At 45.4% G+C, this 114928-nt stretch carries 116 protein-coding genes and 1 pseudogene (2 of these 117 cut by a window edge); 71 read left to right on the forward strand and 46 right to left on the reverse strand.

Annotated elements, in window-relative coordinates; genetic code table 11:
• Positions 1 to 200 carry the end of an aldose 1-epimerase gene (locus MKZ04_RS00655; protein WP_043054255.1) on the forward strand. It extends 781 nt beyond the left edge of the window, so only the last 200 of its 981 coding nucleotides appear in the window; the start codon falls outside the window, past its left edge; it ends in the stop codon at positions 198 to 200.
• A 15-nt stretch (positions 201 to 215) separates the two neighbouring features.
• Here the strand turns inward: MKZ04_RS00655 and MKZ04_RS00660 are convergent, their stop codons facing one another.
• A complete protein-coding gene (locus tag MKZ04_RS00660) occupies positions 216 to 281 on the reverse strand; it encodes a hypothetical protein (RefSeq protein ID WP_075213189.1) in 66 nt (21 codons plus the stop codon).
• A gap of 206 nt (positions 282 to 487) precedes the next feature.
• Between MKZ04_RS00660 and MKZ04_RS00665 the strand changes: the two genes are divergently transcribed.
• On the forward strand, positions 488 to 1198 hold the full coding sequence (locus MKZ04_RS00665) for a hypothetical protein (RefSeq protein WP_025811786.1): 711 nt from the start codon (positions 488 to 490) through the stop codon (positions 1196 to 1198).
• Positions 1199 to 1737: 539 nt separating this feature from the next.
• On the opposite strand, the gene MKZ04_RS00670 is transcribed toward MKZ04_RS00665, so the two are convergent.
• The 5 genes from MKZ04_RS00670 to MKZ04_RS00685 form a co-directional block, all read right to left on the reverse strand.
• Positions 1738 to 2214 carry a DUF4944 domain-containing protein gene (locus tag MKZ04_RS00670; protein ID WP_341045050.1) on the reverse strand — a complete coding sequence of 159 codons (477 nt, stop codon included), beginning with the start codon at positions 2212 to 2214 and terminating at the stop codon, positions 1738 to 1740.
• Positions 2215 to 2291: 77 nt separating this feature from the next.
• Positions 2292 to 4226, reverse strand: coding sequence for a TOMM precursor leader peptide-binding protein (locus tag MKZ04_RS00675; RefSeq protein WP_039072574.1), 1935 nt, complete (start codon positions 4224 to 4226; stop codon positions 2292 to 2294).
• Positions 4226 to 6082, reverse strand: coding sequence for a putative thiazole-containing bacteriocin maturation protein (locus tag MKZ04_RS00680; protein ID WP_328031183.1), 1857 nt, complete (start codon positions 6080 to 6082; stop codon positions 4226 to 4228). Before MKZ04_RS00680 ends, MKZ04_RS00675 begins: the two co-directional genes overlap by 1 nt.
• A 124-nt stretch (positions 6083 to 6206) precedes the next feature.
• Complete coding sequence (locus tag MKZ04_RS21760) at positions 6207 to 6521, reverse strand: heterocycloanthracin/sonorensin family bacteriocin (protein WP_154059105.1); 315 nt, start codon at positions 6519 to 6521, stop codon at positions 6207 to 6209.
• 666 nt (positions 6522 to 7187) lie between these two features.
• The gene (locus tag MKZ04_RS00685; RefSeq protein ID WP_341045052.1) at positions 7188 to 7688 is read right to left on the reverse strand and encodes a universal stress protein; all 501 of its coding nucleotides are present in this window, start codon (positions 7686 to 7688) and stop codon (positions 7188 to 7190) included.
• A 522-nt stretch (positions 7689 to 8210) separates the two neighbouring features.
• On the opposite strand from MKZ04_RS00685, the gene MKZ04_RS00690 reads away from it, so the two are divergent.
• Positions 8211 to 9965, forward strand: a complete 1755-nt coding sequence (locus MKZ04_RS00690) for an ABC transporter ATP-binding protein (RefSeq protein ID WP_096747979.1) — start codon at positions 8211 to 8213, stop codon at positions 9963 to 9965.
• The gene (locus tag MKZ04_RS00695; RefSeq protein WP_341045055.1) at positions 9962 to 11980 is read left to right on the forward strand and encodes an ABC transporter ATP-binding protein; all 2019 of its coding nucleotides are present in this window, start codon (positions 9962 to 9964) and stop codon (positions 11978 to 11980) included. The genes MKZ04_RS00690 and MKZ04_RS00695 overlap by 4 nt, the downstream gene beginning before the upstream one ends.
• 19 nt (positions 11981 to 11999) lie before the next feature.
• Here the strand turns inward: MKZ04_RS00695 and MKZ04_RS00700 are convergent, their stop codons facing one another.
• The 3 genes from MKZ04_RS00700 to MKZ04_RS00710 form a co-directional block, all read right to left on the reverse strand.
• Entirely contained in the window at positions 12000 to 12623 is a 624-nt protein-coding gene (locus MKZ04_RS00700) for an NAD(P)-dependent oxidoreductase (RefSeq protein ID WP_025811778.1), read from the reverse strand.
• 23 nt (positions 12624 to 12646) lie between these two features.
• Entirely contained in the window at positions 12647 to 12790 is a 144-nt protein-coding gene (locus MKZ04_RS00705; RefSeq protein WP_020450769.1) for a hypothetical protein, read from the reverse strand.
• Positions 12791 to 12960: 170 nt separating this feature from the next.
• Positions 12961 to 13164: an alpha/beta-type small acid-soluble spore protein gene (locus MKZ04_RS00710; RefSeq protein ID WP_020450770.1), complete on the reverse strand. Its 204-nt coding sequence runs from the start codon at positions 13162 to 13164 to the stop codon at positions 12961 to 12963.
• A 231-nt stretch (positions 13165 to 13395) separates the two neighbouring features.
• On the opposite strand from MKZ04_RS00710, the gene MKZ04_RS00715 reads away from it, so the two are divergent.
• Positions 13396 to 13620 (forward strand): hypothetical protein, encoded by a 225-nt coding sequence (locus MKZ04_RS00715; protein ID WP_020450771.1) that lies wholly within the window; start codon positions 13396 to 13398, stop codon positions 13618 to 13620.
• A 50-nt stretch (positions 13621 to 13670) separates the two neighbouring features.
• Here the strand turns inward: MKZ04_RS00715 and MKZ04_RS00720 are convergent, their stop codons facing one another.
• The 5 genes from MKZ04_RS00720 to MKZ04_RS00740 all read right to left on the reverse strand — a co-directional run bounded on the left by MKZ04_RS00720 (position 13671) and on the right by MKZ04_RS00740 (position 18596).
• The gene (locus MKZ04_RS00720; protein WP_023856547.1) at positions 13671 to 14777 is read right to left on the reverse strand and encodes an ABC transporter ATP-binding protein; all 1107 of its coding nucleotides are present in this window, start codon (positions 14775 to 14777) and stop codon (positions 13671 to 13673) included.
• A 115-nt stretch (positions 14778 to 14892) separates the two neighbouring features.
• The gene (locus MKZ04_RS00725; protein ID WP_020450773.1) at positions 14893 to 15774 is read right to left on the reverse strand and encodes a helix-turn-helix domain-containing protein; all 882 of its coding nucleotides are present in this window, start codon (positions 15772 to 15774) and stop codon (positions 14893 to 14895) included.
• Between the two features lie 18 nt (positions 15775 to 15792).
• Entirely contained in the window at positions 15793 to 16011 is a 219-nt protein-coding gene (locus MKZ04_RS00730) for a YheE family protein (protein WP_171866274.1), read from the reverse strand.
• A 144-nt stretch (positions 16012 to 16155) separates the two neighbouring features.
• Positions 16156 to 17514 carry a YheC/YheD family endospore coat-associated protein gene (locus MKZ04_RS00735; RefSeq protein WP_328031182.1) on the reverse strand — a complete coding sequence of 453 codons (1359 nt, stop codon included), beginning with the start codon at positions 17512 to 17514 and terminating at the stop codon, positions 16156 to 16158.
• Positions 17511 to 18596, reverse strand: coding sequence for a YheC/YheD family endospore coat-associated protein (locus tag MKZ04_RS00740; protein ID WP_020450775.1), 1086 nt, complete (start codon positions 18594 to 18596; stop codon positions 17511 to 17513). Before MKZ04_RS00740 ends, MKZ04_RS00735 begins: the two co-directional genes overlap by 4 nt.
• A gap of 329 nt (positions 18597 to 18925) precedes the next feature.
• On the opposite strand from MKZ04_RS00740, the gene MKZ04_RS00745 reads away from it, so the two are divergent.
• The 4 genes from MKZ04_RS00745 (at position 18926) to MKZ04_RS00760 (ending at position 23493) form a co-directional block, all read left to right on the forward strand.
• On the forward strand, positions 18926 to 20056 hold the full coding sequence (locus tag MKZ04_RS00745) for a DUF445 domain-containing protein (RefSeq protein WP_144497733.1): 1131 nt from the start codon (positions 18926 to 18928) through the stop codon (positions 20054 to 20056).
• A gap of 122 nt (positions 20057 to 20178) precedes the next feature.
• Positions 20179 to 20532: a YlbF family regulator gene (locus MKZ04_RS00750; RefSeq protein WP_016886435.1), complete on the forward strand. Its 354-nt coding sequence runs from the start codon at positions 20179 to 20181 to the stop codon at positions 20530 to 20532.
• Between the two features lie 448 nt (positions 20533 to 20980).
• On the forward strand, positions 20981 to 21844 hold the full coding sequence (locus tag MKZ04_RS00755) for a Cof-type HAD-IIB family hydrolase (protein ID WP_016886434.1): 864 nt from the start codon (positions 20981 to 20983) through the stop codon (positions 21842 to 21844).
• A gap of 143 nt (positions 21845 to 21987) precedes the next feature.
• A complete protein-coding gene (locus MKZ04_RS00760; RefSeq protein WP_020450779.1) occupies positions 21988 to 23493 on the forward strand; it encodes a coproporphyrinogen III oxidase in 1506 nt (501 codons plus the stop codon).
• 79 nt (positions 23494 to 23572) lie between these two features.
• On the opposite strand, the gene MKZ04_RS00765 is transcribed toward MKZ04_RS00760, so the two are convergent.
• The 3 genes from MKZ04_RS00765 to MKZ04_RS00775 form a co-directional block, all read right to left on the reverse strand.
• On the reverse strand, positions 23573 to 24784 hold the full coding sequence (locus tag MKZ04_RS00765; RefSeq protein WP_020450780.1) for a cation:proton antiporter: 1212 nt from the start codon (positions 24782 to 24784) through the stop codon (positions 23573 to 23575).
• 6 nt (positions 24785 to 24790) lie between these two features.
• Entirely contained in the window at positions 24791 to 25288 is a 498-nt protein-coding gene (locus MKZ04_RS00770; RefSeq protein ID WP_023856548.1) for a cation:proton antiporter regulatory subunit, read from the reverse strand.
• A 63-nt stretch (positions 25289 to 25351) separates the two neighbouring features.
• A complete protein-coding gene (locus tag MKZ04_RS00775) occupies positions 25352 to 25681 on the reverse strand; it encodes a hypothetical protein (RefSeq protein ID WP_020450782.1) in 330 nt (109 codons plus the stop codon).
• A gap of 200 nt (positions 25682 to 25881) precedes the next feature.
• On the opposite strand from MKZ04_RS00775, the gene MKZ04_RS00780 reads away from it, so the two are divergent.
• The 4 genes from MKZ04_RS00780 to MKZ04_RS00795 all read left to right on the forward strand — a co-directional run bounded on the left by MKZ04_RS00780 (position 25882) and on the right by MKZ04_RS00795 (position 28313).
• The gene (locus tag MKZ04_RS00780; protein ID WP_020450783.1) at positions 25882 to 26658 is read left to right on the forward strand and encodes an enoyl-CoA hydratase; all 777 of its coding nucleotides are present in this window, start codon (positions 25882 to 25884) and stop codon (positions 26656 to 26658) included.
• Positions 26659 to 26784: 126 nt separating this feature from the next.
• The gene (locus tag MKZ04_RS00785) at positions 26785 to 27903 is read left to right on the forward strand and encodes a Rap family tetratricopeptide repeat protein (protein ID WP_026579963.1); all 1119 of its coding nucleotides are present in this window, start codon (positions 26785 to 26787) and stop codon (positions 27901 to 27903) included.
• Positions 27893 to 28030: a hypothetical protein gene (locus MKZ04_RS00790; RefSeq protein WP_167564567.1), complete on the forward strand. Its 138-nt coding sequence runs from the start codon at positions 27893 to 27895 to the stop codon at positions 28028 to 28030. The genes MKZ04_RS00785 and MKZ04_RS00790 overlap by 11 nt, the downstream gene beginning before the upstream one ends.
• 4 nt (positions 28031 to 28034) lie before the next feature.
• A complete protein-coding gene (locus tag MKZ04_RS00795) occupies positions 28035 to 28313 on the forward strand; it encodes a hypothetical protein (RefSeq protein WP_020450785.1) in 279 nt (92 codons plus the stop codon).
• 72 nt (positions 28314 to 28385) lie between these two features.
• On the opposite strand, the gene MKZ04_RS00800 is transcribed toward MKZ04_RS00795, so the two are convergent.
• Positions 28386 to 28571, reverse strand: coding sequence for a YhzD family protein (locus MKZ04_RS00800; RefSeq protein WP_161513202.1), 186 nt, complete (start codon positions 28569 to 28571; stop codon positions 28386 to 28388).
• Positions 28572 to 28688: 117 nt separating this feature from the next.
• Between MKZ04_RS00800 and MKZ04_RS00805 the strand changes: the two genes are divergently transcribed.
• The 6 genes from MKZ04_RS00805 to MKZ04_RS00830 all read left to right on the forward strand — a co-directional run bounded on the left by MKZ04_RS00805 (position 28689) and on the right by MKZ04_RS00830 (position 36462).
• Positions 28689 to 29585 (forward strand): ABC transporter ATP-binding protein, encoded by an 897-nt coding sequence (locus MKZ04_RS00805; protein ID WP_020450787.1) that lies wholly within the window; start codon positions 28689 to 28691, stop codon positions 29583 to 29585.
• A complete protein-coding gene (locus MKZ04_RS00810) occupies positions 29578 to 30846 on the forward strand; it encodes an ABC transporter permease (protein WP_095289933.1) in 1269 nt (422 codons plus the stop codon). Before MKZ04_RS00805 ends, MKZ04_RS00810 begins: the two co-directional genes overlap by 8 nt.
• A gap of 119 nt (positions 30847 to 30965) precedes the next feature.
• A complete protein-coding gene (locus MKZ04_RS00815; RefSeq protein ID WP_186440884.1) occupies positions 30966 to 32192 on the forward strand; it encodes a metallophosphoesterase family protein in 1227 nt (408 codons plus the stop codon).
• 13 nt (positions 32193 to 32205) lie between these two features.
• Entirely contained in the window at positions 32206 to 35166 is a 2961-nt protein-coding gene (locus MKZ04_RS00820; protein ID WP_341045063.1) for an AAA family ATPase, read from the forward strand.
• A gap of 49 nt (positions 35167 to 35215) precedes the next feature.
• Positions 35216 to 36160, forward strand: coding sequence for a 3'-5' exoribonuclease YhaM (yhaM, locus tag MKZ04_RS00825; RefSeq protein WP_035339075.1), 945 nt, complete (start codon positions 35216 to 35218; stop codon positions 36158 to 36160).
• A gap of 68 nt (positions 36161 to 36228) precedes the next feature.
• Positions 36229 to 36462 (forward strand): sporulation YhaL family protein, encoded by a 234-nt coding sequence (locus tag MKZ04_RS00830; RefSeq protein WP_020450792.1) that lies wholly within the window; start codon positions 36229 to 36231, stop codon positions 36460 to 36462.
• A gap of 44 nt (positions 36463 to 36506) precedes the next feature.
• On the opposite strand, the gene MKZ04_RS00835 is transcribed toward MKZ04_RS00830, so the two are convergent.
• The gene (locus MKZ04_RS00835) at positions 36507 to 37367 is read right to left on the reverse strand and encodes a peptidylprolyl isomerase (RefSeq protein WP_020450793.1); all 861 of its coding nucleotides are present in this window, start codon (positions 37365 to 37367) and stop codon (positions 36507 to 36509) included.
• 163 nt (positions 37368 to 37530) lie between these two features.
• On the opposite strand from MKZ04_RS00835, the gene MKZ04_RS00840 reads away from it, so the two are divergent.
• Entirely contained in the window at positions 37531 to 37617 is an 87-nt protein-coding gene (locus tag MKZ04_RS00840; RefSeq protein WP_003180245.1) for a YjcZ family sporulation protein, read from the forward strand.
• Between the two features lie 127 nt (positions 37618 to 37744).
• Positions 37745 to 37843: a YjcZ family sporulation protein gene (locus MKZ04_RS00845; RefSeq protein WP_020450794.1), complete on the forward strand. Its 99-nt coding sequence runs from the start codon at positions 37745 to 37747 to the stop codon at positions 37841 to 37843.
• A 54-nt stretch (positions 37844 to 37897) separates the two neighbouring features.
• Here MKZ04_RS00845 and MKZ04_RS00850 read toward each other — a convergent pair whose 3' ends face one another.
• Complete coding sequence (locus MKZ04_RS00850) at positions 37898 to 38113, reverse strand: hypothetical protein (protein ID WP_003180249.1); 216 nt, start codon at positions 38111 to 38113, stop codon at positions 37898 to 37900.
• 78 nt (positions 38114 to 38191) lie between these two features.
• A complete protein-coding gene (locus MKZ04_RS00855) occupies positions 38192 to 38707 on the reverse strand; it encodes a DUF3267 domain-containing protein (RefSeq protein ID WP_020450795.1) in 516 nt (171 codons plus the stop codon).
• A 213-nt stretch (positions 38708 to 38920) separates the two neighbouring features.
• On the opposite strand from MKZ04_RS00855, the gene MKZ04_RS00860 reads away from it, so the two are divergent.
• Entirely contained in the window at positions 38921 to 39268 is a 348-nt protein-coding gene (locus tag MKZ04_RS00860; RefSeq protein ID WP_020450796.1) for a YhaI family protein, read from the forward strand.
• Here MKZ04_RS00860 and MKZ04_RS00865 read toward each other — a convergent pair.
• Both MKZ04_RS00865 and MKZ04_RS00870 read right to left on the reverse strand, forming a co-directional pair.
• The gene (locus tag MKZ04_RS00865; protein WP_020450797.1) at positions 39265 to 39885 is read right to left on the reverse strand and encodes an HTH-type transcriptional regulator Hpr; all 621 of its coding nucleotides are present in this window, start codon (positions 39883 to 39885) and stop codon (positions 39265 to 39267) included. The two genes, MKZ04_RS00860 and MKZ04_RS00865, sit on opposite strands and share 4 nt — an antisense overlap.
• 193 nt (positions 39886 to 40078) lie before the next feature.
• Complete coding sequence (locus MKZ04_RS00870; protein ID WP_003180256.1) at positions 40079 to 40435, reverse strand: YtxH domain-containing protein; 357 nt, start codon at positions 40433 to 40435, stop codon at positions 40079 to 40081.
• Between the two features lie 161 nt (positions 40436 to 40596).
• Between MKZ04_RS00870 and MKZ04_RS00875 the strand changes: the two genes are divergently transcribed.
• Positions 40597 to 40788, forward strand: coding sequence for a hypothetical protein (locus tag MKZ04_RS00875; protein WP_020450798.1), 192 nt, complete (start codon positions 40597 to 40599; stop codon positions 40786 to 40788).
• A 91-nt stretch (positions 40789 to 40879) separates the two neighbouring features.
• On the opposite strand, the gene MKZ04_RS00880 is transcribed toward MKZ04_RS00875, so the two are convergent.
• The 3 genes from MKZ04_RS00880 to MKZ04_RS00890 all read right to left on the reverse strand — a co-directional run bounded on the left by MKZ04_RS00880 (position 40880) and on the right by MKZ04_RS00890 (position 43242).
• Positions 40880 to 41407 (reverse strand): tryptophan transporter, encoded by a 528-nt coding sequence (locus tag MKZ04_RS00880; protein ID WP_020450799.1) that lies wholly within the window; start codon positions 41405 to 41407, stop codon positions 40880 to 40882.
• A gap of 143 nt (positions 41408 to 41550) precedes the next feature.
• Complete coding sequence (serC, locus tag MKZ04_RS00885) at positions 41551 to 42624, reverse strand: 3-phosphoserine/phosphohydroxythreonine transaminase (RefSeq protein WP_020450800.1); 1074 nt, start codon at positions 42622 to 42624, stop codon at positions 41551 to 41553.
• A 198-nt stretch (positions 42625 to 42822) separates the two neighbouring features.
• Positions 42823 to 43242: an HIT family protein gene (locus MKZ04_RS00890; protein WP_020450801.1), complete on the reverse strand. Its 420-nt coding sequence runs from the start codon at positions 43240 to 43242 to the stop codon at positions 42823 to 42825.
• 524 nt (positions 43243 to 43766) lie between these two features.
• Between MKZ04_RS00890 and MKZ04_RS00895 the strand changes: the two genes are divergently transcribed.
• Genes MKZ04_RS00895 through MKZ04_RS00905 form a run of 3 tightly spaced genes read left to right on the forward strand, consistent with a single transcriptional unit; the run spans position 43767 to position 46485 of the window.
• On the forward strand, positions 43767 to 44507 hold the full coding sequence (locus tag MKZ04_RS00895) for an ABC transporter ATP-binding protein (RefSeq protein WP_020450802.1): 741 nt from the start codon (positions 43767 to 43769) through the stop codon (positions 44505 to 44507).
• Positions 44500 to 45726, forward strand: coding sequence for an ABC transporter permease (locus tag MKZ04_RS00900; RefSeq protein ID WP_020450803.1), 1227 nt, complete (start codon positions 44500 to 44502; stop codon positions 45724 to 45726). Before MKZ04_RS00895 ends, MKZ04_RS00900 begins: the two co-directional genes overlap by 8 nt.
• Before the next feature lie 48 nt (positions 45727 to 45774).
• On the forward strand, positions 45775 to 46485 hold the full coding sequence (locus MKZ04_RS00905) for an EcsC family protein (protein WP_003180270.1): 711 nt from the start codon (positions 45775 to 45777) through the stop codon (positions 46483 to 46485).
• 30 nt (positions 46486 to 46515) lie between these two features.
• On the opposite strand, the gene MKZ04_RS00910 is transcribed toward MKZ04_RS00905, so the two are convergent.
• The 3 genes from MKZ04_RS00910 to MKZ04_RS00920 all read right to left on the reverse strand — a co-directional run bounded on the left by MKZ04_RS00910 (position 46516) and on the right by MKZ04_RS00920 (position 49804).
• The gene (locus tag MKZ04_RS00910) at positions 46516 to 47676 is read right to left on the reverse strand and encodes a M20 family metallopeptidase (protein ID WP_179289478.1); all 1161 of its coding nucleotides are present in this window, start codon (positions 47674 to 47676) and stop codon (positions 46516 to 46518) included.
• Between the two features lie 140 nt (positions 47677 to 47816).
• Positions 47817 to 49193 carry an SLC13 family permease gene (locus tag MKZ04_RS00915; RefSeq protein WP_341045069.1) on the reverse strand — a complete coding sequence of 459 codons (1377 nt, stop codon included), beginning with the start codon at positions 49191 to 49193 and terminating at the stop codon, positions 47817 to 47819.
• Positions 49194 to 49300: 107 nt separating this feature from the next.
• On the reverse strand, positions 49301 to 49804 hold the full coding sequence (locus tag MKZ04_RS00920) for an antibiotic biosynthesis monooxygenase family protein (protein ID WP_023856562.1): 504 nt from the start codon (positions 49802 to 49804) through the stop codon (positions 49301 to 49303).
• Positions 49805 to 49935: 131 nt separating this feature from the next.
• Between MKZ04_RS00920 and MKZ04_RS00925 the strand changes: the two genes are divergently transcribed.
• The 6 genes from MKZ04_RS00925 (at position 49936) to MKZ04_RS00950 (ending at position 58704) form a co-directional block, all read left to right on the forward strand.
• Positions 49936 to 52074, forward strand: a complete 2139-nt coding sequence (locus tag MKZ04_RS00925; RefSeq protein ID WP_023856563.1) for a transglycosylase domain-containing protein — start codon at positions 49936 to 49938, stop codon at positions 52072 to 52074.
• Between the two features lie 125 nt (positions 52075 to 52199).
• On the forward strand, positions 52200 to 53261 hold the full coding sequence (gene hemE, locus MKZ04_RS00930; RefSeq protein WP_059231189.1) for a uroporphyrinogen decarboxylase: 1062 nt from the start codon (positions 52200 to 52202) through the stop codon (positions 53259 to 53261).
• 73 nt (positions 53262 to 53334) lie between these two features.
• Complete coding sequence (gene hemH, locus MKZ04_RS00935; RefSeq protein WP_003180282.1) at positions 53335 to 54273, forward strand: ferrochelatase; 939 nt, start codon at positions 53335 to 53337, stop codon at positions 54271 to 54273.
• 15 nt (positions 54274 to 54288) lie between these two features.
• Positions 54289 to 55701, forward strand: coding sequence for a protoporphyrinogen oxidase (hemY, locus tag MKZ04_RS00940; protein ID WP_023856566.1), 1413 nt, complete (start codon positions 54289 to 54291; stop codon positions 55699 to 55701).
• A gap of 196 nt (positions 55702 to 55897) precedes the next feature.
• A complete protein-coding gene (locus MKZ04_RS00945; protein WP_003180287.1) occupies positions 55898 to 56470 on the forward strand; it encodes a TetR/AcrR family transcriptional regulator in 573 nt (190 codons plus the stop codon).
• 71 nt (positions 56471 to 56541) lie between these two features.
• Positions 56542 to 58704: a YhgE/Pip domain-containing protein gene (locus MKZ04_RS00950; protein WP_039072634.1), complete on the forward strand. Its 2163-nt coding sequence runs from the start codon at positions 56542 to 56544 to the stop codon at positions 58702 to 58704.
• Positions 58705 to 58760: 56 nt separating this feature from the next.
• Here the strand turns inward: MKZ04_RS00950 and MKZ04_RS00955 are convergent, their stop codons facing one another.
• Positions 58761 to 59756: a ketoacyl-ACP synthase III gene (locus MKZ04_RS00955; protein ID WP_023856568.1), complete on the reverse strand. Its 996-nt coding sequence runs from the start codon at positions 59754 to 59756 to the stop codon at positions 58761 to 58763.
• A gap of 106 nt (positions 59757 to 59862) precedes the next feature.
• Between MKZ04_RS00955 and MKZ04_RS00960 the strand changes: the two genes are divergently transcribed.
• Positions 59863 to 60900 (forward strand): M42 family metallopeptidase, encoded by a 1038-nt coding sequence (locus MKZ04_RS00960; protein ID WP_016886430.1) that lies wholly within the window; start codon positions 59863 to 59865, stop codon positions 60898 to 60900.
• 78 nt (positions 60901 to 60978) lie between these two features.
• Here MKZ04_RS00960 and MKZ04_RS00965 read toward each other — a convergent pair whose 3' ends face one another.
• The 3 genes from MKZ04_RS00965 to yhfH all read right to left on the reverse strand — a co-directional run bounded on the left by MKZ04_RS00965 (position 60979) and on the right by yhfH (position 63060).
• The gene (locus MKZ04_RS00965) at positions 60979 to 61176 is read right to left on the reverse strand and encodes a hypothetical protein (RefSeq protein WP_003180298.1); all 198 of its coding nucleotides are present in this window, start codon (positions 61174 to 61176) and stop codon (positions 60979 to 60981) included.
• Positions 61177 to 61331: 155 nt separating this feature from the next.
• Positions 61332 to 62618 (reverse strand): cation:dicarboxylate symporter family transporter, encoded by a 1287-nt coding sequence (locus MKZ04_RS00970; protein ID WP_003180300.1) that lies wholly within the window; start codon positions 62616 to 62618, stop codon positions 61332 to 61334.
• 307 nt (positions 62619 to 62925) lie between these two features.
• Entirely contained in the window at positions 62926 to 63060 is a 135-nt protein-coding gene (gene yhfH / locus MKZ04_RS00975; RefSeq protein ID WP_075213443.1) for a protein YhfH, read from the reverse strand.
• A gap of 156 nt (positions 63061 to 63216) precedes the next feature.
• On the opposite strand from yhfH, the gene MKZ04_RS00980 reads away from it, so the two are divergent.
• The 3 genes from MKZ04_RS00980 to MKZ04_RS00990 all read left to right on the forward strand — a co-directional run bounded on the left by MKZ04_RS00980 (position 63217) and on the right by MKZ04_RS00990 (position 66660).
• Complete coding sequence (locus tag MKZ04_RS00980) at positions 63217 to 63951, forward strand: MBL fold metallo-hydrolase (protein ID WP_020450814.1); 735 nt, start codon at positions 63217 to 63219, stop codon at positions 63949 to 63951.
• An 18-nt stretch (positions 63952 to 63969) separates the two neighbouring features.
• Positions 63970 to 64959: a lipoate--protein ligase LplJ gene (lplJ, locus tag MKZ04_RS00985; RefSeq protein ID WP_039072635.1), complete on the forward strand. Its 990-nt coding sequence runs from the start codon at positions 63970 to 63972 to the stop codon at positions 64957 to 64959.
• Between the two features lie 159 nt (positions 64960 to 65118).
• Positions 65119 to 66660, forward strand: coding sequence for a fatty acid--CoA ligase family protein (locus tag MKZ04_RS00990; protein WP_039072636.1), 1542 nt, complete (start codon positions 65119 to 65121; stop codon positions 66658 to 66660).
• Here MKZ04_RS00990 and MKZ04_RS00995 read toward each other — a convergent pair.
• The gene (locus MKZ04_RS00995) at positions 66631 to 67077 is read right to left on the reverse strand and encodes a hypothetical protein (protein ID WP_020450817.1); all 447 of its coding nucleotides are present in this window, start codon (positions 67075 to 67077) and stop codon (positions 66631 to 66633) included. The genes MKZ04_RS00990 and MKZ04_RS00995 overlap by 30 nt on opposite strands.
• A 127-nt stretch (positions 67078 to 67204) precedes the next feature.
• Between MKZ04_RS00995 and MKZ04_RS01000 the strand changes: the two genes are divergently transcribed.
• The 4 genes from MKZ04_RS01000 to MKZ04_RS01015 all read left to right on the forward strand — a co-directional run bounded on the left by MKZ04_RS01000 (position 67205) and on the right by MKZ04_RS01015 (position 70116).
• Positions 67205 to 67756, forward strand: a complete 552-nt coding sequence (locus MKZ04_RS01000) for a helix-turn-helix domain-containing protein (RefSeq protein ID WP_003180313.1) — start codon at positions 67205 to 67207, stop codon at positions 67754 to 67756.
• 12 nt (positions 67757 to 67768) lie between these two features.
• A complete protein-coding gene (locus MKZ04_RS01005; protein ID WP_003180314.1) occupies positions 67769 to 68485 on the forward strand; it encodes an AzlC family ABC transporter permease in 717 nt (238 codons plus the stop codon).
• Positions 68478 to 68789 (forward strand): AzlD domain-containing protein, encoded by a 312-nt coding sequence (locus tag MKZ04_RS01010; RefSeq protein WP_009328928.1) that lies wholly within the window; start codon positions 68478 to 68480, stop codon positions 68787 to 68789. The genes MKZ04_RS01005 and MKZ04_RS01010 overlap by 8 nt, the downstream gene beginning before the upstream one ends.
• A gap of 70 nt (positions 68790 to 68859) precedes the next feature.
• The gene (locus MKZ04_RS01015) at positions 68860 to 70116 is read left to right on the forward strand and encodes a M48 family metallopeptidase (RefSeq protein WP_023856570.1); all 1257 of its coding nucleotides are present in this window, start codon (positions 68860 to 68862) and stop codon (positions 70114 to 70116) included.
• 57 nt (positions 70117 to 70173) lie between these two features.
• Here the strand turns inward: MKZ04_RS01015 and MKZ04_RS01020 are convergent, their stop codons facing one another.
• Positions 70174 to 71310, reverse strand: coding sequence for a S8 family peptidase (locus MKZ04_RS01020; protein ID WP_023856571.1), 1137 nt, complete (start codon positions 71308 to 71310; stop codon positions 70174 to 70176).
• A 384-nt stretch (positions 71311 to 71694) separates the two neighbouring features.
• Between MKZ04_RS01020 and MKZ04_RS01025 the strand changes: the two genes are divergently transcribed.
• From MKZ04_RS01025 to MKZ04_RS01040, 4 genes are all read left to right on the forward strand, one after another.
• Positions 71695 to 72624: a DMT family transporter gene (locus MKZ04_RS01025; protein ID WP_020450820.1), complete on the forward strand. Its 930-nt coding sequence runs from the start codon at positions 71695 to 71697 to the stop codon at positions 72622 to 72624.
• A gap of 110 nt (positions 72625 to 72734) precedes the next feature.
• Complete coding sequence (locus tag MKZ04_RS01030) at positions 72735 to 73712, forward strand: ABC transporter substrate-binding protein (protein ID WP_023856572.1); 978 nt, start codon at positions 72735 to 72737, stop codon at positions 73710 to 73712.
• A gap of 82 nt (positions 73713 to 73794) precedes the next feature.
• Positions 73795 to 74793 carry a FecCD family ABC transporter permease gene (locus MKZ04_RS01035; protein ID WP_023856573.1) on the forward strand — a complete coding sequence of 333 codons (999 nt, stop codon included), beginning with the start codon at positions 73795 to 73797 and terminating at the stop codon, positions 74791 to 74793.
• On the forward strand, positions 74793 to 75815 hold the full coding sequence (locus MKZ04_RS01040) for a FecCD family ABC transporter permease (RefSeq protein WP_023856574.1): 1023 nt from the start codon (positions 74793 to 74795) through the stop codon (positions 75813 to 75815). Before MKZ04_RS01035 ends, MKZ04_RS01040 begins: the two co-directional genes overlap by 1 nt.
• Positions 75816 to 75845: 30 nt before the next feature.
• Here the strand turns inward: MKZ04_RS01040 and MKZ04_RS01045 are convergent, their stop codons facing one another.
• From MKZ04_RS01045 to MKZ04_RS01055, 4 genes and pseudogenes are all read right to left on the reverse strand, one after another.
• On the reverse strand, positions 75846 to 76418 hold the full coding sequence (locus MKZ04_RS01045) for a histidine phosphatase family protein (protein ID WP_023856575.1): 573 nt from the start codon (positions 76416 to 76418) through the stop codon (positions 75846 to 75848).
• 291 nt (positions 76419 to 76709) lie between these two features.
• Positions 76710 to 77216 carry a methyl-accepting chemotaxis protein gene (locus MKZ04_RS21765; RefSeq protein ID WP_370510583.1) on the reverse strand — a complete coding sequence of 169 codons (507 nt, stop codon included), beginning with the start codon at positions 77214 to 77216 and terminating at the stop codon, positions 76710 to 76712.
• A 252-nt stretch (positions 77217 to 77468) separates the two neighbouring features.
• Positions 77469 to 78002, reverse strand: a pseudogene (locus MKZ04_RS21770) (protoglobin family protein); the annotation flags it as partial.
• Positions 78003 to 78108: 106 nt separating this feature from the next.
• A complete protein-coding gene (locus MKZ04_RS01055; protein WP_050821016.1) occupies positions 78109 to 79659 on the reverse strand; it encodes an FAD-dependent oxidoreductase in 1551 nt (516 codons plus the stop codon).
• 120 nt (positions 79660 to 79779) lie between these two features.
• Here MKZ04_RS01055 and MKZ04_RS01060 point away from each other — a divergent pair, with 120 nt between their 5' ends.
• Entirely contained in the window at positions 79780 to 80637 is an 858-nt protein-coding gene (locus MKZ04_RS01060; RefSeq protein WP_020450827.1) for an SDR family oxidoreductase, read from the forward strand.
• A 68-nt stretch (positions 80638 to 80705) separates the two neighbouring features.
• On the opposite strand, the gene MKZ04_RS01065 is transcribed toward MKZ04_RS01060, so the two are convergent.
• Positions 80706 to 80939, reverse strand: coding sequence for an IDEAL domain-containing protein (locus MKZ04_RS01065; protein ID WP_020450828.1), 234 nt, complete (start codon positions 80937 to 80939; stop codon positions 80706 to 80708).
• Between the two features lie 272 nt (positions 80940 to 81211).
• Between MKZ04_RS01065 and MKZ04_RS01070 the strand changes: the two genes are divergently transcribed.
• Positions 81212 to 81790 (forward strand): competence protein ComK, encoded by a 579-nt coding sequence (locus tag MKZ04_RS01070; RefSeq protein WP_026579946.1) that lies wholly within the window; start codon positions 81212 to 81214, stop codon positions 81788 to 81790.
• On the opposite strand, the gene MKZ04_RS01075 is transcribed toward MKZ04_RS01070, so the two are convergent.
• On the reverse strand, positions 81784 to 82149 hold the full coding sequence (locus MKZ04_RS01075) for a hypothetical protein (RefSeq protein WP_105980857.1): 366 nt from the start codon (positions 82147 to 82149) through the stop codon (positions 81784 to 81786). The two genes, MKZ04_RS01070 and MKZ04_RS01075, sit on opposite strands and share 7 nt — an antisense overlap.
• Positions 82150 to 82356: 207 nt before the next feature.
• Here MKZ04_RS01075 and MKZ04_RS01080 point away from each other — a divergent pair, with 207 nt between their 5' ends.
• Both MKZ04_RS01080 and lepB read left to right on the forward strand, forming a co-directional pair.
• Positions 82357 to 82968 carry a TVP38/TMEM64 family protein gene (locus MKZ04_RS01080; RefSeq protein WP_020450831.1) on the forward strand — a complete coding sequence of 204 codons (612 nt, stop codon included), beginning with the start codon at positions 82357 to 82359 and terminating at the stop codon, positions 82966 to 82968.
• A gap of 12 nt (positions 82969 to 82980) precedes the next feature.
• Positions 82981 to 83499, forward strand: coding sequence for a signal peptidase I (gene lepB / locus MKZ04_RS01085; protein ID WP_020450832.1), 519 nt, complete (start codon positions 82981 to 82983; stop codon positions 83497 to 83499).
• A 131-nt stretch (positions 83500 to 83630) separates the two neighbouring features.
• Here lepB and MKZ04_RS01090 read toward each other — a convergent pair whose 3' ends face one another.
• Entirely contained in the window at positions 83631 to 85406 is a 1776-nt protein-coding gene (locus MKZ04_RS01090) for a S8 family peptidase (RefSeq protein WP_341045075.1), read from the reverse strand.
• A gap of 424 nt (positions 85407 to 85830) precedes the next feature.
• Between MKZ04_RS01090 and MKZ04_RS01095 the strand changes: the two genes are divergently transcribed.
• Positions 85831 to 87072: an MFS transporter gene (locus MKZ04_RS01095; RefSeq protein ID WP_035339045.1), complete on the forward strand. Its 1242-nt coding sequence runs from the start codon at positions 85831 to 85833 to the stop codon at positions 87070 to 87072.
• A 40-nt stretch (positions 87073 to 87112) separates the two neighbouring features.
• Here MKZ04_RS01095 and MKZ04_RS01100 read toward each other — a convergent pair whose 3' ends face one another.
• On the reverse strand, positions 87113 to 88726 hold the full coding sequence (locus MKZ04_RS01100) for a PucR family transcriptional regulator (protein WP_212110400.1): 1614 nt from the start codon (positions 88724 to 88726) through the stop codon (positions 87113 to 87115).
• Positions 88727 to 89328: 602 nt separating this feature from the next.
• On the opposite strand from MKZ04_RS01100, the gene allB reads away from it, so the two are divergent.
• The 18 genes from allB (at position 89329) to MKZ04_RS01190 (ending at position 109139) form a co-directional block, all read left to right on the forward strand.
• A complete protein-coding gene (allB, locus tag MKZ04_RS01105; RefSeq protein WP_341045078.1) occupies positions 89329 to 90693 on the forward strand; it encodes an allantoinase AllB in 1365 nt (454 codons plus the stop codon).
• 590 nt (positions 90694 to 91283) lie between these two features.
• The gene (gene allC, locus MKZ04_RS01110) at positions 91284 to 92513 is read left to right on the forward strand and encodes an allantoate deiminase (RefSeq protein ID WP_020450840.1); all 1230 of its coding nucleotides are present in this window, start codon (positions 91284 to 91286) and stop codon (positions 92511 to 92513) included.
• 23 nt (positions 92514 to 92536) lie between these two features.
• On the forward strand, positions 92537 to 93325 hold the full coding sequence (gene allE, locus MKZ04_RS01115; RefSeq protein WP_020450841.1) for a (S)-ureidoglycine aminohydrolase: 789 nt from the start codon (positions 92537 to 92539) through the stop codon (positions 93323 to 93325).
• 15 nt (positions 93326 to 93340) lie between these two features.
• Positions 93341 to 94369, forward strand: a complete 1029-nt coding sequence (gene allD / locus MKZ04_RS01120; protein WP_020450842.1) for an ureidoglycolate dehydrogenase — start codon at positions 93341 to 93343, stop codon at positions 94367 to 94369.
• A gap of 27 nt (positions 94370 to 94396) precedes the next feature.
• The gene (allD, locus tag MKZ04_RS01125; protein WP_341045080.1) at positions 94397 to 95446 is read left to right on the forward strand and encodes an ureidoglycolate dehydrogenase; all 1050 of its coding nucleotides are present in this window, start codon (positions 94397 to 94399) and stop codon (positions 95444 to 95446) included.
• A gap of 17 nt (positions 95447 to 95463) precedes the next feature.
• Entirely contained in the window at positions 95464 to 97221 is a 1758-nt protein-coding gene (locus tag MKZ04_RS01130; protein ID WP_020450844.1) for an acyl-CoA synthetase FdrA, read from the forward strand.
• Positions 97221 to 98486, forward strand: a complete 1266-nt coding sequence (locus MKZ04_RS01135) for a YlbE family protein (protein ID WP_023856588.1) — start codon at positions 97221 to 97223, stop codon at positions 98484 to 98486. Before MKZ04_RS01130 ends, MKZ04_RS01135 begins: the two co-directional genes overlap by 1 nt.
• Positions 98483 to 99253, forward strand: coding sequence for a DUF2877 domain-containing protein (locus MKZ04_RS01140; RefSeq protein ID WP_341045084.1), 771 nt, complete (start codon positions 98483 to 98485; stop codon positions 99251 to 99253). The genes MKZ04_RS01135 and MKZ04_RS01140 overlap by 4 nt, the downstream gene beginning before the upstream one ends.
• A 5-nt stretch (positions 99254 to 99258) precedes the next feature.
• Positions 99259 to 100191, forward strand: a complete 933-nt coding sequence (gene arcC / locus MKZ04_RS01145) for a carbamate kinase (RefSeq protein WP_020450847.1) — start codon at positions 99259 to 99261, stop codon at positions 100189 to 100191.
• Positions 100192 to 100355: 164 nt separating this feature from the next.
• A complete protein-coding gene (locus MKZ04_RS01150; RefSeq protein ID WP_020450848.1) occupies positions 100356 to 101609 on the forward strand; it encodes an MFS transporter in 1254 nt (417 codons plus the stop codon).
• 71 nt (positions 101610 to 101680) lie between these two features.
• The gene (locus MKZ04_RS01155; RefSeq protein WP_229129168.1) at positions 101681 to 101977 is read left to right on the forward strand and encodes a DUF2690 domain-containing protein; all 297 of its coding nucleotides are present in this window, start codon (positions 101681 to 101683) and stop codon (positions 101975 to 101977) included.
• 250 nt (positions 101978 to 102227) lie between these two features.
• Positions 102228 to 103325: a Rap family tetratricopeptide repeat protein gene (locus tag MKZ04_RS01160; protein ID WP_025811723.1), complete on the forward strand. Its 1098-nt coding sequence runs from the start codon at positions 102228 to 102230 to the stop codon at positions 103323 to 103325.
• A complete protein-coding gene (locus MKZ04_RS01165; RefSeq protein ID WP_020450851.1) occupies positions 103325 to 103441 on the forward strand; it encodes a hypothetical protein in 117 nt (38 codons plus the stop codon). Before MKZ04_RS01160 ends, MKZ04_RS01165 begins: the two co-directional genes overlap by 1 nt.
• Before the next feature lie 166 nt (positions 103442 to 103607).
• Positions 103608 to 104645, forward strand: a complete 1038-nt coding sequence (locus MKZ04_RS01170) for a LacI family DNA-binding transcriptional regulator (protein ID WP_020450852.1) — start codon at positions 103608 to 103610, stop codon at positions 104643 to 104645.
• A gap of 114 nt (positions 104646 to 104759) precedes the next feature.
• Entirely contained in the window at positions 104760 to 106013 is a 1254-nt protein-coding gene (locus MKZ04_RS01175) for an ABC transporter substrate-binding protein (RefSeq protein ID WP_020450853.1), read from the forward strand.
• Positions 106014 to 106055: 42 nt separating this feature from the next.
• Complete coding sequence (locus MKZ04_RS01180) at positions 106056 to 106979, forward strand: carbohydrate ABC transporter permease (protein WP_025811719.1); 924 nt, start codon at positions 106056 to 106058, stop codon at positions 106977 to 106979.
• Positions 106980 to 107810, forward strand: a complete 831-nt coding sequence (locus MKZ04_RS01185; protein WP_020450855.1) for a carbohydrate ABC transporter permease — start codon at positions 106980 to 106982, stop codon at positions 107808 to 107810. It begins immediately after the preceding gene.
• Positions 107811 to 107840: 30 nt separating this feature from the next.
• On the forward strand, positions 107841 to 109139 hold the full coding sequence (locus tag MKZ04_RS01190; RefSeq protein WP_326251023.1) for an alpha-glucosidase/alpha-galactosidase: 1299 nt from the start codon (positions 107841 to 107843) through the stop codon (positions 109137 to 109139).
• 24 nt (positions 109140 to 109163) lie between these two features.
• Here MKZ04_RS01190 and MKZ04_RS01195 read toward each other — a convergent pair whose 3' ends face one another.
• Positions 109164 to 110318: an AbrB family transcriptional regulator gene (locus MKZ04_RS01195; RefSeq protein ID WP_041817178.1), complete on the reverse strand. Its 1155-nt coding sequence runs from the start codon at positions 110316 to 110318 to the stop codon at positions 109164 to 109166.
• A 209-nt stretch (positions 110319 to 110527) separates the two neighbouring features.
• On the opposite strand from MKZ04_RS01195, the gene MKZ04_RS01200 reads away from it, so the two are divergent.
• From MKZ04_RS01200 to MKZ04_RS01210, 3 genes are read left to right on the forward strand one after another with little or no spacing between them, the layout of a single operon-like run.
• Positions 110528 to 110761, forward strand: coding sequence for a spore coat associated protein CotJA (locus MKZ04_RS01200; RefSeq protein WP_020450858.1), 234 nt, complete (start codon positions 110528 to 110530; stop codon positions 110759 to 110761).
• A 5-nt stretch (positions 110762 to 110766) separates the two neighbouring features.
• Complete coding sequence (locus tag MKZ04_RS01205; protein ID WP_020450859.1) at positions 110767 to 111030, forward strand: spore coat protein CotJB; 264 nt, start codon at positions 110767 to 110769, stop codon at positions 111028 to 111030.
• 21 nt (positions 111031 to 111051) lie between these two features.
• The gene (locus tag MKZ04_RS01210; protein WP_023856600.1) at positions 111052 to 111621 is read left to right on the forward strand and encodes a manganese catalase family protein; all 570 of its coding nucleotides are present in this window, start codon (positions 111052 to 111054) and stop codon (positions 111619 to 111621) included.
• A gap of 44 nt (positions 111622 to 111665) precedes the next feature.
• Here the strand turns inward: MKZ04_RS01210 and MKZ04_RS01215 are convergent, their stop codons facing one another.
• Together MKZ04_RS01215 and MKZ04_RS01220 are read right to left on the reverse strand one after the other, a co-directional pair.
• Entirely contained in the window at positions 111666 to 113285 is a 1620-nt protein-coding gene (locus tag MKZ04_RS01215; protein ID WP_020450861.1) for an AMP-binding protein, read from the reverse strand.
• Between the two features lie 74 nt (positions 113286 to 113359).
• A complete protein-coding gene (locus MKZ04_RS01220; RefSeq protein WP_105979084.1) occupies positions 113360 to 114562 on the reverse strand; it encodes an MDR family MFS transporter in 1203 nt (400 codons plus the stop codon).
• A gap of 115 nt (positions 114563 to 114677) precedes the next feature.
• Between MKZ04_RS01220 and MKZ04_RS01225 the strand changes: the two genes are divergently transcribed.
• Positions 114678 to 114928: the start of an ABC transporter substrate-binding protein gene (locus MKZ04_RS01225; RefSeq protein WP_025811707.1), read on the forward strand. 1513 nt of this gene lie beyond the right edge of the window; only the first 251 of its 1764 coding nucleotides appear in the window; it begins with the start codon at positions 114678 to 114680; the stop codon falls past the right edge of the window.

The raw sequence follows: 114928 nt of genomic DNA on the forward strand, positions 1-114928 counted from the left end.
ACCAATGCGACGGTCATTTTAAGCACTGGGTTGTGTTTAACGGTACATCTGATCAGGATGACCTGCTTTGTATAGAGCCATATACTTGGATGACGAATGCACCGAACCTCAACCTTCCGAAGGATGTGACCGGATTTCGGGATTTGGGACCGCAGGAAGAGCTGACGATGCGAAGCAAAATTGAGGTGGGCGGAATATAATCGATATTCCGCCTTTTACCATGAGCTTTTATCAAGGGTAAATGCTGTATGGGACGCTTGTTTGCCCTCTCTCCAATCCAATTGAACCGTACGATTTCATCAGCAAACTTTGTTACCATTGTTTATAGTCAAGTAATCATATATACTCTCACTATTAGACAAGTATCCGGAAGATTATTAAGAAATCTGTTGATTAAAATGAGATGGAAAGATTGTAAAAACTTAACATTGATGATATCTTTTGTGTTACAATACATATGAAAATAAGGGGGAAAGAAGGTTTTTTAATGAAGAACATTTTTGTAAGTCTATTGGTCCTTTGTCTAGTCTCTATTAGTGCTTTCATCGGTATTGAAGATGCTTTTGCTGCAGAGGAATTACCAGAAGAGGCTTATTCTGAACCTATTAAAAGCGCAGACGATCTACAATATGATGTCAATAAAAATTTGACTCAGGAAGAAATAACATCTAGATTTTACAAGATAAATACAAAATACGATGTTGGTCAGGCTTTTTCTGAGCAGGATGCTGAGTTTATAAAGTTTTATGCGGATTCTCAACTGGAAACTCCTTCCGAGTTAAATGATGGGATATCAATTAGTGCAATTCAATGGTATCCAGGTCAAACAGCCAGTAAATCTTTCAATACTTCAAAAAGTTCTAATGGAGTGAAAGTTAAATTCTCTGGGAAAGTCTATGGTACAATTGGTATTGTAAATCATAGTTATAGAGGGAAATTGAGTGCAAAAATAACTTCTGGAACATCTAAAGTAAAGAAAGCATTGAAAGTACGGGTAACTCACTCGGCTTATGGGTTGGTAGGGAAAAAATCAATTGGCATTGTATATAACAGTGGAAAATCTTCTACGGGAACAAAATCCAAAGTTTCTATGGATAATACTGTTAAATATAGTGCTCTTGCAGTTGTTTATACCTATACGAATGCTTATGTATCAGTTACTACAAAAACAGGTTCTTTCAACAAGTATGCTTTCTAATGATATGATAGAGAAGGAGAGATTGCTTTGATCAATTTTTCAATAATAAATGTGATCATTGTATTAGGAGTCTTACTATTAATTGTTTGGGGAATTGTCTCCTTTATTAACAGGTTAAGGAAATCAAGAAGATCATAACATGATGAGAGGCCGGACATTTGACCGGCCTCTTTTAAAATCGTTATTTTACAATCAGCAGCGGAATCTCCGATTTTGTCGATATCTTGTCGCTGACGTTGCCTGGTTATTACATTGTTTCAACGAGCTGACTTCACCCGTAACGGGCATTTTTCAGCTGTGGGGAGAAAAACATTTGCCGCAGCTTCCTTTAGCACAATGCTTTGTTCAGATAACAGCTTCGCTCTCTGCCGGACCCACGGAGCTTTTCCCTGAGCTGGTGTTGATATACTTGGATGACGAATGCACCGAACCTCAACCTTCCGAAGGATGTGACCGGATTTCGGGATTTGGGGTCGCAGGAAGAGCTGACGATGCGAAGCAAAATTGAGGTGGGCGGAATATAATCGATATTCCGCCTTTTACCATGAGCTTTTATCAAGCGTAAATGCTGTATGGGACGCTTGTTTGCCCTCTCTCCAATCCAATTGAACCGTGATCTTGCGGCCGGCGAATTCGGCTTCTTCAAGCTCTTCCAAAAAAGAAACGGATTGTTCTTTTGACCCTCCGCCGGGGAATTCGCCTCCCGCGTAATCTTTCATCGGCGTCTCGACTTGGGAGTTCAAAACGATTTCATCACCAAACTTTACGACCAACTTTTCCAAATATATATCGTCCAGCTCCCCGCGGTCGCCTGTCCAATAGAGGTCTCCGCCAAATAGCGTGCGGCCTTCTATCTTTTTGATCACGGCCTCCCAATTTCCATCGGCGCTTTGTCCGTTCCATTTCGGGTATTCCGTCATATAGAAACCGATCAGTCTGACGCCGAAATAAACGGTGCAAAAGGCCGTGAAAAGGGAAGCAATGAAAAGAAGCGGCCGCTTGTATTCCTGTTTCATATTATCCACCGCCTAAAAAGTTCTGCTTTATGATCATAAAGCAGAACAATCGGGAAAAAAAGTCATTCTCTTAAATTTTAAGGGAACGGGTGCGGGTGCAGGTTCAGCTGTTCTGGTGTTAACGGCTCTTCTGCAAAGCCGAGCTCCTTCGGCACCGTGAAAATTCTCTCAAGTCCTTCCAGGCGGATGAAGCGCTGTCCGAATGTCATCGGAATCAGGCCCGGGATAAGCACTTTCACACAGTAAAGTCCGTTCCGTTTGATAACAGGGGAAGTCTGGTCAACGACAATCACTTCAAGATTGAGACTCCGGAAAGCTTCAAGCAGGTCGCAGAGATCTTCGGTTAAATCAAGGTGTTTCTTTCTTTTTTTAAAGGCATCGTCGAATGTTTGCAGAGGCCGGCTTTGATTCAGCAAAAACCGGAGTCGCTCTTCAGCTTCAGGCAGTCCGTACATGAAGCTGTGATCCTCCATTTCCTGCACTAAAGCAGGATTGCGGAGCATCTGGTGATATTTGCTCCTTTCAGATTCAAATTTGCGGTCGTGCTTCAACATCATGCCTGCCAGCTCATGAAGGGCGCTTTTCACCGCTTTTACGGGATCGGGGTGGGCCCCTGCGGAACAAATCAGATTCAATCCTTCCCGTTTTCTGTTTTTGGCGATCGCCCAAACGCTTGGAATGCCGTATTCCATCGTTGAATTAAAGACATGCAGATCATATCCCGCCACACTTCGCACCCTCTCTGTCATGAGGCGTAATTCCGGATCTTCTGAAGAGCCGAGATCCAGCTGCCGAAGTGGGAGCCTGGCGTACCAGGCAAGCAAAAATGAATCGCGCTCAGCGGCTTCTAGTATGGCATGGAAAATCGCTTCCTCCAAACTCCCTCCAAGTGCACAGCCGTTCGATGTTTCATAGACGAAGCTGTCTTCGCGCCCCAGGCTGTAATAGGCGAGCGATTCAGGAATGAGAATCGGCCGTTTCTGCAAAAATGAATAGCCCCATACCCAGTGAAGAGGACGGGCCGGGTGAAATGGCTGAAAAGGAAAATCGGGATGCATGTATTGTTCCGCTTGATGGAGCCCGACTTTTGCCGGGTTGAGCGCACGATCCTTTACATTTTCGTAGGTGTCATGTACGATCGTCCGTTTGCCGCGCGGTTCAATTCCGGAATAACGTTCCAAACCCTCTAAAATGGCGGTCAATTCGCTGTCTTCATACGAATGGCTCCGCCCTCCGACACCTTCATTTCCCGTCCATAAAGGCATATTGACGATCATATCGGCGAACGGCAGAATCGCGTCATAAATTTTGGCGTTGAATATCCCCGTTCTATGATCCAGATAGTCTTTGGCGAGCGTTTGTTTTAAATCGTCCGTGTTTCGCACGCGAAAGCTGTCCGGGTTCGTTTTCAGACTGGGCCGAAGCGATATCCGTGCGGATTCCGCTCCGTCTTCAGGCAGACTGCCGCATATAGGGCATGTCGGTTCCGGGATGAAAGCGTGGAGCGAACTTTCTAACGTTTTCAAATTGACGATGTAAAGGTTTTTTTTCAACCGGCCGCACCCGCCGTTCATGATGTTGTCGACTTCTGTGCAGATCAGGCTGACCATTTGGCGGCAGCCGGTCTTTGAAATCCACGGATCGCGGCTTATGCCATTGCTTTTTTGTTCCAGTTCAAGGGTCTCTCTGCTGTCGGGGCCGGAGATATACCGCCTCATATCGGCGCATTGGGAACATCCTGACGCTGACGGAATAACGAGCGGTCCGATGACCCCTTCGCCAAAAGATGCAAACCCGCGAAGCCACGGAATCTCTGCTGCCCTTAGCACCTTTTCCGCCTCGCGGTATAATAAAGGCCGCCAAGCATCGTGCAGCACAAGAGCGAACGCAGTCTCCTCCGGTATGCTGTTCTCAAAATCAGACCTTCGGATAATGTTATATTCAGCAGATAATTGTTGTGATGCGTCTTCTGCCATCAATCCTTCGCCAATGACCAAAATGCAGCGGTTCATCAAGATTCCTCCTTTCGCAACTGCACGCAGTAAATGCCTGCCAGTTTTTCTTTGAAAAATGGTTCAGCAGGCAGCTCATAGACATAAAGCTGCAAGCCGCAGTTGTTTTTCAAGGCGGAAAGCAGTGTTTGCTGCAAATCAGCGGAAACGGGGGTAGCAAGCTTCAGGTCACTAGACTCCAGCAAAACATCCGCGCCTTTCACAGGGTCTTTGTCTGTCAGCGCCCGTTCGAGCGCTTTTCTGAGAGCGAATGTGATGTTGAGTCCAGAACTTCCGTACCAGCGGCCGCGAATTCCCGCCCATGCGACAGGGAAGCCTTGTATGTTTTTTCCTAAACCGATTTCCGGTTTGCCGTACAAGACTGTCAGCGCTTTTAAATAAAATGCGGTATGCCGGTCTTCCATTCCGCCTAGCTTAACGAGGGAAATCGTTTCTTTTCCGCTTTTGATCCGTTCTCGCAACCGGTGTTCCAAGCATTTCTCCAATCCCCTTAATACGCCTTCAGCCAGCGTTTCCCCGGCGGCGATCGCGAACAACTCCCCGTTACTCGGATAAGAACGGTTCAACCTTGATGCATACATTTCAATACCCGTCAGCCCGGCTTCCCGCCGCGCCTCTTGATGGGTCAAACCGACCGACACCGTCTTGGGCAAAAGCTCCGCAGGTCCGGAAGAGAGCGGGTCTGCTGTCTGAACAAAGCATTGTGCTAAAGGAAGCTGCCGCAAATGTTTCTCTTCCCACAGATGAAAAATGCCCGTTACAGGTGAGGTCAGTTCACTGAAACATTGAAATAACCTGCTTTCTGCTTCTCTTTCGGGGCGCTCCGAAAGTTTCGCTTCAAGGTCGCAGATGAGTTCAGGCGAATCCTTGCCGCAAGCGAAGTCCGGATGCGGAAGAAACATATGCCAGCCGCCTTCGAGCGTTGCCAAATCAATCAGATACACTTGATTCTTCTTAGATAATGGTGCAATCTCAGCAGTTGCTTTCATCAATTCGAACACAATAACGTTTGCCAGCATGTCTTTCCCTGCCGAAGGAAAAGTTCGAAGAGCCCGTTCTTCATGGAGCGCAGGCCGATGGAGGCGCCTCCAGGCATCCTTCAGGCAGCCGTCTCCTTGTTGATGAAAGACAGGGCCTGCCAGTCCGACTTGTTTCAGGCAGATCCCGGGTATGAAGCCTTTGTTCTCTTCGAGGCAAAACGTTTGAAGATCGCGGAGCTCATCTGTGAAGCCGCGGTCAGAGACATACAGAACCCAATCGGCAGATCGCACCGCTTCCCGCCAGTGTTGCGTTTCGGCGCAGCCAATCTCCAGTCCGCTTTCGGTTTGCCCTGATATTTCTGCCAGTTCGTCTAAAGCGCGCCCGGATGCATCCGTCACGATCGCACGGATTCTTGAAAAACCGGAATCGATCAGCGACCGGACCAATTTTGTGAGAAAGGAGCCGGCCCCTATAGCCAATATTTTGGTTTGACGCGACAGCTGAAAGCGGTAAGCGCCGGAATCGGCAAAGCTCTCAATAAATTCGATTTGGGCTTCAAACGTTTGAAGCACTGAGCTTTCCAGTTTGTGCGGGTGATCCCGGCTTACGTCGCGAACGAACCCGTTTTTATAAAGCATTTCTCCGATTTCATATACTCTCTTTCGGTACTGAGCCTGCAGCCCTTTTGTCAAGTCTTCAAGCGAATGTTCCCCGTTGAACATCGGCAGAAGTTTTTCGATCCATTGAGCAATCGAAGATCCTTTTATGCGAAACGACCCGGAATTATTTCTAAAATATGCGCCGCCGTTCGGATCAGGGAGAAACCATGTATCCTGGTTTACTTTCAGGCGAGCGGAAGCAGTCAGGTGTGTCATGCTCTTCCTCCTTCTATGTTTTAAAAACAAGACATACCATTATATGTAATTTTGTTTGTCCTTTATGCAATAGAAGACCCCTGCGGCAAAAGAGGCAGGGGAAGTCTTCTTTTTTATAAAAAAACTACATGCCTCCGCGCCAACAGCTCCAACAGCAATGGCCCGCGCAGCTCCAACAACTGTGGCCCATGCAGCTCCAACAGCTGTGGCCCATGCAGCTCCAGCAGCTGTGGCCCGCACAGCTCCAACAGCTGTGACCCGCGCAGCTCCAACAGCTGTGACCCATGCAGCTCCAACAGCTGGCACAGCTTCCGCAGCTCCAGCAGCTTGCGCAGTGTTTAACATTGGCGTGATGACGGTCCGGATCCCAATGCGTCATATCTTCTGCCTGGAATTGATCCATCTCCAACGACTGCAGTTCATCATGGAATGGTTGCATTTTAATATCCCCCTCATCGATAAAATTTTTTGACCAAAACAATAAAAGAAGAATGAAACATAAGCAAAGTCAGATTAAGTCAAATACCCCGGGTACTCACAAGATCAAATTATGAGGTCTGTTAGGTGGTTGTTACTAATTTGAACGCCTATTTTTCCTGTTATTGGATTTCGCTGGAGAGGGGCTTTTATTTTGCGGCAGTTTATTGATATAAAGATCGTTGGGACTGTAGAGAGGGGGGACACTAAGTAAAACCAAGAATGCGGGGCAAGGCGGAGAAAGAAATCAATTGTAAGTCATGTGGAGTGAAAATCAAATTTCAAGGGAAACGTCTAAAGTGAAGAAAGCCTAGAGGATAAAGGTAACCATTCGGCTTAGCAGGAAAAAATCAATTGGCGTTGTATATAGCAGTAGAGGATCATTCGCGGGAACAGTGCCCTTGCAGTTTTATACTGATGCAAATGCTTATGTATGACTGCAAAAACAGGTTCTTTCTACAAGTATGTTTTCATAGAGAAGGAGAGATTGCATTGATTCAATAATAAATGCGGTCATAGTATTAGGAGTCTTCCCTATCCATTGTGTGGGGCATGATCTATATTATGAACAGGAGAAGATCGTAACATGATGAGAGGCCGGACATTTGACCGGCCTCTTTTAAAATCGTTATTTTACAATTAGCACAGGGATCTCCGATTTTGTCGATATCTTGTCACTGACACTGCCAAACAGGAGCTTTTTCAGGCGGTTCTGGTCGCGCGTACCCGTGATGACAAGGTCAGCGCCGATATTTTCCGCATGTTGTAGAACTGCGTTGGCCGGGTCGCCTTCCAACACCTCTATTTCCGCGTCGTACTGGTTTTCGCTCAATATGATTTTCGCTGCCGCAATCGCTTCTTCCGCGCTGTCCTCATAGATCATGGGTTCACCGGCCAAGTCTGAATCGTGGGGGACCCGGGGCGCGGCCGGGAAGCCGCTGTAAAGGGATGGCGCGCCGGCAGCGGGTCTTTCAGTCGCAGCCTCTGTTCTCACTTGCCTCGGTTCATGGACATGGGAGACGGTCAATTGCGAGCCGAGCCTTTTCGAGAGGTCGATCGCTTTTTTCAGCGCTTTTTTGCTTTCCTCTTTTCCGTCAAACGCGACAATGATCCGGTCAGCTTTAAACAAATTGATCATTCCTTTCAGAATGGATTTACTTTTATATTACCCGTTTTCCCAACAAATCTAACGAAATATGAGAATATGAATCAAAAGCCCGCCATTCGCCAAAAAAACAAATTGACAAATAAAGGGCCGTACTATAAGATGGAAAATATTAATAAGATTGGAGGGTATCGTCATGTTTAGAAATATCAAAGCATCAGTTCAACAACAAAAGCACCTTAACGTGACATTTTTATACCTTCCTTACGATCAGGGCTCTGTTTAACTTTAACAATTTTCAAAAGGAAGGCGCATGTCGCGTGAACAAGCGTACATGCGCCTTTTTATATGAAAAAAGGCATGCTGGTACACAGTGTGCCTTTTTTTTTCTGAGAAAAAACATTCTGTTCCCGATGCGGAGCAGCATGTTTTTCTAATAAATAAACCGCACATAAGGAGGAATTTTTTATGCCGAGTATCAGAAAAAACGAAATCAAAGATTGTAAGGAAAAACTTGAAGGCGGCTAAAAAAGGAGAGGATATTAGATGTTTTCTGTTTTATGGAAGCTGGGCTGGTTTTTTAAAGCCTCTTGGCGGCGCTACACGATAGCAGTCGTCCTATTGATTATTGTAAACGTATTGGAAATGTTTCCGCCGAAGCTGCTTGGCAACGCGATTGACGACATGCAGGCGGGCACTTTTTCAAAGGCCGGCATGCTCGGCTATATCGGTTTATTTCTCGCGCTTGGCGCAGTTGTTTATATCTTGTCCTATTATTGGATGTATCAGCTGTTTGGGGGAGCGAACCTTGTCGAAAAAATCCTCAGATCCAAGCTGATGGGCCATTTGCTGAAAATGACCCCGTCTTTTTACGAGAAAAACCGCACAGGGGATTTGATGGCGAGGGCGACAAATGATTTAAAAGCGATTTCCATGACGGCGGGCTTCGGCATTTTGACCTTGGTCGATTCGACGATGTATATGCTGACGATTCTTTTGACGATGGGTTTTTTGATCAGCTGGAAGCTGACGCTTGCTTCGATCATTCCCCTTCCGCTGATGGCGGCTGCCATCAGCATCTACGGGAAAAAAATTCATGAGCGTTTCACGGAAGCGCAGGATGCGTTTGGCGCTTTAAATGATCGAGTGCTTGAGTCCGTGTCAGGGGTAAGGGTGATCCGGGCCTATGTACAGGAGAAAAATGATGTCAGCCGGTTCAACAGCATGACGGCTGATGTGTACAAGAAAAATATGAAAGTCGCTTTGATCGATTCGCTGTTCGAACCGACGGTGAAGTTTTTGGTCGGGATCAGCTATTTAATCGGTCTTGGCTACGGCGCCTATCTTGTTTTCCGCAGCCAGCTGACATTGGGTGAACTCGTCTCTTTCAACGTGTACCTCGGCATGCTGATCTGGCCGATGTTTGCGATCGGAGAACTGATCAATGTCATGCAGAGGGGAAATGCTTCGCTTGACAGAGTAAATGAAACATTGGCATATGAGCCTGATGTGAGAGAGCCCGCCGAACCTGAAGCAGCGGAACCGGGCGATATTGTGTTTGACGGGGTCGCTTTTACGTACCCGAGCTCCGCGTCGGAAAACCTGGCCGATATTTCATTTACCGTATTAGAAGGACAGACGGTCGGAGTCGTCGGAAAGACGGGAAGCGGCAAAACGACGTTAGTCAAGCAGCTGCTGAGGCAGTACCCGAAAGGAAAAGGAACGATCACCATTTCGGGCGTGCCGATTGACCGCCTGCCGCTTGATCAGCTTCGCAGCTGGATCGGGTATGTGCCTCAGGACCACGTGTTGTTTTCAAAATCGGTGAAAGAAAATATTTTGTTCGGCGGACGACTCGCCGAGGAACGCGATTTATACGATGTCATCTCTGCAGCACATCTGAAAAAGGATATTGAGATGCTTTCAGACGGTTTGGAGACAATGGTCGGAGAGAAGGGCGTCGCTTTATCCGGGGGGCAGAAACAAAGGATTTCAATTGCGAGAGCGATGATTGCGGAGCCCCATATTTTGATCTTGGATGATTCGCTGTCCGCCGTCGATGCGAAAACGGAAGCGGCGATTATTGAAAACATCCGCAGCAGGCGGAAAGGCAAAACGACCTTTATTACATCACATCGGATGTCGGCCGTCGAACACGCCGATTTCATTCTCGTCATGGAAAATGGAAGGATCGTTGAAAGAGGGACGCATCAGGAACTGATCAGCCGGAAAGGCTGGTATTTTGAACAATACGAAGCACAGCAGCTTCCTTCGGGAGAAGAAGGGGGGACTGTAGCATGACAACAGGAAAAAGGCTTTTCCAATATGCGCTTCTTTACAAAAAAATTCTCATCTGGGCGCTCGTCATGCTGACGATTGCCGTCACCGCCGAGCTGACGGGACCGATGATCGCCAAAAAGATGATCGACGATCATATTCTCGGAATTGAAAAAACGTGGTATGAAACAACAGAGGAGACGAAATATACCGTTTCCTATAAAGGAAAGGAATATATCAGGGAGGACAGGACAGACTCTTCAGCTGAAAAGCTGCAGGAAGTTCACATCTTTCAAGTCGGCATGAACTACTACTTTGTGGAGGAACCGGTTTCCTTTGACGGAGAGCGGACGGTATCCGGAGAAGAGCTGAGAATGACAAGCGGAGACCGGACGGAAACCTACAAGGCCGATCGCCTGTCTTTGTCAGAAGTGTATGCTTTTTACGAGCCTGAAATAGGAGGGCTGATTTCACTCGTTTCTATTTATTTCGGCCTTCTCGTCTTCTCGATCTTTTTCCATTACGGCCAATTCTACCTCTTGCAGATGAGCGCAAACCGCATCATTCAAAAGATGAGGCAGGATGTATTCGCCAACATTCAAAGGCTACCTATCCGCTATTTTGATAATTTGCCGGCAGGAAAAATCGTTGCAAGGGTGACGAATGATACCGAAGCGATCCGCGACCTGTATGTGACCGTTCTTTCGACGTTTGTCACAAATATCATTTATATGGCCGGAATATTCGCCGCGCTGTTTTTCCTTGATGTCAGGCTGGCCGGCGTCTGTCTGTTGATTTTGCCCCTGATTGTCATTTGGGCGGCCGTTTATCGAAAATTCGCTTCTGGCTACAATCATAAACTCAGGTCAATCAACAGCGAGATCAACGCCAAAATGAATGAATCGATTCAAGGCATGCCGATTATTCAGGCATTCCGGCGCGGACAGGACACAAAAGAAGAATTTGAACAGCTGAACGAGAGCCACTTTCATTACCAAAATAAAATGCTGAAATTGAATTCGTTTATGTCCCACAACTTGGTCAACATTCTCAGAAATGTGATGTTCACCGCTTTAATCTGGTATTTCGGGGGAGCTGCCCTGAACGCGGAAGGAATGATTTCAATCGGCGTCCTTTATGCATTCGTTGATTACTTGAATCGTTTATTTCAGCCGATTACGGGCATTGTCAACCAGTTTGCCAAGCTTGAATTGGCTCGCGTATCATCGGAGCGGGTTTTCCGCCTGCTGGATGAGCCAGGCGTCGACGTCAAAGAGCCGGGCAGCGAAAGAGCGCGGGGGCTAGTCGTATTTGAAGATGTATCTTTTCGCTATCATGACGGTGAAGATGTGCTGAAAAACATCTCATTTGAAGCGAAGCAAGGGGAGACCGTTGCATTGGTCGGCCATACAGGCTCAGGAAAAAGCTCCATTTTAAATGTACTTTTCCGCTTTTACGATATTGAAAAGGGCGATGTCAAAATCGACGGCAGAAGCATATACGATATGTCAAGGCAGGAAATCAGAAAGCAGATGGGCATCGTTCTTCAGGATCCTTACTTATTTTCCGGCACGATTGCTTCAAATGTCAGCCTTGACAATGCTGGTTTGACCAGAGATCAAATAGAAGCCGCCTTGAAACAGGTTGGGGCACTTGAAATGCTCGCCCGCCTGCCGAAAGGTCTTGACGAGCCGGTCATCGAAAAAGGAAGCACCCTTTCGTCAGGGGAAAGACAGCTGATCTCGTTTGCGCGTGCGTTGGCATATGATCCGGCTATTCTTATTTTAGACGAGGCAACGGCCCATATCGATACGGAAACAGAAGCGGTCATTCAAAAAGCGCTTAATGTTGTTAAACAAGGGCGCACGACCTTTATCATCGCCCACAGGCTGTCAACGATCAAAAACGCCGACCAGATTCTCGTTCTTGAAAAAGGCCGGATTATCGAAAGGGGAAATCATGAAGAGCTGATGAAGCAAAAAGGACAATACTATCAAATGTATGAACTGCAAAAGGGAAAAGGAACCCTGACAGGGTAAGCCGGATCTTCACCCGGCTTTAATAAGCAAGCCCCACCCTTGCCTTGACAAACTGGTCTGATTCAAGCTGTTTGAAAAGAAAATGGGCGGTGTCGCCGGTCGATATTTCTTTTCCGCCGTCCGGCAGAACATCCTGTTCAAAACGGTATGTCTTCAATGCCGGCCCGTCGGGGAGATATGTCGGGCAGACGATCGTCCAATCCAATTCAGACTCGCGGAGACGTTCGTACACACGGGCATGTTCTTGCGCTGCGCGCGCCGAGCGCCGTTTTGATTCGTTTGTTTCAAAGCGGTAAAGGTCCGGGTTCTGCCTCGCGTTTAAAATACCGGCCGTTCCGATGGTAATCAGCCGTTTAATCCGATGTGCGTTCATGGCATTTATCATATGTTCGATGGAGACGGTCAATGTATCGTCTCCATCTGTGTTTAAACAGCTGACAACGATATCCGAATCTTTTATTAAAGACTCGACGTCATGCTGGTTCCTGGCGTTCCCTGTAAGCGCTTGGCAGCATTTATCCGGAATGCGGGCGCCTTCCGTCCTCCTAACAAGTGCGTAAACGGAATAACGCCCATCCTCTTCAACAAAATTGAGAAAGGCCTGTCCGACACGGCCTGTACCTCCAAAAAGCGCAATTTTCAACATAATCACTCCCATCGGATCTATCATACGTCAGATCGTCCGGAAGAAAAAGCCCCGCGAAAGCAAAAAGTTCCATGATAAGGGCGGACATTTGAGACATACTCATTCAATAGAGAAATCCCGACAAATTGAATCAATTCCCAATTGATGCTCAACATCAGCTGCATGCCGACTCCTCCTTTATATCAGCATATGAAAAAAGGAGAAGCGGGTGCGGGCTTTCATAAGATATGCCAGAGGTGCGGGCCGCCGCCCCGGCAATGAATGTGAAGGTTTGTCGACACGCTAAAGAAGGTGCAGGATATGCACCTTCTGTTATCCATGAATATGAAGTTGTTTAAAATTGTTGACCGCCCATAGATGCTTGAGCTTGGGAAACTAAACGTTTTGTAATTTCTCCGCCGACAGAACCGTTTGCACGGGAAGTCGTGTCAGCGCCGAGGTTTACGCCGAATTCAGAAGCAATTTCGAATTTCATTTGTTCGATCGCTTGAGCTGCTCCTGGGACAACCAGTTGATTTGAAGAATTTTGATTAGCCATTTGTATCAAACTCCTTTATAAAAATGGTATGGTTGGGCTGACTGGAGTTGCACCAGCTGCCGGCTTTCACCAAAAGAAAACCGCTGCCTTCGGCTAAAGCCCAATGTTGGTTTGTACTACGTATTATGGTGGATTCGATAAAATAAATGCGTGCTTCAATCTGGTAAATGTTGAAAGGCGAAAAGGCCGGGAATGGGGCAAGCTAAGGAAAAAAGCAGGGGGATGAAGCAGATGATGTGTCCAGTGTGCAATGGGATTCTCGTCCAGACAAGGCATTGTCCGAAGTGCGGCGGGGAAATGGCGGACGCGGGGAGAGCAACCGATTTTTTCGGTCCGTACAGTCCGTATATGGAGTTTGATTCATTTAAACAAACGCAAACCGTATGCGTTCATTTATATACTTGCCAGGACTGTACTTATGAAGAAACCGTTGAAATTGAAACGACCGAAGCATAGCAGCACGGAGGGCCGCAGCATGCTTCGGTCATGGAGAGTGTTTAAATCCACTATTCTTCAGAACGGATGCGAAGCTCCGTTTCTTTATCAAAGAAGTGGGCTTTATTCATGTCCAGCGCAAGAGGAAGCGTATCGCCGGCCTGGACGTCGGTTCTTGAATCGACTCTGGCGATGAACGGCTGCGTGCCGGCTTGCGAATAAAGCATCGTTTCGGCGCCCATCAGCTCAGCTACCTCAATTTTCGCATCGATTTTTGAGTCTTTTGACGCTTCAATGAAAACAGGCTCGTCATGGATATCCTCAGGTCTGATTCCCATGATGATTTCCTTGCCGGCATAGCCCTGGCTGCGCAGAACTTTCATTTTTCCTTCCGGCACGCGAACCGAAACGCCGTCAAATGTAAACAAGTCTTCTTTTAGAGTGCCGGTGAAAAAGTTCATTGCGGGAGAACCGATAAAGCCGCCGACAAACACGTTTTCCGGATTTTCATAGACTTCCTTCGGCGCGCCGACCTGCTGGATGATTCCGTCTTTCATGACGACGAGCCGCGTAGCCATCGTCATCGCTTCAGTCTGGTCGTGGGTGACATAGATGGTCGTCGTCTGCAGGCGCTGATGAAGCTTTGTGATTTCGGCGCGCATTTGTACGCGCAATTTGGCATCAAGGTTTGATAACGGTTCATCCATCAGAAACACCTTTGCGTCCCGAACGATTGCCCGGCCTAAGGCAACGCGCTGGCGCTGTCCGCCGGAAAGCGCTTTTGGCTTTCTGTCCAAATATTGTTCAAGGCCCAGAATTTTGGCCGCTTCATGGACGCGCCGTTTGATTTCATCCTTCGGAAACTTCCTCAGCTTTAAGCCGAAAGCCATATTGTCATAGACGTTCATGTGCGGATAAAGGGCATAGTTTTGGAATACCATCGCAATGTCGCGGTCCTTGGGAGCGACATCATTCATCCGTTTCCCGTCGATTGTGAATTCGCCATCCGTAATTTCCTCAAGTCCTGCGATCATTCTGAGCGTTGTCGACTTGCCGCAGCCTGACGGTCCGACAAAGACGATAAATTCCTTATCATCGATATGAAGATTAAAATTATCCACAGCCGTGACTTTGTTGTCATACACTTTGTATATCCGATCGAGCACGAGTTCCGCCATTTTTTCTCCCCCTCTTTTATGTAAGCGCTTTATCTGGTCTTAGTTTATAAAAAACGGCAGGTCGGTGTAAATGGACATGGTGCACAATTTCTTTTCGTGCAAGTTGCTAAAGCCGCTAAAGGAGATACATCATCAAATAAACAGCGGCTGCTTCTTCAAACTGTCTGATGTCAATCCCGGTCCGTTCGATGAATTTATCAATTCTGTACTGCAGGCTGTTTCGGTGGATAAACAAACGTTTTGCTGTAAGAGAGGCATTCAGGTTGCATCTCATATACGTTTTGATGGTCAGGGATGTCTCGGGATCAGACAGCGCCTCTCTTACGGCGTCCGAAAACGAAGAAGCATGAACCCGCTCGGGTTTTGCCGTCAAAAAAGACGGGAGACACTGGCAAAACGTGGCGACGTTTCCGATGTCACCCGCTTCCAGCATATAATGAAACATTTGTTTTTCAAAGCGGATTTTGCCTTGAAGCGATCCGTTGACTGGATGAAGCTGGCCGCTGAAAAACACAGGGTTTGCCATGAAATCGCTTGTCAGTGCATGCGCAAGCTCGGACAGCTCTTTTTTGGCGAGAAATGGCGAAGGATTTTCGTGGACGATGACAGCTTCGTGCCGGTCGTACCATACCACAAGCGGGTCTTTAAAAAAGCCGCTGACCGCTTCTTTGATCGCCTGTCTTTCTTCAGGTACATGCTCCATTTTAAAAAAATGTCCTTGCATCAGCTGAATGTTCCCCGGGTTTGGAAGGGGGGCATTGCGAAAAAAATATTGATGCCATTCTTTCTCCCGCTTTGTCAGCTGCTGTTCGGGACGCGGTTCTGAGAAAGGCCGGAACAGGCAATGGAGCAGCTCTTTTTCCCGGTCGGTGACCGCGTTTTTCAGCACGCCGAAGGTCTCGCCTTCGTCCGTTTGAAACCATAATGCATCGTGTTTTGAAACAGCCTCAGATACAATCATCCGTTCACCGTAAAGCGTCTTTAATTTCTCCAGCATACGACAACGTCCTTTTCTTTATTCGTAAATATGGAAGAGCATTAATTCATGAATTTCGCTTTTCAGGGAAGGCTCGTCATCGTGCGGGGGATAGGTGCTGCCCCACTCGATTTCCCCTGATTTATGATAGATTCCTTCATAGTGAATCCCTTTATGATAAAACGATATTTTCCAGCCGGGAAGCCTTTCTTTTTTAAACAGCGGCTTCCATTGAAAATGAGAAATCATAAACGCCACGCTCCTTCATTGATTTCAGGTGGGTCAAATCCAGCGAGCTGTCTACACGTTGATTTGTTATCATTGTATCTCATTCACAGAAAAGATCATAGATTCTTTTCAAGTGGAGCTTTTTCAAAAAAATACCGTGAAGAAGCAGGTTCTTCACGGCTTGAGGTCATGCCACATGTCCTCCGGATTAAGGATGGACTGTTCAGTTAAATAAGAAGCATATTCGAAGCTTCTTTTCTTCGTTAAGCTGCTGACAGATGCCAGACGGGGATGGGAGAAGATCCCCCTGCCGGGCCGGGAATTGGCTTCAAACAGCCACACCTTTCCCGAACGGTCCAATCCGAGGTCAAAGCCGATTTCCCCGATGAAACCGTCAAGCTTTTCGTCAAGGACCCGGCTGAGGAGGAGCGCCGCTTTTGTCAGTTTTTGCAGAGTGCGAAGCCTTTCCTGAGGATCATCATATAGCTCTGCAAGCGTTTTGACGGCACCGCCGCTCGACATGTGGGTTGTAATTCCGTCTTTTCCAGCGATTTTGACCGCGATGGCTGTGACGGTCCATTGGCCTTTTCCGTTTTTGTTTGTATGAACCCTGAAGTCTGCCGGATGATGATCCACTTCGATCCGTTCGATGCCCTGCTGGGCGAGATAAGAAGTATGTTTGTGCAGTCTCTGCCATTCATCTAAACATTCAGCAGCGGACGAATAAGATGTGACGCCTTCGGCATGTCTGGCGAGAATTCCGTTTTCTTCCCGTTTTGAAAGCTGGAGTATGCCTTTGCCCAAACTGCCGCCGGCGGGCTTTACATAAATGAAGCCGTATTGACCGATCATGTCTTCGATTTTACCGGCATCGGGCTCGAATGCCGAAAATGGAAGCAATTCCGCTGTCCTCTCGTCTTGCTGCAGACATTTATAGATCTCCCATTTGTTAAAGAAGCCCGGGTTGAACCACGGAATCCGGTATTCATCCATAAGGCGGGTTTTTGTTTCCCGCAGAGCGGCGGATTCTTCCGCTTTGCGGTTCGGCAGTCTGTCGTAAACGACGTTGGGAAGGGGGACTGTGGCCTCCTCCCAGCCGTTTTCCCTGAAAATGAGAGCCTGCACTGTACCTTCTTCCCAATCTATCTGGTGCGCTCCGAACAGATAGCTGTAGCCTCCTGCCGGGAGATCCATCGTCAAAAGCTTCGAAAAAAATAAAGACCTCCCTCTGACAGGGTCCAGCTGCGATTTTGTAAAACCGGCCGTGAAAATCCCGATTAAAGGTCCGATATAGACGGTATTGTCGCGGAAAATCAGGGAGGCTTTGCCGCGGTACGGAATCCGCAGGTTTTTGTACAGATTTTCAGATAATAAAACGGTGCGCTTCAAATGGCTGTCAAATGAGACGTGGCAACGTTCAACACTTGTACCGAAAGCCGCGAATAGCAAACCGTCCTGTTTAAAAGAAGCGGGCAGGAGCATCGTGTTTTCGCTCGTCTGGTGGATGCCGACGGTCAGCGGTTGACCGGTCATCTTTTCTCAGCCCCTTTCGCGCCGGCTGAAGCCGTTAAGAATGAGCAGTACTCCAAAGGACCTTTATACAAAAGCTCCCTTTTTTCAGGAGAGTGCTTAATAAAAGCGTGCTTTCCGGGCTTTGAATTGACATCCAGAAGCCAGACTTTTCCGTCTTTCGTCAGGCAGATATCAAGGCCGAGCTCGAATAATGGTCCGTGATTTGATTCAAGCACCAGGGGTACGGCCTGCGCCATTGTCTCTAAATCATCGAGAAGGACGGCCTGGCGCTTTTTCGGCACTGATAAAAGCCAGCTGTCAAAGCTCACCGCCTCTGAGCCCCCGGCCAGGTTTGCAAGCAGTCCGTGCTGATAGCTCCGCCTTACCGTTTTGCCGGCTGTTTCCCATTCTCCACTGCCGTTTTTCTGAAGCAGCAGCCTGATATCGCACGGAAAACCGTCTTTGTCTTGAATATCGAGGAACGATTGCAGCAAATAGCGGTGCTGAAGAACTTTCTGACACCACGTTTCAAATGAAGCCTGTTTCGAAAATGACTTCAGCTGTTTGTGTTTTCCGGTTTGGTAGGCGGCCTTGACCGTTTTTCCCGTAAGCTCGAGGTGAATGATGCCGCGGCCTCCTGATCCGGATGCAGGCTTCAAGATGCACGCTTTTTCTTTTGCAAGCTTGCGCAGGATATCCTGGGCGTTTTCTGCAATCGATGTGGCAGGAAGGTAGGACTTGATGACGGGATCGGCATTCAATGCTTTGAAAACCGTCCATTTGTCAGGAAGTCCGAGTCCTAAAAATGTTGTTTTAGGATACTTTTTGAGCCATTCGACAATCGGTTTTGCTTTTTTCGATTGCTGATCTCTGCCGTAAAAGCAGCGGTCATAGATCAATTCCGGGATTTCTCTTTCAATTTCATTCCACTGTCCTGACTTCGGGTGAAAGGAGAGCCCTTTCACAAGCAGGGAACCGGGGGAAATATCCAGGGGCGTGAAACGGATAAACCGGATTCCATAGTCCGAAGCCATTTTGGCCAGTTCTTCGGCATAGGCTTTTTCATGTTCGTGCGACAGCGACATAAATCCAAGCGTCATCATGATTATACCTCCTTCATGAAAAACAAGGCTTAACAGGCTGAGACTGTCAAACTTCGGGCAAACTTTAATATATAGACTTCTGTTTCATGATACGCTTGAGATTGCAGAAATAGGCTTTTGTAAATTGGAAATGATTAAAAATTTTAGAGCGCCCTTCATACAATTGCCATCTGACCCATTGTATTTTGAAGCGGCTTGCTCCATTCCGTTATTTGCCCGTCTTTTATTCAGCTACTATAATAACGTTAGGCAAGACGGTGAGGATCGACCATAAGGCCCACGCTGTGCAGCTAAGATGTCAGGTAAAAAGGAAGGCAGTTGAAAAGAACATGTATGTATTTGGGGTTTTTGCCGTTATGATTGCAGTCGGTGCACTTATCGGCGCTGTAACGAACCATTTTGCGATTAAAATGCTTTTTCGCCCATATAAAGCGGTCTACATATTTGGAAAGAGGGTTCCTTTTACACCCGGATTAATTCCGAAAAGGCGCGATGAATTGGCGAGACAGATGGGACAGATGGTCACAGGCCATCTGCTGACAACAGAAGGGATCAAAAAAAGGCTTGCATCCGATGCAGTTAAAAGCCAGGCGGTGCAGGTTGGGGAGCGGATCTTGGCGCACCTCTCGCAATCAACGGCCACCGTTGAAGAAGCATTGGAAAGCATCGGAATTTCAAATCCCGCCCAAAAAGCGGATCGGGCGGTATCCAGATGGACGGATGAGAAGCTGTCCGCATTGTTAGAGGCACATGAAAATGAACCGCTCAAAGAGCTTATCCCTCTTGAGGCCCAGAAAAAGCTGAAAGAGAAAATTCCGATGGTGTCCGGCTATATTTTAAGCCGGGCTGTCACCTACTTTGAAAGCGGCGAAGGAAAGGAACGCCTCGGACATATGATTGACGATTTTTTGAAAGAACGGGGCATGCTCGGCAGCATGGTGCAGATGTTTTTAGGCAACAGCAGTCTGGTTGACCGCGTTCAGCCGGAGATTGTGAAGTTTTTAAAGAACGGCGAGACCGCGCGTCTTTTAACGGATCTGCTTGAAAACGAATGGGACAAGCTGAAAGAATATACGTTCAAGGAAGCGGATGACAAATGGAATCTCAAATCTCTCATTTTCGATTTGAAGGAAAAGCTTTTGAAACGATTCTCGCTTCAGCCGTTTTTCGAAAAAACGATCGGCTCCTCTATTTCCAGTGTTGAGCGGGAGATCGCTTTGCGCCTGCCGCAGATTGCCGACCGGCTTCTCGAAGAGGCGGGCCGCCGCCTGGATCAAGTGCTCAAGCAGCTGGAGCTCGAGCAAATCGTCAAGGAACAGGTGGACAACTTCCCTGTTGAACGTCTTGAAGAAATGGTGCTGTCCATTTCCAGGCGGGAGTTCAAAATGATCACGTATTTAGGCGGTCTGCTTGGCGGAATTATCGGAGCCGTGCAAGCCATCTTTGTAATTTTGATCTGAGGCTGAAGACGGCCTGTTCAAACGGAATTATCGTATAACTGTGAAAAACGCTCCATAGTTTGTTATAGTGGAGTGGTGCCGATTCCATAAGAAGAATACAGGCAGGAAAGGAGCGGATCAGGATGACGGTCAATTTACATGACTCGGCTTATGACTTGGGGCAAGCCTTGCGACAAAGCGATGAATATTCCCGATTGAAAAATCTTTATGATGAGGTGAATGGCGACCCATCTGCTAAAAAGATGTTTGATAACTTTCGCGATATTCAAATGAACCTTCAGCAAAAACAGATGAACGGCGAAGACATCACACAGGAAGAAGTCGAACAAGCGCAAAAATCCGTGGCGCTCGTCCAGCAGCATGATAAAATCTCGCAGCTGATGGAAGCGGAACAGCGGATGAGCATGCTGATTGCTGAATTAAACAAAATCATCATGAAGCCTTTGGAAGAGCTTTACGGAAACCCAGAGAGCTGATAAAAAATCCCCCCTTGTCAAGGCAAGAGGGGATTTTTTCACTAAGTGAACAAATAACGTTCATAAAGATTTAAAAAAAGACTTGTCAATTCATGAAATAGTTGCGATAATACTAAATGTAAGTGCTTTCATTTTTTTGCCGGGATACGATCATGAAAAACGGACTGGCGGCAAAATGATAAGGGGTATAGAGGAAATTAACAGACTGAAAGCACGTCTGCTGGTCAAATAAAGGGGTTATCAATATACGGTGAATTGAACGAAAGGGGCGTTAAATTCACTGTTTTGAATATGAGGGAGAATCATGATCGTATCCACAAGATGCGAAGTAAAAAGTCTGTGAAAACAGGCTTTTTTTAGTATGTGCATCAAGAGGGCTGTTCTAAAAAAAGGGATCGGGACATATCCTCTATAACAGATTCAGTCATCAAAGAAGGGGGACCTCCTGGTGTCAAAACAAATGCTTGCGCTGAATATAGACGGAACGCTGCTTCGGACAAACGGACGGCTTCATCCCGCAACGAAGGAAGCGATCGAATATGCAAAGAAGAAAGGTGTATATGTTACGCTTGTGACGAACAGACATTTTCGCTCCGCTCAAAAAATCGCCAAATCTTTAAAGCTGGATACGAAGCTGATTACGCACAGCGGAGCCATCATAGCGGACAAAATCGACGATCCTTTATTAGAAAAAAGGATTTCCGAAGAACAGACATTTAACCTTGTTCAAATACTGGAAAGCTATGATTGCAATATCAGAATCCTCCATGAAAAATATTCGATTGGAAACCGGAAAAAAACGAATTCAAACCTGCTGGGGAAAACGATGATTCACCCGTCTGACCCGATTTTTTATCCCGTCCAGTTTGTCGATTCGCTGAGCGATATGCTGATGGATGAACCGGTCAGCGCACCGGTGATCGAGGTTTATTGCTCAACAGGACAGTCCGAAGAAATCAGGCAGACGATCACAAATGCATTTCCTCTCGTCGACATCATTGGAGCGGGGGAAAAAATGCTGATTGTCCATAAAGGGGTTTCCAAAGAAGCAGGCTTGACGATGCTCGCCGCCGACCTCGGTCTAAAAATGGAAGATGTCGTTGCGATCGGCCATGAAATCGACGACCTCCCGATGATCGAGCTTGCCGGACTCGGAGTCGCAATGGGCAATGCTCCTCAGAAAGTCAAACAAAAAGCGGATTGGGTGACGCGCTCCAATGATGAACAGGGCGTCGCTTATATGATTAAAGAATACTTCAGAATGCAGCAAAGCAAAGGGTTTCTTAAAAAATTCCATATTAAAAAAGTCTGATTCTGATAGAATCCCCGCTTTCAACTCGAATGCGGGGATTATTCATTCATCGCTGCCACGTAGGAATGTTTGTTTCCCGGATTGATTTTGGCCATTTATTTTTGTACACTAAAGAAAGTTTTGAAACGAAAAAGGTGATGACATTGCGCATTTATATAGAAGGGCTCCAAGATGAAAGGTTCCAGAGACCGCTTGAGCATATAGCCAACTTATTCTTTGAAGAAAGCGAAGTCGCTTTTGGCGAAGAAGCGCCGGCAGACCTTGCGATCGTTCTCGGCTACGACCGGGAAGAGAACGGCGTCAAGGCTTCGGGTATGATAAAAGATACGGACATTAGAGCGGAATATGCCAAAAACATTGACCCCAAACTGACGGAAAAGGAAGCGTTTAAGCAGGTGAAAAATACCGTTTCCTACGTTTTTTTGAGCATGCTTCAGGAGCATACCGGAATCATTCAGAAATGGGGGATTCTCACCGGTGTTCGTCCGACAAAGCTGCTTCATAAAAAGCTGGAGAGCGGCATGCCAAAGGAAGAGGCACATGCCGAGCTGAAACGGGATTATTTAATTCACGACGAAAAAATCGAACTGATGCAAAACATCATTGACCGTCAGCTGAAAGCGGTACCCGATTTGTATGAGCTGAGTCAAGAAGTCAGCATTTACATCGGCATCCCGTTTTGTCCGACGAAGTGCGCCTACTGTACGTTTCCGGCGTATGCGATCAGAGGACAAGCCGGACGGGTCGGCTCATTTTTGTGGGGGCTTCACTATGAGATGCAAAAAATCGGCGAATGGCTCAAGGAGAACGATGTCAGAATAACGACCGTGTATTTCGGCGGCGGAACGCCGACAAGCATTACCGCTGAAGAAATGGATCTATTGTATGAAGAAATGTACCGTTCATTTCCCGATGTAAAAAACATCCGCGAGGTCACAGTTGAGGCTGGACGGCCCGATACGATCACAGAGGAAAAGCTCGCAGTCTTAAAAAAATGGAATATCGACCGAATTAGCATTAATCCGCAGTCTTACGAGAATGAAACGCTGAAAGCGATCGGACGCCACCATACGGTCGAAGAAACGATCGAAAAGTATCATCTGTCGCGAAATGCCGGCATGTCGAACATCAATATGGATTTGATCATCGGCCTTCCGGGCGAAGGGGTAAAAGAATTCAGAAACTCTCTTTCCGAAACCGAAAAATTAATGCCCGAATCATTGACCGTCCATACGCTGTCATTTAAGCGCGCGTCTGAAATGACGAAAAACAAGCATAAGTATAAGGTGGCTGACCGCGAGGAGATTGTCGCGATGATGGATGACGCTGTCTCGTGGACGAAACAGCACGGCTACCATCCCTACTATTTGTACAGGCAGAAAAACATTCTCGGCAACCTGGAGAATATAGGCTATTCCCTTCCCGGCCAGGAAAGCATCTATAACATCATGATCATGGAGGAAAAACAGACGATTATCGGGATCGGCTGCGGAGCTGCGAGCAAATTCGTCGATCCGGAAACGGGAAAGATCACACACTTCTCCAACCCGAAAGACCCGAAAACGTACAATGACAGATTTGAACACTATACAGAAGAAAAGCTTCGCTACCTGTCCGGGCTTTTTGACAAGAATGCCAAAGGCAGTTAAAAGGTTCGGTTTAAAACGGGACAGTCCCTGGGCAAAACGAAAGGAGACTTCGCCAATCCTGGCGAAGTCTCCTTTTCTGTCATCCACTTTGTTTTGTTTTGAATTTTTTCCACTTAAATATTTTGTTCAGCATTTGAAAAATCCGTTTTGATTCTTTTGTCAAAAGCGGCCCCAAAATTGCCAGGATCAGTACGTACAAAGCGGCAAACGGCTTTAATGTAACCGAAAGTCCGCCGGCGATTCCGAGGTTGGCGACAATGATCGAAAACTCGCCTCGTGAGACAATCGTTAAGCCTATATTGGATGAAGCTTTATGAGAAAGTCCGGCCCTTCTGCCTGCGATCATGCCGGCGATAAAGTTCCCGGCCAAGGTAAGGATGACAGCGCCGATTGAAAGCCATACCGCATCTCCCAGTGTAAACGGGTCGATGCTCAATCCGAAGCTGAAGAAAAACATTGCACCGAAGAAATCGCGAAACGGCACAACCAAATGCTCGATCCGGCTTGCATGTTCTGTCTCGGAAAACACGAGTCCGAGAAGCAGGGCGCCGATTGCTTCGGCAACGTGAATCGTTTCCGAAAAGCCGGCGACAAAGAACAGCAGCGCAAAGATCACGATAATAAAGACTTCGTTTGAACGGATATCAAACAGCCGATTTAACAATTTTGGCAGCTTCCTGGCAACGATAAAGAACAATATCATGTAGCCAAAAGCGATCAAAATCGAAAGCAGCGCCGATCCGACTGAAGTTGAGTCACCTAGGACGAGCCCCGAGACGACGGATAAATAAACGGCGAGAAAAATATCTTCGAACATAATGATTCCGAGAATCAGTTCGGTTTCCGGATTCGCTGTTCTCTTTAGGTCGACAAGTACTTTGGCGACAATCGCACTCGAAGAAATCGTAATAACCCCGGCGATGATCAGTACTTCGAGAAACTCGAAGCCCGCGATGAACCCGAACATGAGGCCTAAACTGAAGTTGATCAGAATATAAATGCTTCCTCCGACGGCGATGGACCGTCCTGATTTAATAAGCTTTCCGATCGAAAATTCTAGTCCGAGATAAAACAGTAAAAACAAGACGCCCATTCTGCCGAAAAAGGCGATGATCTCCGAGCTCTCGATAAACTTCAAGTTGATGATACCGATCGTCGGAGCGTGCGGGCCTACGATCATCCCCAGAACAATTAAAAAGGGAATGATCGAGAATTTAATCCGATTCGCAATTAAGGCAGCAATCGCGACAAGCAAGAGTGCGGTGCCGACTTCAAATACTAGATGATCCAAAGAGCATCACCCTTCCTTTCGGGAAAGAAAAGCCTGCTTCATTTCCTTGAGGTTTTTTCTTTCACCGGACAGGACGAGTGTATCATTTTCATCAAGAACGGAATCCGCACCGGGATTCAAGAATTTTTCCTGATTCTTTTTAATGATCGCGATGACAGTGACGCCGTAGTTTTGCCTGACGTCGATTTCACCGAGAGTTTTGCCGACGGCATTTGCTCCTTTTTCGACTTTGAACCACTCGATGATCAGGTCGTTAAACGCCATTTCAATCGATTCAAGCGCCTGCGGCTTATAGACCATTCCGCCGAGGATGGCGGCGATCTGCCTTGCTTCGCCGTCATCAAGCGAGATGTTGGTCACGATTTCATCGGGATCTTCGTCGTCAAAACGATAGATTTCTCTTCTTCCGTCATCATGAACGACAATCGTCATTTTTTCATGGTTTCTCGTTTCTATTTCAAATTTTTTGCCGATACCCGGCAGATCATTTTCTTTAATATTCAATCATATCCCTCCAAAATAAATTTCCCCATTCGGCTGAAAAGTTATGCAGGTAAAAAAGGAAAATCAGGAGAGGTAATTAGATTGGTATTTCACAGGAATAGCGCAAGTTTTTTTAAGAATTAATTCATTTGATTGAACCTCGAATCGAGGAATGAAATGAGTGTAGAAACGTGCGTCAAAGACAGAAATATTTGCGGCTTTTCCTGGATGGTTAAGAAAGCTTTTTGTAAAAGGGGAGGGGTTCACTGCATGTGTCTCAAACTTTGAGGTGTTTAGAGACATATGATATTCCGCTTCGGGATCACAAACAGGGTTTTGCTCCTGATCGGCGAATGGTACTGTTAACATGCATAAACTAAGCATCAACGTCAAAAATGATTTAATTACGCTCATCCCCCTTTCCTCACATGCTTTCTATAAATAACTATATATAAACAAAGAAAATCATTCAACTAAAAAGGCTTATTTCAGTATCAATTGATCTTGAAATTGAAAATCATTCAGCTGATTTTCACATGAAAAAAGGTATTGAAAATAAAAGGTGGAATTAATTAAGCTAATATCTTAAAAAATCGTATTCACGGAGGTGCAAGATGGAGTATATCAAATGGAAAGACGAAGACGGGATTTTTGAAATTGTGCTGAATCGCTCTGAGGCGTACAATGCCTTGAATGAAAAAATGCTTGAAGAACTGAATGAAGCTTTGCGTATTGCAGAGGAAAGCGAATCGCTGCTTCTCCTTGTGAGAGGCAGCGGCAAAGGATTTTCGGCAGGCGGAGACATTAAGATGATGCTGTCTTCCGGAGATCAAGACAGCTCTGCCCGCGTCATTGACACAATTTCTGAAATTGCGGTGAAGCTTTACAGCATGCCGAAGATGACGACAGCGGCTGTCCACGGGGCGGCCGCAGGTCTGGGATTGAGCCTCGCGCTCAGCTGCGACCATGTGCTGGTCGAAAAAGAGGCGAAGTTGGCGATGAATTTTATCGGCATCGGGCTTGTTCCCGACGGAGGCGGACACTTCTTTTTAGAGCGGAGAATCGGTGAAGCTGCGGCCAAAGAATTGATTTGGAGCGGGAAACAATTGACGGGGGCCGAAGCGCACGAACTTCGGATCGCAGACGCTGTATTCAGCGGGGACTCCGGCCGTTTTGCGCGCATCTATCTTGAAAAGCTTCTGCACGCTCCGCTGGCAGCGATGATTGAGACAAAAAAGATCTATCAGGCGCTGAATGGCGGTAGGCTGCAGAAAACGCTTGAACTCGAGAAAGCGGCCCAAATGAAAATGAGGCTGACAAGCGACCATCAGGAAGGAATCCGCGCATTTTTAGAAAAGCGCCAGCCGCAATTTAACCGTCAGCAAGTATAACAAGAGGGCCCGACAGGAAATTGACCTTGGGAAATGATGTGCAGAAGCAATTGTAAAAAAATTTAAGTTTCTATAAAATGATTCATAAGGACACAGGTCTGTACGAAGTCTTGGGAGGCGGGGAAATTGAAACAGAAGATTCCATCTGAATACGTTGCTAGTAAGCTGAATGATTGGTACAACGCCATTCGGAAAAATCAGATCGCCGCCAGTGAATCATTGAAAGCGGAAATTTTAAATGATTTTCAAGACATGGAAGAAAATCAGGACGTCCTGCTCTACTATTCGCTGCTCGAATTCAGGCATAAGCTGATGCTCAGCTATTTGAAACCGCAAAAGACTGAAAATATTGAAAAAAACCTCCGCGACTTAGAAGAGAAAAAGGACCAAATGACAGGTTTACTAAACTATTATTACTGGTTTTTTAAAGGGATGTATGAGTTCAAACAAAAGCGGTTTGTCAAAGCAATCGGCTGCTATAAAACGGCTGAACAAAAAGTCAGCGCCTTGGAAGACGAGGTTGAAAAAGCGGAATTTTATTATAAGCTGGCGGAAATCTACTATTATATCAGCCAGAGATATTTATCGATCAACTATGCGACGCTCGCTTCCGACATTTTTAACCGGTATGAGACGCTAAAAGAAAAAAAGATTTTCTGCGATTTTATCATTGCCGGCAATTGGGTTGAATCGATGACATACGGACCAGCGCTGAAAAGCCTGGCCAACGCGCTTGAAGACGCCGCGAAAATCAAAAACAGCCATTTGACGGCAGCCGCTCATTTTAATTTGGGAAATTGCTATTTCCATCAAGAATCGTACCGGGAAGCCTCAGATCATATGGAGAGCGCCCTTTCCATTTTTGAACAGGAAAGTTCATCATATATTCCAAAAGTGCTGTACAACTTAATGTACGTCCGTCTAAAACAGGGAAATCATGTCGGAGCGGCCGACTGTTATGAAAAAGGCATCCGAAGTGCGGCATCGCTCGGAGATGAAGAACACGCGGCCAAGCTTAACATTCTATCCGGGCTGTATTTGGACGGCGGGGATCGGAAAGCCGTGGAAATCGGATTTGATTATTTGGAGTCAAACCATTTATATGCCGCTGTTGAAGAGCTGGCTTTAGACGCAGCCCAGTACTATAATCAAATGGAGCGGCTTGAAGATGCCATTTTTTACTATGAGAAGTGCGCTCAGGCAAGACGAAAAATCAAAAGGGGAGATGCGTTGTATGAAAGCTAAACTGTTGTTCGTCGCGGTGTCGCTGGCTGTTGTGTTAACGTCTTCAGGCTTTTTGGCAGATGCGGGAAAAGCTCCTTCCTTGTACGCGGACAAAATGATCACGACTGACAAGGAGGCCAGAGTTTAAGAACATGATTTCATCTGAGAATGAGCGGGCTGACGCAGCGAAAGAATGGACGATGTATATTACAGTTTCTTGCCTTTTCATCCTGATCGTCTCTGTGATTTGTTTTTTCGCTCCGGCCTACAGCTTGCAGGATCTGCTGTTTCGACTGTTTGATGCCGTCATCATCTGTGTGCTGGCGGTCAATGGCCTTTATTTTCTGCGAAAAAATAAAGGCGTCGCTTGCTTATCGTTTTTACTCTGTTTCATCAACATGGGACTGCTCATTGTTATGATGATCCACTAGTGTTTGGCGGATTAAAGGGCAGGCGGCAGCGGGAGACCTTCCCCAAAAGAGCCGCCTTGCCCCGTATTTTAGTCAGCTCCGGAAAACAATGATTTTACCGGACGAATGTACTACCCGGTGTGTATGCTCCAAAAATTGCTTTTCCTTCAGCATTCCTCTTCCTTTCTCTTTCGCTTCTTCATCACCGGCCGCTTCAAATCGCTCATTCAAAAGCGTTTCTCCACCAGTATCGAAAACGGTTACATAATAACTTTCCATTTCTCTTCCCCTTTCTCAAAATATGATCTATTTGTTTAAAATTATATAAAAATCAAAAAAATCCTTTTTAAAATGGTATGACTAACGTATGATTGTAAATTGGAAGGAGGAGTTATTATGCTCAAAATCGATCACGTCACGAAAAAGTTCGGTTCATTTACAGCTGTAAACGATCTGACGCTGGAGATTCCAGACAAGCAAATGTTCGGTCTGCTCGGCGCCAACGGAGCAGGGAAAACGACGACATTCCGAATGATATTAGGCCTTTTGAATGCGACAGAGGGTACTGTCACATGGAAAGGACAGCCGATTAACTACGGTATCACAAACAGCATCGGCTACTTGCCCGAAGAGCGCGGACTGTATCCGAAGCTGAAGGTGAAAGATCAGCTCGTATACCTTGGCCGCCTGAAAGGCATGACAAAGCAAAATGCGCTCAAGGAAATGGAGAAGTGGCTCGAACGGTTCCATATTACGGAATACGCCGACAAAAAGGTTGAGGAGCTCTCCAAAGGGAACCAGCAAAAAATTCAATTCATCACGGCCGTGCTGCACAAGCCGGAGCTTTTGATTCTCGACGAGCCGTTCAGCGGTCTCGATCCGGTGAATGTCGAGCTATTAAAAGACGCGGTCATTTCTTTGAAAGACGACGGCACTTCGATTGTATTTTCAAGCCACAGAATGGAGCATGTCGAAGAGCTGTGCGAACATGTCTGCATTTTGCAGCGCGGGACGCCTGTCGTTCAAGGGAAATTAAAAGAAATCAAACGTTCTTTTGGCAGAAAGAATGTCACGATTCACGCAGACGGCGACTTGAGCTTCTTGAAAGAGGCGGACGGCATCGTCAAATGGCGGGATCATTCCGAAGGAGTCCGCCTGCAGGTCGAAAATGAAGAAGTCTCTCAAGAGCTGTTTACAATGCTTCAAGGACGCGGGTTTATCAGAAAATTTGAACTTGAAGAGCCTTCTTTGCATGATATTTTCGTCGAAAAGGTAGGTGCCCGTTATGAATAAGTTTTGGATTGTTCTTTTTCATACATATCTCAGCAAGCTGAAAACAAAGTCGTTCATCATTTCAACGGTGATCACGCTTGCGCTTGTCGTGCTCGTCACAAATCTGGGATCGATTATTTCCATGTTTGATGACGGCGGAGAGGGTGATAAAATCGCCGTCATTGACCGTTCAAATCAGCTGTACGACACGTTTGCCCAGCAAGTGAAAGCACTCGACACTGATGAAGCGCTGGAAGTCGAAAAAGCGGATAAACCGGAAAAAGAGCTTGAAAAAGACGTCAGAGACGAAAAGCTCGAAGGCATTTTAATCCTGGACAGAGATAAAAAAGGCGTGCTGAAAGGAACGTATAAAGCGCTCGAAATCGCTGATTCCACAGCTGTCTCCACGATTGAACAGGCGCTCTCACAAGCAAAGATTGCCGTTGGAACGGCTGAATTGAACGTACCACAGGAAAAGCTGAGTGAACTGTTTACACCGGTAAAAGTCAACAGTGTCGCCTTGAAAGAAGGCGCGAAAACCGAGGAAGAGCTTCAAAAGGCGACAGGGCTTGTATATGTTGTGCTGTTTGTCATCTATTTTTCGGTTTTGACGTACGCGTCAATGATCGCGACAGAAGTTGCGACGGAAAAGTCTTCCCGCGTGATGGAAATTTTAATTTCCAGCGTGCCGCCTGTCCAGCAAATGTTCGCCAAACTGTTCGGCGTCGCTCTGTTGGGATTGACACAGATTGCCGCGCTGTTTCTTGTCGGCTATCTTTCGCTCCAGTCCAGCCAGGAAAAGGGAGGGGATGCAGCCGATATGATTAAAGGATTTCTTGACATTTCCGGCGTACCTACTGCAACGCTTGTGTACGCGGCCATTTTCTTGATGCTCGGCTACTTCCTCTACGCAACTCTTGCGGCATTTCTCGGAAGCGTCGTCAGCCGGATTGAAGATGTTCAGCAGATGATTTCGCCGATGATTCTGCTGGTCGTCGCAGGATTCGTAATTGCCATGGTCGGGCTAAGCACACCGGATTCAACGTTCATTACCGTTACTTCATTCATTCCGTTCTTTGCACCAATGATCATGTTCCTCAGAGTCGGCGTGCTTGATATTCCGTTTTGGGAAGCGGCACTCGGCATCGGCATTACCGCACTCACCATTGTGATTCTCGCCGTCATCGGGGCGAGGGTGTATAAAGGCGGCGTGCTCATGTACACGAGCGGCGGCGGATTGAAAAATATCAAACAGGCGCTTCGTCTGTCAAAAGATCGATAATAAAAGAGAAAAGCAGCTTGAAAGAAAAGCTGCTTTTTTCGTGCAAAGAGTAGAACGTGCATTCGCTTTCAACCCGTGATAGAATGGGAGCAGAATATTTTATGAAAAGGAGCAGAAGATTGACAAACATCACTTTCATTCATGCGGCCGATCTGCACCTGGACAGTCCGTTTCACGGCATCAGCCGGCTACCCGAAGAGGTTTACCGGCGGATCAAAAACAGCACATTTAAAAGCGCTGAAAATGTGTTTAAGCTTGCGATTGATGAAGAGGCCGACTTCATTTTGCTTGCCGGCGATCTTTTCGACGAAGCAAACCGCAGTTTAAAAGCACAGATGTTTTTGAGAAAGCAATTTTTAAAGTTGAAAGAGAACAACATCCAAGTCTATGTGATTTTTGGCAATCACGATCATCTGGGCGCCGATTGGACGCCGATTGATTGGCCGGACAACGTCCACATTTTCTCGTCGGAAGACATTGAAGAAAAATCGTTTTACAAAGACGGCCGGCTCGCCGCAAGCATCTACGGCTACAGCTATCCCGAGCGCTCTGTTTTTGCCAATAAGGCTGCTGAAATCAAAAAAACGACCGACGCGCCCTTGCATATCGGCATGATTCATGGGACGCTTTCCGGGGAGAGCGGCCATGATCCGTACTGTCCTTTTTCCCTTCAAGATTTAAAAAACGGCCGGATGGATTACTGGGCGCTTGGCCATATACATAAAAGACAGGTCATTTCAGCCTCCGAACCGGCGGTGATTTATCCGGGAAACACGCAATCGCGGCACATGAAGGAAACGGGAGAGAAAGGCTGCTATCTCGTCAATGTTTGCGGCGGAGAACTGTCCTTCGAATTTAAAGCCTTATCGGATGTTCTGTGGGAAACGGCCAGCATCGATATCTCAGAGACAAAGCAGATGACAGAGCTGATCAGCCTGATGCAGGATGCCCTTCAATCTTTCAGAAACAGAGGCAAGCCGGCATGCGTCAAGGTGGTATTGACAGGAGAAACACCCTCTTATTTGGCGGAAGGACAGGCCGGCATCGTGGACGAGATCCTTGACATCTTCCATGAAGAAGAGCGGGAGGAAGACGCGTTCATCTGGCTTACCGCGATCGAAGATCAAACAGATGCCGCCTTGTCTGGAATTGAACGGGACGCTTTTTTTCAGGAGCTATTGCAAGAAATGCAGGAATTTCAGGATTTCAGCCTGATTTTTGACGATTTGGAGCGTCATCCGGTCTTTAGAAGGCACGGAGAGCGGTTTCATGAAGAAGACTTCCGGGACATTCGCGCGCAGGCGGAAAAACTGCTGCTTCATGAACTGAAGACATTGAAAAGATAAGGGAGGGTGCAGGGTGAATATACATGCGATACATATATACGGATACGGTAAATTTGCCAATCAGACATTTCGCCTGTCTCCTTCAAATCTGCATTTGGTCTACGGGCTCAATGAAGCCGGGAAAACGACGCTCATGTCGTTTATTGAAAGCGTGCTGTTCGGTTTTCCGAAGACGAAACGGTATGAGCCGAAAACGGGCGTCATTTACGGGGGGATGCTTGAGGTCGGGCACCCTGATTTGGGGCAGATCCGGATCGAACGAACGGCCGGAAAGCCTGAGCGGGTCACCGTTTATCTGGAAGACGGCAGCACGAAGCCGGAAGGTTTTTTAAATGAGCTGCTGTCAGGCGTCGACAGACAGCTGTATAAAGCGATCTATTCATTTGACGTGTTCGGCCTTCAGGAAATTCATAAATTCAACCGCGACAAAATCGGCCGTTTTCTGCTGTTTTCGAGTCTGTTCGGCTCTGATGCGATTTCAAAGATGGATGCCGGCCTCGTGAAAAAGCAGGAAGAGCTGTTTAAACCGAACGGCCGGAAACCTGAACTGAATCAGGAGCTCGACCGGTTAAAAAAGCTTTCCGAAGATTTGAAAAAAGCGAAAGCGCGGGAAGGCGACTACCACCGCCTGTTAAACGAAAAAAAAGGCGCTGAGGCCTCAATAAAGGACAGCGGACAACTGCTGAAAGATCTTGAGCATCTCGTCTCACAAATCGAGCAGGCGATTGAGATTCTGCCGGCGGCCGCGGAAAAACGCCAGCTGGAAGAGCAGCTCGCATCTTTCGGCGGCTCAGGAGAAAGCCGTTTCCCCGAAGGCGGACTTTTTGAGCTCGAAAAGCTCGAATCCCACCTGCATCCAAAAGCGGCTCAGCTGAAGGCGCTGGAAGAGAAAAAGCGCCGTTTGGAACAGCGGGCCGCCGCTTTTGCACCGGCTGAAGACTTTCTCGAGCACGAAGCGGAAGAGCTTTTAAAAGCATATCCGTTTTACCAGTCGTATTCCGAAAAAATCGCGTCTTTGACTGATCAGCTTCACCAGATTAACGGACGGGTTCAAGCGGGGCTTGGGCGCCTGAAAATCGAGGAATGCGATATCCTCAATGCGGACACCGCGTATGAATATGAGTGGAAGCTGCAGGAAACCGCTCAGGCATACATCGAGCTGCGTGAACTGAAACGGTCGCTTGACGAACGCTTTGAGCAGGCGAGAGCTGATCTGGAGGAAGCTGAACAGGCCCACGCCGCTCTCAGCAATGAAGTGATGCCGGAAGATGTCCGCAAGCAAAAGGAGGAAACCCTCAGCCGGCTTGCGTCCGCCGGCGGCCATGCCGGAAGGCGGGAAGAGCTGCTCCTTCAGCTGTCCTATCTGAAGCAAGAACAAAAGGTTCGGATGAAAAGAAGAAAGACCGCTTTTGCAGTAGCGCTTTGTGCTGCTTTTGCGGCAGCTTGTGCGGCGCTCTTTTTCAAGGAGTGGTTCCCGGGCGCTTTACTCGTGCCGATCTTGCTCATATTTGCCGCTGTTGTTCTAAAAAAGCCCGAGCCTTCCGCGGCAGCGGCTTTTATTCAAAAACAGCTGGACGACATTGATCGCAGCGGTACAAAAAGCGGAGTGAGTGACAACGCTTTGAGGGAAGAGCTGTGGAAGGACGACCAAACCCGGCAGCTCCTTATCGCAAAACAAGCAGAGCTCAGACAGAGAGAAGCGGAATATGAAAGAGCGATTCAGAAGTTCGAAGCGTGGGAAAAGGATATCCGTCCGTATCAGGAGAAGACCGAACGCTATTTGAGAGAGCTGAACCTGTCAATCGACCCGTCATTTTTAGCCGATGCGTACGCTTTGATCAAGGAACTCCGAGAGGAAATGTTGAAAAAGCGGGATATCGAGCAAGAGCTGAGCCGCCTTCAGGCTAAAAAAGCATCCTTTGAATCGGAATTGAGAAAGCTTGTCTCATCTCTCGGCCGCGCTGGCGAAAGCGTCCAAGAGCAGGTGTTTCTACTGAAAAGCGCGCTTGGTTCCCAAAAAGAAAAACTTCGGCAAAAACAGGAAGCGGACGTGTCTTTAAAGCATACCGCCGAACAAATCAAAGAGCTGACAAAAGAGACGGAATACTTCCAATCCCAAATTGGCGAACTCTTTCAAAAAGCAGGGGCGGACGGCCGTGAGATGTTCATCGGTCTGGCGAAGCGCGACCAAGCCAAAAAAGAATTAACGGCAAGGCTCGGGCAGCTCAAAAGAGAGCTCGGCAGGCAGGACGAGAAGGCCGTCATGCTTGCATCAGAACACTCTCTTGCAGAACTGAAAGGAAAGCTGGCCGAGGCGCAGGAAAAAAGAGCCCGTATAGAAAATAAGCTTGCAGAAGAAAGACAAAAGGCGGCGAATGTCCATGCGGAACTGGTCAGACTTGAGGAATCGGGAGCGGTATCCGAGCTCGCCTATCAGACCGGAATGCAAAAAGAGCGGGTCGCCGAACTGGCCAAAAAGTGGGCTGCCGTCAAGCTGATCCGGCAGGCGGTCAAAAACAAGATCGATGAACATAAGAAGGTTCGGCTTCCGAAGCTGTTACAGACGGCTGAAACATTACTAAACCCATTGACTGCCGGGCAATACGAAAAAATTTATTTTTCTGAAACAGATGAATCCATGATGGTCATGCGGAAAGACGGGGCTGTTTTTTACGCCCACGAACTGTCCCAGGCAACTTGTGAACAGCTCTATTTAGCGATCCGATTCGCTCTGGCCCTCTCCCATCAAAAGGAAGTCAAATTGCCGTTCCAGCTGGATGACAGCTTTGTCCACTTTGACCGGGAGAGGTTTAAACAAGTGCTGAACATCTTAAAAAAGCTTTCAGGCGAAGATCAGCAAATTTTGTATTTTACGTGTCATGAACATGTAAGAGAAGCTTTTCACGACGAAGATGTGATCCTGCTGCCTTCCGTCATGAAAAAGGTGGAAGTGGAGGGTATAACTAACAAATAAAAGTGTGTGCTATAATGATTTTATGTAGGAAAACGGAGGGAGCTTTATCATGGCAAAAGGTATCATGCTGCACGAAGTTGGCGAGCAGGTTGATTTGTATTTGCTCATTAAATCGTCAACGAAAGGAATCGCGAGCAATGGGAAACCGTTTTTAACGCTGATGCTCCAGGATCAGTCCGGAGATATAGAAGCGAAGCTTTGGGACGCCAAACAGCAGGACGAAGTGACCTACGGCCCGCAGACGATCGTGAAAGTGGTCGGCGACATTCATCATTACCGCGGGCGGAATCAGCTGAAGCTGAGAAACATCAGACCTGCGGGCGACAATGACAATGTCAAAATCGATGACTTTCTTGAGACTGCACCGATTCCCAAAAACGAAATGATGGATGCGGTCACTCAATATATTTTTGAAATGAAAAACCCGAGTATTCAGCGAATCACGAGGCACCTCGTCAAAAAATACGGCAAGGAATTCATTGATTTTCCAGCTGCGACGAAGAATCACCACGAGTTCGTATCAGGTCTCGCATACCATGTTGTCTCCATGCTGAACCTGGCCAAATCGGTCGCAGACCTGTATCCGTCGCTCGATCGCGACCTATTGTACGCAGGTGTTATTTTGCATGACCTTGGAAAAGTAAAAGAACTATCCGGACCGGTGTCCACGACCTATACTGTCGAAGGGAATCTGCTGGGGCACATTTCGATTATGGTGACAGAAATTGCAAAAGCAGCCGAAGAGCTTCAAATTGATTCAGAAGAAGTGCTGATTCTCCAGCATTTGATTTTAAGCCATCACGGCAAACCCGAATGGGGCAGTCCAAAGCCGCCGATGGTCAAGGAAGCGGAAATTCTTCACTATATCGACAACCTTGACGCGAAGATCAATATGATGGACAGAGCGCTCGAACGGGTCAAGCCGGGAGAGTATACCGAACGCGTCTTTGCATTGGATAATCGTTCCTTTTACAAGCCTGTTTTTCACAAATAAGCGTCATAACTTGTCTCCCTTTTGCATAATGTCTGATATACAGTTTATTCAAAAAAGGGGGAAAAGCCGTGCTGCTGTTTCCGTGGTGGGTGTACCTTTGCATCGTCGGCATTATTTTCAGCGCCTATAAGCTGATGACGACGGCAAAGGAAGAGGAAAAGATCGATCAGGCTTTTATCGAAAAAGAAGGCCGCATTTATATCGAACGGATGGAAAAAGAAAAAGCACAGCGCATGAAGCGTTCATTGGATGAAGATCAAGAACAGCATGAAAAATCGGCTGACAGTCATTCCATCGCATAAAAAAAGCTGTCCGGCCCCGCGAGGGGAGGACAGCTTTTTTGGCGTCAGCTGCTGCTGCTTGTCTGAGCTTGGCGCTGGTCGACTTGTTTTTTCAACTCTTTGTCTTTTACTTTTAGATCAGCATCTTTGACAAGTTTGTCGATAACAGATTGCAGTTCAGTTTGATCGTTTTGTTTTTGTTCTTGGACCTCTTTTTTGAGATCTTTTTTCATGTCTTCATATTTGCCGCGCTCTTCGTCTTTCTTAATGATGTGATAGCCGAATTGCGATTTCACAGGGCCGCTGATTTCGCCGGTTTTCAAAGCAAACGCAGCTTTGACGAAATCCTTGTCCATGTTATCTTCCTTGCCGACCCATCCGAGGTCGCCGCCTTTTTCGGCTGTTCCGTCAGTTGAATACTCTTTTGCAAGGTCTTCGAATTTTTCGCCTTTTTTCAGCTTTTTCTCAACTTCTTCAGCCGTTTTCTTTTCCTTCACAAGAATGTGGCTCAAGTGGATTTTGCCTTTCAGGCCGTCATAATATTCTTTTACGTCATCATCGGTTACTTTTATGTTATCCTTTGCGGCTTTTTTCATGAGAAGTTCGTATTTGATCTGTTCTTTGACGAAGTCTTCGCCTTTCTGCTCAATGAGCTGGTTGAGCTGGTCACCCATCGACTTTTTGTACTCGTTCAGCTTTTTGTCGATTTCTTTGTCGGAGACATTGTATTTATCATCGAGTACTTTTTGCTGAACGAGCATGTTCAGTGCGTCCGCTCCGGCATTGTCTTTTAATGTTTGATAAAGGTCTTCTTTTGTAATATTTCCAGCTTTTGTTTCTGCAACAACCTCAGAGTCTCCTCCGCTGCATGCGCTGAGAGCCAGCACACTTGTCGCTGTAATCGCCGCAATTGCAATCTTCTTCATAAATGCAAACACTCCTAATCATAACAGTTTAAACTTTCCTTTGAATTGTATCATATCATATTCTGACATGCTGTAAAAAGATTTTCAACAGAGGGGCATCCGTCTAGTCAAATTTTCTTTCCGCTCATACAAATATATTGATCAAGAAAAGGAGGTCAATAACATGAGCGGAGGATACTCAAGCGGTTTTGCTTTATTGGTCGTGTTGTTCATTTTATTAATCATCGTTGGTGCAGCTTATCTGTACTAAAACCTTAGAAAATGAGAAAAGAACCGTCATTTTTTCAGGCGGTTCTTTTCTTTTGGACGATAGCCTAATCGTTTCATGACATTCGTGCATACACTAATGTAACGACTGGGGCAGAGGAGGTGTCAATATGGGCGACGGTTATACAGGAGGTTTCGCTGGCGGCTTTGCGCTGCTTGTGGTACTGTTCATCTTATTAATTATTATTGGTGCTTCTTGGATATGCTAATCAACAAAAGGATAGCTGCCGGATCAATACGATCGGCAGCTATCCTTTTTTTCTTTACACCGTAAAGGAAATCTCAATGAATGATGAGATCAATAAAATTAAGATCAGCACATTAATCATTCTAAACACCTTATCCTGCCGTTCTTCAGGAATCTCTCTGACAAGGCATAAAGAGTTTGTAAGCTTGTTTATGTTGAAGACAGTAAAAACCGCAAACAAGATGAAATAAAAAAGGATGATAGGAGATCCCCCTCTCTGTTTCTGCTCCATACTACATTACCAAATATTTATTAAAAAAGATAGAAAATAGACTGAAAAAAAGGATTTTCCAAGTGCCGAGCGGCTGGATTATTTTTGTATTAAAATATCAAAATCGTCGGCTTCCTGATCGACATAGCAGTTTTTAGGCGCTTTGATCAGTTTCCAGGCAAACAGAAAATCAGGCAGACAATAGCCGAAATGAATACTTGAAATGATGCAGAAATAATGAGCAAAGCTCGGCATCACAGCCCCCGCGTAAAATAAAGCAGGCGTGATGACGAAAAAAGGGCAGAGAAGAGAGACAAGCATCGTGTTTTTTGGAACTTCTCTCCATGTTCTCATTTTCAACCAATAAATCTTTTTTTCTATTTTTTTCTTGCTGATCAACGGCAAGATATGAAGAATTTTATGGGCAATTATAGCCGCAACCAATAGTCCTGCAAACAAAAGGGCATGATCGCCTCTCTGAACAGTTTGCGGATGAATCAGCTGCATCGCTAAATATTCGGGAATAAAAAATAAAATCATTAAACTGACGGCAGTGAGCACGATGCGCATGCCTCCATAATCTTTAACGAGATTGATGGTTTTCCAGCAACTCATAAATGACATCCTTCCGTTTCAACAAACTGTTATATGAAATCCTCAGAATAATTTACTCCTCTGGATGAGAAAAATCAATCCCTTTTTCGAAAAAAATTTCGTCATTTTCCAAAGAATTTAGAAGGGTGTAAAAGGAACAGAAATCTCCCGTGTTGAACTTTCATCAGAAGGGAATATCGGCTAAAATAAGAGAAAGGGAGAGAAGGGACAAATATGAACTCTATGGAGCAACGCCTTGAGCGGCTGGAATATTACATCAAACTGTTATTGAACAATGCGGATATGAAAGAGTATCCGTATTATAAAATGTTGATCGAAAAGGGCTTATCAGAGGAAGAAGCAAAGGAAACGGAAAAGCTGTGCGAAGAGCTCTCAAAGGAGCTTGAAGCACAAAAAGCGCAAGGATATGTGATGTTCGATCATCTCCTCACGCTTTTTGCGGGACAGTTAAATGAAAAACTTGAAGTGCACGAAACGATTTTCGCCCTTCACAGACAAGGTCTGTACAAACCGCTGATGAGCGAATTCATCAGCATTATCAGGCAATACGATCTGGCTTAGTTTTTAAGAGGCTCAAGCGGTTTGTCCATCTCTATCGATTCCCCGGCTTCTTTTGCTTCTTGTTTTTTCTTCATTTTGCCCTCTTCGCTCGTAAATTCACTTTCGATGTTTGAAAACGATTTTTCGAAAATTTCCATGAAGTCATCGCCGTAAATATGGCGGATGATCGACATCATCTCGACGATTTCTGGAAACTTCCCGTACAGCTGATGAAGGGGCTGAGCGCCTTTTAAGACGGCATTCCGGGTCGGATCGTAAGACTCGAGGATTTTAAGGAAAACGTCTTCACCTTTCGGAGTCAGCTGAATGTAAGTGTTTCGTTTGTCATTCAACTTTTTGGAAAACTCCAGGTAACCTCTTTCCTCAAGTTTTTTTGAAAAATTAAACGCTGTGGATACGTGCATGACGCCGAACTTGGCGATTTCCGAAATGGATGCACCGTTCAGCTGGTAGGCGATCCACAAAATATGATGCTCGTTAATGTTCAGATCATAAGGTTTAATCCACTGCTGCCAATCCTTTTCTATTGACTTCCAAAGCGCCTTGCTAAGCTGTGCCATTCTTTGACTGAATAAAAGGGCTTCTTTCACCGTATAGGGCTCTTCCGCTCGATTCATTCACTTCACCTGCTTCTCTTTATCTTATAATTTCTATTATGCCAATAAAATAAAGATTAATAAAGATGTAAATTTACGAAATTTTTAAAAAATCCAGCTTTACGGTGTGAAATCAGGATTTTACCCAAAAAAAGAGCGTGAAAATTTTCCATTCACACCCCTTTTTTAAGGTTCATTTTTTTCGCTGAGTATATTAGTTTTGTAAGGTTTTCTCCAGCTGTTTTATCTTTTCTTCAATCTCAGCGATTTCCTTTTTTAAGTCCTGCTGGTGAGGTTTGATTTCCTCGCGCCATTCCTGGATGGACGTTTGCAGTTCGCTGCCGACGTCTTTGATGATTTCCGCGCCTTCTATGGCGGTTTTGACGAATTGCTCTTTTAATGCGATTCCGTCGTTTTTCAGCCTTTTGACGGTGTCTTCCCATTTACCGCAGTTGGCTTTTAGCTGTCCTCTCAAGTTTTTTCCTGAAGTCGGCGCGGTCAGCAATGCTGCAACACCGCCAATAACACCGCCTACAATCAGTCCAGCTGCTAAAGATCGGCCTTTTGACATGTACATCACCCCGGTTATATTTTTAAAGATCAGGCTTGGCAGGCACCCGTCTTCTCATGATTAGATATTGGCGTTCGAGCCGGGCCATCCGTTTCTCTTCTTAGAAACTTCTGCATAGCTTGCTTTATTTTAGCATACTTTTAAAAAAAGGAGGGAGAGGGTTGTCTGTCATTATCATTGTTTTGACAATTTTAAGCGCTGTGTTTACCGCCGGCTCCTTTTATTATTTAAGGCTTCTCGGATATTCTGCATCTTACCCGCCGAAACGCATTCTTAAACAAAAAGCGCTTTTTTGCACGGGAAGCGCAGGATTGGCGCTCCTGCTCCTTTTTTTTATTCAGCTTCTTATATAAAATATCGGGCGGATTCCCCTTTTTTTGACCATCAAAATGAAAAAAACCTCTTCAAAAAAAGGATAACCCTTTTCAAGAAGAGGTTCTGGTTTTATTTGACTTGTTCAATCAGCCTTGAGCGCTTCATGATCGACTGCACGATCGGGAAGATGACCGCCATGGCGATCGTGTTGATCAAGGCAGCAGGTAAAACGACAACAGAAAACAGGGTAATGAACCCCTGGTTTCCAGGCAGGCCGACGATGAACAGCGCAGCCGTAAGGAAAATGGTTCCGGAAAGAACCGTTCCTGCAGCAGTTAATCCGGCGGCGGCAAGCGTTTTGCTGTTCAGCTTTTTCACAAGCAGAAATACGCCGAAAAACATCAAGGCTGTTAGCGGTTTGTCGATGATGTTGGGCAGCTGTCCTCCCGGAAAAGCCGTTGTCAACGCGGAAATAACGCCTGTCACGATTCCGATGACAAGAACATTTTGCAATCTAGGGAACAAAAGGATTCCCATAAACATCATGATCAGCATCATATCCGGCTTCATTCCGTAGAAAAAAGGCGGAATCACAGCGTGAAGCGCCGCTCCAATGGCGACAAACAGGGCCATAGCCACTAATTCTTTTGTTTTCATGTCTATTCTCTCCTCATCTAGGCTCTTTTTACGCTTTCCAATAATATGCTCGTCATTTATTGCGAAAGCTTTCTAGTAGTATATCAAACTTTCGAAGGAATGGGGAAGCCTTTTTCGCCATCTTCCATCATCAGGATAAACCATCAGTTTTCTTCGCGGAATTTCTTCATAAAGGCCGCCAGCTTTTCGCAGTCTTCAACAGATACGGCATTGTAAATCGAAGCGCGGCAGCCTCCGACCGAACGGTGTCCGCCAAGCCCTGACATTTTTTCTTCCTTTGCCTTTGCGATGAATGATGCTGTCAGCTCATCATTTTTGAGCGTAAAGGTGACGTTCATGTTTGAGCGGCTGTCTTCTCTCGCATGGCCGCGGTAGAATCCGCCGCTTTCGTCGATCGCGTTGTATAAAATACCGGCCTTTTCTCGATTGCGTTTCTCAATGGCATCGAGGCCGCCTTTTTCCTTGAGCCACTCCAGCACGAGAGACAGCATATAAATCGCAAAAGTCGGAGGGGTATTGTAGAGAGAATCCGCTTTGGCATGTGTTGAGTACTTCAGGATTTTGGCAACTTGCTCGTTTTCTTTGCCGAGCCAGTCTTTTTTCATGATGACAACGGTCACCCCTGACGGTCCGAGGTTTTTCTGAGCGCCGGCATAGATGATGTCAAATTGGGAAACATCGATTTTTCTGCTTAAAATATCGCTGGACATATCAGCGACAACCGGAATCGGAGCGTCAGGGAACTTTTGCCACTGCGTTCCGAAGATCGTGTTGTTGGAAGTCAGGTGGAGGTAAGCACCGTCTAGCGGAATCTCCGGTACTTCGGGAATATAGCTGTACGTATCTTCTTTACTGGACGCGATGATCGATGTGTTTCCGAAGAGCTTCGCTTCGGCGAGCGCTTTTTCAGACCAGGCGCCTGTCATTATGAAGTGCGCCGTTTTGTCTTTGGAGAGGAAGTTCATCGGAATCATTGAGAACTGAAGGCTTGCTCCGCCTTGCAGAAACATGACTTCATAATCATCAGGTATGTCCATCAGTTCCTTTAACAGAGCTTTCGCTTTTTGATGAACGGCGTCATACTCTTTGCTGCGGTGGGACAGCTCCATCACGGACATCCCCGCACCGTTGAAATCAAGAAATTCGTCTTTCGCCTTTTGCAGTACTTCTAAAGGCAGTGCTGCCGGTCCTGCGTTAAAGTTCGTTGTACGTATCATCACAATCGCTCCCTGTTCATGTATAAAAATATAAAACCATCCTAACATAAAAGGTTCCGGTTATACATAAAAAATTTGAATTGTGTGAAATATAGAACAAAGTCTATTTAGTCGTGCCGGGCGATCTGATAAATGTGGAGTTTTTTTGAACGAAAAAAAGACGCCGGCAGCTGCCGGCGCCCTTGGACAATGTCTCGATTACAGGTGCTTGTTGATGGAAGCTGCAATGTTCTGCAAGTCTTCCGGTGAATAGTCGTCCGCATGTGTTTTCCAGACGGCTCCGAATCCGTCTCCTTTGCCGTAGCGGGGGATGATGTGCATGTGATAGTGGAAGACGGACTGCCCCGCTTTTTCGCCATTGTTATTCAGAAGGTTTAAGCCGATCGGCTCGTATTCGTCTTTGATAGCTTGGGCGATTTTCGGAACCGCTTCAAAAAATTCCCTTGAAACATCAGGTGTCATTTCGTAAATATTGGTTTTATGAACTTTTGGAATCACAAGCGTATGCCCTTTTGTGACTTGGCTGATGTCGAGAAAAGCCAGTACATGTTCATTTTCAAATACCTTTGCACAAGGGATTTCTCCGTTTATGATTTTGCAGAAAATACAGTCGCTCATACTTTTCCTCCTTTTTCCATCAGGGAAAGGTTATGTATAAGCAACATATTACCACAATTTGCGCGAAAACACGAAAAACAGGATGAACGGCTCCAACGTTCACCCTGCCTGAAGAAGGTACGCTTTAACGAAGAAACGTTAACTGCCTTTTGCAAGCACCCCATTTTCGTCAAAATGAAAGCTTGTAACGCCTATACATTTCCTGCGACAAACACCTCATTTGATCGTCACACCTTTTTTATATGACGGAGATGTCAAATAAAGCAGGTGCTTTCTCAATTCAGTGGATGAAAGAAATTTCTAAGCTTGACATGTTTCATACTCAGGAACTCTTGCCGATTTTGTCTTTGACAAACACCTCATTCGCCAGAGTTGATAAGCTTTCCCTTCTTCAAGAATTAGAATGTCCTGATGCGCATTCGATTATTCGTTTTATTTTAAGGCCGAAAAGCGGGAGGGAAAACGTTTCAAATACATTCTTGTTTTTGGTACTATTAAGAAAAATGCAGGAAAGGAACGAACGTATGTCACTACTGACTGTTAATGAGTTAACTGGAGGGTATACAAGAAACCCGGTGCTGCGCGATGTTTCATTTGCGATTGAACGGGAGCAGATCGTCGGGCTGATCGGTTTGAACGGAGCGGGGAAAAGCACGACGATCCGGCATATCATCGGCTTAATGGAACCGCACAAAGGATCGGTTGAATTGAACGGCAAAACGTTCATGGACGATCCGGAAAGCTATCGTTCCCAATTTACGTTTATTCCGGAAACGCCGATTTTATATGAAGAGCTGACATTGAAGGAGCATTTGGAGCTGACGGCGATGGCGTATGGCCTTTCGAAGGAAACGTTCGAGAAAAGGCTTCCGCCGCTTTTGAAAGAATTCAGAATGGAGAAGCGCCTGAAATGGTTCCCTGCCCATTTTTCAAAAGGTATGAAGCAGAAGGTTATGATCATGTGCGCTTTCCTTGTCGAACCCGACCTGTACATTATAGACGAACCGTTTCTCGGTCTTGATCCGCTGGCGATCAATGCCCTTCTCGAGCGGATGAACGAAGCGAAGAAAAACGGAGCGGCGGTTTTGATGTCGACGCATATTTTGGCAACGGCAGAGCGGTATTGCGACTCCTTCATTATTCTCCATAACGGCGAAGTGCGGGCGAAAGGAACGCTTGATGAGCTCAGAGAGCAGTTTTCGATGGAAGAAGCGAGCCTCGACGACCTGTATCTTGAACTGACGAAGGAAGAGAGCTATGAATAGCATTCTGGGGATTTGGAAGACAAGAATTGAGGAGTATGTCAAAGAAACAAGATCATATTTGAAATACATGCTGAATGACCACCTTGTCATCGTCATGATTTTTTTCCTTGCAGGAGCTGCGAGCTGGTACAGCAAATGGCTGAAAGAGATGCCCGAAGGTTTTCCCGCCTATTGGGTGATGGCCGTCATCTTTTCGTTCATTTTGACAGGCTCATACGTCCGCACGCTAATTAAAGAAGCGGATCTCGTCTTTTTGCTGCCGCTCGAAGCAAAGATGGAGCCGTATTTTCAGCAGGCTTTCCGATTCAGTTTGTTGACGCAGCTTTTTCCGCTGGCCGCCGCGGCCCTCGCTTTGGCACCGCTCTATTTTGAAGCGAGCGGCCAGGCATTTTCCGCGTACTTCATCTTGCTGATTCAGCTGCTCGTCTTAAAAGGATGGAACACAGCGATGCAATGGCGGATGACGTTTTTCGGCGAAAAAAACATGAGGGTCACCGACTGGATTGTCAGACTGCTTCTCAACACGATCGCGATCTATTTCGCTTTAGCGTCTTCATACGGATTTGCAGCAGCTGTCTACCTGATCATGGCCGCTCTGTATGTGTATTTTAAAATGATCGATAAGAAAAAATCGTTTAAATGGGAGCTGCATATTGAAGACGAAATCAGAAGAAAGCAGCGGTTCTACAGAATTGCGAACCTATTCACAGACGTTCCCCATCTTAGAAAGCAGGCGAAAAGAAGAGCATATCTCGATTGGATGCTCCGGTTTATTCCGTATGAACAGCGCCGGACATTTACATATATGTACGGAAGGGCCTTTATCAGATCAAACGACTATTTCGGTATCGTCGTCAGGCTGACCGCAATTTTTGGTATCATCATCGCTTATTTTTCGACATATGAGTGGGTTTCTGCGGCGCTCATCGTCTTTACCGTATTCATTACAGGAATTCAGCTGACGCCGCTGTTTGATCATTTTTCACATTTGTCCTTGCAGGAGCTTTATCCCGTCAAAGCTGCAGAAAAGCGGAAGAGCTTTTTCGGTCTGCTTCACATTGTTCTGAGCGTCCAGGCGCTTGTTTTGTCTGCCGTTGCCGGAGCCATGATGCAGTGGACCGGGATGCTTGCCGGACTGGCCGGCTCCGCATTGCTTATATTTGTAATTTTGAAGCCTTATTTCAACAGCAGATTGAAGAAAAATGCCAAGAGATCATGAATCCTTTTCTTTTTAAGCAAGTATGATGAAAGAAGAGGTGAGAGGCGCATGAATGAAAACCAGCTTTATTTGGAGGAAGCGATCCGCTGGAAAATGAAGTTTCTCAGAAAGCCGTCGATGGCTGAGCGGATGTCGAAAGGCGTGCAGTCGAAAATCAACGCCCGCATTCCCGCCAAAGTTCATAAAGCGATAACAGAAAGCATTAAAAAGATGGTCGAGGCCACTTTGCTCGGCTCGAATTTGACGACTTTTGACAAGAAAACAGGCGCGCTTTCGCTAAGGGAAAAAGATGAGCTGGCTCAGAAGACGATTGCCCAGTATCAAAAGGCGGCTGCCGTTGAAGGGATCGGAACAGGTGCAGGCGGGATTTTTCTCGGACTGGCGGACTTTCCGCTTTTGCTCGGCATCAAAATGAAATGCCTGTTCGAATTGGCGTCGATTTACGGATACGATATCAAGGAAAAAGAAGAGCGGATGTTTCTTCTGTATATTTTTCAGCTCGCCTTCTCAGGGGAAGCTCACCGAAAAGAAATTTTCCGTATGATTGAACATTGGGAAACCGAAAAGCGCGAAATCGATTGGCTGGCATTTCAGCAGGAATACCGGGACTATCTCGATCTTGTAAAGCTGTTTCAGCTTGTGCCGGGCTTCGGCGCGGTCATAGGCGGAACGGCTAACTATAAGCTGCTTGGGCATCTTGGGGAAACAGCGAGACACGTTTTCCATATGAGGTTGATACATGAGACAGCCGGATATTGATGATCCGGCTGTTTTTTGCTTTTTTGGTTGTTACATTGCAGGCGTTTCGCGGAGCGCCTGCTCTTTCTCCTGATAGGAGACAGCGGCATTTGCCAGCACCTTGGCTGCGATCAGCAGCGCTTTTTCATCAAGGTCGAATTTCGGATGGTGATGAGGAAACACCGCGTCCGGATTTTCAGGACGGGCGCCTGTAAAGAAAAATGTCCCTTTGACGCGCTCTAGGTAGTAAGCGAAATCTTCCCCGCCCATTTGCATGCCGCTTTCCTCAACGTTTTCGACGCCTTCTGTCTGTTTGGCGATTTTTGCGAGAAAAGCCGTTTCTTCCGGATGATTGCAGACAGGCGGATAGCCCCTTTCAAAGGAATAGTCACAGTCAGCACCATGCATGCCGCATATACCTTTTGCAATCTGTTCAATTTCGTTTTCAATCAAGGTGCGGATTTCATCATTGAAGGAACGCGCCGTCCCGATTAAAACGGCTTTATCAGCGATTACATTAAAGGAGTTTTCGGCAACAAATGAACCTATCGAAACGACTGCCGGCTGAGTCGGATCGAGTCTGCGGCTGACAATCTGCTGGAGTGAAGCGACGATCTGCGATCCGATCAACACGGCGTCTTTTGTTTTATGAGGCTGTGCGCCATGCCCGCCTTTGCCTTTAATCGTAATCGTAAAACGGTCCGCAGCGGCCATGATCGGTCCTGTTCGATATTGAACGGTTCCCGTCGGCTCAGTAGCCCACAAATGGGTTCCGAAAATCACGTCAACACCGTCAAGACAGCCGTCTTCAATCATCGGCCTGGCTCCGCCCGGGGAATATTCCTCGGCGTGCTGATGGATGAGGACGATCTTTCCTTTTAAACGGTCGGCATGTTCGTTCAAAATTTTCGCGAGGACGAGCAGGGTGGCCGTGTGCCCATCGTGTCCGCAGGCATGCATCACTCCCGGCACCGTCGACCGGTAAGGCACATCTTTTTCATCATGAATGGGCAGCGCGTCAAAATCGGCTCGAAGCGCAATGACGGGGCCGGACGATCCGCCTTCGATGTGCGCGAGAACACCGCCCCCGCCGACATTGGTGCGGATAGGAATACCGAGCGCTTCATAGTAAGAAGCGATAAATGCGGCTGTTTTCTTTTCTTGAAAAGAAAGCTCCGGGTGCTGATGAAAATGACGCCTCAATTTGACCATTTCATCGTAGTGTGCATCAAGCTGCTCATTAATTTGTCGGATGAATGCGGATGCGCTCAAAAAAATTCCTCCTTTTAGGAATGACAAGTTTTTATAATTTTATGACAACTGAAGCCGCTGTTCAACCTTGCTGTCACGTTTTATAGAAGAAAAATGGCGGCAATCGTTGTGACAGTTAATCCGGCTGCTACAGGAATAAAGTTTTTTCTGGCAAGATCGAACGGGTCCACTTTACAAATCGCTGCTACCGGAATGAGCGCCCATGGCACAAGCGTACCGCCGCCGACCCAAATGGCTGAGATTTGGCCGAGTGCGGTCAGAACGGCCGGGTTGCCGTCAACAGCCGCAGCAAACATCGAAGCAGCTGATCCGGCTAGAGATATTCCTGAAAAACCGGAGCCGTCAAGACCGGTCACCGCTCCCGTGACAGTGAGCGCCACTGCGGCGAGTTCTGGAGAGAGCGGGACGCTGTGGGCAAAAGCTGAACCGAGGTCCTGCACGATCCTATTAGAAAAACCGGGTATCTCGGCTGTCAGTACTTTTTCGAAACCCGCGTCGCCCAAGTAAAAAAAGGCGGCGATCGGAATGACGGGGGCAAACACTTTAAAGCCGAACTGAAATCCGCGAATGAAATAACCGGTGATTTTCTCAAGACGACGGTGTTTGTGGACGATAAAATGAATGAGAATCATGACGAAGACAGCTGTTCCTCCGACAAGCGCCGTCGCTTCGTCTCCTTGCAATTCCAGGATCAGCATCGCGGCGATATCCCCTAAAAAAATGACCGGAATCATCAGTGCGAGCCATTTTCTTGGGGCTGGGGGAAGAAGCCATTCAGGCTCGCTTTGCCGCCGCTCACTGTTTGCGGCTGCTTGATTGTCTTTCTCTTTCCTGAGCATAAAAAAGGCTGCCGCCGTTGTCGAAAAGCACATGATCAGGACGAGCGGAACGCTTGCAGACATCACTTCTGCAACGGACAGTCCGGCTGCATCTCCGGTCAATTTAGGCGCCGCCTGGATGATGTAATCGCCTGATAGAGCGAAACCGTGGCCGAACAAATTCATGGCGCACGCTACCGCTATCGGGGAGAGGCCGGCTTTCAGCGCGGCAGGCAGGAGGACGGCGCCGATCAATGCGACAGACGGGGAGGGCCAAAAAAATGAAGAAATGATAAACATTAAAGCTCCGGTGATCCAGTAGGCCAAGGCAGGACCTTTCATCCATTTGGCGATCGGAGTGACCATTGCTTCATTAACGCCGGTCTTTGCCAGCAGTTCGCTCATCGAAACGGTAAAGCAGATGATGAAAATGGTCGGGAGAAGTTCTCCGGCGGCGTAGATTAAGCTGTTGAACAGGCCCATCACAGAGGCAATGGCAGAATGGGTCGCCGCTAATGAAATGAAAAAAACCCCGGCAAGCGATATAAAGGTGGTATCAAGACGAAGAAGCATAAATGCAAGAATTGCAGCGATAAAGCCCAAATATATAAAGTGAACGGACGTTAATTCAATTTCCATTTCCCGATCCCCCCGTTAACATAGCCTCATACAGCTTATTCCTGGGCTGTCAGAGTGTGAAGGAAGGGCTCATTTCCTCGGAAATAAAAAACTGCCTTAAAAGGCAGTTATTCGACAGAATGATACGAAGAAATATAGGATGGGCGGGAAAAAATCGTTCCGCCTTGGTTGATTCCAGCTGAAGATTCCTTCTTTTGATGGGCTTCGCCGAACGATTTGGAGCTTTTCCAGTCCTGAAACGACTGTTCTGTGTCCCACAGCGTCAGTACGATATACGTATCGCTGTCTTTCGGCCTCAGCACCCTGAGGGCTTTAAAGCCAGGCTGATTTTCGATTTTTCCGGCTCTGTTTTTAAAACGGGTTTCGAAAAGCGGTCTTCCTTCCGGTGTGACAGGGATGTTGTTGAGGACGGCGAATCCGGAATGTTCCAAAGTTCCCGACTGATCGATGATTTCGTAGCGGTGAGGAGAATGAAAGACGCTTTCTCCGTCGGTTTCGTGAAAGAGAATGGCGGAATCGTGGCTTTTCATAAATAACATGTTTTCAAGACCGTGCTGTTTGGCGAGCTTTTTTAAAAACTCGACAGTTCCGTATGTAATGTAAAAATTCAATTTTATCACCCCTTTTTGATAGTATAACAAAAGGACGATTTAAAATTCTATCTATTACCCGCTATAAATGCTGCAACATAATTTGAAGAAAAAATTCCCATACTAGCTATAGAAAGGAATGAGGTGACCATATGAGAAAGAGATTTTTCATTCCAATCATCATTACAGCGGCGATATTCCTTTTATCGTTAATCGGATATATTACGATTTTGTTTCTGGGGGATTATGTGATTGATGAAAAGAAACTGATTTTCCATGCTTCTTCTAAAATCGTCGACCAAAATGGAGAAGAAGTCACAAGCCTCTATACTGAAAACAGAAGACCTATTTCAATTGCCGAGGTGCCGGACGGCGTAAAAAATGCCTTTATCGCGGTTGAAGACAAGCGCTTTTATGAGCACCACGGCATCGATTTTAAATCCGTGAGCCGTGCGGTCTATAAAGATATATTAGCGGGAGGAAAAGTGGAAGGTGGAAGTACGATCACCCAGCAGCTCGCAAAAAACACTTTTTTGACACACGACAAAACGTTTTTAAGAAAAACGAAAGAAGTCATAATCGCGATCAACTTGGAGCGGGACTACAGCAAAGACAAGCTTTTGGAAATGTATTTGAACCAGCTTTATTTCGGGCACGGCGTCTATGGAATCCAAGCGGCTGCAAACTACTTTTTTAGCAAAGATGTGAAAGACTTGACGGTCAGTGAGGGAGCGGTGCTGGCTTCCATTCCTAAAGCGCCGTCCACGTATTCGCCCATTCTCAATCCGGAAAAAAGTCGTGAGCGGCGCAATGTCATTCTCGGCATGATGAACGAGCAGGGATATATCAGCTCAAAGGAAACCGTCAGAGCCCAAGGCAGCACATTGGGCCTCCACGTGAAAGAAAAATCAAAAAATCCGTGGCTTGACAGCTATATTGATCTGGTCATGAAAGAAGCGGAAGACAAATATTCGATTTCGAGTGAACAGCTTCTTCAAGGCGGATACACAATCAGTGTTCCGCTCGACGTTTCGATACAAAAAGCGGCTTACACGCTGATGAAGCAGGACGGCTATTTTCCCGGAACAGACAATAAAGCTGAAGGGAGCGCCGTTTTTATCGATAACCGGACAGGCGGCGTAGTGGCCGCTCTCGGAGGTCGGGAATACGCTCCGAAAGGCTACAACAGGGCAACAGCCCCGCGTCAGCCGGGTTCGACTTTTAAACCGCTTGCCGTTTACGGCCCCGCTCTTGAAGAAAAGCGGTTTAAGCCGTACTCCATGCTTGAAGATAAACAGCTGTCATACGGCGGCTACTCGCCGAAAAACTATGACGGCCAGTACGAGGGCAAGGTCTCTATGGTGGATGCGCTGACCTACAGCAAAAACGCGCCTGCCGTATGGACGCTAAATGAGATCGGAATCGAAACGGTGAAGCCTTATCTCAGCCGCTTGGGCATGAACGTGCCGGATGAGGGCCTGGCATTGGGGCTGGGCGGCTTAGAGAAAGGAGTGTCGCCGCTTGAGATTGCCGGGGCATACCGGACCTTTGCAAATTCAGGACAATACACCGAGCCGTTCTTTATTAAAAAAATCACGGACGAAAACGGGGATGTCATATTCCGCCGCGAGGAAAAATCAGAAAAGGTATTCAGCAAACAAACCGCTTGGAACATGACGCGAATGCTAGAGGAGGTCGTGAAAAGCGGAACGGGAAAAGCCGGTGATTTTTCCGGAGAGATTGCAGGAAAAACGGGCTCGACCACGTATACCGGAAAAGAGGGCGGAACAAAAGATGCCTGGTTTGCGGGGTATACGCCCGAAGTGACGGGAGCTGTCTGGATGGGCTACGATAAAACGGATGAATCCCATTATTTAAAAGGCGGCAGCGCTTATCCGACAAGGCTGTTTAAAGACATTTTAAAACGCTCCAACCATAAGCCTGAACGATTTAAGGCGCCTGAAGGTGTAAAAGATCTGGACAGGCCGATCCGCCTCGAAGATTTGGAAAGTGTTAAAGCAGACTATTCCTTTACGCCGATGGGGCTGATTACGGTGTCATTAAAATGGCATGAACAAGAGGATAAAAGGGTTGAATACCGAATATATGAAAGGAAAAACGGAAAAGAAACGCTCATTGATACGGTTAAGGGGAAAGGAAGCTATTCAATCCCTTATGCAAACATCTTTTCCAATGCTTCCTATAAAATTGTTCCGTACAATCCGCAGACGAAAACAGAGGGGAAAGGGACTGATTATATCGAACCGAAAGTGTTTCCTTCGGGTCATTAGGTACCCGAAATTCATCAATTTCTTGAACAATAAGTCTCATGAGTATACCGTTCAATAAAAAAACGGTATATTGGAAGGAGTAATTTTGCGAACGTATGGTTGCAGCTTGAAAGGTGGATATCATGATGAAAAACGACAAGGCTTTTAATGACACATTCTTAAAAGCGTGCCGAGGAGAAAAAGCCGCCCATGTACCGGTATGGTACATGAGGCAGGCTGGAAGATCACAGCCTGAGTACAGAGCGCTCAAGGAAAAATACGGACTGTTCGAAATTACGCATCAGCCCGAACTGTGTGCTTACGTGACAAGGCTCCCCGTCGAACAGTACGGTGTCGATGCGGCAATACTTTATAAAGACATAATGACACCGCTTCCAGGTATTGGCGTTGACGTCGAAATTAAAAACGGCATCGGTCCTGTTATCGATCAGCCGATCACATCTCTCACAGATGTTGAAAAACTTGGCGAACTCGAGCCGGAGGAGCATATACCATATGTGCTGGAGACGATCAGACTCTTGACAGAAGAACAGCTGAACGTTCCGCTGATCGGTTTTACTGGGGCACCGTTTACACTGGCCAGCTATATGATCGAAGGCGGCCCGTCCAAAAACTACAATAAAACAAAAGCGTTTATGTACAGCCAGCCTGCTGCATGGGACCTCTTGATGAAAAAGCTCGGGAAGATGGCGGCTGTATACGTCAAAGCCCAAATCCGCGCCGGTGCCAAAGCCATTCAAGTGTTCGATTCCTGGGTCGGCGCGCTGAATATCGGTGATTACTGCCGCTATATCAAGCCGACGATGGACATTCTTTTCAAAGAGCTGAAAAAAGAAGGCGTGCCGCTGATTATGTTCGGGGTCGGCGCAAGCCACCTCGCGACTGAATGGCACGATCTTGACCTTGACGTCGTCGGGTTGGACTGGCGGATGAGCGTGCAGGAAGCCAGGGATAAAGGGCTGACAAAAACGCTTCAGGGGAATTTGGATCCTTCGATCCTCCTCGCCCCGTGGGAAGTCATTGAAGAGAGGACGAAAGCCATTCTCGATCAGGGCATGCAGACGGACCGGTTTATTTTCAACCTCGGTCACGGGATTTTTCCCGAAGTGAGTCCTGACACACTGAAAAAATTGACGGCATTTGTTCATGAGTATTCCGCCTCAAAAAAATCGAGCCTGATGACATGAGCATTTCAGTTGGTCTTTTCAATATAAACTGTCAAAATACGTATAGATCATGATCTTTAAAGAGGTGTTCACGTTGGGTAAAAAGAAAATGGGGCTTCTTGTTATGGCGTATGGGACGCCTTACAAAGAGGAAGACATTGAACGTTATTATACACACATCAGAAGAGGCAGGAAGCCTGAGCCTGACATGCTTCAGGACTTAAAAGACCGCTATAAGGCGATCGGCGGAATTTCTCCGCTTGCAAAGATCACGCAAGAGCAGACGAAGCAGCTGGAAAAACGCTTAAACGAGCTTCAGGATGATGTGGTATTCAAGTCATATATCGGTCTCAAACATATCGAACCTTTCATCGAGGATGCCGTTCAGGAGATGCATAAAGACGGGATTACAGAAGCCGTCAGCATCGTGCTTGCGCCCCATTTCTCCACCTTCAGCGTACAGTCGTACAACAAGCGGGCGAAAGACGAGGCTGAAAAGCTCGGCGGATTGTCGATCACATCGATCAACAGCTGGTATGATGAGCCGAAATTCATCGCATATTGGGCGGATCAAGTGAGAAAAATCTATGACGAAATGCCTTCGGAAGAAAGGGAAAACGCCGTCTTGATTGTATCGGCGCACAGCCTTCCCGAAAAGATCGTCGAAATGGGTGACCCATATCCTGAACAGCTTAAAGAATCAGCGAAGCTGATTGCCGAAGCGGCGGGTGTAAAAGATTACGCCGTCGGCTGGCAAAGCGAAGGAAACACCCCTGATCCGTGGCTTGGGCCGGATGTTCAGGATTTGACCCGTGACTTGTCAGAGCAAAAAGGGTACAGCGCTTTTGTTTATGCTCCCGTCGGCTTCGTAGCTGACCATTTGGAAGTTCTTTATGACAACGATTATGAATGCAAAGTCGTCACAGACGATATCGGAGCAAGCTATTACAGACCTGAAATGCCTAACGCAAAACATGAGTTTATCGATGCTTTAGCAGATGTTGTATTAAAACAATTGGAGAAAGAACAGTAAAGAAGGCGATTGTAAATGAGTGGAGAACGCAGGCAGATTGTCATCATCGGCGGCGGTATTACCGGATTGGCCGCCGCCTTCTACTTGGAGAAGGAAATCAAAAAGAACGATCTCCCGGCCGAAGTCACGCTTGTTGAAGCGAGTCCGAGACTGGGCGGAAAGATACAGACGGTACACAAAGACGGCTATGTGATTGAACGGGGGCCGGATTCATTTTTGGAACGGAAGCAAAGCGCACCTCAGCTCGTGAAGGATCTCGGGCTGGAGCACTTGCTCGTGAACAACGCGACAGGCCAGTCTTATGTTCTTGTCAGCGAAACGCTCTATCCGATTCCGGAAGGAGCTGTGATGGGGGTGCCGACAAAAATCGGACCTTTTCTGACAACCGGCTTGTTTTCCTTGCCGGGGAAGTTGAGAGCCGGAATGGATTTGCTGCTTCCAGCGAGCAAGCCGCAGGAAGACCAGTCGCTCGGAGAATTTTTCAGAAGGCGTGTCGGCGGTGAAGTGGTGGAGAACCTGATCGAACCGCTTTTGTCAGGCATTTATGCCGGGGACATTGACCGCCTCAGTCTGATGTCAACTTTCCCGCAATTCTACCAGACAGAACAGAAGTACAGAAGCTTGATCATCGGGATGAAAAAATCGCGCGGCGCCCAGAGCGCCAAAAAGCCTGCGAACAAAAAGAAAGGCCAGTTCCAGACGGTGAAAACCGGCCTGCAGACGATTGTTGAAGAACTGGAAAAGCAGCTCGATATCACAAAGGTTTATAAAGGCACAAAGGTCGTCAGCATTGAGCGCGCGGGCTCGGGCTACAGCATGAAGCTTGACAACGGCAAGGTGCTTCACGCTGATTCGGCCGTGGTCACCGCTCCCCATAAAGCAGCTGCCGCGATGTTTCCAAAAGCGGATTGGCTGAAGGGTTTAGAAGATATGGTGTCAACATCTGTCGCCAATGTGGCGCTCGGATTTCCGGAAGAAGCCGTCCAAATGGAGCATCAAGGAACAGGCTTTGTCATTTCAAGGAACAGCGACTTTTCGATTACGGCGTGTACTTGGACAAACAAAAAATGGCCGAGCACAACGCCTGAAGGAAAAGTTCTGTTAAGAGCTTATGTGGGGAAAGCCGGCGATGAGTCCGTTGTCGAACAGTCAGATAACGAAATGGTGAAAATCGTCCTCGACGATTTAAGACGGATTATGAAGATCGACGGCGAGCCGGAAATGACCTGCATCACAAGATGGCATGAAGCGATGCCGCAATACCATGTCGGCCATAAGAAAAGAATGAAAGAGATCAGGGAAGGGTTACAGGCGTCATATCCGGGCGTTTTCATGACGGGGGCCTCTTTTGAAGGGGTCGGCATTCCGGATTGCATCGACCAAGGCAAGCAGGCCGTAGCCGATGTGCTCTCACACCTTTTCGAATAAAGAAGAGCAAATAAAGCTGTCCGAATCCATTCGGCGGCTTTTTTTATTTCACTCTTTTTACAGCTTTCATCATTTTAAAGTTTGTTTATGGAAAAGATAACATTTAAATTATTGCATTTTATATTCAGGTGTGTTACATTACTTTTTGTACTTACTGACCAAAATGTTCAAATAGTCAATTTCGGGGTGAGAAACCGTGAGCAAAGATCGAAAAGCACTGATTTTAGAAGCGGCGACAAAATCGTTTACACAATTCGGCTACAAAGCGACGACGATGGATCTGGTGGCGAAGCTTGCCAATGTCGGCAAAGGTACGATTTATACTTTTTTCAAGAATAAAGAGGAACTGTTCGACGACATTTTTTCTTCGCTTCTGATTGAGATGAAGCAAACGGCTGATCAAGCGATTGATCCTGATCTGCCTTTTCACGAAAATGCCCATCGCGCGATGATGGCGATATTGGAGTACAGAAAGAAGCACCAGCTGACCATTAAGATCTTTCAGGAAGGTGCGGAGCTCGGCACACCGGCGGCCCGCGAAGTGATTGAAAAGCTGGAACGCATGGTCATCAGCTATATTAAGAGAAAGATTAAAGAAGCGATTAAAAATGACGATATTAGACCGTGTGACCCCGAGCTGAACGCGTTTGTCATCTTCAAGCTTTACATCGCGCTCATCTTTGACTGGGAAAAAAACCATGAACCGCTGAAAGATGAAGAGTTGGCAGAGATGCTGAAAATGTATATTTTAAAAGGATTATCTCGTTAGATTGTCCTTTCTTTGTTTAAAGGGGTGCTTATCCGCATAGAGAGCGGCTACTAACTAGGAGGCGTATCAACATGAATGTTTTCAAAAACCAGTGGAGAGAACTGATAACCAATAAAAAACTACTGATATCCGTGATCGGGGTTCTCTTTATACCGCTGATTTACAGCAGCATATTTTTGGCGGCGTACTGGGACCCATACGGAAACGTCGATCAGCTCCCCGTAGCGGTTGTGAATTCCGACAAGGGAACGACATATGAAGGAAAAGACCTTCACATCGGCGACGACCTTGTCAAAGAACTGAAAAAAAACGATAAATTCGACTGGCATTTTACGACGAAGGAAAAAGCGCTGAGAGGCTTGCAAAATGAGGAATACTACATGGTTGTAGAAATTCCTGAAAACTTTTCGAAGGATGCCAGCACGGTGATGGATAAACATCCGAAAAAGCTGAATCTGATTTATCATACAAACGCAGGACGAAACTATGTCGGCGCCCAGATCAGCGATAAAGCGATTGAACAGCTTCAGCATTCAGTAGGTTCTGAAATCACGCAGCAATATGCCGAAGTCATCTTTGACAATTTCGGCAAAATCGCAAAAGGTCTCGGTGAAGCCAGCGAAGGTGCCGGAAAACTGGATAAAGGACTGAAAGATGCGAAAGAAGGAAGCGAAAAGCTGAAAAAGAACCTTGAAAAGCTTGCGAAAAGCCAAATTCAGTTCAACAAAGACGGAATGGAGAAGTTCGGCGCGGCATTCAATACGCTGAACGACAAAATTCATGAACTTGATTCAGGGCTTGCGCAATTTTTGGAAAAAAGCGGCCAGCTGCACAGCGGTGCTCAACAGCTCCAACAAGGCATGCCTCAGATTGTGGCGGGATTGGAGCAGATGAATGAAAAAGCACAGATGATAAGCAAACTCGAAGAAGCCATTTCAAATGAAAAGATTCAGCAGCTTGAAACGGCACTTTCAAACGCCGAAAAGGCGAAAAAAGAAATCAGTCAGATTTCAAAAAATATTGATGAGCTTGAAGCGGCATTGAAAAACCAGCACAGTGAAGTCAAACAAATTATTGAATCCAGCAACATGCTGACACAAGAACAGAAAGCCGCGCTTATGAAACAAGTCGATGAAAAAATGGGAACGGTGAAGCTGCCTGAGTTTGACAAGTTGAAAGCGCAAATTCCCGATGTAAGCGAACTTCCCGATTTATCCGGGCTGAAACAGAAGCTTGAGGAATTGAAGCGAGTTCCTTCGGATGTGAACAAGCTTTATAAAGGATCGCAAAAGATTCAGCAAGGGCTCGATGCGCTGACAAACGGTTTGGGTGCTTACAACGAAAAATTCGCGGAGGCGAAAAGCGGATCATCCAAAATCGCCGAAGGCAGCCAGACGTTAGTCGGGAAGTTCGGCGATCTGCAAAGCGCGGCTGATAAACTGAAAGACGGTTCTTCCAAGCTTGCAGAAGGGGCTAAATCTCTTGATGAAGGTCTTGGCAAGCTGTCTGACGGAAGCGGGGAGCTGTTTGACAAGCTGTCTGACGCTGCCGATCAGACCGGCGATATTCAAGCGGGAGACGAAAACTACAATATGTTCTCAGATCCCGTCGATGTGAAAGGCGATAAAATCGATCCGGTTTCCAACTACGGAACAGGATTAACCCCGTATATTTTGTCGCTCGGCTTATTTGTCGGTGCATTAATGATCACCGTCGTCTTTGATGTGAAAGAGCCGGCCGTCCGGCCTGAATCAGCTTTCGGCTGGTTTATGAGCAAATTCAGCGTACTTTTTGCAGTGGGGATTCTTCAAGCGGCGATCGCCTGCACGATCATTCTCTCTGGCATCGGGCTTGAAGTGCAAAGCGTCTGGAGATTTTATGTGTTCAGTATGATCATGAGCATTACATGTCTTGCGATCATTCAATTTTTGGCTGCGACCATGGGAAATCCGGGACGTTTCATTGCCGTCATTCTGCTCGTGCTTCAGCTTGGAGGAAGCGGAGGAACATTCCCTCTTGCACTTGTTCCTAAGTTCTTCCAAGTCATCCATTCCGCACTGCCGATGACCTACAGCATTGCGGGATACAGAGCGGTGATTTCAAGCGGAGACTACGCGTATATGTGGGAGCAGGCTGCCGTGCTCGGCGGTGTTGCGATCGTCATGATGGCCTTGACGCTGATTTATTTTAAAGTGCTGCTGAGAAAAGGAAAAGTTGAAGAGCAGCACGCATAAAAGAAAAACATCTTTTCAAGCCCGGCAAGGGCAAGAAAAGATGTTTTTTTTTGAAATCAGGAAGCTGGCGCGCCCCATTTTACAATCAGTCCCGTATATGTAAGACCCCCGCCGAAACCGAACAGAATCAAGTTATCGCCCTCTTTCAACTTTCCGTTTTTGACGGCTTCATCAAGGGCGAGAACAATTGATACGGATGAGGTGTTGCCAAACCATTCGACGCTCGTCAGCGCTTTTTCGAGTGAAATTCCGGTTTTTTCGCAAATTGATTCGACCATTCGCAAATTCGCGCTGTGCGGGACGAACCAATCGATATCTTTCAGCTCCATTTCAGCTTGGATAAGCAGCTTTTTGACGCCTTCGGGAATGGATCTGACCGCCCATTTATACACTTCGCGGCCGTTTTGAACCATTTTTCCTTCACCTGAGAGCGGCTCCCCTTTAAGGTCGCTGCGCAAGCCGGTTCTGTATAAATGGCGGGCTCCGTCACCTTTCGTATCCTGGGTAAAAGTAATAAAGCTTGGGGAATTGTCGTCCCGTTCGACAAGCAGGGCGCCCGCGCCGTCGCCGAACAAGATGCAAGACGCGCGGTCTGTGTAGTCGGTTGTTTTGGATAAGGTTTCACCGCTGATCACAAGAATTTTTTTATGCAGTCCGGAAGTGATCAGGCCGTTGGCGATATGCAATCCGTATGTTAATCCCGCGCAAGTCGCATTTACATCCACCGCGCCGACTTCTTTCCATCCGAAGTGCTCCTGAACCTGGCATGCCGTGCTTGGAAAAGCATAGTCCGCCGTTGTGGTAGAGACGATGATCATGTCAATATCGTCCAGCGTGCCGTTGTATCTGCTTTGTAGATTTTCAACGGCCTTTATGCAAAGATCTGATGTGAATTCGTGACTTCCTGCGATTCGCCTTTCTTTCATTCCTGTCCGCTGAACGATCCATTCATCAGAAGTATCGACGATTTTTTCAAAGTCTTTGTTTGTCATGCGCTTTTCGGGAACATAGGTGCCGATGGCGGAAATTCGCGCTTTTGATAAAGTTTTCATGAAGTTCACTCTCCTTTTTTTTATTATAACACCTAGTATTAGTATCTGGTACTAAAATATTGATCTGATGTATACTATAAACATCACAAGTTGGGAGGAATGAACAATGTCAGGACAGAAAACGCTGGAGCTCATCAAGGAGCTCGTCTCCATCCCGAGCCCTACCGGAAATACGTATGACATCATAGACTATATCAATCGCCTATTACAGGAAGAAGGAGTCGAAACAAAGTTTAACCGTAAGGGCGGCCTGATCGCGACGATACCGGGCCGCGACAAAGCCCGGCACCGGATGCTCACCGCTCATGTCGATACCCTCGGAGCGATGGTGAAAGAGATTAAGCCGAACGGAAGGCTGAAAATTGACTTAATCGGGGGGTTCAATTACAACTCGATTGAAGGCGAGTATTGCAAAATTGAAACAGCATCAGGGAAAACTTACACCGGCACGATCTTAATGCATCAGACATCAGTGCATGTTTACAAAGACGCCGGAAAAGCCGAGCGGAACCAGAAGAATATGGAGGTCCGCATTGACGAACCGGTCCGCAGTGAAGAAGAAACCCGGGCGCTCGGCATCAATGTCGGTGATTTTATCTCCTTCGACCCGCGCGTTGAGATCACACCGAGCGGGTTTATCAAATCGCGTCATCTTGATGATAAAGCAAGCGTCGCCCTCCTTATTGAGCTGATCAGAACGATCAACACAGAAGGGATGACACTGCCTTACACAACACATTTTTTAATTTCCAATAATGAAGAAATCGGTTATGGCGGCAACTCCAATATCCCGCCTGAAACGGTGGAATATTTGGCTGTTGATATGGGAGCGATCGGCGATGGGCAGTCAACCGACGAATATACGGTATCCATTTGTGTGAAGGATGCCAGCGGGCCATATCACTACGGGCTTCGCAAGCGTCTGACCGCTCTTTGTGAAACATACGGAATCGAGTATAAGCTTGATATTTACCCGTACTACGGCTCAGATGCTTCAGCAGCCATCAGAGCGGGCCATGATATCGTCCACGGGCTGATCGGCCCGGGAATTGACGCATCCCACGCGTTTGAAAGGACGCATCAGTCGTCCCTGGAGCAGACGGCAAAGCTGCTGTATCATTATGTCCTGTCTGACATGGCATAAAAAAGCTCCCAAAGGACCCCGGTCCCTTGGGAGTAAAAAAAGAGTGGAAGTCATCCATCCGTAGAGGATGGCGTTTACTTACCAGTAATCATAGTGTTTTTTCTTTTTGCAGTGATCAAAGTGGTCAAACTTCTTGTAGTCATAGTCATAATCATACTTCTTATAGCATGGATAATAGTAGTAATAATAGTAGTAGTAGTATTTCTTGCAGTCGTGGTCTTTCTTGTGGTAGTCAAAGTCATAATCTTTCTTGCAATGGTCATGGTAAAAATACATTAAACTTCCCTCCAGTTTTCTTTTCTAATTTAACTACAGTACATCGTATGTAAACGAAAGGAAGTTGTTTGGACAGGTTTCTTGAGCAAATTGCATATTTTTAAAAAAACGTATGTTTCTCCAAAAGCGGGAAACATACGTTTTTTTGCGGGCTGTCAGCCGGACATTTTCATATCTGCCGGCTCCCTTTGATTTAAGACGGTCTGTCCTTTAACGGCGTCATATTCACCTTCCCATTTTGACATGACCACAGCGGCAAGAGCGTTTCCGGTCAGGTTGACGACCGTTCTCGCCATATCCATAATCCGGTCGACTCCGGCAATGAAGGCCAGCCCTTCAGCAGGAACGCCGATCGTGCCCAGAGTCGCGAGAAGAACGACGAATGATGTGCCGGGAACGGCAGCCATTCCTTTAGAAGTGACCATCAGGACAAGGATGAGCGTGAGCTGCTGCCCAATGGACAGATCGATGCCGTAGACCTGCGCCAGAAACAGCGCCGCGATTGCCTGATACAGGACAGAGCCGTCAAGGTTAAATGTGTAGCCGATCGGAATGACAAACGACACAATGCCTTTCGGACAGCCGATTTTCTCCATTTTTTCCATGACGCGCGGAAGCACAGTTTCAGAGCTTGATGTACTGTATGCAAGAAGAAGCTCATCTTTCATATAGGCCAAAAATTTAAATATATTGATACCGCACAGCTTGCCGACGATCCCAAAAATGACAATCAGAAAGAAAGCAAGAGCAAGATAGACAAGCAAAACGAGCTTTCCCAATGATAAAAGCGAAGAAAAACCAAATTTTGAAACCGTTACACCAATTAAAGCAAAAACGCCGAACGGCGCGAATTTCATGACGATGTTCACGACGTGGAACATGGCTTGAGACGTTGCCTCAAAAAAGGAAAGCACAGGCTTGCCTTTTTCGCCTATGGCTGACACTCCGAGTGCGAACAGAACAGTGAAGCAAATGATCGCAAGCAGATCGCCTTCAGCGAGCGATTGGAAAAAGTTTGTCGGCACAATGTGCAGGAACGTGTCTGCGACAGATTTGGTGCTTGCCTCTTTTTCTGTTTCTACATATTGGCTGATATCCTGTTTTTCAGCACCAGAAAAGTTTACGCCGTGTCCAGGCTGAATGATATTTCCAAGGAGTAGTCCGAGCACGATCGCAAAAGTCGTAATGATTTCAAAGTACAGAATCGTCCGAAAACCGAGCCTGCCGACCTTTTTTCCGCTGCCGGCCCCTGCAACCCCGACAATCAAGCTTGAAACGACAATAGGAATCACAATCATTTTGATTAATCTTAAGAACAAATCACCGACGGGCTGCAGATACGTTGCGACCGCAGGGTTTCCGAACCAAATCGCTCCTGCTGCAACACCTAAAATCAGCCCGAGGAAAATTTGTGTGGCTAATCCGAATTTAAGTCTTTTCATAGATGCCCTCCCAACGCATGCTTAATTTATACTAGAATATTAAACTGAGATCGTAAATTAAGTATAGCGAAAGAAAATACAGCTCGTCCATTAAAAAAATAACGTCTGAATATATTGAAAATTCAAATATGAGATGATCATCCCAGCTTAAATTCAAATCGGGACGTTCATCGGTGTATATTTCCCTAAGTGAAATAGTAAAATGTTATTAAAATAATGAATTTTGACAAGAATCTCTCTCTTTATAACTAACTTTATGACAAAAAAACGCCCCGGGGAGATCCGCCGGAGCATTTTTTAATGACGTCTATATATCTTTTACATTTAAGCATTTAGAGCAAGTGTTTCCGTAGCATTCGTGCTGCTCATCAATATCGTGGCCGCATTTTGAACATTTTTTGGAAGGCAAATTTCTGAAGAACTCGGTGATTTTAGAGAGCATGTTGATTCCCCCAATTCGTTTGTTGTCATCATTGTATTATAACAGTATCCAGGAAATCAATGTCTGTTTTATGACAAAATATAAAACATGCAATTTTTAAGAAAAATGGGTATATTGAATAGGGGGACGATAGACACAAAAAAGAGGTGTGTATATATGAAGATGACAGTCATCGGCTGCTGCGGAGGATTTCCGGCTGCAAATGAAGCGACTTCAGGCTATCTCTTTCAATCCGGGGATTATTCCGTTTTAATCGACTGCGGCAGTGCCGTTTTATCGAAGCTTCAGCTGTTTCTGCCCGTTGAGGAGCTTGATGCCGTTATATTATCCCATTATCATCACGACCATATTGCGGATGTCGGCCCTTTGCAATTTGCCAAACTGGTCGGCTCATTCCTCGGCAAGGGAGCGAATGCCCTTCCGATATATGGACATCCTTTTGATGAAGAGCAGTTTTCAAAGCTTACATATAAAACGCATACCGCTGGATTGGCCTATGATCCGAAAGAGTCTTTGGCAATCGGACCGTTTACGTTCACGTTTTTAAAGACGGTTCATCCTGTTGACTGCTTTGCTATGAGGGTGACGGACGGTGTTCATTCTGTCGTTTATACAGCCGATTCGAGCTTTCAGGAAGCTTTCATCCCGTTCAGTGCAGGAGCCGATCTATTGATCTCGGAGTGCAATTTTTATGCGGATCAGGATGGGAGAAGCGCCGGTCATATGAACAGCCTCGAAGCGGGACGCATCGCTGCAGAAGCGGGTGCGGGACATCTGCTCTTGACACACCTCCCGCATTTCGGGGAACATCAAAAACTAGCAGAAGAGGCCAAAACCGTTTATAAAGGCGCGGTTGATCTGGCGCACACCGGTTATGTGTGGGGAGAATAGAAGGAGGAACTGACAAACATGCTGTTTATCGATAATCAAAATATTACAGATCCGAGGATCAACTTGGCGATTGAGGAGTACTGCTTAAAGCACCTCGATCCTGAAGAGACGTATCTGCTGTTTTATATCAACCAGCCGTCGATCATCATTGGCAAAAACCAAAATACGATTGAGGAAATCAACACAAAGTATGTGGATGAAAACGGGATCATTGTCGTTCGCAGGCTGTCAGGCGGCGGAGCTGTCTACCATGACCTCGGGAACTTGAACTTCAGCTTTATTACGAAAGACGACGGCAACAGCTTCCATAATTTTAAGAAGTTTACGGAGCCCGTTGTGGCCGCTTTAAAGCGGCTTGGCGTCGATGCGGAGCTGAGCGGCCGAAACGACTTGATGGCAAACGGCCGGAAAATTTCGGGAAACGCCCAGTTCTCAACGAAAGGGAGAATGTTCAGCCATGGCACGCTGTTGTTCGATTCTGAGATAGAACATGTCGTATCGGCTTTAAAAGTAAAAAAAGATAAAATCGAATCAAAAGGCATCAAATCGATCAGGAGCCGGGTAGCCAATATCTGCGAATTTCTCGATCAGAAGATGACGACAGTGGAATTCCGAAGCATGCTTCTCCGCTATATTTTTGATACCGAAGGGGAAATACCGGAGTATAAGCTGACTGAAAAAGACTGGAAAATCATCAATCAAATTTCAAAGGAACGCTATCAAAACTGGGATTGGAACTATGGGAAGTCTCCGAAATTCAATCTTCAGCATTCAAAACGATTTCAAGCGGGATCGGTCGACATCCGCCTGGAAGTGCAAAAAGGCGTGATCCGCGAGTGCAAAATATTCGGTGACTTTTTCGGAGTCGGCGATGTCAGCGATATTGAAGAGAAGCTGACAGACGTACAGTATGAAAGAAAAGCGATTGAAGAAGCCCTTCAAGGCGTCGACATCAAGCATTACTTCGGCAATATTCAAAAAGAAGAATTTTTGGATCTTGTCTACTAAAAGAGAGGCTGCGGTTTCCGCGGCCCCTTTTTAACTTGAGAGGAATGGAAGATATTTCCCAACAGCCCTTGAGTGTTTTCTGTTCATTTACTATAATGGGAATAGATTTTGATTATCACAAAATGAATGGTCATTCATTCATTTTTAAGGGGTGGGAGAATGAATTTAGTTTCAAAATTAGGGGAAACAGCTCAATCAAAGCCTGACAGAACCGCTTATATTTTTGGGGAACAGACGGAAACATACGGGGGATTACAGCAGAAAATTGATTGCTTTGCAGAAGGTCTGCGCGAAATCGGGGTGGAAAAGGGAGATCATGTTGCTTTGCTTCTCGGCAATACCCCGCATTTTGTGATTGCGTTTTACGGTGCGCTGAAGGCCGGAGCCGTTGTCATACCGATCAATCCGGCCTATACGCCGACTGAGATCGGCTATATGCTGACAAATGGCGACGCAAAAGTGATCGTGGCTCTGGGACAGCTGCTTCCGCTTTACGAAAAGGTGCATGAATCCCTTCCGAAAGTCAGCTGCGTCGTGCTTTGCGAAACGGGAGAGCCGCTTCGCGAACCGGAAAGCACTGAGGTTAAGATGAAATTGAAATCGTTTACAAACATTATGAAACCTCCTGTCCGGCCGTTTCCTGAAATCGACGCCGAAGATACGGCCGCCATCCTTTATACGTCAGGAACTACGGGAAGACCAAAAGGGGCGATGCTCACACATCAAAATCTATTTTCGAATGCAAATGATACAGCCCGCTATCTAACAATGAATGAATCTGACCTTGTCGTCGCCGCCCTGCCGATGTTCCACGTTTTTTGTTTAACGGTCTGCATGAATGCGCCGCTCATGAACGGCGCAGCGATTTTGATCGTGCCGAAATTCAGCCCCGCCGAAGTTTTCAAGCTGATTAAAAAGCATCAGGCGACGATCTTCTCAGGCGTGCCGACAATGTACAATTACCTGTACCAGTATGAAGGGGCGGATGAAACCGGTTTTCGATCCATCAGGATTTGCATCTCAGGCGGAGCAGCCATGCCTGTCGCTCTCCTGAAAAGTTTTGAAGAAAGATTCGGCGTTCTCGTTTTAGAAGGCTACGGTTTGTCGGAGGCTTCTCCTGTTACATGCTTTAACCCGTTCAGCACCGGCCGCAAGCCAGGATCGATCGGCACGAACATTCTCAATGTGAAAAACAAAGTCGTCAATGAAATCGGGGAAGAGCTGCCTGCCGGTCAAGTCGGGGAGTTGATCGTTAAAGGGCCGAATGTTATGAAAGGGTACTACAACATGCCGGAAGAAACGGCCCATACGATTAAAGACGGATGGCTGTATACAGGTGATTTGGCAAAACGGGATGAAGACGGTTATTTTTATATCGTCGACAGAAAAAAAGACATGATTATCGTCGGCGGCTATAATGTCTATCCGAGGGAGATCGAAGAAGTGCTCTACCTTCATCCGGAAATCGCAGAAGCGGTGGTGATCGGAGTGCCAGACCCGAATACGGGAGAAGCCGTCCAGTGCTATGTCGTTCCGAAGAATAAAACGCTGACAGAGGATGATGTCTTGTCGCATTGCAAAAAGCATCTTGCCAAATACAAGCGCCCGGCGGCAATCGTCTTCATGGATGAAATACCGAAAAATTCGACCGGCAAAATTTTAAGGCGCGCTTTAAAAGACATTTTGACAAATCAATCTTGACACGTTAAAAGGGACGCCTGCCGCGTCCCTTTTCTGCAGTTCTCTGAGAAGAGCGTCTTTTTCCTTTTGTCGGAGAACAAAATATGTGCCCTCCTCTTCTTTCAGGATGACGGCTTCATCTTTCTTCAGCCAGACGGTGAAGTGAACGCGATGTGTGTCGGTCATGCTGATGTATCCGTGATACGCCGGAGAAGGCAGGCTATGCGCCGACTTTTCTTTCATTCTTTTCCCTTTGTTAAATGTATCAAGCAGAACGCCTATGTTGTGCCTATCTTTGATGCTGACCGTTTTTTCGCTGTCATCTGCCTGCTTCAAGATGATTTCTTCGGCATTTCTTGAGTCGAAAGGCTCCGCCATCAAGTGGAATACATAAAAGACAGTGATAGATAAAATACCGAAAAAAAGTATGATCCCCATTATTTTTTTCAGAATGATCACCTCAGGCTATTTATTTTCTCCGTTTAATGGCTTTTCATCCTAAAAAATTATGCTATAATGTTCAATAAATTATACAAATGTTCAATTTATTGAGAGGAGGCAGAAGATGAATTCGATTGAAAAACAAGTCGCAGAAAACATAAAGAGGCTGCGAAAAGTCCGCAATTACAGTCTTGATCAATTGTCATCGATGACTGGCGTCAGCAAAGGCATGCTCGCGCAAATTGAAAAAGGCTCTTCAAGTCCGACGATCACAACTTTGTGGAAGATCGCAAACGGGCTGCAAGTATCATTTACTTCCTTGGCAGAAAAGCCCGCGGGGGAGCCGACGGTCGTCAGAAAGCATGAGAAAACGCCCGTTTTGGCCGGAGAAGAAAAATACGCGGCATTTCCGCATTTTCCCTTCGACCAGAAAAAGAAGTTTGAAATCTTTTATATTGAACTTGCGCCCGGCTGTGTACACGAATCAGAGCCTCACCACGGAGGAATTGAAGAGTATGTGCTCGTCTCTAGAGGAGCGATCGCGGTGACGGCGTGTGATTACACCTGCAGCCTGAACGAAGGGGATGCGATGCATTTCACCGCAAACACCGTGCATACGTACGAAAACAACACGGAACAAACGGCATCATGTTATACACTCATTTATTATCCGTAAAGAGGTGTCAAGATGGAAAAGCACGATTCACTCAATTTTCTAGACGGGCTTCGTTCAGGGGTTTCCCTTGCCGTCGGCTACATTCCGGTCGCTTTGACATTCGGGCTTTTGGCGAAAACAACGGGGCTGTCGCTTTTTGAAACGTTTTTGATGAGCGCCCTTGTTTTCGGAGGAGCGTCCCAGTATATGTCTTTAAGCATGCTCGCCGTTCAAACGGGAATCATCGAAATCGTTATGACGACGTTCATTGTGAATATCAGACATTTTTTATTTTCGGCGACTTTGAATCAATTGGTAGAAAAAGATTCGCCTTGGAAAAAAGCGTTTTACTCATTTTTCGCGGTGACAGATGAATCGTTTGCCGTCGCTGCTCTAAGAAAGGAAAAGCTGACGACCGGGTATATGATCGGCCTCGGTTCGATCGGATATGTAAGCTGGGTTTTTTGGAGTGCGGCCGGGCATTTTGCAGGGGCCGCCATGCCGGCTGTTCTCCAGGAAAGCATGAGCATCGCCCTTTATGCCATGTTTATCGGATTGTTGGTGCCGCCTTTGAAAAAACAGCGAAAAGTCCTGCTGCTGGCGGGGGCGGCTGCGTTATTCAATACGGTTTTCCAAATGAACGGAATATTGTCGGCAGGATGGTCGATCGTCTGCGCTACGCTTTTATCCGCCGTCCTGATTGAATGGCTGTACCAATTTAGAACAGAGGGGAAGAGAAACTATGTTTAGCCCGATCATCTGGATGATTATCGGCATGGCTGCCGTTACATATGTGCCGCGGATGGTGCCGCTCATTGCTTTTGAAAGCCTGAAGCTTCCCGGATTTTTGGAGCGCGTGCTGAAAAATGTGCCGTACGCCGTCTTAGGGGCTCTCATTTTTCCGGGGGTTTTTTTGGTGCAAAGCGGTATGCTCTACGGACTTGCCGGCGCTCTTATCGCATTTTTATTTTCCTATTTTGGAGCAAGCGTCATAGTCGTCGTGATGGGGACGATTTTGACGCTCGCAGGCGCCGGCCTCTTGCTCTCATTGTAAGGCTTGGTTCTAACTTTCGCATGAAAAGCTTACAATAGAAGTAACTGCTATGTGAGAGGAAGTGATTCCCATGCGGAAATGGATCGCGGGAGCCGGTCTCCTGTATGTGCTGTACGGCCTTTTTTTCTATTGGTATCTCTTTATGGCCGGTGAACCCTCCGTTCCTGAGGCGCTGAAAGGGACAAGCGCAGACCCGGCGGCATTTATGAACGAAAGAGAACTCATGCTGACGGAAGAGTACTCGAAAATAAAGGACTTTATGTTTTTTATCCGGATTCCGTTTGAATGGTTTTTATTTTTTATATTGTTGATTGCCGGTTTATCCAGGAAAATGAAAAATTGGGCGGAGCAGACCTCGAAGAGGAGAAGCATTCAAATCACGGCATATGTTTTTGCTTTGTTTCTGATCGTCACGATCGTTTCTTTGCCGCTTGACTGGATCAGCTATCAATATTCGCTTGACTACGGCATATCAACCCAGACAACCGCGAGCTGGATCAAAGACCAGGTGATCGACTTCTGGATCAGTTTTCCGATAACGGCTGCGGCGGTGATCGTCTTTTACTATTTGATCAAAAAGCATGAAAAACGCTGGTGGTTTTATGCCTGGTGTCTGACGGTTCCGGTTACGCTGTTTTTATTTTTTCTCCAGCCGGTTGTCATTGATCCTTTATACAATGACTTTTATCCGCTGAAAAATAAAGAGCTTGAACAAAGCATTCTGAAGCTGGCCGATCAGGCGGATATTCCTGCGAATCACGTCTATGAAGTGAACATGTCTGAAAAAACGAATGCGTTAAATGCATATGTAACAGGAATCGGCGCCAATAAAAGGATTGTGCTCTGGGATACCACGCTGAACAAGCTGGATGAGCCGGAAATTTTATTCATCATGGCGCACGAAATGGGACATTATGTGATGAAGCATGTTTACATAGGACTTGGCGGGTATCTGCTTTTATCCCTTGCTGTCTTTTATGTGATCGACAAGCTGTACAAGCGGATCATCGGCCGCTATGGAAGAAGCCTTCATATTGCGGGAAAATCCGATCTAGCCGCACTTCCGCTTCTTCTGATGCTGATGGGGGTCATCTCTTTCGCGTCGTCTCCATTTACGAACGCAGTTTCGAGGCATCAGGAAAAAGCTGCTGACCAGTATGCGATTGAACTGACGCAAAACAGCGATGCAGCGGTTTCGACGTTTCAAGAACTCTCAAAAGCCGGGCTGAGCGAGGCAAACCCGCCGTTTCTCGTCAAGATTTTTAAATACGGCCATCCGACGATCATGGAACGGATTCAAAATATTGAACAACCTTCATCAGAATGAAGAAAAAGCTAGTGCTAAAAACACTAGCTTTTTCTATATGCTATTTGTTAGAATATGTTATTGAGCGGCAGCTTCGACATTGATCAGACCTTTCCCATAGTAGAAGGAGCTTCCCAAATAAGTCGCCGTGCTGGAGAGACGGTTGCGGACTTGTGAAGCTGAAAGGTTCGGATGTTTTGACAAGATCAAAGCTGCTGCTCCCGCTACATGAGGAGAAGCCATTGACGTTCCGTTCAATGTTGCATAAGTGTTCGTTGGGTAAGTGCTGTATACGCCTGCGCCAGGAGCCATGACTTCAAGCTCTGCTCCCACACTGGAAAATGAAGCTCTGTTGCTGTTAGAGTCTACCGCACCAACAGCGATGACAGAATCGTATTTCGCAGGATAGCCAATTGTATTCGTGTTTCCTGAAGATCCGCTGTTCCCTGCTGCAGCTACAACGACAACCCCTCTTGCATATGCATTGTCGACTGCCTGTTTCATCGCTGTCGAGCCTGATGCTCCCCCAAGGCTCATATTGATAACATCCATGCCGTTTGTTGTCGCCCACTCGATTCCGCTTACAATGCCGCTGTATGATCCGCTTCCGCTTGAATTCAGTACTTTAACCGCGTACAAGGATACGCTTGGCGCAACGCCTAATACACCCGTTGTATTGTCAAGCGCAGCTACTGTACCGGCAACATGTGTGCCGTGTCCGTTGCCGTCGGTGTTATAAGCTTCGCCAGCCACAAAGCTTGCTCCGCCGACTACGTTTAAGTCCGGATGAGAAGCTTGGATTCCTGTATCCAGGACGGCTACTTTTACATTCGCTCCCTTAAAGCCTTGAGCCTGCACTTTGTCCGCTTTAATGAGAGGAATGCCGTAAGGAACGGTTTGCGCCAAGGCATGGGCCACATGATCCTCTTCCACATAAGCGACATCGGGATCATTTTTGACTTCCTTAAGCGCTTCTTTGTCTAGCTTCGCTTTTGCCGCGTTGATGATTCTAAACTGCTTGTCCACTTTTCCGCCGCTCTCTTTGATGATGTCCTTTTTGACAGATGCGGTTTTCACTCCTGACTTAAATCCGACAATATAATCCTTTTCAACATTTTTCGCCGGTTGAGCAGCAGAAGCGGAATCGCTGAATGCCATCGTGAACACGAGCATGAAGGCCGTCAGCATCCCAAGCCAAAAACTCTTTTTCCTCATCATTACTCACTCTCCTCCTCTTTATTCAGAATAATTTAAATAGAAGGATAATATAATCTATTCCAATTATTCTGTTAATTTATTATAGAAAAAAAATGAATTATATGGTAGGCCTATTTTTTTGGAGGACCAATTTAAAATTTTTTGGTTATTAATAACTGTTTTAGAAAAATGTTCAGTTCGAAAGTATGAATAGACCGCTTCAGCCTGGCAGGGAAAGAGGTCCCGAGGGCCGCGAATGACAGGAGATTGCTCCATCTGATTCATTTTATGAAAATACTATTCATTTATTTTATGAGATCATTTTTTGCCGAAGGAGGTTGCGGCCTTGTCGATCATCTATTAAAATATGCAATATATCGCATACAGAAACGGGTGAAAGATATGAAATCAGCTCATGTGAAAGGTGTATTGATGGTGCTTGCAGGGGCTTCATTGTGGGGATTATCGGGAAGCGCTGCACAGTACATATTTGAAAGGGGAGCGGTTGAAGCCGGCTCGCTTGTCTCTGTCAGGCTTCTGGCATCGGGAGTCATTCTCTTGTTATATGTTTCAATGAAAAACGGTTTTCAACATGTGTGTAAGATATGGAAGAAAAAAACAGATATTTGTTCGATTTTAGTATTTTCCATTTTTGGAATGCTTGCTGTTCAATATACGTTTTTTGCTTCAATCGAAAAGGGTAATGCCGCGGCTGCTGCAATTCTTCAATACTTGGCGCCTTTTTTCGTATTGTTTTACCTATATGTTAAAAAAGAACTTCCGCCTAAGTGGAAAGATGCCGTACTTACTTTATTGGCGCTTTTCGGCGTGTTTCTTCTTTTGACAGGCGGAAGGCCGGACAGTTTGTATATTCCGGCCGAGGCCGCCGTTTGGGGCATTTTGTCCGGTGGAGCGCTTGCTTTCTATACGGTTTTTGCAGGAGGATTAATTCAATCGTTCGGTGCTTTGACGGTTACGGGATGGGGTATGCTCGTCGGAGGGGCCGGAATTTCTTTTTTGTTTCCGCCGTTTCGGTTTGACCTTTCGCACATTGGGGCAGGGGAGGCGGCAGCCATTCTGTTTGTTGTATTGTGCGGCACAGCTTTGGCGTTTGCCCTATACATCGGCAGCCTTTCTTATCTTTCCGCAAAAGAAACGAGCTGCCTGAGCTGCGCCGAACCGCTAGCGGCTGTTTTGTCGTCGGCGGTCTGGCTGGGTGTGCCGTTCAATGCCTTTCAAGGTGCCGGTACGGTAATGGTGATCATCACGGTCATCATTCTTTCCCTCAGCAGAGAAAGCAAAGCGGGGGATTCCGTGAATGAACGGGTGTAGAAAGGAGAAGGAGGCTCCTTTCTTTTTTTTATAATGATAATGATTATCGTTGTCATTGGTATGAAGTGTTGCTATAATAATTTCGTCTACTACCAGAAAAGGAGATACATATGAAACCTAAGTATTTTGCTATTTTATTCCTATTGATGATATCAGTGTTGACAGCCTGCTCGGGGGGAAGCGAAAGTACAAAAACCTCCAGTCAGGATTCCGTGACAGTTAAGCACGACTTAGGAGAAACGAAAGTAAAGAACAATCCGAAAAAAGTTGTTGTTCTTGAATTGGGTTTTATTGATGCGCTCCTTGATGCGGGCATTAAGCCTGTCGGGATTGCGGACGACGGCAAACCTAAGTTTATTAACGAGAAGGTCAGAGAAAAAATCGAAGGGTATACTTCAGTCGGTTCGCGCGCCCAGCCAAGTTTTGAAAAAATTGCTTCTTTAAAGCCCGATTTAATAATTGCCGATTCGAGCAGGCACAGCGGTGTCTATGATAAACTGGCGAAAATTGCGCCGACAATCGCGCTGAAAAACTTGAATGCAGATTATCAGGACACGCTTGACGCGTCTCTTACGATTGCGAAAGCCGTCGGCAAAGAAAGCGCAATGGAGAAAAAGTTGGCTGAACATAAACAAAAGCTGAATGAATTGAAACAGAAATTCGGGAGCCGGAAACAGAGTATTCTTCTGCTCGGAAACACAAATGAAGCAATCACTGTGCGCGACGAAAACTTTTTCACGTCTCAGCTTCTGACGAAAATCGGCTATACATACGGTGTCAGAGACAGCAGCAAAGGCGATGGCGAAAACGGTGAATCCGTCAATATTAAAATGACGCTTGAGCAGCTGCTTGAGAAAGACCCCGACACCATTGTCCTGATGACGGGAGAAAAAGATAAAGTCGATGAAGACGGGAAAAGACCGATCGAAAAAGACCCTCTTTGGAAAAAGCTCAACGCTGTCAAAAACGGCAAGGTTTATGAAGCCGACAGATTCGCCTGGTCGCTCCGCCGCAGTATTGACGGAGCAGATGCGCTGATAGATGAAATCGGTCAGCATCTTCTGTCTGAGGATCAAAAGAAATCTTAAGAGCCTGCCGGCTTGCTGAACGGGATGACGCATGCTTTTTACAAAAGCATGCGCTTGTTTTTTTCTAAAGGAGTGACCTGTTTTGATATATATGAAACGTTTTGCACCGCTCATTTTTGTTTTTCTTTTGCTCGCGGGTTTTGCGCTTTCTGTTTCAATCGGTTCGTCAACGATTGCGCTGCCCGACATTTGGGCAGCTGTGTTTATGTACGACGGTTCAAAATTGCACGCGATTATTCAGTCCATCCGAATTCCGCGCGCCTTGGCCGCCGCATTCATCGGCGCGAATCTAGGGGCCGCGGGCGCACTGATGCAGGCGGTGACAAGAAATGCGCTGGCATCTCCGAGCATCTTCGGAATCAATGCAGGGGCCTCTCTTGCTGTCGTATGTTTGACGGTGATGTTTCCTGCGCTTGCCGCTCCCCAGACAGCGATGGGAGCCGCTTTTGCCGGCGGTGCCGCGGCCGCGCTGGTCGTGTACGCGGTTGCCTCAGTATTCAGCGAACACGACAGGGATATCAGCTTTGCCTTGATCGGTGTCGTCATTCAGGCGATCATTGCTTCGATGACGCAAATGCTGCTCATTTTTCATGAAGAGTCGACGGAAACGCTATTGTTTTGGCTTTCCGGTTCTTTAGCGGGGAGCTCGTGGGATAAGCTTCATTTGTTGATTCCGGTAAGCATTGCAGGTTTGTTGACGGCTCTGGCCTTAGGGAGGGCGGCTTCCGTCATGAGTCTCGGAGATGATGTGTCACATGGGCTGGGACAAAATGTATGGCTCAGCAGATTGTTCATCGCTTTCACTGTTGTTGCGCTGGCAGGAGCATCGGTGTCCGCTGCCGGACCGATTGGTTTCATCGGTTTGATGGTTCCTCATATGATCCGGTATCTGATGGGGGCTGACTATCGGTTCGTGATTCCGTATTCGGCATTGCTTGGAGCCGTTCTTTTGCTGTTTGCTGATATTCTGTCCCGCTTTGTCTATTTTCCGTACCAAACGCCGGTCGGAGTTGTCACGGCAATGATCGGGACGCCGTTTTTCATCTATTTGGCGAGAAGACGGAAAAAGGGGGCGGCATGATGAACAATGCGGAAAGAAAAATGAAAAGACGGCGCGGGCAATCGGCGCTTGTCTTCTCTGCGTTATGCGCCTGTTTGTTGATGCTCATTGTACTCAATTTGGCGATCGGCGATGAAAACATCGGACTGTGGGACGTAATGAAATCACTGGCAGGGCAAGGGGATGCAGGAGTCCGCTTCTTGGTGATGGAATTTCGAATGCCGCGCATCCTTCTCGCTGTGCTTGCCGGAGGGGCGCTTTCAATCGCAGGTGTAGTCGCACAATCGCTGATGAAAAATCCGCTGGCCGCCCCTGACACGCTTGGCATTACAGGAGGAGCGGGATTGGGCGCTGTGATCGTTACGGTCTTGTTTTCACAGCAAAGTCCGCTTCTGCTGACAGGCGCCGCCTTTTCAGGAAGCGTTTTGGCTGCGGCTCTCGTCTATTTATTGGCTTATCGAAACGGGATTTCTCCTGTGCGGCTGGCGCTTGTCGGGATCGCGGTCAATGCTTTTTGCCATTCGGGTATTCAGCTACTCATTTCAAGGGGGAGCCCGAATGTCAACAACGCATTAATTTGGCTGAATGGAAGTCTGTGGGGGAGAGACTGGGATGATGTACTGTCTCTTTTCATATGGTGTTGTCTGGTCATTCCTCCGTTATGGTTTGCGGCAAAACCGCTCGATATCATCAAATCAGGGGACGGGATTGCCGTCGGCCTCGGCATCCGGCTCGAAAGAACGCGATTTCTGCTGCTTGCCGGTGCGGTCCTGCTGACAGCTGCGGCTGTGACTGCCGTGGGAACAATCGGTTTTATCGGGCTGATGGCGCCCCATATCGCAAGAAAGCTGGCAGGGGCTGAAACGAGGATCTTGATTCCCGTTTCAGCGCTCGTCGGCGGCATCGTTCTTTTGATAGCCGATGCCGCCGGAAGAGGCCTTGTTCCGCCGCTTGAAATACCAGCTGGATTGATCGCAGCCATTATCGGCGGTCCGTATTTTATCTATTTACTGCGCCGCGAAGCGAGGCAGGGGAGAGCATAAAAAAGACGGCATCAACCTTGCCGTCTTTTTTTAATTTGACAAATGGTGTGAAAGATTGTAATCCTTCACATGCCATTTATTTTCATGGAATTTGATGTTGCTTAGGCACGCATTGACGAGCTTCGTATTTTCCAGGTTGATGTCGCCGTTTGAGATTTTTGACAGAAGGGTGTGTATCGCGGCTCCGTGTGCGACGATCAGCACTTTTTTGTCCGGATACCGCTCGCTGACCTTTTGAACGCCGGCCATCAGCCGTTCGGCAAGCGCTTCTTTTGATTCCTGATTCGGATATTCTTTATCGGGGTAGAGCCTCGTTCTTTCTTCGAATGGCATCCCTTCTGCATCTCCGTAATTCCTTTCGATGAAATCTTCCATTTCGATGATTTCAAGTCCCAGGTATTGATTGATGATTTCAGCGGTTTCTTTCGCTCTTCTTAAAGGGCTTGTAATGATGACGTCCCAGTCGGACCCTTTCAAAAACGCCCCGGTTTCTTTTGCCTGTTTTTGACCGGTTTCATTTAAAGGGATATCGGTTCTTCCCTGCAGTTTTCCTAAAGCATTCCAGTCTGTCTCGCCATGCCGGATCAAACAAATCGCAGTCATTCTGAAAAATCTCCTTTCGATGTCGGCTTTCGCGTTTTTCGGTGATATGGCTATTATACTAAATTTAAAAAACAGAACCACGAAATATGACTGGCACAGAACAACATTTACACGATTTTTTCAAACAGGAGCGTAGCGCCGATTCTGCGGATTTGAAAACATCACTGAGCGTTGCCATTATGGCTGTGAATATATCTTTGACTTGCATAGCAGACTTTCAAATAACGTAATAGAATCAGGTTGCAAAAGCAAAATACACAGGTCATGAATTGACCTGTGTACGGTAGCGGCTTATTTTTTTGTCAGCTCTACGAGAGAATCGACTGAAACCGCGACTTGTGACACGGCGGCATTCACATCTTGAAGGCCGCTTAAAAATGCCTGCAGATCGCCTTCGATTCGGCCGCTTTGCTCTTTGCTCGTTTTCATATTGGAGACGATATCATCGAATAGATGATTGATCTCCGACATCTTGTCTTTGCTTTCGTTCACGAGCTGGTTTACATCTGTAATATGCTTCGTGACGATCGAGATTTGCGCGTTTGTGTTATTGACGAGCTCAGATACGGTGGAGACGGTTTTTTTCGTATCATCGGACAGCTTTCTGACTTCGTTTGCGACGACTGCGAACCCTTTGCCGTGCTCCCCCGCTCTTGCAGATTCGATCGAGGCGTTGAGCGAAAGTAAATTCGTCTGCTCGGCAATGCCTGTTACGATTCCGAAAATCTTTTCGATCTGCAGCGCGATTTCTTCCAGCTTTTTAATTTCCTGCTCGATTTGCGTCATGCTGCTTCCCATTTGATTCAGCTGCTGTTCCTGCTCCTCAAGCTCCTTTTTTCCGCCGATCGATTTTTGTTCGACAGAAACAGCTGTCTTCGTTCCGGCTCTTGACGTTTCGGCGATTTCGGACGATTTGTCGACCAATTCTTGTACAGCGCCCGTTGTTTCGGCAAATAAAGCGGCCAAAGAACCGGAAGTATCTTTGATTTGCCGGTGAAGGTCATTTTTGCTCTCTTCATCAAGTCTTCGGAGCCTTGCATGCTCGTCTTCAAAGGCCTCGAGGACGATCTGCTGTTCGATGTTGAGAATTTTGGTAACGGCTTTGACTGACCGCCTGTATTCTTCATCGGATAATGCGTTTTCAAAGATTGTCAGCATGGAAAGAAGGAGATCTTGAAATGCCCCTAGATACCACTTTGGCAAGAGCCCAATCCGAAGATGAACGTGGGCGATCCGGATTCTTTTTTCTAAAAAGGCTTCGTCGATGACACCTGAAAACATTTCCTGGATGTGGATCGTCAATGTCTTTTTGAGACGGTCAACTGAGCTGTGGTCATGGATGATCTCCATCAAAGAGTTTTCATGCTCAAGGTTTTGGTAAAACCGGGTGACGATGGTTTCGATATGTTCAGTGACTAAAGGCTTCAGCCTGCTCAGCACCCAAAGATCCTCATCCGTCAAATCGACCATTGCCAGCTGTTTTTTAAATTCTGCGTGCTGATTGAGCCTGATTCTTTTTGTTTGGTCAGGACCTTCTTCAGCAAAGAATGATCGTTCTGTCTTTCTATCCTTTTTGAATAACACGATCGTATCCCCCTGTAATCGTTAATGATAAAACTGCCGTTTTTATGAAATTTCCAGCATTTATCTTTTTATCGGCAATTTTTCATTACTTTTTAACTTGTACACCTCAGCTTTCCGGATCTTTCAAAGGTTCTACGGCAGGACCCTCGATGACATCGCCGTCGACCGAAAACCTTGAGCCGTGGCACGGACAGTCCCACGTCTTTTCTCCGTCGTTCCACTCGACTTCGCAGCCCATATGGGTGCATGTTGTGTCAACCAGATGAAGCTCGCCTTTTTCATCGCGATAAGCACCCGCACGTTTCCCGGCATGTGACACGACCGCACCTTCTCCGTTGACAAGGTCTTCCGGCTTCCTGATCGGCTGTTCGAGTTTTCCTTCGGCAAAGTGTTTTGCAACATCCGCGTTATAGGAAATGACTTTTTTGATGCTTGGATCCGGGTGGAAACGGGCCGGCTGAAAGACGGCTTGATAAGGATTGTCTTCGCCTGCGATATGGTCTGTCATCAGCTGCGCGGCGAGGGTGCTTGTTGTCATGCCCCATTTTCGAAAGCCGGTGGCGACGAGAATGCGCTTTTCTTTCGGATAGATCGGCCCGATATACGGAATTTTGTCAAGCGTGATTAAATCTTGCGCTGACCAGCGGTAAGGGATCGATTCAATGCCGAACACGCCTTCTGCAAATGATTCAAGCGCCTGATAATGCCTGATTGTATCCTCTCCCTGGCCGGTTTTGTGGCTTTCACCGCCGACAAGAACCATTTCTTCTCCGTCAATCGTCACCGAACGGAGCGAGCGTGAAGGCTGATCTATACTTAAATACATGCCGCCTGGATACGGCGTTTTCGGCTTGACGGCGAGCACGTATGACCGGCTCGGCTCAAGCCTTGCAAAATAGAAGCCTTTTTTATCATGAAACGGAAAGTGCGTGCAGCACGCGACATAATCGCTGAAGATTTGATGCCCGTTTCTTGTCAGCACTTTTGGCCGGTCGCCTTCTTTGATTTCTTTAGCAGCCGTGTTTTCGTAAATTTTTCCGCCGGCTTCCAGGACGGCCTCTGCAAGGTGTTTCAAATAGTGGAGTGGATGAAACTGGGCCTGGTTTTTCATAACAAGTCCTGCTTTCATATCGATTGGAACGGGGAGATCTTTGATGAATTCCCTGTCAATCCCGAGCTTTTGGTATGCCTCATATTCCTTTCTGATTTTTTGTACCGATTGTTCTTCAGTTGTGTAAATGCACGCGTCCTGTTCTTCAAAATCGCACGGGATCTTTTGCTCAAGCACGAGGTTTTTGATAAAGGACAGCGCCTTGAGGTTTGCTTCATAATACAGTCTCGCATTTGGCATTCCGATGTGCCCGATCAGCTCATCATAGATCAGATCATGCTGTGCAGTGATTTTGGCTGTCGTATAGCCGGTTGTTCCGTCGAGTATCCGCCCGGATTCGATCAAGATGACGCTGTAGCCTTTTTTCGTCAGTAAATAAGCAGTCGTCAGTCCGGTCATGCCGCCGCCGATGACGGCGACATCTGTTTTGACATCTTCAGACAGTTCTTCGAATTTAGGAAGATTTGTACTGTTTCTCCAATACGATTCAGGCGAGTCCGGCAGTTTTTGTTCTTGATTGCTCACAAGGTTCCCTCCATCATCCATCTGTTTTGTTCTTAAATTTTCCCAATTGAGAAATATTCATGCATGTGAAACGGCTTGTCATAAAAAAGGGGCGTTTTCATAAAATAGTAAGGTTGAATCGATGTGAAGGAGGGAATCGTTTTGAGCAAACAGCCGAAGAAAGTACTGCCTCCCCAGCACCAAACACAGCGTCCGGGATTGGAGTATTTGATGGATCCCCGGCCCGTTTTCGACCGGCCGAAACGAGAGCGGAAACTGGCCGGGAAAACCGCGATTATTACGGGAGGAGACAGCGGAATCGGCCGTGCCGTATCCGTTTTGTTTGCGAAGGAAGGCGCGAACATTGTCATTGTCTACTTAAATGAACACCGCGATGCAGAAGAAACAAAGGGGTATGTGGAAAAAGAAGGGGTCGGATGCAAGCTGATCGCAGGAGACATCGGAGACGAGGCTTTTTGCAACGATATTGTGCGCCAGGCAAAGGAAGCATTCCCAACGATCGATATACTCGTCAATAATGCGGCTGAACAGCATCCGCAAAAGGGAATCGAAAAAATTACAAGCCATCAGTTGATCCGAACGTTTCAGACGAATATTTTTTCAATGTTTTATTTGACAAAAGCTGTGCTGCCGCATTTGAAAAAAGGCAGCTCAATCATCAATACCACTTCGATTACGGCTTATGCCGGCAATGAAAGGCTGATCGATTATTCTTCGACGAAAGGAGCGATTACATCATTTACGCGTTCGCTCGCTTTGTCGCTTGTCGATCAGGGCATCCGTGTGAACGGGGTGGCGCCGGGTCCGATTTGGACGCCGCTGATCCCATCGACGTTTACGGAGAGAGAGGTCGAAATATTCGGTTCAACAACGCCGATGGAACGGCCCGGACAGCCTGCTGAAGTGGCGCCGAGCTATTTGTTTCTAGCCAGCGACGATTCTTCCTACATGACGGGCCAAGTGCTCCATGTCAACGGCGGAACGATTATTAACGGATAAAAAGGCCGGGACTATTTCATAAGCCGGCTTTTTCCGCGTAAAAAAGCCAATCCGGGAGGGATTGGCCGTCATGCGTGCTTTTTCAGCGCTGTATATTCTCTTGAAAGCTCAAGGAAAGATTGCTTATCTCCTTTGTCTAATGCTTCATTAATCTTCTTGTTCAGCGTGTGCAAACGCCGTTTAAAAAGCGATTCATCAAGGACCATTTGAATGTAGATATCCGTGATGGTTACATCAAGTTCTTTCACCTTTTGGGTATTGCGGGACTTCATGAGCTCAGCGTACGACTTTTTCTCTTTCATAAAGATTCCCCCTGATGCCTTTTTTATAGTATATGGATTACGCAACAAAAAATCAATAAGTATTTATAATTTTTAGATAATTATTCGAAGATGCGTGTTTATGAGAATAAAAGTTTGTATATTTAGACAAAGAAACACGGATTTAATCGAACAAAACATAAAAATGCCATTTTAAAAACATATTTTCAAATTAATTGGAAAAAATCCTGTCGTTTTGTAAAGGATAATGTTAGATTAATAGTATAAATTTACTAACGATTAGGAGGATCATGATGAGCACAGAGGATATGACAAAAGATACGTATGAAGTAAACAGTTCGACAATGGCTGTCCTGCCTCTGGGAGAGGGGGAGAAACCCGCCTCAAAAATACTCGAGACCGACAGGACTTTCCGCGTCAATATGAAGCCGTTTCAGATCATCGAAAGAAGCTGCCGCTATTTCGGGTCGAGCTATGCGGGGAGAAAAGCGGGCACATATGAGGTCATTAAAGTTTCCCATAAACCGCCGATCATGGTAGATCACTCAAACAATATTTTTCTTTTTCCCACATTTTCCTCAACTCGTCCTCAGTGCGGGTGGCTTTCCCATGCGCATGTTCACGAGTTTTGCGCGGCAAAGTATGACAACACGTTTGTCACGTTTGTCAACGGGGAAACGCTGGAGCTGCCCGTATCCATCACATCTTTTGAAAACCAGGTTTACCGAACGGCATGGCTGAGAACAAAATTTATCGACCGGATTGAAGGAAACGCCATGCAGAAGAAACAGGAATTTATGCTTTATCCGAAGGAAGACCGGAATCAGCTGATATACGAATTCATCCTCAGGGAGCTGAAAAAGCGCTATTGATCGGGAGCGGCTTTGAATAAATAGTACTCAAGAAGCGCGGATACCTGATTGCGGATGCGGGGATTAAAATAGTTATGCTCTTCTTCGTATCCTTCATATATAAAGGAGTACATCGTAAAGGCTTCGTCCCGTGACACTTCGTGCACCTTGATTTTCCGCCGGCGCAGTTCATTTTTCACGTCGTACAGATCGCGCTGGGCAAGCTTTAACGCCTGTTCGATCAGACGCTGATAGGGGTCTTTCAGCTTGAATGGCCCCTGCTGGATGATTTTCATGTCCCGGTTTAATATGCTGACGGTCATCGGGAGGTAAATCGCCTTTTCAATCATATCCCTGGCTTCAGCGGGAATTCTTGTCATGGCTTTTCTCCTCATTTCTTTTGTTGATAAGGAACGTTTGTTCTGTTTTTATTTTACACGAAAGACGGCCTTTTAATCAAGAACGGGAAAAAATGACTAAAATGATCAAGTTGTTTCAGACTAATACAGAAAACACCGAGACGGATGATTTAAAGTTTTTGATTTAAAGTGTAGAATAGAAGTAGACAACCGCCCTGAGGAGAATCAATGTTGGAGCAATTATTCAGCTATTTTACAGAAGAGAATTTAACAGAGTTTTTTCAGAGCTACAGAGCTTTTGGTCCTTTTGTAGCCGTTCTGCTGCCGTTTATTGAAGCGCTGCTCCCGTTTTTACCCCTGCTCGTGTTTGTTGTCGCCAATGTAAATTCGTTCGGTTTATGGCAGGGGTTCTTGTTGACGTGGATCGGGGCATCTTTAGGCTCTATAGCAGTTTTTCTTTTTATCCGCCATTTCGGCCAGCAAAGAGCACTCGGTTTTATCCGCAGGCATCCATCCGTAAAAAAACTGATGATCTGGGTGGAAAAACGGGGCTTCGGTCCGCTGTTTCTCCTGCTTTGCTTTCCATTCACGCCTTCGGCTGCGGTAAATGTTGTGGCAGGACTTTCGAGAGTCAGCCTGCTGCCTTTTTCACTGGCGGTGCTTTGCGGCAAGTTCGTGATGATTTTTATGGTGAGCTTTGTCGGCCATGATCTGAAGGCGCTTTTTACCCAGCCTTTGCGGACAGCTGCCGTGATCATCGTCATGCTGATCTTATGGTACGCCGGAAAACGGGTTGAACATCGTCTGAACGTGAGATTCAGCCAGAGAGAGAAAGACTAGGGGGACACAGAATTGAAAAAGCGTTTTTTGGTCATAGCCGGGGTGCTGCTTGTCATCGTCGTCGGAATTCAGGTCAAAAATGCCGTTTTCATTGAATATAAAGTAGAAGGCGTCAGCATGAATCCGACCTTTCAGGAGGGCAACGAACTTTTGATCAACAGGTTCGCCCACCACTTTAAAACAATCAGCCGATTTGACATCGTGCTGTTTAAAGGACCTGACAAAGATATATTCATTAAAAGGGTGATCGGGCTTCCGGGCGAAACCCTCCGGTATGAAGATGATCAGCTGTATATCAACGAAGAAAAGATCAAAGAGCCTTATCTGGACGATTTAAAGGCCGTCACTGCCGGAGGGGACTTGACAGGGGATTTTACGCTGAAGGAAGTGACCGGAGAGGAAAAGGTGCCTGAAAATGAGTACTTCGTCCTCGGGGACAACCGGATCCACAGCTTTGACAGCCGCCATTTCGGCTTTGTTTCAGACCGGGACATCGTCGGGATTGTGACGGAAAGAATTGATAAAAAGTGATTGGAGAATGCGGCGGAAAGCAAGCGCCCGGCCGAAAGGAATACGATGTCGCAATTGTCGTGTCCGAGCAGAACAGCATCAAAAAAGACGTATTTGCAAGAAAAGCCCGGGATTCCGGGCTTTTTTTCTTGCTATTTCAGTTTGATCGCATTGATTCGTTTTTGCAGCTTCGTTTTTTCGGCGGATGCTTTCAGCTTGCTGACCGCTGATTGCGCTGCCGATTTTGTTTTTTTCGTTCTCTTTTGTTCGGCCGTTTTAACTTTGGCTTTCGCCGCTGCCACTTTTTTGTTATAGGCTGACGCGGCTTGCTTTTTCGCGGTGTTCAGCTTTTTTTGCAGATTTGATTTGTTTTTTCCGGCAGGCAGCTCATTAATCGCTTTTTGCGCTTTGCCGAGGTTTGAGTCTGTGGCCGCTTTTTCAGCTTTGGCAACGGCCTGCTTTGCGGTATTCAAGAGGCTTGAGCGGACCGCGTTGATCCGTTTTTGCAAATTCGTTTTGAAAGTGCCGCTGTCGAGTTCATTGACCGCTTTTTGGGCTGCGTCGGCATTAGTTTTCTTTTTTTGCTTCTCTGCGAGTTTTACTTTGCTTTCGGCTGTCTTTTTAAGCTGCTCTTTAACAGCATCGAGCCTCTTTTTCAAAGCGGTTTTATCGGCGTTTGCAGGCAGCGGTTCGATCGCCTTTTGCGCGGTTTGAATGTCCGCTTTTTTCTTTGTCTTTTCCGCTTGTCCGACTGCTTTTTGCGCTTTTTCCAACGGCTGTGTGATCTCTTTGAAGCGGATTAATCCATAGCCGAACAAATGATCACGGCCGGGAGCGCCCAAGTCGCTTGTATAAATCTGCATTTTCTTGCGCAGCTCAGCATTTGAAGCGGTTGGGTACAGCTGTTTCAAAAGAGCAAACATTCCGGTGACGTGCGGCGTTGCCTGTGAAGTGCCGCTTCCGATTGCATAGCCGCGGTCGGAAGATGTACTGATAATCGATGTGCCGGGAGCGGCAAACTCGACGGCGCTGCCGGTGTTGGAAAATGAGGCGATCTGATTTTTTTCATTGGTGGCCGAGACGGCAATGACGCTGCTGTAGGCGGCCGGGTAATAAACGGATTTTCCGTTTCCGGCATTTCCGCTTGCACCGACTAAAATCATTCCCCGTTTGTATGCTCTATCTACTGCATCGTGGAGAACTTGACTGTCGCCTGAAACGACGAGGCTCATATTGATGATATCGATTCCGTGCTGGATCGACCAATCGATGCCTTGTAAGATGCCTTTCAGATCCCCCGAACCATTCCGGTCCAGCGCTTTTACGGCATACAGCTGCGCGCCGGGCGCGAGACCGTCGATCCCCCGTCCGTTATGCTTCGCTCCGATGATTCCGGCAACATGAGTTCCGTGGCCGTTATCATCACGGTATGAAGCGGTATAGCCGACCATCGATGCACCGCCTGCGATTGACAGCTCTTCATGGGGGGAAATCCCGCTGTCAATAACCGCAATTTTCACCTGTTTCCCGGTCAAACCTTTATTCCAAGCCAGTGCGGCTTGAATCGGCTTGATGTTCCACTGTGAAAACGCGGAGGCGGTTTGCGCTGTGCTGCTGGAGACAGCTTTTAGAACGGTGCTGTCTCCAGCAGCTACCGGGAGGTTGTCTTCGACATACAGGACGTCGGGATCTTGTTCAAGTTCCCGCACTGTTTTGTCGTCCGCAGTAACAGCAGCTGCGGGAATGTGCCGGTAAACGTGTTCTACCGTGTCTGCTTGTTCGATGACGTTTTCTTTTCCGCTGGCATTTTTATATACGACAATGACTTCGTTTTCCTGCTTATTGCTTTCCGCTTGAATGCGGGGTGAATTTGCGGAAAAACCGACGAACATTGCAGCGGACACCGCGATTTTCCATAACTTTCTCATCCGGCTCTCCTCCTTATTTAGCGGCATTCGCTATATATATCGGAGAATTTTTGAATTTTCAAAGAGAAAGAAAGCCGATCTTAAGGGCGCCCGTCGTGCAACTCAGTTCTTGAAATGTTAAGAACGCTGCTATATCAACGTTTGGGGAGCCTTCCTGTTTATTTGGGAAGTGCTTTTTTTAATAAATTGTAGGTTTGTTTAAAAAAAGAGCCATCTTTTTTACCTGATTGCTTTTATAGAAATGAGAGAGCTGGGAAAAATAGGACTAGCTTCTATCGATGAATCTTTCATTGATATTTTTAAGCAGATGCCTTTTGTCTAAAATGTATAATGTTACTTTTGTTTTTGTTGAAAGTGAACAATGTTATTGACTGGCTTATAACCTACAATTTAATTAAATAATAAAAAGGGAGTGTGTCATACCGTGGAAAAAACAAAGAAACATGACCCCGATTATTACAAAAAGATCATTATTGCATTGTGTTTAGGGTGGGTAGCTATTTGGATTTATCGTACAATCCTTACGCCAATATATCCACAGATTCAAGAATCATTAGGACATATTAGTGATACACAAATGGGGTTGGTTGCTTCTATTTATTTCTTTGCCTATACGGGTATGCAAATTCCGTCAGGAGCACTTGTCGATAAATTTGGACAGAAAAAGGTGTTAATTCCTGCATTTATCGTCTTTGCGCTGGCTGCATTTGTAATTGGCACAAGTTCAACTATCATGCAAGTATACATTGGTTCGTTATTGGCTGGTATTTCGACTGGTTCATATTACGGTGCAGCCTTTTCCTTATCAGCCAAACATACGCCAAAAGATAAAAAAAGCTTTTCCAATGCGATAATAAATAGCGGTTCAGCATTAGGAATGGTAATTGGACTAATCGGATCATCGGTTTTAGTAGGCGGTTTTGAAATTCAATGGAATTATATGCTTTTTATAACAGCTATCGTTATCGTAGCTGTAACATTTGTGTTTGTGTTGTTTATTAAACAAGATAAAACATCAGACAAGGAAGTGGCTGAAGAGAAGAAAGACGCCGTACAAAGCACAGAGATTCTAAATGAAAGCTTATTTTCTCCAAGACAATTAGTTGTATATTTTGTGTATTTTGCAACATGCTATGGCTATTATATGATTGTCACTTGGCTGCCATCCTTCCTTGTAGCAGAAAAAGGATTTGCTCAAGGTTCAGTAGGATATGTAGCTGCACTAGTTGCAGTCACTGCAGTGCCTGGTGCTTTGATATTTACTAAATACATAGACAAACATGCACATTTGCGTCTGCGTTTAATTTTATTTCTATTAATTGCTGCAGCAATAACAATTAGTTTGACAGTATTTGCACCAAATCCTGCAGTGCTGTATATTGCATTAATTTTATATGGCTTATTAGGTAAACTTGCGATTGATCCAGTTTTAATAACCTATGTATCTGATTCCGTATCAGGAGATAGAGTGGCCAGAGCATTAACTCTCTTTAACTTCTTTGGAATGAGCTCATCTGTTATTGCACCAACACTTACTGGTTATATTGGTGATGTAACCGGCTCGCAAGTATTAGCATTCTATATTGCAACCATCCTTCTCGCAGCAGCAGCGTTGCTATTTTTCATTGTGGTTATGTTAAGACAGAATAAAACAGTAGCTAACTAAATAAATAGAAAAGAAAACTTCCGGTGGTTCTACTTTTGATTTACAACGATATTTTCTCTGAAGCAAATAATGCCAATCGAATGCTCAGGGATGTATCAGGAGATTCTACAGATTGACCTAATATTTCTTCGCATTTTTTAATACGATATTTCACAGTATTACGGTGAATGAAAATATCCTCTGAGGTCTTTGTAAGATCACATTGGTTTGCCATATAGACATTTAACGTAAACCTTAGTTCTTTTTCCTTCGTTGTTTGGGGATAAGCTAATGGACCGAGTGTATAAATGATAAATGGTTTTAATTTATTCGTTGGAATGAGTTGTAATAATTCTTCTACGCTTTTAGATTTATAGGGCTCTACAAATTCTATTTCGCCTTGTTCATATTTATTATCATAAGCCTCATTCGCTTCGAAAAAAGACAGTGGTAATTGTGAAAGCTCGGAGACCTCATTACCAATGCCAAATGAAAGGGAGCTATTAAAAAATAGCTGATACTCTTTTTGGATATATCTGCAGTATTCCAAATAATAATGATGTCTTCTTTGTAAAAGTATCGTAAATCTGCGTTCACCCTGAGACATATATATACTAATGGAAGGGTCAATCCCAGTAAACTTATGCGTTAACCACTCAAAAGTCATCTGATATCGCTCATTTAAGTAGGCGCTATTTTCTACATTCTTTTCTTTGTCTATCCCGCAAATCATCACTTGGTAGAATTTAGAGGGTTGAATGTGATATTTTTTTAAAAGGTCGGTGTGTTGTGTTAGTGAAACAAGGTTATCAGGATGTTCGGACATCAGAGATGTAAAAAAATGGTTCGTATCCTGCTGCTCTGCTTCTTTGATTTTACTATTTTTATAAATTGCGAGACTAAGTGTGTTAACTGCTTGTTCTATTGTTAATAAACTAAACGGATAGTTGAGCAAATTAACATTTGAAATCATTAGATAATACGGAAAATATTTAAATGCAGGAACCTTAAATATAGCATATTCTTCCTGGAAAACACCATTGTGATTTGGTCCGATTTGCTCTGAATTTAAATATCTTCGGAAATAATTGAGGTTTTTTTGAACATGTTCTGAGTGTTGATGAAAGTGATGACTCGCTGACTCAACTTGATGAAAAGAATTTAGCAGCATGACAGGAACCTTTATAAGTCTACTTAAACGTTCAATCATCATGTTCAGGCTTAACCCTTGCATAAGCATAGCATTTAACTCTTGTTGGATATCTAATGCGAAGTGTAATTTTTCTGTTTCTTCATCCAGGATAAATGACGATATATGATGAGTAATGGATCCTAAATTCCAACTTTCCGGAATTTCAATAATTGGGAATTTTAATTTGTTTGCAAATGCAATAACCTCATCATCTAATTTTTTTAAAAATCGGGATAGCTTGATACCTAGACCAGCAACTTGTATATCATTTAACTCACTAATAAGACTGATTAGTCCGGATTGATCATCCTGATAGCTCATTCCTGTTGTGACGATAAGTGAGTGCGGCGTTGTAAAATTTTTAATATCAGGCGTTTCTGTAATATCAACCATTTCTACCACTCGTTCCAAATCGCCCTGCTCATTTAGCAATGTTAAATCTGAAAATTGTAGTACAGATAATATTTCTTTTAATGTTGTCATAAAGGCTGCCTCCTTATCTTTGTTAGAAAAAGATAAAATAAAAATGAAATATGTCAGATGTTACAAGGATAACTTTTCAATCTGATCGTACACTGTTTTTGAAGGTAATTATACGTATAATCCTTTAGTTAAAAATATTAAAGGAGAATCATTAATGCTTGAACATGATTCTTCGTTTTTTGAAAAGTGTGATTATAACAAAGATATCATGCCGAAGATCACTTGAACAAAGAATTTCATCCTCATTTACTTTTTTTAACGTTGGGGGTGGGACTAGTGCATAATATTCCGGATTATATAGCTGTTGGTGATGTTTTATATCACCGTTTCAAGCAACGATATCACTTGTCGGATAGCCTTATGACTTGTTGCAAACGGATACACAGGTTCAAAATATGGCGTCCCGTTTTCATTGATAGTGGGGCGGGGTTGCCATTTATTATTCTTGATCATTAACTTTGCTATCGGTGAAACATTAAATAAGTGCTATCTTAAATTTAATGATTTGCATTTTTGGTGGTTTGGCTACCCGGGGGATTAATGCTGGCGGTTGCGAAAGGCAGTATTTTATATCCAACCATTAAAAGAGGAGGATGATTTTAATGAATTTTGATTCAATTATCAAAAATGGATTAGTCATTCTGGAAAATGGTGAACAAGAAGTCGAAGTAGGGATTAAAGATGGCAAAATCGCAGCAATCGGTCAGGATTTGGGTACAAGTGCAAAAATTATCGATGCAAAAGGATCGATTGTATCTCCGGGTATGGTTGATGCACATGTTCATATCACAGAGCCGGGCGGCGGCTATCGTGATGAATGGGAAGGCTATGACACAGGAACACGTGCCTCTGCAAAAGGCGGTGTCACAACGATCATCGAAATGCCATTAAATCAAGTGCCAGCAACGGTAGATGAGGAATCTATTCAAGAAAAATTTAAAGCTGGAAAAGGAAAATTATCTGTAGACGTTGCGAGTTACGGCGGTTTAGTACCATTTAACTTGGATGGGGGTATTCAAGAGTTAGATAACAATGGTGTTGTTGCATATAAATGTTTTTTAGCAACATGTGGTGACCGTTCTATAGAAGGAGATTTCATGAATGTGGACGACTATTCCCTCTACGAAGGTATGAAACAAATTGCGAAGACAGGCAAAATATTATCTGTACACGCTGAAAATGCTGCAATTACGGACAAGTTAGGGGAAATAGCATCTAAAAATGGTGAAACCTCATTACGTGCTTATGTAGATTCTCGACCCGTATTTACTGAAGTAGAACCGATTAGAAAAATAATTCTATTTGCGAAAGAAACGGGATGTCGTGTACACATCGTTCATATAGCTTGTGAAGAGGGCGTAGATGAAATTGTCAAAGCACAACAGGAAGGGGTCGATATTACATGCGAAACATGTACACACTATTTATATTTCTATAAAGAAGAACTGGATCATATCGGACCAGTTGTAAAATGTTCTCCGCCAATCCGTGAACAATCACGCTTAGAAGGCATGTGGAATCGGGTATTAAACGGAGATATTTCATTCGTAACATCAGACCATTCACCATGTACCCCAGACTTAAAAGCTACGGATAATGCATTTGAAGCTTGGGGGGGTATCGCAGGTGTACAAAATAATGTTGACGTATTATTTGATGAGGGGGTGCAAAAACGTAATATGTCATTATCCAAATTTGCAGACATTATTGCTACAAACCCTGCGAAACGTTTTAATCTAATGTCAAAAGGCAGTATTGCAGTAGGGAAAGATGCGGATTTTGTATTTATTAAGAAAGATGCACCTTATGAATTAAAAGCTGAGGACCTAGCATATCGACACAAAATTAGTCCGTATATTGGCCGCAAAATTGGTGCTCAGGTAGTGAAAACAATCCTTCGTGGTGTCGAAATCTATGATAAAGAAAAAGGGATTTCAAATGAAAAAGTAGGAAGATTTATTCCTTGAGTGACGGAATAGCTAGCCCGTCAGGAATTTGAGGCATAGGAAGATGTGAAGGCGACCTGAGATTGTGTTACACTCGCAAATTCAGTGTGTCATCAGCATTTCTTATGGCAGCTAATATAGCTGAAGTGAGCATGGCAAAGTTGACTTCATCACAATCTTTTGCTATTACAGCAGCAGTTGTTAATCAATATGTATCCTGACTCTTGGCATATCATTTATGAAATAGATAAATGACCCTATAAATCAATGTTTTTTATTGATTTATAGGGTCATTTTTTTATTTGCACCTTATTTATTTGATTGGTAAAAGAGAAGTTTCGCTCTTTTGAAGCGAGCGATGTGCGATTTTCTTTAGGAGACATTCAATGCAAATTTAATTTGTTATAAAGCGTATTTTTTTATGTAATCGAAAGCCAACAGTTTCTTTTTATATCTGGCATTAGCCCATTATTTAGATACCGTAAATTGATTAAAAGGTGTCTTTGTTAAAAGTGCATAAAATGTTTTTCCATTATTGTTGGTTATGTCAATGAATGGTTGTAAACAGGGCTCTATGATGAAAGTAAATAAAAGAAAGGGGGAGAAAAAGAATGGATATTCAATCAACCTTTGAAACGTTGGATAAGAAATTCACAAGATTTGGCGGTTTAGAAAAAGGGGGAATTACGCGGCTGTTATACTCTCCTGAATGGATTGATGCAGTTCGCGAACTGGAAGCAACATTCAAGGAAGAAGGTTTAGAAGTAAGCTTTGATGATGTTGGGAACTTATCTGGTCGTCTTGTTGGAAGTAAATATTCTGAAGAAACTATTTTAACAGGATCACATATCGACACAGTTGTTGAAGGCGGTCATCTAGATGGACAATTCGGTATCTTATCTGCACTGGTTGCTGTGAAATATTTAAAAGAAAAATATGGTCAACCATTACGAACAATAGAAGTATTATCGCTCGCAGAAGAAGAAGGAAGCCGATTTCCATATACATTTTGGGGAAGTAAAAACTTTTTTAACCTAGCCAAAAAAGAGGATGTTGACACAATAGAAGATGCTGAAGGAATTAAATTCGAAGATGCTATGCATGAATCCGGTTTTGATTACCGTAAAACAGATGATGTTCGTGACGATATTAAAGCATTTATTGAAGTACATATTGAACAAGGGAAAGTATTAGAGACGGAAAATAAAGCGATTGGTGTTGTAACTGGGATTGTCGGTCAAAAACGTTACTCAGTTAACTTGAAAGGTGAAGCAAACCACGCTGGCACAACACCGATGTCATTACGAAGAGATACAGTTGTTGCATATAGTGAGATTGTAACAGACTTAACGAAACGAGCTAGAGAAATTGGGGAGCCTCTTGTATTAACGTTTGGACATGTCACTCCTGTTCCAAACACGGTAAATGTCGTCCCTGGAGAAATTACCTTTTCGATAGACTGTCGTCATATTGATCAACAACTATTAAATGATTTTGCGAGAGAAATTGAAGATAAAGTTAAAGCGGTGGCAGAAGCAAACAGCATGGCTTATGACATTAATTTATGGATGGATGAAGCACCGTCATTGATGGATAAAGAAATCATTCAAATAATTGAACAAGCAGCTAAGGATAATGTGGGGGACAGCTATAAATTGATGCCATCTGGTGCAGGTCATGATGCACAAATTTTTGCGGATTTTGTCCCTACAGCAATGTTGTTTGTACCTTCTATTGGCGGAATCAGCCACAATACCAATGAAGAAACGAAGATAGAAGACCTTGTGAAGGGGATTGAAGTATTGAAAGATGTATTGTTTGAACTAGCTTATAAGGAATAATAATGAAAAGGAGCCAGATACTCATGAGTTACTTAAATCATAATCAAGGATACAGAGAAGGTTTATTAGAAACACGTTCAGTAATAAAAAAGGATAATTATGCGGTAATTACACCCGATGGCTTGGTTAATAATGTTGTACCTGGCTTTGAAGATTGTGATGTAACCATTTTAGGATCCCCGCGTTTAGGTGCAAGGTTTGTAGATTATTTGGTAACAGTTAAAAACAAGGGCGGAAACAAAACCGGTTTTGCCGGTGATGGTATCCAATCATTTGTGTACGTTGAATATGGTAAAATCAACGCTTTTGCGGATGGTAAAAAATATGAATTGGCAAAAGGCGGATTCTTATATGTACCTCCACACTTACAATTGACGTTTGATAATCATAATAATGGTGAGGACAGCCGTTTGTTTTTATACAAAAAGCGTTATCAGCCGCTTAAAGGACATACGCCAGAAATTGTTACAGGTAATGTGAATAACATCAAACAAGAACCCTATGAAGGGATGAAAGAAGTATTAATTCAAGATTTACTGCCAAAAGAAATCGCATATGACATGAACATTCATATTCTTTCATTTAAGCCGGGTGCTTCGCATGGTTACATTGAAACGCACGTTCAAGAACATGGTGCTTATATATTAAGTGGACGAGGTGTTTACAACTTAGACAACGAGTGGATGCCAGTTGACAAAGGTGACTATATTTTTATGGGAGCTTATACGCCGCAAGCAACCTATGCAATTGGTTTAGATGAACCATTCTCGTATATTTATTCAAAGGATGCGAATAGAGATATTAATCTATAAAGAGGGGCAATTTTAATGAGTGAACCATTAGTGTATGTAGAAAGTAATCGTCTCCGGCAGCTAATGAAAGATAAATTAGTGAAAGCAGGCTTACCTGAAGAACATGCGGATAAAACAGCTGACTTACTCATCTTTGCAGATGAACGAGGTGTTCACTCACATGGTGCAGTGAGAATGCAATACTACTCCGAACGTACATTAAAGGGTGGATATAACCTGAACCCCGACTTAAGCTTCGTAAAAACGGGTCCAGCATCAGGGATTTACCATGGAGATAATGCGTTAGGACATTATGTGAGTTATCAAGCAATGAAAAAGGCAATCGAATTAGCAAAAACATCAGGTATCGGTGTTGTCGGTGTAAAAGAAATGGGACACAGTGGTGCGATTGGTTATTATGCACGTCAAGCAGCATTAGAAGGTATGGTGGCATTAACAGTATGTCAATCTGATCCCATGGTTGTGCCATTTGGCGGTACCGAACCGTACTTTGGCACCAACCCAATTGCTTTTAGTGCGCCTCGAAAAGATGGCAGTCCAATACTGTTTGATATGGCAACAACGGTACAAGCCTGGGGGAAAATCTTAGATGCAAGAAGTAAAAACAAATCTATTCCAGACTCATGGGCAGTTGATAAAAATGGAGCACCAACAACAGACCCGTTTAAGGTAAATGCATTATTACCAATGGCTGGGCCTAAAGGATACGGGTTAATGATGATGGTGGATATTTTATCGGGGAGTTTACTCGGCTTGCCATTTGGCAAGCATGTCACTTCCATGTATAAAGATTTATCAGAGTACCGTCGCTTAGGGCAGCTTCATCTCGTGATCAATCCTGAATACTTTGGCGGGAAGGAGCAATTCCTGGAAAAAATATCTCAAATGGTTGAAGAATTACATGATAACCCGCCTGCTGAAGGATTTGACAAAGTGTATTATCCCGGTGAAATTCAAATAGATGTGATGAAACAGTATAAAAAAACAGGTATCCCAGTTACAAAGGAAATTTTAGATTATTTAGAGTCAGACAACATTTACTAATTATGTAATGGAAGGGGGGAGGATCAGATGCGAGTATTTAAGCAGGAGCTGTTTCATTTAATCAAACAGAAGCTAATCAAAGCTGGATTAAATGAAGGAGCCGCACACGATGTTTCAGATGTATTGACATTCGCCGATCATAGAGGGATCCATTCCCATGGAGCAGTACGTGTGGAATACTATGCCGAACGAATCGCAAAAGGCGGTATTACAGCAAACCCAAACTACACATTTGAACAAACAGGACCTGCATCCGCTGTCTTTAGCGGAGATAATGGTCCAGGTCACCAAGCAGCAAAACAAGCGATGGAAAAAGCAATCGAAATGGCAAAAAATTCAGGTGTGGCTGTTGTAGGCATGAAGAATATTTCGCATAGTGGTGCATTGGGTTACTTTGTTGAAATGGCAGCAGAACAGGACATGGTTGCTTTAAGTATGTGCCAATCAGATCCAATGGTCGTACCGTTTGGAGGAACAGAACCATACTTTGGCACCAATCCGATTGCTTATAGTGTACCATCGGCTGATGAACGCATAATCACATTTGATATGGCGACAACTGTTCAGGCATGGGGAAAAGTATTGGATGCCAGAAGTAAAAATGAATCGATCCCGGAAACATGGGCAGTAGATGCAGCCGGTGCACCAACAACGAATGCAAGAGATGTTCATGCACTTGTGCCAATTGCTGGTCCAAAAGGTTATGGATTGATGATGATGGTGGATATTTTATCGGGCAGTCTTCTTGGAGTACCTCATGGCGTACATGTATCCTCCATGTATCAAGATCTGACAAAAGGCCGCGATTTAGGGCAAATTCATATTGTTATCAATCCCGCATACTTCACAGATTTAACTGCTTTTAAACAACAGATTTCGACGATGCTCGATGAATTAAAAGCACAACCGGCAGCTGAAGGCTATGGAGAAATTTATTATCCGGGTGAGCGCGGTAAATTAAGAAGTGCCAAATATGATAAAGAAGGAATTGAAATTGTAGACGATATTTATAACTACCTCGTTTCAGGCGATGTTCATTACAATCGCTATCATGGAAAGAATAGATTTGCAGAATAACAAAATGGAGGATCATTATGTTATACACAATTATAAAAGAAAACACCTATCAAGATTCTATCGTGTTAATGCTTTTATCAAACAAGTTATCTGCAATAGATGGTGTAAACAAAGTATCGATCATGATGGGAACACCAGCTAACAAAGATATTTTTAAATCTTCGGGTTTAGGCACAGATGAATTGGAAAAAGCAAATCCAAATGACATTGTTATCGTTATAGATACAAATCAAGAAGAAAAAGTAGCGGCAGTGAAAGAAGAAGTAGAAGCAGCTTTAAAAGGTGATGCCGCTTCACAAGACGCATCTAAAGGCCAAGAAGCACATAACTGGAAGCGCGCAATGGAGCTTGCGAACAACCCTAATTTGGCATTGATCTCCATTCCTGGTCAGTATGCAGCAATGGAAGCGGAAAATGCATTGAATGAAGGGTTACATGTATTTGTATTCAGCGACAATGTATCTAAAGAAGATGAGGTTAAGTTGAAACAAAAGGCGCATGAAAAAGGATTATTAGTAATGGGACCAGACTGCGGGACCGGAATTATCCATGGCGTGCCACTTGCATTTACAAATATCGTGAATGAAGGAGATATTGGCGTTGTGGGTGCATCAGGTACAGGGATTCAGGAAGTGACAAGCATCATTGACCGTTATGGTAAAGGTGTAACAAACGCAATTGGTACAGGTGGTCGGGATTTATCGACAGAGGTTGGTGCTATCACGGTTTTAGATAGTATCAAAGCATTGAACCAAGATCCAAAAGTAAAAGTGATTACAGTAATTTCTAAACCGCCTGCAGAGGAAGTGCAGCAAAAAGTATTAAACGTATTAAGAAATATTGAAAAACCGGTTGTTACGTTATTTTTAGGAGATCAACCAACTTATCAGGAAGAAAATATTTATCATGCGTATACACTTGAAGAAGCAGCGGTTGTATCTGTTCAATTATCCAATGGTGACAAACCGAATTTTAAACCGACATTGGCTGAAGATGTAAATGTGTCGTTAAAAGATTCACAAGTTGGTATTAAAGGTTATTACTCAGGTGGTACTTTGGCATCTGAAGCAGCTATGTTATTGAAAGAGGCATTTAAAGAGGAAGTACTTGAAGAGAAGAAAGAAGCCTATATCCTAAAAACAAAACATCATGAAATTATTGACTTAGGCGATGATATTTATACCCAAGGGAAGCCGCACCCGATGATTGATCCTGAAAAGCGTATCGAAATGCTTGAAACATCGGGAAACGATCCTGAAACAGCAGTCATCATGATTGATAACGTTATTGGCTATGGCAGTCATGATGATATGGCAAGTGAATTAGCACCAGCCATTAAACGTATGTTAGCCAATGCACATCAGGGAGGCCGCGAACTTGCAGTTCTTGTAACAGTTGTAGGTACAACTAAAGATCCTCAAGGTTATGAAAAGCAAATTGAAACCTTAAAAGAAAGTGGTGCAATCATTTGTGAGACAAACGACCAAATGGTTCGTACCGCGATTAAACTGGCACGAGGAAAAGTGGAACAGCCAGTCCTTGATATACAAAAATTTGAACATACCCAAGAAGACTTAACAGTAGACGAAAAAATTGTGTCCTTAATTAACAAGAAGCCAAGTGTCATCAATATTGGGCTGAAAAGTTTTACAGCAGCTGTTCAGAACAGCGGATCAGAGTGTGTTCAATTTAACTGGCGGCCAATTGCTGGCGGTGATGAAAAGTTAATGAAAGTACTTCAATTTCTAAACTACTATGAAGGAGAGACAATCTAATGGGGTACAAAACAATAAATGAAGCGAACGAAGCTGTTATCCAGAAGATCATAGCAGCTGAACCATTCTTAACGGATGTTGTACCTGCCAAGTCTGTGATTCCTGAATTGGAAGATTACGTGTTATTACATGCCGGGCCTCCAATTAAATATGAAAATATGACAGATCCTATGCAAGGCTCTTGTGTTGGAGCGATTCTTTTTGAAGGATGGGCAGAAGATGAAGAGGGAGCGCGTGAACTGCTTGAAAACAATAAGATTACATTTATTCCATGTCATCATGTGAATGCAGTTGGACCAATGGGAGGCATTACATCACCTAATATGCCGGTTCTTGTTGTGGTGAACAAAGAGAGCGGCAACGAGGCGTACTGTCAAATGAACGAAGGCATCGGTGCAGTATTACGCTTCGGTGCTTATCATGAGCAGGTAATCAATCGCCTGCACTGGATGAAAGATGTGTTGGGTCCGGTGTTAAGTAAGGCATTAAGAAAAATTGATGGAGGCTTAAATGTTAATGTATTGATGGCTAAAGCTATAGCAATGGGGGATGAATTTCACCAGCGCAATATTGCAGCGTCATTGGTGTTTTTAAAAGAAGTTGCTCCAATAATTGCAGCATTAGATGATGTTGAAAACGAACAAAGAACAGAAGTGATCCAATTTTTAGCTGATACAGACCAATTTTTCTTAAACATTGCCATGGCGACAGGAAAAGCAATGATGGATGCAGCGCGTACAATCAAACATGGTACAGTCGTTACCGCAATGTGCCGAAACGGTGAAAACTTTGGCATCCGTATTGCAGGTATGGGAGATGAGTGGTTTACAGCACCTGTTCATACACCACAAGGGTTATATTTTACCGGCTACTCAGCGGAAGATGCAAACACAGATATCGGAGATTCAGCGATTACAGAAACAATCGGTGTTGGCGGTGTAGCAATGATTGCTGCCCCTGCAGTAACACGTTTTGTTGGAACAGGCGGATTTAATGATGCGCTTGAAACAAGCAATCAAATGGCTGAGATCTGTGTTGGAGAAAATCCGAACTTTGTGATTCCGACGTGGGACTTCAAAGGTGCGTGTTTAGGTATTGATGCACGTAAAGTTGTTGAAACAGGCATCACGCCGGTAATCAACACAGGCATTGCACATAAAATTGCCGGATATGGGCAAATTGGTGCTGGTACAGTTCATCCTCCAATCGAATGTTTTGAGAAAGCAATCACAGCATATGCTGAAAAACTGGGTTTTCAAGGATGATTTTACAGGCAAGTGCGATTGGTTCAATCGCACTTCAGCTATTAATTGAGGGAAAAACATTTACTGTGCACAGCATTTTTGAAAAAGGTATAAATATTGTTGATCAGAATGATGAATTGATATTTATCGGCACAAATGAAAATGGGACCTTTCCATTTGGAATTTTGCTTGGTTCACAAACGAAGCAAACATTAAAAGCAGGTCTTGAGGTGAGAGATTCATTACACGTTCGCAATAACCATCTTTCCCATAACTGCTTTAAACTCAATTTTAATGCCAAAATACTTCCGTTATATACGGATTTTAAACATGCAAACATCAATAAATTAAAAGAAAACATGCAACAGATTTCATTTAAATCGTATGAATCTACTGATTTTGAATCAGTTCATGTGTCGGACTTGATAAATAAATTACACGATCCAACTGAAAATTTAGAAGAGGAGTTTCGTTACTTTATCGGACGAGGCCAAGGTTTAACCCCAACAGGTGACGATATACTGGTCGGTATATTATATGGACATTTCATCAACTCTTTTATCGCACAAAACCACCTCGAAACATTGGGGAATCTCATTAGAAAACCCTTAACAACCCTTGTTAGCACGCGCTTTTTAACTTGTGCTTTAGAAGGTTTATTTAGTTCGAAAATTACAAGATTACAACATGATCCATCTTTGAAAAGTATGAAAAGCCTTATAAAAGTAGGTTCTTCTTCTGGGATGGATACTTTATACGGAATTTATATGGCTTTAACAAAGGAGTGAAAGAAATGGGGAAAAGAGTAGTACTGGCACTAGGAGGTAATGCAATTTTACAGCCAAAACAAGAAGCAACTTATGCCAATCAACTCAAAAATGTAATCTCTGCAACACGTCATATGATTGAAATCAAAGAAGCAGGACATAAAATTGTGATTACACATGGCAATGGTCCGCAAGTGGGGAATATTATTGCTCAAAACGAAGCTGCCAAAAATGTCGTTGAACCACTGCCAATCTATGCTTGTAATGCAGAATCACAGGGATTCATTGGTTATATGCTGGAAAAAGCTTTGAAAAACCATATGAAAGAACGGGGCATTGCTGCGAATGTAGCTACATTTCTAACCATGGTCGAAGTGGACAAGGATGACAAAGCATTTGAAAAACCAACGAAACCAATAGGAGTATTTTATTCAGAGGAAGAGGCGAAGCAATTAGAAGAGAAAGGGTTTACGATGTCAGAAGATGCAGGGCGAGGCTACAGACGAGTTGTGCCTTCCCCGGAACCGAAAGTGATCCATGGAATAGAAGAGATTCGGCGTTTAATTGATGAAACGATTGTTATCTCCTCTGGCGGCGGCGGTATACCTGTATATCGTGATGAGAGCGGTCTATTACACGGTCTTGAAGCAGTTATAGACAAAGATCGTTCAGGATTAAAGCTTGCACAACAAGTAAATGCTGACGTTTTCATGATGTTGACAGACGTACCAAATGTATTTATCAATTTTGGCAAAGAAAATGAGCAAAAACTAAGCCGAATTACTGTAGAAGAAGCTGAACAATATGTGGCAGAAGGGCAATTTCCTGCTGGCAGTATGCTGCCAAAGATCCAAGCGGCTATAGAATTTGCAAAGTCAGGTAAAGAGGCAATGATTTGTTCATTGGATCAAGCGGTAGCTGCGCTAGATGGAAAAGCGGGGACACGCATAACAAAATAAGACAATCCGTGTTGTTCATAAGGAGGATAAAAAGCCAAAATTCCTCCTTTTTTCAGATATGACCACAGACAGATTTCGAAAAGATACAATCTATGAAGTCTAAATCGAAAGTCAAAGGAAGAGTAGAAAATAAGGATCATTTAAAAGTTGAAGGAGGAAGTTTGATGACAAAAGAGACGGGATCAGTTGAAGGTAAAGGAAAACAACCACTGATTCCCTATTGGGTTAAAGTTATTATCGTATTTTTCTTCGGTTGGGTAGCTCTTTATGCAACGCGAACAATATTAAACCCGATTATGGGGAATATTGAATCAGCGTTTTCATTAAGCAAGGCACAACTTGGCTTAATTATGAGTATATTTTTCATCGGTTATGCAGGTATGAACGTTCCTGCAGGAATATTAGGAGATAAAATTGGAAAAAAACGAGTGTTGGTTCCAGGTGTTATTCTATTTGGATCGCTAGCAGCAGTTGCAGGAATGATGCCTACATTTTTTCTATTTATCTCTGCATGGCTTATGGTTGGTATGGCTCAGGGGGTATATTATGGGCCGCAATATGGAATATCATCCGAAATGATCCCGAAGAACCGTTTAACATTAGGTAGTGCTGTAATTAATGCAGGGATGGCTTTCGGTACTTCAATTGGCTATTATATCTCCAGTTATGTTGTAGGAGAATGGGGATTCGGATGGAGAATTCCATTTTTTATCATCGGAGTGCCGGTTGTACTTATTGGTATTGCAATGGCAATTGTAATTAAAGACAAGCCCAAAAATGATAAAGAGGTTAAAGGCACCGCTGAACCGTTTAAGTTTTCATCTTTATTTAATAGAAACTTAATTTTGGCTTATATTATTATTTTCTGCTCTATTTACGGATTCTTTATGATTATTACTTGGTTGCCATACTATTTAGAAACAGCACGCGGTTTAACCGGAGGAAATATCGCCTTTGTTGCATCACTTGTTCCATGGGCCGCGATTCCAGGTTCATTATTTTTTAGTTGGCTGTCAGATAAGCTAGGCCGGCGTAAACCAGTATTGCTCATGATGTTACCGTTTGGTATTTTATCAACAGCTGCAATTGTTTACTTTGATAGCTTACCAATTCTGTATATGACACTAATTGTGTATGGAATTGTAGGGAAAATTAGCGTTAATCCCGTTTTAATTGCGGTTGTAGCTAATAATGCACCAAAGCAATCATTAAGTACAGCATTTGGATTCTACAACTTTGTTGGAATGTTAGGTTCCATTTTAGCTCCGTATATTACGGGCTGGCTTACAGACGCTACAGGAAGTATGAATATAGGATTTTATTTTGCAGCAGCTCTGTTAGTCATCGCATTGATTGCAACATATTTAATAGATGAAAGTAATTTGCCCTCTGTTGATAAAGCAGCTAAAGATCATTAGTCAGTAAAAGCTTATGACTTTTTCACTGTAATTGTGATTCAAGCAGCATAACAAAGGCGACAGCCAGACTGATAGATGCAAATAATAAACAATTCGGGATCGCGGTATTAAAATTCGGCTGCTTCTGCAAAACAGCATGGGCTAAAATGACGCGACAAAGCAGCGCGCTCAGGCTTGGAGGCAAATGCATATGTGAAAAGAAACAAGACGGGAAAGAACTGAGCGGCAGCTCAGCTGGAGGAAACGGAAAAGTGCTCCCGGGTCAGACATCCTGTTATACACCGATGGTTTATGTTCTCGATCCGCGTTCTTCATATGCGATGAGGAAATATTATCATTCATCAAGCGAAACCCTCGCTTATGCCTAGATAAGTTCGTATTTATATTAAAGCAATGAAAGCACCCTTTCAGCAAGGGTGCTTTTTGCTGTCTTATCAGTCCCGGTTTCTCATTTCTTGAAGAGTCATTTGACCTAATGAAGGGGTAGAAATAGCGGGGGATTCAAAAAAACTGTGCAAAATGAACTATTACTATTAATTTATATAAGGGGAAAAATATAGTATGATAAGAAATGAATAAAATACAAAAAAATTGAATATCGGCAGAAAGGAGCTCCATATGAACAAAATCGCCGCGGAAGAAGTCGCCAACATGCTCAATACATGGTACCGCGCCATTAGAAGAAGCGATGCTGAACAGTCGATCAGGCTGTTTGAACAAATCAAACCGCTGCTGGCAGACATGGAGGAAGATCAGGAAGTTTTGATCTACTATTCCCTGCTGGAACTGCGGCATAAAATTATGCTCTACGATTCGAGAGGCAAAAAGATAGAGCAGCACGACGTATCGGCCGGCGACAGTGCTGCATCACATATGACATCCTATTACTACTACCTGTTTTCAGGAGCTTATGAAGTGTATAAAAAAAATTATGAGCAGGCAATCAGCTTCTATAAAATTGCCGAGAAGAAGCTTGCTCATGTACATGATGAAATTGAAGTTGCCCAATTTCACGATAAAGTCGGAAAGCTCTACTATTACTTGGGCCAGAATATCGTCTCTTTAAACCATACCCGGCAGGCGATGGAAATTTTCAAAGGACATGGCGACCATGACATGAACCTTGTCTCAACTTATATTACAATGGCCGGAAATTATACCGAGATGGGGAAATATACAGAGGCGGAAGAATATTTAACAGAAGCAATCCATACTGTCAGAAAAGCCGGCGACCATTTTAAAGAAATGCAGCTCCTTCATAATTTTGCCTTGCTTTATGCGGCGATGGACAAATCGGACAAGAGCATTCAATTTTTGGACATCGTTTTGAATGATCATGCATATGCTGCATCGGATTATTATTTCAATGTCGTGTTTTTAATGATCAAAGAGCTGTTTAAAACCGGAGACTATGAACGCGCCGCAGCCTTTTACAAAGAAGGGAAGGAAAGGTCGCAATCTGCGGCGAATGAAATATTTGACGCTAAAATCGATCTTTTATATGCGGCTTATGCTGGATGTGGTGAACAGGCGGTTAAAGACTGCAAAGACAACATAGAAATCCTCTTTCAAGCAAAGCAATACGACAGTGCCAGAGAACTTTCTCTCTTAACGGCCAATGTTTACAGATCAAAGTCTCTTTATAAAGAGGCCGCACATTTCTTTTTGGAAGCGATTAAAGCGGAAGAAAAAATGAAAAAAGTGGAGGGAATGTGATGAAAAAACTGTTCATTGTTGCTGCGATTGCTGCCGTCGTATGTTCGGGATGGTTTGCGGCAGAAACTCATTCGCCATCCGGCGACATGCAGATTGCTGAAAAGATGGTTGGTTAAAACGAATACCCGGAACAAATATTGAACAACCGCTCCTGAGCTAAGGGGCGGGTTTTTTTGTAGAGAAATCTAATTTTTTAAAATATTGAAAACGTTTACTTCATTTGTTAAGATGTCTTTAGTAAAGTTTAGTGAATATGGATCTTAAAGACAGGGCGGGATGAAAATGGCGACGATTAAAGAAATTGCGCTTCAGGCTAAAGTATCAAGCACAACGGTTTCAAGGGTTTTGAACCATGATCAGTCATTAGCGGTGGCCCCTGAAACAAGGCAGCGGATTTTGGATATTGCAGACCGGCTCGGCTATAAAAACACGCGCAGACGCCGCGACGTATATGTCTCAGAAAGCGGGGAAAGCCCGCGAATCGGCATTGTTGTCTGCCAATCACAGGAAGAAGAGCTGAACGATCCATACTTTTATTCCATCAGGCAGGGAATTGAAAGCGAGTGTTTTGATAGAGGAGCGTTTATTACGAAGTTTATTCAGCTGAGCAGCATCCGCTCAAATCAGCTTGCAGGCGATGTCGACGGCTTAATCGTCATCGGAAGGATCGATTTTGCCGGCTTGCAGCAGTGCATGGGGGCGCTCAACAACGTCGTGTACATCAACCATACAGACAATGAAGAATTGCGCGACTCGGTTGTCGTCGATTTTGAGAAGGCGACGGGGAGGGCGCTGAACCATTTGAAATCGCTCGGCTATACAAGGCTCGGTTATATCGGCGGAAGAGAAAAAGAGCACTTTCGAATCAGCGATCAGGAGACAAACGTCATTGAAATTGAAGACAAACGGCTGACTGCGTTTCTGGAGACGGCCGGTTCGGAAAACGCGAAGCATATTTATGTCGGCGAGTATTCGATGCAGCAAGGCTATGAGCTGATGAAAAAAGCGATTCTTGAGAAAAACGTTCCCGAAGCTTTTTTTATCGCCAGCGATTCGATGGCCATCGGCGCGCTCCGGGCTCTTCGAGAATCGGGACTCAAGGTTCCCGAAGATGTTGCCATCGTCAGCTTCAACGGCATTGAAGCGTCCGAATTTGCTAATCCGCCATTGACTACCGTAAAGGTTCATACAGAAGAGATGGGCCGGACGGGTGTGAAACTGCTGCTCGACAGAATGAAAGGACGGGAACTCCCGCTGAAAGTGACCGTACCTTCAGAACTGATGATTCGGGAAAGCTGCGGATTCAGCAAGCGGGGCTAATAGTAAGGATCAGGCGCTTTTCAAGGAGGTGAGGCAAATAGGTTTACTAAATGACAGTAAATAATGAAAGTGCATTTTACCCACCGTCAAAATTTCATAATTGGAGTGAAATTGATGAAAAAAATCATTTTCTCTTTTATTCTCCTGATCATTTTGCCTGCACTAGCAGCGGGCTGCTCGGGAAAGAATGCCGGAAAGAACGGAGACGTCACACTCACAATGTTTTCGACAATGACAAAAGACAGTGAAAAACAGACGCTCAGAAGCATCGCAGATGATTTTGAAAAAGAAAATGAAGGCATCAAAATCGATATCAGCTTTCCCGGACCGGACTATGAAAATATGCTGCGTGTCAAAATGGCGGCAAATGACATGCCTGACTTGTTCGATACGCACGGCTGGGCGAAGATCCGCTACGGGGAATACACCGCAGATTTAAAAGACATGGAATGGGTGAAGCATCTCGACCCAAACCTCGATCCGATTTTGAAGGATGAAAAAGGCAAAGTATATGCCTATCCTTTCAATCAGGCAAAAGACGGGATCGTCTATAATGCCGGTTTGTTGCAGAAATACGGTCTCAAGCCTCCACACACGTTGGATGAACTGATGCACGCGCTGGAAACGATCAAAGAAAAAAGCAATGGGAATGTCATTCCTTTTTGGTTCGCAGGTTCAGATAAAGGCGCTTTAGCTCAGTTTTATGATCAGTTTGCCACCCCGCTTCTCATCACAGATGATCGCCGCAATGAAAAAAAAGCTTTGGAAAACGGCACATTCAACTGGTCCGGCTACACACTTCTCGCAGAAACCTTTAAAGAAATGCAGGAAAAGCAATTGATCAATAAAGATATCCTAACGGCAAAACCGTCGCAATTGGTCGAATTAATGGCACAAGGAAAAATCGGCTTTACTCTCTCGGTCACATCGATCGGCCCTGATACGAGAGAAGTCAATCCTGATATCCAGTTAGGCGTGATGCCGACGCCAGCCGTTTATGAAGGCGACAAACCGAGCTGGATTGGAGGAGAGCGCCATACCGTTGCTGTCTGGAAAGACTCTGAACACCTCGAAGAAGCAAAGCGGTTTATTCAATTCGCCGCACAGCCCAAATATGCGAAAAAGATCGCCGAAGCCACCTCATTTCCTCAAGCGTTAACCAACACAGAAGCCGAAAACTACTATTCTAAGTTTTATGATCAATATAAAGAAATCGAAATCGAACCGTACTTTGACCGTGTCTACCTCCCGAGCGGAATGTGGGACGTCATGGGGACGACGGGACAGGAACTTTTGGCCGGTACGTTAACGCCGAAGCAGGTATCGGAAAAAATGAAACAGGAGTACAGCAGACTGCAAGATCAATAGAAAGGATCGTTTTCATCATGATGAAAAAAGAAGGGTGAAATGATGAGCGAATTAGCTAAAGGAAAAAGTCTGACTATTACGAAAAGTAAAAGGGGATTTGTGAAGAAAAGCGGATCACTCTGGTGGATGTATCTTCCCGCCTTGGCGCTTGTATCCATTTTTATGATTTATCCGTTTGCCAGCGGCATTAAAATCACGTTTACGAACTGGAACGGTTTTTCACAGTCGTATGACTGGATCGGCTTTGCCCAATATAAACGGATGCTGGCCGACCCTGCCACATGGCTTGTCGTCAGAAACACCCTGCTGTATGGACTGGGCAGTACGATTTTGCAAAATGTCATCGGTCTTCTCTATGCTCTCCTGCTGTTTAAAAGCATCAGAATGAAAGCGCTGACACGTACGGTTGTCTATTTGCCCGTCATCATCAGCCCGCTGATCATGGGGTATATCTGGTATTTCTTCTTCTCCTATGAAGGAGGCGCCTTGAACGATGTGCTGAAATTATTCGGAGCAGCTCCTGTAAACGCTTTGAGCAGCCCGGAAATCAATCCGTGGATCATCGTATTTGTGAATTCGTACCAGTTTGTCGGTATTGCGATGGTCATTTATTTAGCAGGTCTCGGAAGCATTCCGAAAGATTTTTATGAAGCGGCGCAAATTGACGGGGCAAGCGGTTTTCAGCAGTTTTGGAAGATTACGCTGCCGCTGTTGATGCCTTCTGTCACAATCAACATGGTCATCAATATCATCGGCGGACTGAAGCTGTTTGATGTCATTTTAGCGCTGACAGGCGGCGGTCCGGGAAATGCTTCGCAATCGATGTCGACTTTTATGTACGATTTGTATTTTAAAAGGCAGGATGCCGGTTATGCAGCCGCACAGGGGGTTTTCATGGCGGCGTTGATACTGCTGATCAGCTTTACGGCTCTTATTTATTTTAAGCGCAAGGAGGTCGAAGCCTAGATGAATCACCAAGAGAAAAAGAAGCGGGCGCTGTGGACGGCACTGGCGGCATGCATTACCGTTTTTCACCTGATTCCATTTTATATTTTGCTGACGACAGCGCTGAAAGCAAAGGGGGATTTCAGCTCGAAATGGAAGTTCCCTGACGAAATCAGCCTCGGTAATTTCGCAGAAGCATGGGATAAAGCAGGTCTGGCCGGCTCGTTTTTCAATACCGCTGCGATCACTCTTGCTTCGGCGGCTCTGTTGATTATGGTCGGCTCTCTGGCGGCCTATCCCCTCGCCAGACGAAGAACAAAGCTCAATCAAGCCGTATACTTTCTGTTTATCGGCATTATGATCATTCCGCCGCTGACATCAATGGTTCCTTTATACAAAATGGTGGTGGAGTTCGGCATGCTGAATACGCTCGAAATCGCGATATTGAATAATACGGCGGCTTATATGCCCTTGACAATTTTTTTGTATGCCGGATTTATCCGTTCGACGATTCCGAAAGAGCTTGAAGAGGCGGCAAGAATCGACGGGGCGAGCACGGCGGGCATTTTCTTCAGAATTGTCTTTCCTTTATTAAAGCCGGTGACTGCGACGATTTGCATTATTGCCTGCGTATTCATTTGGAACGACTATCAGTTTTCGATCTTTTTCCTTCAAGACAAAAGTGTGCAGACTTTGACTGTGGCGATTGCCGGATTCTTTGGGCAAAATGCGAACAACCTGCACTTGGTGGCTGCAGCTTCACTGATGGCGATGCTGCCGATGACGATTCTATTTTTATTCCTGCAAAAGTATTTTATAAAAGGATTATCAGCAGGAGCGCTAAAAGGTTAGCGGAAATTTCACGGGGAAAGGAAGATATGAATGACTAAAATTGCTTTTATCGGAGCCGGAAGCACGATTTTTGCGAAAAATGTGCTGGGGGACTGCCTGATGGTTCCGGCGGTCAACGGATTTGAATTTGCTTTGTATGATATCGATCCGCAGCGTCTCAAAGAATCTAAAGAAATGCTTGAACATTTAAAAAACCGCTATAACAACATGGTATCGATCCGCGCTTATGACGATAGAAAAGAAGCTTTGGCGGGGGCGAAATATGTGATCAATGCCATTCAGGTCGGCGGCTATAAACCGGGCACAGTCATCGATTTTGAGATCCCGAAAAAGTACGGCCTCAAACAGACGATTGCCGATACAGTCGGAATCGGCGGGATATTCAGGGCGCTGCGGACGATTCCCGTTTTATTGGATATGGCAAAAGACATCGAATGCGCGGCGCCCGACGCCTGGCTCTTAAATTACACAAACCCGATGGCTTCTTTAACCGGTGCGCTGCTTCGCTACACGGACGTGAGAACGGTCGGTCTTTGCCACAGCGTACAAGTATGCACAAAAGACCTTTTCAAATCCCTCGGCATGAAGCATGAACGAATCGAAGAAAGAATCGCCGGTATCAATCATATGGCCTGGCTTCTTGAAGTAAAGCAAGACGGAAAAGACTTGTATCCAGAAATCAAAAAACGGGCAAAAGAAAAGCAGAAAACGAAACATGATGACATGGTCAGATTTGAACTGATGGATAAATTCGGCTACTATGTGACCGAATCATCCGAACATAACGCGGAGTACCACCCTTATTTCATCAAAAGCCATTATCCCGAACTGATTGAAGAGCTGAATATTCCGATTGACGAATATTTGAGAAGGTGCGAGAAGCAGATTCAAAACTGGGAAAAGATGCGCGGCGAAATCGTCGGCAACCGGCATTTAACCCACGAGCGGTCAAACGAATACGGCTCAAGAATCATCGAAGCGATGGAAACCGGACAGCCGTTTACATTCGGGGGAAATGTCTTGAATAAAGGATTGATTCCAAACCTTCCGGAAAAAGCCGTCGTTGAAGTGACGTGCGTCGCTGAACGGAACCTGATCACTCCGTGCGCTGCGGGCGAGCTGCCTGAACAGCTGGCGGCTTTAAACCTGACCAATATCAATACACAGCTGTTAACGATTGAAGCGGCAATAACAAAAAGAAAAGAGCACATTTACCATGCCGCGTTGCTTGATCCGCATACGGCTGCGGAATTATCGATGGATGATATTGTAAGCATGTGCGATGAATTGATCGAAGCACACGGCGACTGGCTGCCGGAATTTGAATGAAAAAATAAAGCCCGAGCGAAGGGATCAGCCTTCAGCTCGGGCTTTTTTCATGCGGGGGTGTGAATATTTTTCCGACTTTTGATGAAGCAATCGGAAGAATGGAGGAAGCATCGCGATCACGAGCACCACCCGCAACACTTGGACGGCGACGACGAACGTAGAGTCGGCGTGAAGCGTGACAGATGTTGTCGCCATTTCCGCGATTCCCCCCGGAGCAAACGCCAATATGGCCGTTGTCAGGGAAATGCCTGCCGCTTTAGCGGTGACGGCGGCGCTTAAAATCATCGCAATGATCAGTCCGACGGAGCTGGCAAGTGCGACGATCAGCGTTTTTCTGACGCCGATAAACATTTCTTTGCTGATTTTTGAACCGATCGTCGCGCCGAGACAAATTTGCGACAGCACTGAAAAGCCGTGGGGCCACCAGGCTGTTGCGCTGAGCCCGGTCATTGAAGCGCCTGCGATTTGCAGAACGGCCGCACCGGTCATGCTTCCGAGCAGCCATGGCGCCGGAAACCGCAGTGCTTTCATCGCTTTGCATACCCCGAATCCGCCCAGCACGATCAGCGCAGTCCATGCGATATGAGGCGCTTCAAAAGCCGATGTTCCCGCGGCGATCACTTGGCTGCCGGCAGTATGGGCGTCAGGCTGCTTCGCATTTATGAAAAAAACGAAAAAAGGAATGGTCATGACGACCAGAAGCACACGTATCATCTGCACGAGACTGACGATTGCCGTGTTCGCTCCCACTTCCTGAGCGATGCCCGGCATCGCGGAAAGCCCGCCGGGGGCCGTTCCCACAAAACTCGTCAGCATATCGGTCTTGCTGAACCTCCATAAGACAAAGCCCGACAGCATGGCGAACACGACGGAAAGGAGGAGCATGACGCCGACAATCAGCCAATTTTCCTTAAAAATCGAAATCACGGACATATTGATTTTCTGGCCGAGCTCAATTCCCAATAGCATTTGGCCGAACTGAAGCCAGCCATGATGGATGCCGTTTTGTCTGACAGCAGCCTTTAACGGTGACGGGCGAAACAGCGACAGACAAGCGGCTGCTGTCATTGTGCCGACCATCCAGCCGATCGTCATGCCGGTCAAAGAGAGAAGAAATCCCCCAAAACTGCTGATTAATATCAATAATATATCCCGAAGGAAATCTCTTTTTTCCCTCAAATGAAAAACCTTCTTCCTGATTACTGCAATCATTTTGTTCACTAAGTAAAGTATTTCTATATATCACTATATAATAATTTTAGTGATTGGTAAAATACAAATTTATTTAAAAGATTAATAAGAAAAACTGATCGTTCATTTTTGAACATAACAGATGGAACATATGAATACATTAAATTAGATTCGATCACAAATAGAGGTGAACCGATATGAAACATTCCAAGGAATCATTCACCAAAGTCAAATCGTATCGTCCGTTTCACAGCGCTTTTGATCCGTGTCCTCCGATCGGTAAAAGATATTACAGAACCCCTCCAAATCTATATCTAGGTTTTCAGCCCCGCGGCCTTCCGCAGTTTTCCCCGATGGAGGCGCTGCAAAAAGGGACGCTTTGGCCCGTATTTTACGATCATTATGAAAATCCGTATGAAGATGGGAGGTAAGGGGGGTGACGAACTCTTTACCGCAAGACTATTATCAAAGGCTCCATGAAATTCAGGCCGTCGATTTTGTCATCGTTGAGCTGATGCTTTACCTTGATACACATCCCGATGATACCGACGCCATCAGACAATACAACCAGTATGCCGGATATTCAAGAAAACTGAAAGCGAAGTTTGAATCAAAATACGGCCCTTTGACGCAAGGGAGCCCGGATCAGACGGAATCCTATTGGAGCTGGAAAAAAAGTCCCTGGCCGTGGCAAGTTTAATAGAGGAAGGGAGTCAGGTTCATGTGGCTTTATGAGAAAAAACTGCAGTATCCTGTTAGGGTGAGAGAATGCAATCCGAGACTTGCCAAATTTTTGATTGAGCAATACGGCGGAGCGGACGGCGAATTGGCTGCGGCGCTTCGCTATTTGAACCAGCGCTACAGCATTCCTGACAAAGTCGTCGGACTGCTGACGGACATCGGTACGGAAGAGTTTGCTCACCTTGAAATGATTGCGACGATGGTATATAAATTAACAAAAGACGCGACACCCGAACAGATGAAGGAAGCCGGGCTCGGCGATCATTATGCAGACCATGACAAAGCCCTGTTTTACCATAACGCTGCCGGCGTTCCGTTCACCGCTACATACATCCAGGCAAAAGGCGATCCGATTGCCGATTTATATGAAGATATAGCGGCTGAAGAAAAAGCGAGGGCTACGTATCAATGGCTGATTGACATGTCGGATGATCCGGATTTAAATGACGGGCTGGCATTTTTACGGGAAAGGGAAATCGTTCATTCACAGCGCTTCCGCGAAGCTGTCGAAATTTTGAAGGAAGAGCGCGACAGTAAAAAAGTATTTTAAACAGCAAAAAGCCGAAAATACGATTGGTATTTTCGGCTTTTTGTTTACTGCACAGGGCTCGCAAGCAGCTCTTCTGCGCGGTCGCGAAGCACATACTTTTGGACTTTTCCGGAAGCGGTCAGCGGGTATTCGTCGATCAGAAATACGTACTCCGGAATTTTGTAATATGAAAGTTGTCCTTTGCAAAAATCTCTGACATCTTCAAGCGTCAGCTTTTTGCCCGGTTTGCATTTAATAAAGGCCGCCGTTTTTTCCCCGTATTTTTCATCAGGAACGCCGACAACCTGTACATCGACAATATCCTCATGTTCATAAAGGAATTCCTCTATTTCACGCGGGTATATGTTTTCACCGCCGCGGACGATCATATCTTTTAAGCGGCCGGTAATCCTCACGTATCCGTCCCGGTCCATTTCGGCCAAATCGCCGGTATGGAGCCAGCCGTCTTCATCAATGACCTTTTTGGTGGCTTCGTCCATTTTATAGTATCCCTTCATGACGAGGTATCCTCTTGTGCACAGTTCGCCTTGCTCGTCCGGGCCGAGCGTTTCCCCCGTGTCAGGATCCACAATTTTCATTTCTACATGCGGATGCACTTTACCGACGGTTTCAACGCGGCGTTCGATCGTGTCGGTGACCGTTGTCTGCGTAATCACGGGTGAAGACTCCGTTTGTCCGTATGCGATTGTGATATCCGTCATATTCATTTGCTTCATCACTTTTTTCATCACTTCTTTAGGACACGGGGAGCCTGCCATGATCCCGGTCCGCAATGAAGATAGGTCATAGTTTGCAAAATCGGGGTGGGTGAGCTCGGCGATAAACATTGTCGGCACACCCTGCAGTCCTGTACATCGCTCTTTTTCGACCGTTTGCAGGACGATGTCCGGTTTGAATTCGATGATCGGCAGCATGGCCGCGCCTGACGCGACACAGGCAAGCGTGCTTAGCACACAGCCGAAGCAGTGAAACAGAGGAACCGGAATGCACAGCCTGTCTTCGCTCGTCAGCCCCATTCTGTCGGCAACGATCGCCGCATTATTGACGATATTGTAGTGAGTCAGCATCACACCTTTTGGAAAGCCTGTTGTTCCCGACGTATACTGCATATTGATCACATCATCGTGTGTGAGTGATTGCTCTCTTTCGAAAAGGTCGGCATCAGAGACCGTTTCGCCCAGTTTGGCGATGTCGGCAAAAGCCGTCATATGTTCAGGGACTTTATTCTTGCCAAGGTAGACGAGATTTTTCAGCTTCGGCAGCTTTTCCGGATTTTTCATGATCTCGTCGACCATATCGATATAGGATGTCCCTTTGTAGCCGTCCATTAGAAAGAGGGTGGTGGAATCGGAATGTTCCAATAAGTACTCAAGTTCTCTCGCCTGATAGCTTGTATTGACGGTGACGAGCACAGCGCCGATTCTTGCCGTCGCAAACTGGAGCAGAATCCATTCCGGTATATTGGATGCCCAGATGGCGACATGCTCTCCTTTTTGAATGCCGAGCGCGAGCAGCCCTTTTGCAATTTTAGAGGTTTCTTCAACAAGCTCCTGATACGAATATCTTAAATCGAGCTCAGAATATACAACCGCTTCATGATTCGGAAACCGGCCGGCGGTTGATTTTAAAAGCCCGCCGATCGTTTGTTTTTTTAATGTAATCATAATGCCTCCTTGCCTCCCGAATAAAAACTGTTTCTATTATAGCACTTTGTTCTAGTACCAGGTACTATAAAGAATTAGTTTTTTCTTAGCCAGGAAGATAATGTTGATACTGTTCGGTATTGTGCAATTCCGCCGGCAGCCACGATTCCTGCAATAGCAAGAAATAGCGCTGCCCCGCCGAACTTGATGAACATCATCCCGCCTAAAAAAGGACCAATTGTCCGGGAAATATCCCAATGCAGGCCGAAAAATGCAAAATATCTGCCCCGCATATGATCGGGAGCAAGGCGCGAGACAAAGGTTTGCATGTGATTCAGCAGCATGCTTTCTGCCGCCGTAAATAAAACGGCAGTCGAGAGCAGCCAAAAGATCGATGATGAAAAAGCGAAACCAATTGCTGCCACAGCGTAGCATACATATGATATGGAAACGACCGTTTGGATGTTCAGTCCTTCCGTCCATTTGACAAGCGGAATTTGCATCGTAATGCTAAGAAGGGCGCGGCACACTGTATAAACAGTCAAGATGAATAGGAAATCTTCAAAAAGAGTTTCGAGATAAAGGCGGTAGTTTGACTCCAGTTGAGCATAGAACAGGCTGACGGGGACCGACAAGAACATCAAGGACAGAACCGGACGGTGCTGAAAAAATACCTTTTTTGCGGAAAGAAGTTTTTCCCTCTCCAAAATCTCCTTTTGCCTTTTTGACCGCCATACCTCGGGCATTTTAAAATAAACAGCAAGCCAATAGAGAAAAAACGCACATGCCTGAAAGCCGAACATCAGGCTTGGCTGATAGGAATAGACTGCAAGTCCGGCGGCCGGACCGACCGCTGCGCCCAACCCTTCAATGGCATGAAGGACAGCGAACGCTTCAGAGCGACGCCCGCTTTCGGTGCTGTCCGTTATTTGGGCCCGCTGCGCAGGGATGTACAAAGCTCCCCCGATGCCGTTCAGAACATAAAAAAGAGCGAACAGCCAAATGTGATCTGCCATCATAAAACCGGCGGCAGAAACAGTCTGAAAGGCGAGCGCCGTCAGGATCACCTTCCGTCTTCCGATCCGATCCGTCAGTCCTCCTGCGACAAGCGTCACCGCGACCTCGGTCAGCGGTCTTGCTCCGATGACGAGCATCACCGGCAATATGCCAGTTCCAAGCACATCATACAGATAAAAAAGGAGGAAAGGGGCCAGCATGGCTCCCGTTATTCCGGTCAGGAACTCTCCGAAGAAGCAAATCAGCACGGGAGAACCGTACCTTTGTTTTAAACGGTTCATTTCATATCCTCCTTCAACATAGCAGTGCAATTAGTGTAAAATGGAAAATCATCAGTAAAAAGGACAGAAAACCAGGGGAGAAATTTCCCCTTTTATAAAGAGGGGGATAACGGAGATGAAATCGATCGAACATTACATGGAACTTACCGCGGGAATTAAATGCGAAAGCGAAGGGGAGGCAGAAGAGATTTCAGTCAGTGAAATCGCGGATATTCTGTATTGCACACCGAGGAACGCAAAACTGATTTTAGCGAAACTTGAAGGTTTGCAGTGGATTGCTTGGAAAAGGGGAAGGGGGAGAGGAAACAAATCAGAAATCCGCTTTTTAAAAGAACCTTGTGAACTGCTGCTTGAAACGGCGAAAAA

Origin of the sequence: Bacillus sp. FSL W7-1354 (assembly GCF_038002405.1) — a bacterium.
Lineage (GTDB): Bacteria > Bacillota > Bacilli > Bacillales > Bacillaceae > Bacillus > Bacillus paralicheniformis.

Bases quoted from the DNA above. Each gene is read 5' to 3' on its own strand.
- MKZ04_RS00955 (WP_023856568.1), bottom strand. From the start codon at position 59,756: ATGAAAACTTTATCAAAAGCGCGAATTTCCGCCATCGGCACCTATGTT.
- MKZ04_RS00910 (WP_179289478.1), bottom strand. From the start codon at position 47,676: ATGGTCAAATTGAGGCGTCATTTTCATCAGCACCCGGAGCTTTCTTTT.
- MKZ04_RS01000 (WP_003180313.1), top strand. From the start codon at position 67,205: ATGAATTCGATTGAAAAACAAGTCGCAGAAAACATAAAGAGGCTGCGA.
- MKZ04_RS21760 (WP_154059105.1), bottom strand. From the start codon at position 6,521: ATGCAACCATTCCATGATGAACTGCAGTCGTTGGAGATGGATCAATTC.
- MKZ04_RS00880 (WP_020450799.1), bottom strand. From the start codon at position 41,407: ATGAAAACAAAAGAATTAGTGGCTATGGCCCTGTTTGTCGCCATTGGA.
- MKZ04_RS00990 (WP_039072636.1), top strand. From the start codon at position 65,119: ATGAATTTAGTTTCAAAATTAGGGGAAACAGCTCAATCAAAGCCTGAC.
- MKZ04_RS00720 (WP_023856547.1), bottom strand. From the start codon at position 14,777: ATGGCGGAACTCGTGCTCGATCGGATATACAAAGTGTATGACAACAAA.
- MKZ04_RS00980 (WP_020450814.1), top strand. From the start codon at position 63,217: ATGAAGATGACAGTCATCGGCTGCTGCGGAGGATTTCCGGCTGCAAAT.
- MKZ04_RS01135 (WP_023856588.1), top strand. From the start codon at position 97,221: ATGGGGTACAAAACAATAAATGAAGCGAACGAAGCTGTTATCCAGAAG.
- MKZ04_RS01010 (WP_009328928.1), top strand. From the start codon at position 68,478: ATGTTTAGCCCGATCATCTGGATGATTATCGGCATGGCTGCCGTTACA.
- MKZ04_RS00855 (WP_020450795.1), bottom strand. From the start codon at position 38,707: ATGAGTTGCTGGAAAACCATCAATCTCGTTAAAGATTATGGAGGCATG.
- MKZ04_RS00695 (WP_341045055.1), top strand. From the start codon at position 9,962: ATGACAACAGGAAAAAGGCTTTTCCAATATGCGCTTCTTTACAAAAAA.
- MKZ04_RS01075 (WP_105980857.1), bottom strand. From the start codon at position 82,149: ATGACAAGAATTCCCGCTGAAGCCAGGGATATGATTGAAAAGGCGATT.
- MKZ04_RS01175 (WP_020450853.1), top strand. From the start codon at position 104,760: ATGAAAAAAATCATTTTCTCTTTTATTCTCCTGATCATTTTGCCTGCA.
- lplJ (WP_039072635.1), top strand. From the start codon at position 63,970: ATGCTGTTTATCGATAATCAAAATATTACAGATCCGAGGATCAACTTG.
- MKZ04_RS01020 (WP_023856571.1), bottom strand. From the start codon at position 71,310: ATGAGGAAAAAGAGTTTTTGGCTTGGGATGCTGACGGCCTTCATGCTC.
- allB (WP_341045078.1), top strand. From the start codon at position 89,329: ATGAATTTTGATTCAATTATCAAAAATGGATTAGTCATTCTGGAAAAT.
- MKZ04_RS01140 (WP_341045084.1), top strand. From the start codon at position 98,483: ATGATTTTACAGGCAAGTGCGATTGGTTCAATCGCACTTCAGCTATTA.
- MKZ04_RS00725 (WP_020450773.1), bottom strand. From the start codon at position 15,774: ATGCTGGAGAAATTAAAGACGCTTTACGGTGAACGGATGATTGTATCT.
- hemY (WP_023856566.1), top strand. From the start codon at position 54,289: ATGAGTGGAGAACGCAGGCAGATTGTCATCATCGGCGGCGGTATTACC.
- MKZ04_RS01215 (WP_020450861.1), bottom strand. From the start codon at position 113,285: ATGATTACATTAAAAAAACAAACGATCGGCGGGCTTTTAAAATCAACC.
- MKZ04_RS00850 (WP_003180249.1), bottom strand. From the start codon at position 38,113: ATGGAGCAGAAACAGAGAGGGGGATCTCCTATCATCCTTTTTTATTTC.
- MKZ04_RS00865 (WP_020450797.1), bottom strand. From the start codon at position 39,885: ATGAATCGAGCGGAAGAGCCCTATACGGTGAAAGAAGCCCTTTTATTC.
- MKZ04_RS21765 (WP_370510583.1), bottom strand. From the start codon at position 77,216: ATGGGAAGCAGCATGACGCAAATCGAGCAGGAAATTAAAAAGCTGGAA.
- MKZ04_RS01185 (WP_020450855.1), top strand. From the start codon at position 106,980: ATGAATCACCAAGAGAAAAAGAAGCGGGCGCTGTGGACGGCACTGGCG.
- MKZ04_RS01210 (WP_023856600.1), top strand. From the start codon at position 111,052: ATGTGGCTTTATGAGAAAAAACTGCAGTATCCTGTTAGGGTGAGAGAA.
- MKZ04_RS01055 (WP_050821016.1), bottom strand. From the start codon at position 79,659: ATGGATGATGGAGGGAACCTTGTGAGCAATCAAGAACAAAAACTGCCG.
- MKZ04_RS00895 (WP_020450802.1), top strand. From the start codon at position 43,767: ATGTCACTACTGACTGTTAATGAGTTAACTGGAGGGTATACAAGAAAC.
- MKZ04_RS00915 (WP_341045069.1), bottom strand. From the start codon at position 49,193: ATGGAAATTGAATTAACGTCCGTTCACTTTATATATTTGGGCTTTATC.
- MKZ04_RS01200 (WP_020450858.1), top strand. From the start codon at position 110,528: ATGAAACATTCCAAGGAATCATTCACCAAAGTCAAATCGTATCGTCCG.
- MKZ04_RS01070 (WP_026579946.1), top strand. From the start codon at position 81,212: ATGAGCACAGAGGATATGACAAAAGATACGTATGAAGTAAACAGTTCG.
- MKZ04_RS00780 (WP_020450783.1), top strand. From the start codon at position 25,882: ATGGAGTATATCAAATGGAAAGACGAAGACGGGATTTTTGAAATTGTG.
- MKZ04_RS01170 (WP_020450852.1), top strand. From the start codon at position 103,608: ATGGCGACGATTAAAGAAATTGCGCTTCAGGCTAAAGTATCAAGCACA.
- MKZ04_RS00790 (WP_167564567.1), top strand. From the start codon at position 27,893: ATGAAAGCTAAACTGTTGTTCGTCGCGGTGTCGCTGGCTGTTGTGTTA.
- allD (WP_341045080.1), top strand. From the start codon at position 94,397: ATGCGAGTATTTAAGCAGGAGCTGTTTCATTTAATCAAACAGAAGCTA.
- MKZ04_RS00965 (WP_003180298.1), bottom strand. From the start codon at position 61,176: ATGTATTTTTACCATGACCATTGCAAGAAAGATTATGACTTTGACTAC.
- MKZ04_RS01040 (WP_023856574.1), top strand. From the start codon at position 74,793: ATGAACAATGCGGAAAGAAAAATGAAAAGACGGCGCGGGCAATCGGCG.
- MKZ04_RS01130 (WP_020450844.1), top strand. From the start codon at position 95,464: ATGTTATACACAATTATAAAAGAAAACACCTATCAAGATTCTATCGTG.
- MKZ04_RS00840 (WP_003180245.1), top strand. From the start codon at position 37,531: ATGAGCGGAGGATACTCAAGCGGTTTTGCTTTATTGGTCGTGTTGTTC.
- yhfH (WP_075213443.1), bottom strand. From the start codon at position 63,060: ATGCTCTCTAAAATCACCGAGTTCTTCAGAAATTTGCCTTCCAAAAAA.
- MKZ04_RS01090 (WP_341045075.1), bottom strand. From the start codon at position 85,406: ATGAGAAAGTTATGGAAAATCGCGGTGTCCGCTGCAATGTTCGTCGGT.
- MKZ04_RS01220 (WP_105979084.1), bottom strand. From the start codon at position 114,562: ATGAACCGTTTAAAACAAAGGTACGGTTCTCCCGTGCTGATTTGCTTC.
- MKZ04_RS00960 (WP_016886430.1), top strand. From the start codon at position 59,863: ATGTCAGGACAGAAAACGCTGGAGCTCATCAAGGAGCTCGTCTCCATC.
- MKZ04_RS00950 (WP_039072634.1), top strand. From the start codon at position 56,542: ATGAATGTTTTCAAAAACCAGTGGAGAGAACTGATAACCAATAAAAAA.
- MKZ04_RS01190 (WP_326251023.1), top strand. From the start codon at position 107,841: ATGACTAAAATTGCTTTTATCGGAGCCGGAAGCACGATTTTTGCGAAA.
- MKZ04_RS00745 (WP_144497733.1), top strand. From the start codon at position 18,926: ATGTATGTATTTGGGGTTTTTGCCGTTATGATTGCAGTCGGTGCACTT.
- MKZ04_RS01025 (WP_020450820.1), top strand. From the start codon at position 71,695: ATGAAATCAGCTCATGTGAAAGGTGTATTGATGGTGCTTGCAGGGGCT.
- yhaM (WP_035339075.1), top strand. From the start codon at position 35,216: ATGGCAAAAGGTATCATGCTGCACGAAGTTGGCGAGCAGGTTGATTTG.
- MKZ04_RS00690 (WP_096747979.1), top strand. From the start codon at position 8,211: ATGTTTTCTGTTTTATGGAAGCTGGGCTGGTTTTTTAAAGCCTCTTGG.
- MKZ04_RS01180 (WP_025811719.1), top strand. From the start codon at position 106,056: ATGAGCGAATTAGCTAAAGGAAAAAGTCTGACTATTACGAAAAGTAAA.
- MKZ04_RS00680 (WP_328031183.1), bottom strand. From the start codon at position 6,082: ATGACACACCTGACTGCTTCCGCTCGCCTGAAAGTAAACCAGGATACA.
- MKZ04_RS00735 (WP_328031182.1), bottom strand. From the start codon at position 17,514: ATGACCGGTCAACCGCTGACCGTCGGCATCCACCAGACGAGCGAAAAC.
- MKZ04_RS01165 (WP_020450851.1), top strand. From the start codon at position 103,325: ATGAAAAAACTGTTCATTGTTGCTGCGATTGCTGCCGTCGTATGTTCG.
- MKZ04_RS00970 (WP_003180300.1), bottom strand. From the start codon at position 62,618: ATGAAAAGACTTAAATTCGGATTAGCCACACAAATTTTCCTCGGGCTG.
- MKZ04_RS00995 (WP_020450817.1), bottom strand. From the start codon at position 67,077: ATGGGGATCATACTTTTTTTCGGTATTTTATCTATCACTGTCTTTTAT.
- MKZ04_RS00740 (WP_020450775.1), bottom strand. From the start codon at position 18,596: ATGATGACGCTTGGATTTATGTCGCTGTCGCACGAACATGAAAAAGCC.
- MKZ04_RS00835 (WP_020450793.1), bottom strand. From the start codon at position 37,367: ATGAAGAAGATTGCAATTGCGGCGATTACAGCGACAAGTGTGCTGGCT.
- serC (WP_020450800.1), bottom strand. From the start codon at position 42,624: ATGATACGTACAACGAACTTTAACGCAGGACCGGCAGCACTGCCTTTA.
- MKZ04_RS00890 (WP_020450801.1), bottom strand. From the start codon at position 43,242: ATGAGCGACTGTATTTTCTGCAAAATCATAAACGGAGAAATCCCTTGT.
- hemE (WP_059231189.1), top strand. From the start codon at position 52,200: ATGAAAAACGACAAGGCTTTTAATGACACATTCTTAAAAGCGTGCCGA.
- MKZ04_RS00805 (WP_020450787.1), top strand. From the start codon at position 28,689: ATGCTCAAAATCGATCACGTCACGAAAAAGTTCGGTTCATTTACAGCT.
- MKZ04_RS01150 (WP_020450848.1), top strand. From the start codon at position 100,356: ATGACAAAAGAGACGGGATCAGTTGAAGGTAAAGGAAAACAACCACTG.
- MKZ04_RS01100 (WP_212110400.1), bottom strand. From the start codon at position 88,726: ATGACAACATTAAAAGAAATATTATCTGTACTACAATTTTCAGATTTA.
- MKZ04_RS00670 (WP_341045050.1), bottom strand. From the start codon at position 2,214: ATGAAACAGGAATACAAGCGGCCGCTTCTTTTCATTGCTTCCCTTTTC.
- MKZ04_RS00900 (WP_020450803.1), top strand. From the start codon at position 44,500: ATGAATAGCATTCTGGGGATTTGGAAGACAAGAATTGAGGAGTATGTC.
- MKZ04_RS00810 (WP_095289933.1), top strand. From the start codon at position 29,578: ATGAATAAGTTTTGGATTGTTCTTTTTCATACATATCTCAGCAAGCTG.
- MKZ04_RS00800 (WP_161513202.1), bottom strand. From the start codon at position 28,571: ATGGAAAGTTATTATGTAACCGTTTTCGATACTGGTGGAGAAACGCTT.
- MKZ04_RS00870 (WP_003180256.1), bottom strand. From the start codon at position 40,435: ATGTCAAAAGGCCGATCTTTAGCAGCTGGACTGATTGTAGGCGGTGTT.
- allE (WP_020450841.1), top strand. From the start codon at position 92,537: ATGAGTTACTTAAATCATAATCAAGGATACAGAGAAGGTTTATTAGAA.
- MKZ04_RS00775 (WP_020450782.1), bottom strand. From the start codon at position 25,681: ATGAGCGTAATTAAATCATTTTTGACGTTGATGCTTAGTTTATGCATG.
- MKZ04_RS00715 (WP_020450771.1), top strand. From the start codon at position 13,396: ATGATGTGTCCAGTGTGCAATGGGATTCTCGTCCAGACAAGGCATTGT.
- MKZ04_RS00750 (WP_016886435.1), top strand. From the start codon at position 20,179: ATGACGGTCAATTTACATGACTCGGCTTATGACTTGGGGCAAGCCTTG.
- allC (WP_020450840.1), top strand. From the start codon at position 91,284: ATGGATATTCAATCAACCTTTGAAACGTTGGATAAGAAATTCACAAGA.
- MKZ04_RS00860 (WP_020450796.1), top strand. From the start codon at position 38,921: ATGAACTCTATGGAGCAACGCCTTGAGCGGCTGGAATATTACATCAAA.
- MKZ04_RS00795 (WP_020450785.1), top strand. From the start codon at position 28,035: ATGATTTCATCTGAGAATGAGCGGGCTGACGCAGCGAAAGAATGGACG.
- MKZ04_RS00705 (WP_020450769.1), bottom strand. From the start codon at position 12,790: ATGCAGCTGATGTTGAGCATCAATTGGGAATTGATTCAATTTGTCGGG.
- MKZ04_RS01080 (WP_020450831.1), top strand. From the start codon at position 82,357: ATGTTGGAGCAATTATTCAGCTATTTTACAGAAGAGAATTTAACAGAG.
- allD (WP_020450842.1), top strand. From the start codon at position 93,341: ATGAGTGAACCATTAGTGTATGTAGAAAGTAATCGTCTCCGGCAGCTA.
- MKZ04_RS01030 (WP_023856572.1), top strand. From the start codon at position 72,735: ATGAAACCTAAGTATTTTGCTATTTTATTCCTATTGATGATATCAGTG.
- MKZ04_RS00665 (WP_025811786.1), top strand. From the start codon at position 488: ATGAAGAACATTTTTGTAAGTCTATTGGTCCTTTGTCTAGTCTCTATT.
- MKZ04_RS00925 (WP_023856563.1), top strand. From the start codon at position 49,936: ATGAGAAAGAGATTTTTCATTCCAATCATCATTACAGCGGCGATATTC.
- MKZ04_RS00905 (WP_003180270.1), top strand. From the start codon at position 45,775: ATGAATGAAAACCAGCTTTATTTGGAGGAAGCGATCCGCTGGAAAATG.
- MKZ04_RS01160 (WP_025811723.1), top strand. From the start codon at position 102,228: ATGAACAAAATCGCCGCGGAAGAAGTCGCCAACATGCTCAATACATGG.
- MKZ04_RS01015 (WP_023856570.1), top strand. From the start codon at position 68,860: ATGCGGAAATGGATCGCGGGAGCCGGTCTCCTGTATGTGCTGTACGGC.
- MKZ04_RS00710 (WP_020450770.1), bottom strand. From the start codon at position 13,164: ATGGCTAATCAAAATTCTTCAAATCAACTGGTTGTCCCAGGAGCAGCT.
- arcC (WP_020450847.1), top strand. From the start codon at position 99,259: ATGGGGAAAAGAGTAGTACTGGCACTAGGAGGTAATGCAATTTTACAG.
- MKZ04_RS00675 (WP_039072574.1), bottom strand. From the start codon at position 4,226: ATGAACCGCTGCATTTTGGTCATTGGCGAAGGATTGATGGCAGAAGAC.
- MKZ04_RS01005 (WP_003180314.1), top strand. From the start codon at position 67,769: ATGGAAAAGCACGATTCACTCAATTTTCTAGACGGGCTTCGTTCAGGG.
- MKZ04_RS01065 (WP_020450828.1), bottom strand. From the start codon at position 80,939: ATGAAAGAGAAAAAGTCGTACGCTGAGCTCATGAAGTCCCGCAATACC.
- MKZ04_RS01045 (WP_023856575.1), bottom strand. From the start codon at position 76,418: ATGACTGCGATTTGTTTGATCCGGCATGGCGAGACAGACTGGAATGCT.
- MKZ04_RS00845 (WP_020450794.1), top strand. From the start codon at position 37,745: ATGGGCGACGGTTATACAGGAGGTTTCGCTGGCGGCTTTGCGCTGCTT.